This is a genomic window from Streptomyces sp. PTL18, assembly GCF_059510295.1.
The window spans coordinates 1-109651 of sequence record NZ_JCAJZO010000017.1 but is presented as its reverse complement, the minus strand read 5'-3'; the positions used below and the strand labels follow the sequence as shown (position 1 = coordinate 109651).

The window sequence follows — 109651 nt, the reverse complement described above, 5'->3', positions numbered from 1 at the left end:
TGCCCACAGACCGCAACGCGTCCGCCGCCGACGATGGCACGAGTCCACGGAGCACGCCCGACCCGCCGCCCCGCCGAGCCGTGATCCCCAAGCCCCGCGCCGACCGCCCGGTGCCGCCGTACGCGGGCCGCCGCATCAGGGCCGCGATCGTCGGCACGGGCGGCATCGCGCGTTACCACCGGTCCGCGCTGGCCGGCCTCGCCGAGGAGGGCGAGACCGAGATCGTGGCCGCGGTCGACATCGACCCCGGCGCGGTCGAACGCTTCTGCACCGAGGCCGGCATCCCGCACACGTACACCGACCTGCACCGCATGCTTCAGGAGCAGCGGCCGGACCTGGTCAGCATCTGCACACCGCCCACCCTGCACCGTGAGCAGACCGTCGCCGCGCTGCGGGCCGGCGCCTGGGTGTGGTGCGAGAAGCCGCCGGTGCCGACGCTGGCCGACTTCGACGCCGTCGAGGCGGAGGAGGGCGCGGACGGGGGCCCGTACGCGGCGATCGTCTTCCAGCACCGCTTCGGCTCAGGATCCCGGCACGTGCGGCGGCTGCTCACCGAGCGGGCCCTGGGCCGCCCGCTGGTCGCGCACTGTCAGACCACCTGGTACCGCAGCGCGGCCTACTACGCCGTGCCCTGGCGCGGCCGCTGGCACACCGAGGGCGGCGGCCCGGCCATGGGTCACGGCATCCACCAGATGGACCTCCTCCTGGACCTGCTCGGACCGTGGAGCGAGGTGCGGGCCATGGCCGGGCGTCTGGTCCACGACGTGGAGACGGAGGACGTGTCGACGGCGCTCGTACGGTTCGAGAACGGCGCCCTCGCGACCATCGTGAACAGCGTGCTCAGCCCGGACGAGGTCAGCCGCGTCCGCATCGACTGCGAGCGCGCCACCGTGGAACTCAAGCACCTGTACGGCCACGGCAACGACAACTGGCGCATCACCCCGGCCCCCGACGTGCCCGAGGAGGAGGCCGCGGCCTGGCGGGACTTCGGCGAGGACGTGCCGAGCTCGCACCTGGCGCAGCTGCGCGAGCTGGTCGCCGGCATGCGCGCGGGCGAGCGGCCCCGCAGCAGCGGCGCCGACGGACGGACCAGCCTGGAGCTGATCACCGCGCTGTACAAGTCGGCGTTCACCGACGCGACCGTCCGGGCGGGGGAGATCGGCCCCGGGGACCCCTACTACACCGCCCTGCACGGAGGCGCGCCCGGCTGGGCGCCCGTGGTGGCTCAGGCGTCCTCGGCGACGCCGAACGAGGAGGCGTCCGCATGACCGCGACCCTGCGCATCGTGCACGCGCACGGCGACCGCATCACGCTCACCGAACCGACGACCGGCGTCGAACTCTTCTCCTACGTCTACGGCCCCGAGGCGGGCTGGGAGGCGCCCAAGCCGTATCTGCACCCGATCCGGACGCTCGCCGGCGACGTCGTCACCGACTACCGGCCCAACGACCACCGCTGGCACAAGGGCCTGCAGCTGACCGCCTCGCACCTGTCGGGGCAGAACCTGTGGGGCGGCAACACCTACGTGCACGGTGAGGGCTATCTGGAGCTGCCGGAACGCGTCGGTTCCATGGCGCACGTCCGCTTCGACGAGATCGATGCGGACGGCGACCGTGCGGTCATCGCCGAGCGGCTCACCTGGCACCCGTACACCGGCGAGCTGTGGGCCGAGGAGCAGCGCCGCATCGAGGTGCACGACGTCGACCCCGCCTCCGGCTCCTGGGCGCTGACCTGGACCTCCGCGATCACCAACCGCCGCGACGAGCCGCTGCTGTTCGGCAGCCCGACGACGGCCGGGCGGGAGATGGCCGGCTACACGGGCCTGTTCTGGCGCGGCCCGCGCGCCTTCCGCGACGGTCGGGTCGTCGCTCCGGAGGCGGAAGGCCCGGGATTGATGGGACGGCAGGCCCCCTGGCTCGCGTACTCGGGGGAGCACGAGGGCACCGACGGGCACGCCACCCTCGTCTTCGTGCACGCCCCCGAGAACGACCACCTCGGCGAGCGGGGTGCCCACCCCGCCCACTGGTTCGTGCGCAACGACCCCTTCGCCGCCGTCGCCCCCTCCTGGGCCTTCTACGACGAGCTGGAGCTGACCCCGGGCGACACACTGCGCCGCCGCTACCGGGTCGTCGTCGCGGACGGCGTGTGGGAGCGTGAGGAGGTCGCCAAGTACCTCGAGGGGCATCCGTGGTGAGCGCAGCGGGGTTCACCGGGCTGCCGGGCGCCGTCGCCGTCTCACACCTGTCCGTCTACGGCCGGCCCGCGAGCGACGGCGTGTGCGGCGGTACCCCCCACATGCACCTGACCTGCTCGGAGGCGTACGTCGTGACCGGCGGGCGCGGCGCGGTGCAGACGCTGACGACGTCCGGGTACGAGGTCACACGGCTCGAGCCGGGCACCGTCGCGTGGTTCACGCCGGGCACCATCCACCGGCTGGTCAACGAGGACGACCTCCGCATCACCGTCCTCATGCAGAACAGCGGGCTGCCCGAGGCGGGCGACGCCGTCCTCACGCTGCCCCCGCAGTACCTGACCGACCCGGAGACCTACGCCGCCGCGACCGCGATCCCGGCCGACGCCCCCGAGGAGGAACAGGAGCGGATCGCCCGGGCCAGGTGCGATCTGGCCCTGGAGGGCTACCGGGCGCTGCGCGACGCGGACGGTCCCGAGCCGCTCGCCGCCTTCCACCGGGCCGCCGCCGCGCTCGTACGGCCGGGGCTGGCCGAATGGCGTGAGCGGTGGGAGCGCGGTGCCCGAACCGCCGTGGCGGCCACCGGTGACCAGCTCGGTCGCCTGGAGCGCGGCGACGTGTCGCACCTCGCCGACGCGGTCGTACGGGCCGAGCAGCCGTCCGCCCGCGGGAAGTTCGGGATGTGCGGGCGGCTCGACGTGTACAAGGGGACCGCGTAGGACCGGGTGCGCGGGTCGTAGGGCCGGGTGAGCGGGTCTACGCGGCGGCCGGGCCGGAGACCGTCCAGCCCGGCACCTGCGGGTGCGCGGTCAGGTCCTCGTGACGCACTTCGCCGCCGCAGACGGAGCAGGTGACCACCGGGACGAGTTCGTTGCCGCAGATGTGTTCGATCACCATGGGGCGATCGCCGTCTTCCCTCAGATGGCGGTCGCCCCATTCCTTGAGGGTCATGAGGACCGGCTCCAGTTCCAGGCCCGCCGGTGTGGCCCGGTACTCGTAGCGCTGCGGACGCTCGCTGTAGAGCCGCTTCGTCAGGATCCCCGCCTCCACCAGGCGCTTCAGGCGTGCGGCCAGGATGTCGCGCGGCGCGCCGATGTTGCGCACGAGCTGGTCGAAGCGTCCGTTGCCGAGGCACACCTCACGCAGGACGAGCAGGGAGTACTTCTCGCCGACCAGGGCCAGGGTGTCGGCGATGGAGCAGGGGCGCGGGTCTTTGGAGGGGGCCATGGGCCCAGTCTAGGTGAGGGTTTGATTTTCCAACCTTGCGCGTTATGGTGGGTCCAGATTTCCTACTCACCGGTAATCGAAGCACCGGCAGCCGCCGGACAAGGAGGCCCGCACCATGCGTGACGCCGTCATCGTCGAAGCCGTACGCACCCCCGTCGGGAAAGGCAAGCCGAACGGCGCCCTCGCCGACGTCCACCCCGTGCAGCTCCTGGCACACACCCTGCGCGCCCTCGTCGAGCGCTCGGGCGTCGACCCGGCGCTCATCGACGACGTGATCGGCGGGACCGTCGACCAGGTCGGCGAGCAGGCCATGAACACCACCCGCTATGCCGTCCTGTCCGCGGGCTTCCCGGAGACGGTGCCCGCGGCCACCGTGGACCGCCAGTGCGGTTCCTCCCAGCAGGCCGTGCACTTCGCCGCGCAGGGCGTGATGTCGGGCGCGTACGACATCGTCGTGGCCTGCGGTGTGGAGTCCATGAGCCGTGTGCCGATGTGGTCGAACGTGCCCGCGGGCAAGGACCCCTTCGGGCCCGGTGTCGCCGAGCGTTACCCGGAAGGCCTGGTCCCGCAGGGCATCAGCGCGGAGCTGATCGCCGCCAAGTGGTCGATCGGCCGTGACCAGATGGACGCCTTCGCCGTCTCCTCGCACCGGAAGGCGGCCGCGGCCTGGGAAGCCGGGCTGTTCGACGCGGAGACGGCCCCGCTGGAGGGCCTCACGCGTGACGAGTGCGTACGGCCCGGCAGCACGGTCGAGATACTCGCCGGCCTCAAGCCCGCGTACCACGACCCCGCGTACGCCGAACGCTTCCCGCAGATCGAGTGGAACGTCACCGCCGGGAACGCCAGCCCCGTCAACGACGGCGCCTCCGCCGTGATGATCACCTCCAGCGAGACGGCGGCCCGCCTCGGCCTTCGCCCGCTCGCCCGTCTGCACAGCTTCGCGGTGACCGGGTCCGACCCGCTGCTGATGCTCACCGGGGTCGTCCCGGCCACCGAGAAGGTGCTGCGCAGGTCGGGGCTGACGCTCGACGACATCGACCTGTTCGAGGTGAACGAGGCCTTCTCCTCCGTCGTGCTGGCCTGGCGGCAGGAGACGGGCGCCGACCTCGCCAAGGTCAACGTGCACGGCGGGGCCATCGCCATCGGCCACCCGCTGGGCGCGAGCGGCACCCGCCTGACGACGACGCTCGTGCACGCACTCCGCGCGCGCGGGGCCCGTTACGGCCTGCAGACGATGTGCGAGGCCGGCGGACTCGCCAACGCGATGATCCTGGAGGCGATTTAGGACTGATTTAGGACATGTCCTGGGGGAGAACGACCGTTCCTCACGCCCGCCTGATCCGGAAGAAAGGCACTAGACGCGCCTGAGGCGATGGCGCTTCCGCCAGGCCACCACCGCACCCGCCAGCGCCGGTACGGCGATGAAGACGAGCGCGACGAGGAAGGCGGGCGAGGTGGGCTTCGCCGCGCGGGCTCCGGCGACGACGTACGCGGCGGTGTTCGGGACCGACCCGAGCGCCGTCGCCAGCAGGAACGGCGCCCAGCGCATCCGGGAGACGGCCGCGCAGTAGTTGGCCGCCCAGAACGGCACCCCCGGGAACAGCCGGGCCGCCATCATCGAGCGGAAACCGTGCCGGCTGAGCTGTGCGTCCGCCGCCTTCAGCCAGCGCCCGCGCAGCAGCGGGCGCAGCGCGTCCTGCCCGAGCACCCGGCCGAGCCCGAACGCGATCCCGGCCCCGAGCACGGTGCCCGTCAGGGCCCCGCCCGTACCGAGCGGCGAGCCGAACAGAGCGCCCGCCGCGAGGTTCAGCAGCGGGCGCGGCACGAACGCGACCGTGCACAACCCGTATGCCACCGCGAAGACGACGGCCGCCGCGGCACCTCCCAGCCGCGGTGGCCAGCCGTGTGCCAGCAGTCGCTGCGGCTCGAACGCCAGCACACACGAAGCCGCCGCCGCGAGCAGCAGGACCAGCAGGGTCAGGCGCGACCAGGGCGACAGCAGAACTCTTGTGCAGCGCGCCGTGAACCCGAGCGGTGCGACGACGGCGGCCGGTGGCGCGGTGAGCTCCGTGGCGACGGCCCGGGGAGAGACCGTGGCGGTGGCGGTGCCCCCAGGGCGGGTGGTGGCATCGAGCATCCGGCGACAGTAACCGACCGGTGTGTGTGATCGCCGTATGGGTCGCTTCATGAGCCCGAGAGGCATCTCGCACTGATCTCGCCGAACTCGGCCCGGCGAAAAACCGTTCGACGCCGACGGGCGAGTGGACGATGCTTTACGGCATGTTCCGGTACGCCTTCGTCCTCGCAGCATCCGCCGCAGCGGATGCCCCGAAGGCTGCCGTCCTCATCCTCGTGGCCGCAGCCGACGGCGCCCGAAGCTGACCCTTCCCGGATCGTCCGGCGGACCCCGCAGGGGGAGGGTCGGCGCGTTCCCGGGGGTCCCCCTTCCTTCAAGAGGCTTCGAGGTACAGCCATGCCCAAGACGGCATACGTGCGCACCAAACCGCACCTGAACATCGGCACGATGGGCCATGTCGACCACGGCAAGACCACCCTGACCGCCGCCATCACCAAGGTCCTCGCCGAGCGCGGGTCCGGCACCTTCGTGCCGTTCGACCGGATCGACCGGGCCCCGGAGGAGGCGGCGCGCGGCATCACCATCAACATCGCCCACGTCGAGTACGAGACCGACACCCGCCACTACGCGCACGTGGACATGCCGGGTCACGCCGACTACGTCAAGAACATGGTCACCGGGGCCGCGCAGCTCGACGGGGCGATCCTCGTCGTCTCCGCGCTCGACGGGATCATGCCGCAGACCGCCGAACACGTGCTGCTCGCCCGGCAGGTGGGAGTCGACCACATCGTGGTCGCCCTCAACAAGGCCGACGCGGGCGACGAGGAACTCACCGACCTCGTCGAACTGGAGGTCCGCGACCTGCTCACCGCGCAGGGTTATCCGGGGGACTCCGTACCGGTCGTGCGCGTCTCCGGACTGAAGGCCCTGGAGGGGGACCCGCGTTGGACCGCGGCCGTCGACGCGCTGCTCGACGCCGTGGACACGTATGTGCCCATGCCCGAGCGGTACGTGGACGCGCCCTTCCTCCTGCCGGTGGAGAACGTGCTCACCATCACCGGCCGCGGCACGGTGGTCACCGGCGCCGTCGAGCGCGGCACGGTCCGGGTCGGCGACCGGGTCGAGGTGCTCGGCGCCGACGTGGAGACGGTGGTCACCGGCCTGGAGACCTTCGGCAAGCCCATGGAGGAGGCGCAGGCGGGCGACAACGTCGCGCTGCTGCTGCGCGGGGTGCCGCGCGACGCGGTCCGCCGCGGCCACGTGGTCGCGGCGCCCGGCAGCGTGGAGCCCCGCCGCCGCTTCACCGCGCGGGTGTATGTGCTGTCGGCCCGCGAGGGTGGCCGTACGACACCGGTGACGACCGGTTACCGGCCGCAGTTCTACATCCGTACCGCGGATGTCGTCGGGGACGTCGACCTCGGGGAGACGGCCGTCGCCCGCCCCGGCGACACGGTCTCGATGACGGTGGAGCTGGGCCGCGAGGTACCGCTGGAGCCGGGGCTGGGGTTCGCGATCCGCGAGGGCGGACGGACGATCGGCGCCGGCACGGTGACGTCCGTCTGGTGACGCCCGTCTTCTGACGGTGCCGTCCGGGCGGGTGCGGGAAGGCCACGGTCTTCCCGCACCCGCACAATGGAGCCGTGAGCGAGCCCATACCCGTCACCCGTACCACCGACCACGGCACCGCCAAGCTGATGCCCGACGTCGATCGTGGGCGGGCCTGGCTCCTCACGGTCGACGGGGCGCCGCAGTCGTACGTCGATCTGGACGCCCCGGCACACCTGGAGTTCGAGTACGCGCGACGGCTCGGCCATGTGCTGGACACGGCCGCGGAGCCCGGTCGGGCGCTGGACGTGGTCCACCTCGGCGGGGGCGCGCTCACGCTCCCGCGCTATGTCGCCGCGACCAGGCCCGGCTCACGGCAGGATGTGGTGGAGGCCGACCGGGGCCTGCTGGACCTCGTCGTGGAGCACCTGCCGCTGCCCGCCGGCTCCGGCGTCGCCCTGCACGCGGCCGACGCCCGCGCCTGGCTGGAGGCCGCCCCGCCGTCCTCGGCGGACATCGTGATCGCGGACGTCTTCGGCGGCTCCCGTGTCCCCGCCCACCTGACGACGGTGGCGTACGCACGCGCCGCCGAGCGGGTGCTGCGCCCGGACGGCGTCTATCTGGCGAACCTCGCCGACGCCGCGCCCTTCGCCTTCCTGCGCTCCCAACTCGCCACGTTCGCGGCGTTGTTCCAGGAACTGGTGCTGATCGCCGAACCGGCCGTCCTGCGCGGCCGCCGCTTCGGCAACGCCGTGCTCATCGCCGCACACCGGCCCCTGGACACGGCTCCGCTGGCCCGCCGGTCCGCCGCGGACGCGTTCCCGGCCCGCGTCGAACACGGCGCGGCGCTCCGGGACTTCATCGGCGGCGCGGAGGCGGTGCGTGACGAGAACGCCGTCCCGTCGCCCGAACCTCCCGACGGCGCCTTCAGCATCGGCTGACCGGATCCGGCCTCTTCCAGCAGTCGCTACTCACGGGTAACATTCCGCCTCATGAGCGCAGACCAGATGTCGATCGGCGAGATGCTCGCCGCCACGGTGCCGATGGCCAGGACCCTCAACCTGGAGTTCCTCGAGACCACGCCGGAGAAGGCCGTGGTGGCCCTGCCGGACCGGAGCGACTTCCACAACCATGTCGGCGGGCCGCACGCCGGAGCGATGTTCACGCTCGGGGAGTCGGCGAGTGGCGCGATCGTGCTGGCCGCGTTCGGGGAACAGCTGTCGCGGGCCGTACCGCTCGCCGTCAGCGCCGAGATCGCCTACAAGAAGCTGGCGATGGGCCCGGTCACCGCGACCGCCACGCTCGGCCGCCCCGCCGCCGAGGTCGTCGCCGAACTGGACGCCGGCCTGCGCCCCGAGTTCCCCGTCGCCGTCGCCATCCAGCGCGAGGACGGAGCCGTCACCGGGGAGATGCGGGTGGTGTGGACCCTGCGGCCGAACGGCTGACCGCGCCGTACCGGCCGCCGGGGCACCGGGGGCCGAGCCACCGCTGAACGCGGAGCAGGCGGTGTCGTCGCGCCGCCGGTGCGACCTCCGGGACGGCGGCACGGCCGGCTGAACCGGTAGGCTTCACGGGGTGTGCGGTGCCCGCCCGGTGCGCGCACGCCGTGAAGGCAGGGACGCGAAGCGGGAGGAACCGGCGGTGCACGTCCAGGAGTGGCTCGACACGGTCCCCGCGGTCGCCGTCTACGCCGTGGTGACCCTGGTCATCGGTCTGGAGAGCCTGGGCGTCCCGCTGCCGGGCGAGATCGTCCTGGTGTCGGCGGCCCTGCTGTCCTCCCGGCACGGTTCCGTCAACCCGGTGGTCCTCGGGGCCTGCGCGAGCCTCGGAGCCGTCGTCGGCGACTCCATCGGCTACGCGATCGGCCGCAAGGGCGGACGGCCGCTGCTGGCGTGGCTCGGGAGGAAGTTCCCCAGGCACTTCAGCGAGGGCCATGTCGCGACCGCCGAGCGGTCCTTCGAGAAGTGGGGCATGTGGGCGGTCTTCTTCGGCCGGTTCGTCGCCCTGCTCCGGATCTTCGCCGGGCCGCTCGCCGGTGTGCTGGGGATGCCGTACTGGAAGTTCCTGATCGCCAACTTCCTGGGCGGCGTCGTCTGGGCGGGCGGCACGACGGCGGTCGTCTACTACGTGGGTGTCGTCGCCGAGTCCTGGCTGAAGCAGTTCTCCTACCTCGGACTGGTGGCGGCGGTGCTGATCGGCCTGGCCTCGATGCTGATCGTGAAGCGCAAGGCCGGCAGGGCGGTCGGAGAGGCACAGGAGACGGAACCGGAGACCGTGCCGGCCTCGGAGTGAGGCTCACCGCTCCTCGTGCACCTCGCGGTGCGCCCGCGCCAGGTCCGCGTACATCGTGCCGTTCAGTGTGACGACCTCCCGCTCCTCGGCGGTCAGCTCGCGCTTGACCTTCGCGGGCACGCCCGCCACCAGTGAGCCCGGGGGCACCCGCATGCCCTGCGGAACCAGGGCCTGGGCGGCGACCAGGGAGCCCGCGCCGATCACCGCGCCGTTGAGGACGGTGGCGCCCATGCCGATCAGGCAGTCGTCCTCGACGGTCGCCCCGTGGACGACCGCGTTGTGCCCGATGGAGACCCGTTCGCCGACGGTGACCGGGAAGCCCGGGTCGGCGTGCAGGGTGCAGTTGTCCTGGACGTTGCTGCTCGCGCCGACGGTGATCCGCTCGACGTCGCCGCGCAGTACCGCCCCGTACCAGACGCTCGCGCCCGCGTGCAGCGTCACGTCCCCGATCACCACCGACGTGGGGGACACGAACGCCTCCCGATCCACCCTGGGATCCCTGCCGCCGATCCCCGCTGTCAGCGCCTTCTGCGTCATGGCCGTCTCCTCCTGGTGGGTACACCGGCACGGTACGTCATCGGTGGGGCGAAGATCACAGGCGCCCGGACGCCCGGCCGCACGGCCGGCCGATTACGGTAAGCGGGTGCTCAGGAGCAGGAACACGTTCTCATCATGGCGTCGCGGCCTCGCGCAGCGCGCCGTCCACGCGGGCTGGGCGTGGATGCAACGCACGGGTTCGGTGACGGCGGAGCACCCCGGGCGCTTCCGCTTCGGAGCGATGGGAACAGGTACCAGACTCGCCTTCCCGCTCGGCACGGTCTTCGGCGAACCCTGGATCCACCTGGGCTCCCACTGCATCATCGGCGAGCAGGTCACGCTGACCGCCGGGCTCATGCCGGACCTCGACCTCGGCCCGGACCCGATCCTGCGCCTCGGTGACGGTGTGGTCCTGGGCCGGGGCAGCCATGTCATCGCCGACACCTCCGTCACGATCGGCAGCGACTGCTACTTCGGCCCATACGTCTACGTGACCTCCACCAACCACTCCTACGACGATCCCCATGAGCCCATCGGGAAGCAGTGGCCCCGGATGGAACCGGTGGAGATCGGGCCCGGCTGCTGGATCGGCACCGGAGCGGTGATCCTGCCGGGCGCACGGATCGGGCGGAACGTGGTGGTGGCGGCCGGGGCGGTGGTCCGGGGTGTCGTCCCTGACCGCGCGGTGGTGGCGGGGGCCCCGGCGCGGGTCGTACGCCGCTGGACGCCCGAGGCCGGCTGGCAACCCCCGCTGCGGACCCCGGCCCCGGTCCCGATCCCGGACGACGTCACGCCGGAGCAGCTGCAGGCGCTGGCCCGACTGGACCAGGAGGACATCGCCCGGCTCGCCGAGCTGGAGGCCGAGGCCTGAAGCTCTCAGCCGGTGGCGAGCAGAACCGTGCCCACCACGGCCAGGCCCGCGCCCGCCGTCTGCACGGCGCGCAGCCGTTCGCTGAGAAAGCCGCGTGCGGCGAGCGCCGTGATCACCGGGTAGAGCGAGGCGAGCACCGCGGCCACCGTGATCGGGCCGCGCTGGGCGGCGATCGCGTACGTGCCGTTGGCCGCCACGTCGGCCAGGCCCACGAAGGCGAGCGCGGGCAGGGAGCGCCGGAGGGCGCCCTCGCCGGAGAGCGTCGGGGCGCCCCTGCGCAGGGCCGCGTACAGGGCGGCTCCGCCTCCGGCGACGTTGGCCGCGCGTTGCACGAAGAGTGCCAGGAACAGTCCGGTGACCGTGGTGGACGCCTCCGTGATCAGAGCGAACACCGTGCCGAAGCCGAGCGCCGCCACCAGCGTCAGCCAGATCGCCTGCCGCTGCACCGGCGCCCCCCTGAGCTGGGGGCCGCCCGCGAGCACGACCCCGGCGACGGCGACCAGGATGCCCGCCACCTGCAGCAGCCCGGGGCGCTCGCCGAGCACGAGGCCCACGCCGACGGGGACCGTCACGCTCAGGGTGGCGAGCGGGGAGACCACGCCCATCGGGCCGAGAGCGAGCGCCTTGTAGAAGGCGAGCAGTGCGACCGGGCCGACCAGGCCCGCGGCGAGCGCGAACCACAGCCGCGGCCCCGCCTCGCTCCAGCCGGCCGTGGCCACCACGATCGCGCCCAGCACGACCGCGGCGATCGACTGCGAGACGACGACCACCGTCAGCGCCGGCATCCGCCGCGTCAGCAGCCCGCCGCCGAAGTCGGCCAGACCCCACAGAAGGCTCGTGGCCAGGGCGAAGAGTGCTGTCATGGAACGGCCTCGCAGTACAGTTCAGTGAACGATCAGGTGCACCTCACCATAGTTCAATTTGTTCAACCCTGTCATACACAATATTGGACGGAATGTGTCGGACCTCGACCTGCTGACCCAGTCCCTGGCGCGCAACGTCAAACGGTGGCGCACCGAACGCGGCTTCACGCTGGACGCGCTGGCCGCCCGCGCCGGAGTCAGCCGCGGCATGCTCATCCAGATCGAGCAGGCCCGCACCAACCCGAGCATCGGCACGGTCGTCAAGATCGGCGACGCGCTCGGCGTCAGCATCACCACGCTGCTCGACTACGAGCAGGGACCCACGGTCCGAATCGTCCCGGCCGAGCAGGCCGTGCGCCTGTGGCACACCGACGCGGGCAGCTACAACCGCCTCCTCGCCGGCACCGAGGCCCCCGGACCGCTGGAGATGTGGGACTGGCGGCTGATGCCCGGGGACCGCAGCCCATCGGACCCGCACCCTCCCGGCACGGTGGAGCTCGTCCATGTCACCACGGGTGAGCTGACCCTCACCGTCGACGGCGTCGACCACCGGGTTCCCACCGGTGCCAGCGCCTCCTTCGAAGCCGGCACCCCGCACACGTACGCCAACGACGGGGACGTCCCGATGGAGATGGTGATGGCGGTCTCGGTGCCGCCCGTGCGCTGAGACGCCCGGCAGGCCGGCGGTGTACCGCTGTTAGCGTGCCGTCATGCGCGCACCCATCGGAGACTTCGACCACGCGACCCCGGCCCCCGAGTGCCTCGACGGGCTCGCCGCTCCCGTCGCCGACGCCCTGCGTCACTGGAGCGGCACCGTGCCCGCCGAGCAGATCGTGTACGTCGACACCGAGCCCGAGTGGGCCGACACGGCGACCTTCCTCGAGCACTACGGCGAGGAACTGCTCGACCGGTCCGCCAACTGCGTCGTGGTCGCGGGCAGGCGCGGCGGCGAGACGACCCTGGCCGCATGCGTGGTGCTCTCCGCCACCCGGGCCGACGTGAACGGGGTGGTCCGCCGCCGGCTCGGCGCCCGCAAGGCCTCGTTCGCCCCCATGGACGTGGCCACGGGCGAGACCGGCATGGAATACGGCGGCATCACACCGATCGGACTCCCCGACGGCTGGCCGGTACTGGTGGACTCCCGGGTCGTCGACCTGTCGTACGCCCTGGTCGGCAGCGGCCGGCGCCGAGGCAAGCTGCTGGTGCCGGGCAAGGCGTTCGCGGAACTGCCGAACGCGGTGGTGCTGGAGGGCCTGGGCGTCTGACCGCGGAGCCCGGGTCAACTCCGGGTGTGGTGGGCCAGGGCCAGGTGCGGGTCCGTCTCGCCCGGAGCCGGGGCCGGGTCCGCGTGCACCAGGGCCGCGGTGAGCCTCGGTACCACGTGCAGCAGGGCGTGCTCGGCCTCGACCGCGATGGCGTGCGCCTGCCGCACGCTCACCTCGCCGTCGACCACGACCGCCACCTCGGCGCGCAGCCGGTGCCCGATCCAGCGCAGCCGCAGTTCGCCCACCGCTCGCACACCCGGCACCTCCTTCAGCGCCTGCTCCGCCCGGTCCACCAGGGCCGGGTCGACGGCGTCCAGCACCCGCCGGAACACCTCGCGCGCCGCGTCCCGCAGCACCAGCACGATCGCGGCCGTGATCGCGAGCCCCACCGCCGGGTCGGCGAGCTGCCACCCGAGCGCCGCGCCGCCCGCGCCCACCAGCACCGCCAGCGAGGTGAACCCGTCCGTGCGTGCGTGGAGCCCGTCCGCGACCAGCGCGGCCGAGCCGATCGCACGGCCCACCCGGATGCGGTGACGGGCGACCCATTCGTTGCCCGCGAAACCGACGACGGCCGCGGCGGCCACCGCCGGGATCTGGTGCAGGGGTCGCGGGTCCATCAGTCGTGCCACCGCCGTCCAGGCGGCGAAGGCGGCGGAGGCGGCGATCGTCAGTACGACCACGATGCCGGCGAGGTCCTCGGCGCGGCCGTACCCGTAGGTGAAGCGGCGCGTGGCCGCACGACGGCCGAGGACGAACGCGATGCCGAGCGGTACGGCGGTCAGCGCGTCGGCCGCGTTGTGCACGGTGTCGCCGAGCAGCGCCACCGAACCGGAGAGCACGACCACCGCCGCCTGTGCCAGTGCCGTCGCCCCCAGCACGCCAAGTGACATCCACAACGCCCGCAGCCCGTGCGCCGAGGACTCCAGTGCCGCGTCGAGCTTGTCGGCGGTCTCGTGCGAGTGCGGGGTGAGGAGGTGGCGGAGGCGGGAGAGCCGGCCGTGCGGATGGTCGTGGTCCTGCCGACCGGGGTGCGGATGCGGGTGGTCATGGGGGTGGGTGTGGCCCTCGATCGCAGGCTCCCGGCCGTGCGCGTGTGCCACGTGCTCATGCCCCACGTGCTCGTGCGCCATGTGCCTCTGGCCTGTGTGCTCGTGGGTCCGGTGCCCGCTGCCCATGTGTTCGTGCCCCATGTGCTCGTGTCTCATCCAAGGCCCCTTCCGCACGCGGCAGTGGACGAGTAGCCGTCCAGGAAGCCATTATGTGCGTATGAGCGCACGCATGCACCTTTCATCTGCACACGGTGCGCAGCCGCGCACGGACGGCGTGGCCGACGACCATCCCCGAACGCCGGGCGAGGAGCAGTTCGCGCTGGCCGCCGAGCTGCTGGCGCTGCTGGGCGACCGCACCCGCCTCACCCTGCTGCACGCCCTGAGCGGCGGCGAGGCCGACGTCTCGACGCTCACCGAGGCGTGCGGGGCGGCCCGGCCCGCCGTCAGTCAGCACCTGGCGCGGCTGCGGCTGGCGGGTCTGGTCGACACCCGCAAGGAAGGCCGCCGCGTGATCTACTCGCTGCGTGACGGCCATCTGCGCCGGGTCGTGAACGAGGCGCTCAACCTGGCCGACCACCGCCTCGCCGACCGTCCGGCACACGACTGAGGTGCCGGTTCGGCGTCCGCGCACGGCTGTGGGCCAGGGCCTCCTCGGTCCTGGCCCACAGCCGTGTCACCGTGCGCGGACCGGTGTGCGGCCCGGGGTGCGGGAGGTCAGGCGGCGACCGGCTTGGCCTGCGAGAGCTGGTCGATGACCTTGGCCAGGCCCTCGACGACCTCGGCGTCGTCCGCCGGGTGGGTCTCGGCGAAGCGGGTCATGGAGCCGGGGATGGACAGCTTGGCGTCCTCGACGACCTGGGCGCCGGCGATGCCCACGGCCTTGCGGGTCTCGTCCTGCGCCCACACGCCGCCGTGCTGGCCGAAGGCGGTGCCCACGACGGCGACCGGCTTGCCGGTCAGTGCGCCGGCACCGTACGGACGGGACAGCCAGTCGATCGCGTTCTTCAGGACGGCGGGGATGGTTCCGTTGTACTCGGGCGAGAAGAGAAGCAGCGCGTCGGCCTGGGCGGCTGCGGTGCGCAGCGCGGTCGCGGCCTCGGGAACGGTGCCCTCGACGTCGATGTCCTCGTTGTAGAAGGGCACCTGGCCCAGGCCCTCGTGAAGCACCACCTCGACGCCCTCGGGGGCGTGCTTCACCGCGGCCTCGGCGAGCTGGCGGTTGTGGGAACCGGCACGAAGGCTGCCGACGAGGGCGAGGATGCGTACGGACATGACATAACTCCCGGAATGTGTGATCAGGCAAGCGGACCGGGGAAGTCCGTTGAATGTTGTACCACTGTAACCGGACCGCGGTCCAGTTCTTCCGTCACCCTAAACGGACCGGGGTCCGATTGTCTTCCCCCGGCGCTAATCTGGTGTCATGACCGAGCCGCTCCCGCCTCTTCCCCAGCCCCTTCGGCCACCCCCTGTCGATGTCGACAGGCCGACCGACCTCGCCCTCATGCCCACCGGCGAGACGGCCCGGTTGCGCGCCGACGCCGCGCGCAACCGCACGCGACTGCTGGAGGTGGCCGCCCGCCTGGCCGCGGAGCGCGGCATCGCGAACGTGACCATGGAGGACATCGCCTGCGGGGCGGGCGTCGGCAAGGGCACGGTGTTCCGACGGTTCGGCGATCGTCTGGGCCTGATGGCCGAACTGCTCAGCCATCACGAGGAGAAGCTCCAGGCCGCCTTCCTCTCCGGGCCGCCGCCGCTCGGCCCCGGCGCCCCCGCCCGCGAGCGGCTGCACGCGTTCGGTTCGGCCGTCATCGGTCATGAGCACGCCAACCGGGATCTCTATCTCGCCGCCCACATGGACGCCAACCGGCAGCGCGCGACTCCGCCGTACCAGGTCCGGCTGGTTCATGTCCGCGTGCTCCTGCGCGAGGCACGGGCGGACGGCGACACGGAGCTCGTCGCGCACACGCTGCTCGGGTACCTGGACACGGCGCTCGTCGACCACCTGCTGACCCGCCGCGGTATGTCCCTGGAGCGGGTCGGGGCCGGCTGGTGCGACCTCGTGGACCGGTACACGCACCGATGCGGCAGCGGACGCGCGGACTGACGCCCCGCCGGGCGCTGTGCCCGCGTCCCGTTCGGGGCATCGAGGAACGCGACTGCTGGAGTACGCCCGGCGCCACTCCGCCCGCCTGTCGGCGCCGTAACGTTTGAGCAGGTCAGCGGCTTATTATCGGACATGACAACGGTCACCGGTGCAGCCTTTGCTCTGGGACGCGGCCATGGGTTTCACTGCCGTCAGGACACCTGATGCGAGGGGGAGGGCGGACCACATGAGCGGCCACCGTCATGAGCACGGCCCGGAGGGCCATTCCGGGCACTCCCACGGAGTGTCGGCGGATGCCGACCGCCGCTGGCTGGCCCTCGCGCTCGGCCTGATCGCCGTGTTCATGGCGGCCGAGGTGGCCGTCGGCATCGTCGCCGGCTCCCTGGCGCTGATCTCCGACGCGGCCCACATGCTCACCGACGCCGCCTCCATCGTGCTCGCCCTCATCGCGATGCGGCTGGCCGCCCGCCCGGCCCGCGGCGGCTTCACCTACGGACTCAAGCGCGCCGAGATCCTCTCCGCCCAGGCCAACGGACTGACCCTGCTTCTACTGGGCGCCTGGCTGGCCTACGAGGCCGTACGGCGCCTGATCGCGCCGCCCCAGGTGGCAGGCGGGCTCATGCTGGCCACCGCGCTCACCGGGATCGTCGTGAACGTGGCCGCGACCTTCTGCATCTCCAGGGCCAACCGCACCTCGCTGAACGTCGAGGGCGCCTATCAGCACGTGCTGAACGACCTGTTCGCCTTCATCGGAACCGCCATCGCCGCGCTCGTCGTCGTCCTGACGGGCTTCCGGCGCGCCGACCCGATCGCCACACTGGTGGTCGTCGCGCTGATGGTGAAGGCCGCGTACGGGCTGCTGCGCGACTCCGGCCGTATCTTCCTGGAGGCCGCGCCCGCCGACGTCGACCCGGACGCGCTCGGCGACCGGCTCGTCGCCCGGCCCGACGTCGTCGAGGTGCACGACCTGCATGTCTGGCAGATCACCTCCGGCCAGGCCGCCCTGTCCGCCCACGTCCTGGTCGAACCCGGCGGCGACTGCCACGCCGTGCGCCGCGACCTGGAGGAGGTGCTGCGCCACGACTACCGCATCACCCACACCACCCTCCAGGTCGATCACGCCCCCGAACAGGTCCTGCAGGTGGTCCTGCCCGGCGACCTGAGCGCCGCGGACGAAGCCGCGCACTGCGACGCCCCGCACGGCCCCGTGCACCGGGAGGAACCTCACCACCACTGACGCGGACGCCTTCGCCGAGCCGGGGGAGGGGTGGCTCACCTCTTCTTCCAGAACGCCATCAGATCCGCGAGCGCCCTGATGATCTCGGGGCGCTGCGACGCCTCCGCCTGCCGCAGACTGATGGCGAGCGACAGAAGGATCATGGCGACGAAGAGGCCGACGGCGTAGACGAAGAGCTGAGGGGCGGCCACGGCCACCTGCTCCATTACGGACCACATAGCGCCTCCCGGACATTCCCAGCCGCTGCGTCCGAGAGACTCCGGCAGGGCGCGAAGCCCCTCGACGAAGGCAGGTCGATCGATCTCCGTGGTGCTTTGTGCGGGTCGGCGGCGCCGGGCCGCTGTCGCCCGTGCGCCGGTCCCCATCGAAGGTGAGGGGGCCGTACGTCGAGCAGCTCGGCACCCTGAGCGGTTCGGTCTCGTCGACGTCGGCGGAGGCGGGGCGGAACTCCTCGCCGCCGCCCGACCGGTTACTTCGTCGTCCCAAGATATCCGGGAGGACAGCACGAACCCGGGTGACACGCGCGCCGGTTCACCCTCGCGGCCCCCGGCCCGTCGGCCGGTCCTCCCACCTCAGCGGAGGGAAGGGATCTCGATGGCGGGGCAGCGGTCCATGACCATCTCCAGGCCCGCCGCGCGCGTGCGCTCGTACGCCTGCTCGTCGATGACCCCCAGCTGGAACCAGACGGCCTTGGCGCCGATCGCGACCGCTTCGTCGGCGACCGGGCCCGCCAGGTCGCTGTTGACGAAGACGTCGACGACGTCGACCGGGAACGGAATCGCCTCCAGCGACGGGTAACCCTGCTCGCCGTGGACCGTCTCGGCCTTGGGATGGACCGGCACGACGCGCTTGCCGAAGCGCTGCAGGACGGCCGCGACCCCGTAGGCCGGCCGGCGCCGGTTGGTGGACAGCCCCACGACCGCCCAGGTGTCGCCCAGCTCGGTGAGGATCGTGCGGATCGTTGCTGAGTCGCCGTACACGCCCGGTTCCCTTCGACGTCCCGCGGCACGGCAGTCCCGCGCCGCCTGCTGTGGGCGCCAACAGCCGGTCAGAGGGTCTGATTCCCCGGAGAGGCCGACCGCGCGGGCCGTCCGGAACGAGATGCGCTCGGCTGCGCCGGGCGCCTCGCCCGCCTACGCTCGCCTCGTGCTCCGAATCATCGACGCCCGCAGCGGCGAGCCCACCGACGTCCGTCCGGGCCTGGTCCGGGTCCACGCGCACCCGGCCGGAGCCGACACTTCCGCGCTGCGGGTCCTGCTGGTGGCCGACGTGCTGGCCAGGGCCCTGGAGCTCGGCGGAACACCCGTCATGACGGTGGGCGCACCGCCCGCCGCGCTCCGGGAACGCGCCGACGACCTCGGCATCCGCCGCGCGGAGGCGGAAGCACCGGACATCGGTCGGGTACTGCACGTGGTCGGGGCGCGGGGCGTCGCGCCCGACGGGGTGCGCGTCGAGGTCGCCCCCGCGACCGGCCCCGCCGACACCGCCGCGACGCCGTCGGCGGTACGCCTCGCCCTGCTCGCCCGCCCCCGCCGGCAACCCGCCGACCTCGATGCGGCCACCCTCACCGAGGCTCAGGACACGGTGCTCCGCTGGCGCAAGGCCGTCGCCGCCTGGGCGACCCGCCCCTCCAAGCCGATCCCCGAACAGGTGCGGCAGGAGCTGCGCACCGCCTGGGAGGACGATCTCGACGTCCCCGCCGTCCTGGACGTCCTGCGGTGTGTGGAGAACGCCCACGACGTGCCGGACGGGGCGCGCTTCGAGACGTATGCCTACGCCGACCGGCTGCTCGGGCTCGACCTCACCCGTGAGATCGGCAGCTGGACGTGAGCGCCTCGGCCGGGAAGGGGCCGCTGCGCAGGCTCGTCGTGCTGCGGCACGCCAAGTCCGCCTGGCCCGAGGACGTCCCCGACCACGAACGGCCGCTTGCGGGGCGCGGCCGCCGGGACGCCCCGGCCGCCGGGCGCGCGCTCGCCGAGGCCGACTGGCTGCCCGACCTCGCCCTGTGCTCGACCGCCGTCCGCGCCCGCCAGACCTGGGAGCTGGCCTCGGCCCAGTGGGGCACGCCGCCGCCCGTACGGCTCCAGCGACGGCTGTACGCCGCCGACGTACCCGATCTGCTGGACGCCGTGCACGAAGTGCCCGCCGCCGTGCGGACGTTGCTGCTGATCGGCCACAACCCGGGGCTCGCCGGGCTGGTGCTGGAACTCGCCGGGGACGGTCTGGACGACACACTCGAGCGGGTCCACACCAAGTTCCCCACGGCGGCCATCGCCGTTCTCGCCTGGCACGGTCCCTCCTGGGAGGCGCTGGCCCCCGGCGCGGCGCTCCTCACGGACGTGGTCGTGGCGCGCGGGAGGAAGCCGGCGTAGGACGCGCTCAGCCGACGTGGATCCGGGGGCGCCGCTCCGGGTCGGGCTCCGCACGGCGCAGCACCTCCCGCGTGACCGGGGCGACCTCGCCGTCCCCGAACACCAGGAAGCGCAGCAGGTGGCTGAAAGGGGCGCCCTCGGTCCAGTTGAAGTAGGCGTGCGGCACCTGGCCGGTGCGGTCGCGCAGCTCCATCAGGACCGCCGCGATGGTGTTGGGCACGGTCGCGCCCTCGACGCGCAGCCTGCGCACCCCGTGCTTCGCGTCGCCGTGGACCGTCAGATCGGCGGTGAAGTCCGAGGAGTCGGTGACGAAGACCTCCAGGAAGAGCACCGGCCGCCCGTCCGGGACGTGCGTCTGCTCCCGCTGGCTGGACTCCTTGGCGCGGTACTCCCCGGTGCTGTGCTCCTGCGGCTCGTTGGCGATCAGCAGCAGCGGCCCGCTCGCCGCGGCCTCGTCGATCAGCCGGGCGGCCGCCTCGTCGAAGGTGACCGTCGCCGCCCGCAGCTCGAAGGCGCGGTGCACGCGCGAGGCGAACGAGGTGCCGAGGATCGCCACGATGAAGATCAGCGCGATCTTGATGCCGTCGGGCCGCTCGATCACGTTGGTGACGAGCGTGTACGCGAGTACGGCGGTGATCGTGCCGAAGCCGAGCGCGGCGGCCCGGTGACCGTGCCGGTGCACGGCGACCGTCGAGGCGAACGCCGCGGAGAGCATCAGCACGAGCACCCCCGTCGCGTACGCGCCGCTCTGGTCGTCGACGTTCGCGTGGAACCACAGTGTGATGAGGACCGCGGCCGCCATGAAGACCAGCACGAGGGGCCGGACGGCGCGGGTCCACTCGGGGGCCATGCCGTAGCGCGGCAGATAGCGCGGCACCAGGTTGAGCAGGCCGGCCATCGCGGAGGCGCCCGCGAACCACAGGATCGCGATCGTCGAGATGTCGTAGACCGTGCCGAAGGCACCGCCCAGGTGCTCGTGCGCGAGATAGGCGAGCGCGCGCCCGTTGGCCGGGCCACCGCTCTCGAACGCGTCCTGCGGGATCAGGATCGTGGTCGCCAGACTGGACAGCAGGAGCAGACAGCTCATGATCACGGCGGCCGTGGTGAGCAGTTTGCGGGTGTCGCGCACCCGGCCGGCCGGATTCGCGTAGGTGTCCGTCGCGTCCCCCTTGACCTGGGGCATCACCGCCACCCCCGTCTCGAAGCCGGACATGCCGAGCGCCAGCTTCGGGAACACGAGCAGCGCGACCCCGATCATCGCCAGCGGCGAGGAGTGCTGGGCGGTCATCGCGTGCGTCCAGTCGCCGACGCGCACCGGTTGACTGAGCACTTCCCAGGCCGAGACGGCGATCACGACGACGTTGAGCGCGAGGTACGTGGCCACGACCGCGACCGCGATGCCGATGGCCTCCTTGAAGCCCTTCAGGAACACGGCGCCGAGCGCGGCGAGCAGGAGCAGGGTGATCCAGGTGTTGCCGCCGTCCGTCCAGCGCGGAGCGAAGGGGTTCTCCACGACGTGGGCGGCGGCGTCCGCGGCCGACAGCGTCATCGTGATCAGGAAGTCGGTGGCCGCGAAGCCGAGGAGCACGAGGACGAAGACCTTCCCCGCCCACCACGGCAGCAGCCGCTCCAGCATGGCGATCGAGCCCTCGCCGTGCGGGGACTCGTGGGCCACCCTCCGGTACACCGGCAGCGCGCCGAACAGGGTCAGCGCGATCAGCACGAGCGTGGCGAGCGGCGACAGGAGCCCGGCCGCGAGCGCGGCGATCCCGGGCTGGTAGCCGAGGGTGGAGAAGTAGTCCACGCCGGTCAGGCACATCACCCGCCACCAGGCGTGGCCCTCGTGTCCGTCGTCCCGGGTGGCGTGCGGGCCCGGATGCCGGGCCGCGCGCTCGCTCAGGCCCTCCAGGAGCCAGGCCCGGAACCGGGGCGCGGCGGCGGAGGGCCGTGAAGGGCCGGGCTCGGCGGCGTCCGGGCTCTCCACCTGGGTGCCGGTCATGCGGTGCTCTCCCTGCGATCGTCGGGCGGTCGGACAACGACGAGTGAGTATCCACTACGGGGTGGTGTGCCCGGACGCCTGGGGCGAATGCCCGGGACACGCCCGTGCGGGTGGCCCGGAGGCCGCCACCCGCGCGGGCCTTCCGCACGCCCGCGACGAGCGCCACGCGCGCGTGGCGTGGGCGGCGGCGGGCACGGGCCCGCCCGCGGAACCCGGCGGGGGGCCGCATACGCTGGCGGGATGCAGGACGAGTACCGCACAGTCGCCCGCGCGGGCGTGCACGAGACCGAGGTCAACCGTTCCCGTTTCCTGTGCGCGCTCGCCCCGGCCGCCACCGAGGAGGAGGCGCAGGAATTCATCGCGGGCGTCCGCAAGGAGCACGCCGACGCCACCCACAACTGCTACGCGTACGTCATCGGCGCCGACGCCGCGATCCAGAAGGCGAGCGACGACGGCGAACCGGGAGGTACCGCGGGCGTCCCCATGCTCCAGATGCTGCTGCGCCGCGACATGCGGTACGTCGTCGCCGTCGTCACCCGCTACTACGGGGGGGTGAAGCTGGGCGCGGGCGGGCTCATCAGAGCGTACGGGGGAGCGGTCGGCGAGGCCCTGGACGCGGTCGGCACCCTCGCCCGCCGCCGTTTCCGGCTCGCCACGGTGACGGTCGACCACCAGCGCGCGGGCAAGGTGCAGAACGACCTGCGCGCCACCGGCCGTGCGGTACGGGACGTGCGCTACGGCGAGCGCGTCACCATGGAGGTGGGGCTGCCGGACGCCGACGTCGAGGCGTTCCGGGCGTGGCTCGCCGATGTGACGGCGGGCACGGCCCGGTTGGAGCTGGGCGGAGAGGCGTACGGGGACGCATGACGGACGAACCGGATGTCTGACGGGCCGTCGGGTCGCGCGGGCCCTGCGCGGGCCGGTACCGGATCAACCGCCCGTGATGTCAGACCCGGCCGTTAGTCTCGGGGATCATGAGGCTGCTGCACACGTCCGACTGGCATCTGGGCCGGGCGTTCCACCGCGTGAACATGCTCGACGCCCAGGCCGCGTTCATCGCCCACCTCGTCACCACCGTGCGCGAGCGCGGTGTGGACGCGGTCGTGGTGTCGGGAGACGTGTACGACCGGGCGGTGCCGCCGCTCGCCGCGGTCGAGCTGTTCGACGACGCCCTGCACCGCCTCGCCGGCCTGGGCGTGCCCACGGTGATGATCTCCGGGAACCACGACTCGGCTCGCCGCCTGGGCGTCGGTGCCGGCCTCATCGGCCGCGCGGGCATCCATCTGCGGACCGAGCCCGCGGCCTGCGGAACCCCCGTCGTGCTGGCCGACGGACACGGGGACGTGGCCTTCTACGGGCTGCCGTATCTCGAACCCGCCCTGGTCAAGGACGAGTTCGGGGTCGAGAAGGCGGGCCACGAGGCGGTGCTCGCGGCCGCCATGGGCCGGGTCCGCGCCGACCTCGCCGCCCGTGCGCCGGGCACCCGTTCCGTCGTCCTCGCCCACGCCTTCGTCACCGGAGGCGAACCCAGCGACAGCGAGCGGGACATCACGGTCGGTGGGGTGGCGTCGGTGCCGGCCGGTGTCTTCGACGGCGTGGACTACGTGGCGCTGGGACATCTGCACGGCAGCCAGACCCTCACCGAACGGGTGCGCTACTCGGGCTCCCCGCTGCCGTACTCCTTCTCGGAGGCCGGTCACCGCAAGAGCATGTGGCTGGTCGACCTCGGCGCCGACGGCCCGGTCGCGGCGGAGCGCGTCGACTGCCCGGTGCCGCGGCCCCTCGCCCGGATCCGCGGCCATCTGGAGGACCTGCTCGCGGACCCGGAACTGGCGCGGCACGAGGAGGCGTGGGTGGAGGCCACGCTCACCGACCCGGTGCGGCCCGCCGAGCCCATGGCCCGGCTGACCGAGCGCTTCCCGCACACCCTCAGCCTCGTCTTCGACCCCGAGCGCGGCCCCGAGGAGTCCGGCGTGTCGTACGCGCGCAGGCTCGCGGGCCGCTCCGACCAGCAGATCGCGGAGGACTTCGTGGCCCATGTGCGCGGAGCGGGACCCGACGAGCGCGAACGGGCCGTGCTGCGGGAGGCGTTCGACGCGGTGCGCGCCGACCAGGCGGTCAGGGAGGGCGCCCGGTGACCTCGCACACGCCTGCAAGGGAGGGGGACCGGTGAGGCTGCACCGACTCGACATCACCGCCTTCGGCCCGTTCGGCGGCACACAGCAGGTCGACTTCGACGCCCTGTCGGCGTCCGGGCTCTTCCTGCTCCACGGGCCGACCGGCGCCGGCAAGACGTCCGTCCTGGACGCCGTGTGCTACGCCCTGTACGGAGCCGTGCCCGGCGCCCGGCAGAGCGGCCAGGGCATGGCCCTGCGCAGCGACCACGCCGCACCGGGGACGCGCACCGAGGTCCGACTGGACCTCACCGTCGCCGGACGGCGGCTGGAGATCACCCGGCAGCCGCCCTGGGAGCGCCCGAAGAGACGCGGCAGCGGTACGACGACCGACAAGGCCCAGACCTGGCTGCGCGAGTACGACGGCGCCGCCCGCACCTGGAAGGACCTCAGCCGCTCCCACCAGGAGATCGGCGAGGAGATCACCCGGCTGCTCGGCATGAGCCGCGAGCAGTTCTGCCAGGTCGTGCTGCTGCCCCAGGGCGATTTCGCCCGCTTCCTGCGCGCCGACGCCGAGGCCCGCGGCAAGCTGCTCGGCCGCCTCTTCGACACCCACCGCTTCGCCGAGGCCGAGAGGCGACTGGCGGAGCGGCGCCGGACCACGGAGGCCGAAGTACGCGACGGTGACGCGGCGTTGCTCGCCGACGCCCACCGCATGCAGCAGGCGGCCGGTGACTCCGCGCCCCTGCCGGACCTCGCCCCGGGCGACCCCGGGCTCGCCGAGGCCGTCCTGAGCTGGGCCGCCGTGGCCCGCAGCACGGCCCGTGAGCGGCTGGCCATCACCCGGTGCGCGCGCACCGCGGCCGAGTCGGCCCGGGCCGCCGCCGAGCGCGCCCTGGAGGACGTACGCGAACGGGCGCGGCTGCAGCGCAGGTTCGCCGAGGCCCGGGAGCGTGCGGCCCTCCTGGAGCAGCGGGCCGACGCCCACCGGGAGGCGCAGGAGCGCATGGAACGCGCCCGCAAGGCCGAGGCCGTGGCGCCCGCCCTGGACCTGCGCGAGTCCGCCGAGGCCGAACACCGGCGCGCGGCCGACGCCGAGGCACACGCGCGTGGCCGCCTCCCGGAGACCTACACGGACGCCGGGGCCGCCGGGCTCGCCGCCGCCGCGCGCCGGGCGGCCGAGGAGCTGGGCGGCCTCGAATCCGCCCGCCGCGCCGAGCGGCGACTGGACGAACTCGCCGCCGAGCGGGCCGAGATGGACCGGCAGGAGCGAGACGACGAAGAGGTCCTGCAGGACGCCGAAGGCTGGCTCGCCGAGTGGGAGGACACCCGCGCCGCACTGCAGGAACGGATCGACTTCGCCCGGGAGGCGGCCACCCGGGCCGAGCAGCTCGCCGTGCAGCGCGAACCGGCGCGGAACCGGCTCAAGGCGGCCCGTGAGCGCGACCGGCTCGCCCAGGAGACCGCAGCGGCCCGGGCCCGTGCCCTCGCCTCCCGCGAGCGCGCGCTCGCGGCCCACGAACACTGGCTGGACCTCAAGGAACAGCGGCTGAAGGGCATCGCCGCCGAGCTGGCCTCCGGGCTCGTCGACGGTGAGCCCTGCGCCGTCTGCGGCGCCACCGACCACCCCGCGCCCGCCCGGAAGGCCGCCGGACACGTCGACCGGGAGGCGGAGGAGCGGGCGCTCGCCGCCCATCGCCGCGCCGAGGAGGAGCAGGCCGAGGAGGAACGGCGACTGGCCGCCGCACGGGAGGCGCTCGCCGCCGCGACGGCCGAGGCCTCGGACACGCCGGCCGGCGAACTCGCCGCGCAGGCCGACGATCTGGAGCGGCGCTACGGCGCCGCACGCGCGGGTGCCTCGCAACTGCACCCCGCACAGGAGGAGTTGCGGCGGGCCGAGCAGGAGCGTGAGCGGCGCACTGCGGCACGGCAGGAAGCCGCCCTGCGGGTGGCGGCGCGCGTCTCCCGCCGGGACGGACTGGAGCGAGAACGGGCGGCGCTCGAGGACGAGTTGGGCCGGGCGCGGGGGGACGCCGTGAGCGTGGCCGCGCGCGCCGGGCAACTGGAGCGCCGGGCCGCCCTCCTGGCCGAGGCCGCCGACGCCGTGCGCGCCGCCGAGGACTGCGCGCAGCGTCTCAAGGAGGCCGACGCACGCCTGGCCGACGCGGCCTTCCGCGCCGGCTTCCCCACCCCGCAGGCCGCTGCCACCGCCCTCCTCGACGACACCGCCCATCGCGAGCTGCAGCGACGCCTGGACGCCTGGCAGCAGGAGGAGGCCGCCGTCCGCGCGATGCTCGCCGAAGCCGGCACCGCGGCGGCGGCCCAGCAGCCGCCGGCCGACCTCCCCGGCGCCGAACAGACCGCCGAGGCCGCGTCCCGCCGACTGCAGGCGGCGGTCTCCGCCGAGGACGAGGCGGCCCGCCGCTGCGCCGAACTGGACCGGCTGTCCGCGCGTGCCGCCGCGTCCGTACGGCGCCTCGCGCCGCTGCGCGACGAGTACGACCGGGTGGCCCGGCTGGCGTCCCTCGCCGCCGGCACCTCCGCCGAGAACGAACGCAGGATGCGCCTGGAGTCGTACGTGCTCGCCGCCCGCCTCGAACAGGTGGCGGCCGCCGCGTCCGTACGGCTGCGGCGCATGTCCTCGGGCCGCTACACCCTCGTCCACTCCGACGACCGGTCCGGACGTGGTCGCAGCGGGCTGGGCCTGCACGTCGTCGACGCGTGGACCGGGCGGGAACGCGACACCGCGACCCTGTCCGGCGGGGAGACGTTCTTCGCCTCCCTGGCGCTCGCGCTCGGCCTCGCGGACGTCGTCACCGACGAGGCGGGCGGAGTGCGCCTGGACACGCTGTTCATCGACGAGGGGTTCGGCAGCCTGGACGACCAGACCCTCGACGAGGTCCTCGATGTGCTCGACTCGCTGCGGGAGCGGGACCGCAGTGTGGGCATCGTCAGCCACGTCGCGGACCTGCGACGGCGCATCCACGCGCAGTTGGAGGTCGTCAAGGGCCGGACCGGTTCGGCCCTGCGGCAGCGGGGAGCCGGCTGAGCGCCTCAGCGGCCGAGGGGACGACGGGGGAGCGGCGAGGAGTACACCCCGGGGGCGCCGACCGTACGTCGAGGACGCCGTCGCCGGAGTCCGCACGGCGCTCGGCGACCCGGACGCGCCGGTGGCGGACGGCCCCGGGGACCTGGCCGATCCGGTGGCCCCCGCCGAGCCGACCGCGCGGGCCGCCGGAGCGCTGGGCGGACGGACCGACATCCGCGTCGCCGGCCATGCGCTCAGCGGCAGCGACGGCACAGAGGGCGGCCTGCGCCGCTGCCGGCCGGACCCCGGCCGGACCCCGGCCGAGGCCCGGCCGTTCACCGGTGATCAGAGGCGGGACAGTTCGTCCACCAGGTCGTCCAGGCCCAGTGAGCCCTGGGAGAGCGCCGCCATATGCCAGGCCTTCGCGTCGAACGCGTCACCGTGGCGCTCCCGGGCCCTCTCGCGGCCCAGCAGCCAGGCCCGCTCGCCCAGCTTGTAGCCGATCGCCTGGCCCGGCATCGACAGGTAGCGGATCAGCTCGCTCTCCACGAAGTCCGCCGGACGGCTGCTGTGGGAGCCGAAGAACTCCTGCGCCAGCTCGGGCGTCCAGCGCTCGCCCGGGTGGAACGGCGAGTCCGCCGGGATCGGAAGTTCCAGGTGCATGCCGATGTCGACGATGACCCGCAGCGCCCGCATCATCTGGGCGTCCAGGTAGCCGAGGCGCCGCTCCGGGTCGGTGAGGAAGCCCAGTTCGTCCATCAGGCGCTCCGCGTACAGCGCCCAGCCCTCGACGTTGGCGCTGACGCCACCGACCGTGGCCTGGTAGCGGGAGAGGTCGTCGGCCACGTGCGCCCACTGCGCGAGCTGGAGGTGGTGGCCGGGGACGCCTTCGTGGTACCAGGTCGAGACGAGGTCGTAGACCGGGAAGCGGGTCTGCCCCATGGTCGGCAGCCAGGTGCGGCCTGGGCGGGAGAAGTCGGCGGAGGGAGCCGTGTAGTAGGGGGCCGCGGCGCTGCCGGGGGGCGCGATGCACGACTCGACCTTCCGCACCCGCTCGGCGAGTTCGAAGTGCGTGCCGTCCAGTGCCTCGATCGCCTCGTCCATCAGCCCCTGCAGCCAGGAGCGGACCTCGTCGACGCCCTCGATGTGGGTGCCGTGCTCGTCCAGGTGCGCGAGCGCCACCCACGGGGTCGCGGCACCCGGCAGGACCTTCTCGGCCTCCTTCTTCATCTCGCCGAGGAGGCGGTGGTACTCCGACCAGCCGTAGGCGTACGCCTCGTCGAGGTCCAGGTCCGTGCCGTTGAAGTAGCGCGCGAAGCGGGCGTAGCGCTCGCGGCCGACGGTGTCCGGGGAGCCCTCGATCGTGGGCGCGTACACGTCGCGCATCCAGTCCCGCAACTCGGTGACGGCCGCGGTCGCCGCCCGGGCGGCCTCGTCCAAGTCCGCACGCAGCGCGGCGGGGCCCTGGGAGGCGAAGCCCTCGAACCAGCCGCGGCCCTCACCGTCCGTGTCCGACCATTCGGTGAGCTGTTCGATGAAGGTCGCGGTCGGCCGCGGACCGGCGTACAGCTTGCGCTCCAGGCCGAGCGTCAGGGACTCGCGGTAGCCGCGCAGGGCGGCGGGCACGGCGCGCAGCCGTTCGGCGACCGCCGCCCAGTCCTCCTGAGTCGCGACGGGGGTGATCGTGAAGACGTTGCGTACGGAGTGCACCGGGGACGAGAGGTTGCTCACCGCTCTCAGGCCCTCGTCGGCCTCGTGTACGGCGAGGTCGGCGGTGAGCCGCTCGCGCAGCAGGCGCGCGCACCGGCGCTCGATGCCGCTGTCCGCGCCTGGTTGGCGTTCCGCCTCGTCGAGCCGGGCGAGGGTCGCCCGCGCCAGCTCGGCGAGTGCTTCCTGGCCCGCGGGGGAGGTGTCGGGCAGCCTGCTCGAGCTTTCCTTCACGCCGAGGTACGTACCGGTGACCGGGTCGAGGGCGACGAGGTCGTCGACGTAGGCGTCGGCGACTTCCCGGGGCAGGGGGCTTCTGGTCGTGTCTGACATGCCCACATCCTCATACGGTCGCGTGGCGCGCGTCACGCGGATTCAGCGCTGGGCTTACCCGTGTCCTGCCGGTTTCCGCACCGTTCACCCAGCGGTCTGCCCCGGCGGCAGCATCGGGCCGCAGTCCCACTGCTGGAAGATCAGCCGGGTCTCCACGCGAGCCACCTCCCGCCGGGCCGTGAACTCGTCGAGCACCAGCCGCTGAAGATCCGCCATGTCCGCTACCGCGACATGCACGAGGTAGTCGTCCGGGCCGGTGAGGTGGAAGACCGTACGGGACTCCGGCATCGCCCGGATGCGCTCGACGAACGGCCCCACCAACTCCCGCCGGTGCGGTCGGACCTGCACCGACAGCAGCGCTTCGAGACCGCGCCCCAGCTTCGCCGGGTCCAGCCGCAGCTGATGGCCGAGGATCACGCCCGAGCGGCGCAGGCGGGTGACCCGGTCCAGGCAGGTCGAGGGTGCGACCCCGACCTGCGTGGCGAGGTCGCGGTAGGTGGCCCGGGCGTCGTTCTGCAAAAGCCGCAGCAGATGCAGATCCACCGGGTCCAGTACGACGGATTCGGCCATGCGCCGAACAATACACGGGTTTCGCCGCTGTGACCCCGGCCTCTGTTCAGTCTGCCGTCCATGGATTCCCGTACTCATGACACGCGGAACGGATTCCCCGCAGGCGGTCCGTCCGAGCGCCGGGCGCTCGCCACGGAGGCCGTGCACGCCGGGCGCGAGGACCTCGTCGCCCTGGGGCTGCACGCGCCGCCCCTCGATCTGTCCACCACCTACCCCTCCCCGGACAGCAGGGGCGAGGCCGCCCGTCTCGACGCCTTCGCGGCCGACGGCGCCGAACTGGAGGGCCCGCCCGTCTACGCGCGGCTCGGCAACCCGACCGTCGCCCGCTTCGAGACCGCGCTCGCCCGGCTGGAGGGCACCGAGAGCGCCGTCGCCTTCGCCAGCGGCATGGCCGCGCTGAGTGCCGTGCTGCTGGCCCGGGGCGCGCTGGGCCTGCGGCACGTCGTCGCGGTACGACCGCTGTACGGCTGCAGCGACCACCTCCTGACCGCAGGACTGCTCGGCTCCGAGGTGACCTGGACCGACCCGGCGGGCGTCGAGGAGGCGCTGCGGCCCGACACCGGCCTCGTCATGGTCGAGTCGCCGGCCAACCCGACGCTCGCGGAGGTCGACCTGCGGGCGGTCGCGCACGCCTGCGGCTCGGTTCCGCTGCTGGTGGACAACACCTTCGCCACGCCCGTGCTGCAGCGGCCCGCCGGGCAGGGGGCGCGCCTCGTGCTGCACAGCGCCACCAAGTACCTCGGCGGGCACGGTGATGTGATGGGCGGGGTGGTGGCCTGTGACGAGGAACTGGCACGCCGGCTTCGCCAGGTACGCTTCGCTACCGGCGGGGTGCTGCATCCGCTCGCCGGGTATCTGCTGCTGCGCGGCCTCGCGACGCTTCCGGTTCGCGTGCGGGCGGCCTCCGCGACCGCCGCCGAACTGGCCCGCCGTCTCGCCGCCGACCCGCGCGTCGCCCGCGTGCACTACCCGCGCATCGGGGGCGCGATGGTCGCCTTCGAGGTGCACGGGGATCCGCACGCGGTGATCGCCGGGGTGCGTCTGATCACGCCCGCGGTGAGCCTCGGCAGCGTCGACACCCTCATCCAGCACCCGGCGTCCATCAGCCATCGCATCGTCGACGCGGAGGACCGCCGGGGCGCCGGGGTCAGTGACCGGTTGCTGCGGCTGTCGGTGGGCCTGGAGGACGTCGAGGACCTGTGGGCCGACCTGGAGCGGGCCGTGGGGACCGAACAGGGTGGCGGCGATCGGCGCCGGGAGGAGATGACCGCGGGCCGGTAGCGGGCCCGCTCCCGCACACGGAACGGCCCGGCGGAGTGCGCCGGGCCGTTCCCACGCCGTACGCGCTACGTCGTAGGCGCCTCGTCGTACGCGCCGTGTCGTACGCGCTGCGTTCCGTGCGCCATGCGGTGGTCAGTGGCGCGCGCCCCGCGAGCCGGGCCGTTCGTACGCCTCGCCGTACGGTGGACGCGACGCCACCGGGGTCGCCTCCAGGCGGGCCGTGATGACGAGGGTGCCCTCCTCGATCTGGTAGTCGAGGGGCAGTCCGAGGCCGCGCATCGCGGCGACCATGCCCGTGTTGGACGCCTGGGTGACCGCGTAGACGTTCTCGCAGCCGGCCTCGACCGCCATCGCCACCAGACGGCCGAGGAGTTCGCCGCCGATGCCGCGCCCCTGCCACTCGTCCTCGACGAGCAGTGCGACCTCCGTCTCGTCGCCGTCCCACAGCAGATGGCCGAGGCCGACGATGCGGCCCGACCCCGTCTGCACCGCGAGGGTGCGGCCGAAGCGCGGGCTGAGCAGATGGCCCAGGTAGCGGTCGGCGTCGCGGACCGGCCCGTGGTAGCGCATGCCGAGCGTGCGTGCGGAGCACCGGGCGTGCATCTCCTTCGCCGCCCGAAGGTCGGAGGTACCGGCGCGCCGCACGGTGATGGCGTCGCCCTCCGGCAGCGTCAGCACGTCCTGGCTGCGGGGAAAGCGCGGACCGAGCCGCGTGTCCAGCTCCACCAGCGCGCGTGCCCGCGCGAACTCCGTCGGAGTGAACGGCAGATACGGCCGCTCCACCGTGATCACCCCGCCCTCCGGCGCCCGCAGCCGCATCACCGTGTCCTCCAGGGCACCCTCCGCGGGAGCCTCCTCCGCGGCCCGGCCGGAGCCGGGGGACACGGCGGGCAGGGAGCGGATGGTGCACCGGCCGAGCAACTGCCGCAGCGCGAGCGGAAGTTCGGCCGCGTCCAGGGCGGTGCGCGCGGCGAGCCCCAGTACCCGGGTCGGGACGTCGACCAGGTCGTGTGCGTCGGCCCGCTCGATCCAGGTCCCCTCGCCGCCGGCCTGCGACACGGCCCGGGTGACCTCGCCCGCCTCCACCTCGGCGGGCGCCCGCAGCAGGAACTCGTCGACCGTGCCCCGCGCCAGCGGGTGTGTCTGCAGGCTGAGGATGTCGATGCGCAGCCGCGCCAGCGCCGTGCACAGCGCGGCCAGCGAGCCCGGCCGGTCCTTCACCGTGGTCCGCATCCGCCACAGCACGCTCGCCCCGTCGGCCGTGTCGGTCCCGGACGGCCCGGCCTGCTCCGCCTCGGGGAGCGGCCGGGCGCCGGTATCGGCCGAGGGCGGGGCATGGCCGTGGCGCCGTGACCACCACGCGTGGAAGGCGGCCGTCGCCGCCAGCGCCACCGCCGAGATCACGAGCAGGGCGGGGCCGTCGGGTCCGTGTCCGACCAGGTTGGCCGTCACGTCCGCCACCGCGACCGCCGTGAAGAGGGCTGCGAGCTCGACCAGGTCGCGCCGCCAGTGGTGCACCGGGCGGCCGTTCCTGGCGCGCCTCACATCAGACATGTCTGGAGTCATGCAAGTACTGTGCAGGAAGGGTGTTGCGTGATCACGAACGCTTTGTGACTGATCGGTTAAGTATAGATCTGTCCCTTTTGTTGTATGTTGTACGAGGCTTTGTGCGTCGACGGCCGCGAGTGCCGCGCACCGGGGGATGACACCGGTGCGCGGCGCGAAGTCCGAGGGTAGCCGAAGGCGGCCGGCCCGTTACTGGCCCACACGACCCGGCTGCAGCACCTGGGTGAACAGCACAGTGCCGTCCTGCTCGCGCAGACGGGCCGTCAGCTCACCGCTGTCGCCGTCGATGTCGACCTCGCCGAAGAACTGGTAACCCCCGGCGGGGGAGACGTTCGAGGCGGTCGGCGCCTTCACGAACACCCGCTCCGGACCGAACGTGCCGTCGAGAGCGCTCGCCGGAAAGGCACCGGCGTTGAGCGGGCCCGAGACGAACTCCCAGAACGGCTCGAAGTCGGTGAAGGCCGCCCGCGAGGGGTGGTAGTGCTGCGCCGAGGTGTGGTGCACATCGGCCGTCAGCCACAGGGTGCCCGTGATCTTCCGGTGCTTGATGAACCGCAGCAGCTCCGCGATCTGCAGCTCACGTCCGAGCGGCGCGCCCGGGTCCCCCTGCGCCACCGCCTCGAAGTTCGGCTTGTTCTCCATGGAGTCCGGCACGACCGGGCCGAGCGGCATGTCCGCCGCGATCACCTTCCACACCGCACGGGACGCCGCCAGCTCCCGCTCGAGCCACCGCAGTTGTTCGGCGCCGAGGATGCCCTGCGGGTCGACCGTCTGGTTGTCGGGCGAGTTGGGGTTCCGGTAGGTGCGCATGTCCAGCACGAACACGTCCAGCAGGGGACCGTGCCGCATGACCCGCGGGGCCCTGGGTCCGGTGTGTTCCGGCTCGGCCGGGTCACCGTCGGCCGCTCGGCACGGTCAGCGGCTGCCGTCCAGGACGACCCGGGCGACCAGCGCCGGGTCGTCGTTCATCGGGACGTGCCCGCAGCCGGGCAGCCGCACCAGCCGTGCGTTGGGGATGATCCGCTTGGCCCGAACACCCTGACGGTGCAGCAGCAGTCGGTCCCTGGTGCCCCACGCCACGGTGACGGGCAGTCCGGGCACGTCCTCGGTGAACTGGACGGACGTACCCGCCCGGAGGGTCTCGGCGAACCCCTCGGCGCGGGCCAGCGCCAGGGTCTCGGCGACGACGGCCTCGGGTGAACGGAGGCCGGGGCGGGCGTAGATGGTGCTCGTCAGGACCGTCCGTCCGGCCGCCGTGCGCGACAGCCTCTCCACCACCGGCAGCGGCGTGTTCCGCGCGGCCTGCCTCATCGCCGAGAGGACCGTGAACGCGTACCGGCGCTCGACGGGGGTCCAGAACCCGGCGGGCGCCAGGGCGGTGACGGACCGTACGAGCTTCTCACGGCCGAGCTCCAGGGCCAGCAGGCCGCCCAGGGAGTTGCCCGCCACATGCGGACGCTCGATCCCCAGCGCCTCGCACAGCGAGCCGAGCGCGGGCACCACGGTCGCCAGGTCGTAGGCGAGCCCCGTCGGCAGGGCCGGGGACGCCCCGAAGCCGGGAAGGTCGATGGCGATCACGTCCCGTTCGGTCGCCAGGATGTCCACGACCGGGTCCCACGCCTGCCGGTGGTGGCCGATGCCGTGCAGCAGCAGGAGCGGTTCTCCGGCGCCCACGCGCGCGTAGGAGACGGTCACGGTCCGCGGGCCGTGCGGGGAGGGGACGTCGAAGGAGACCGTGGCCGGCATGGTGCTGCTCCTCGTCTGGGGGGCACGGACGATACCGGTAGACAGCTTGTCAGCAATTACTACCCACGGGTAGCCCCCGGGCCGGTGCCGTCGGCCACAGACGGTCCGCCGGCCATTGTGCCGGCCGCAACCGCCTTGGCTCCTGGACATGGCGGGAGCGTGTCCGATGGGATGGCACGGTGACGACCGATACCACCACCGAGGTCTTCGAAGAGCACCGATCCGTCCTGATGGGAGTGGCCTACCGCATGCTCGGCCGCGTCACCGACGCCGAGGACGTCGTCCAGGAGGCCTGGCTGCGCTGGTCCGGCGCCGACCGCGACGCCGTGCGCGAACCGCGCGCCTACCTCGTCCGAGTCGCCACCCGGCTGGCCGTCGACCGGCTGCGCCAGACGCAGGCCCGCAAGGAGTCCTACGTCGGCCCCTGGCTGCCCGAGCCCTACGCCACCGACTTCGGCGACACGGTGCCGGACGCCGCGGACCGGGCCGTGCTCGCCGACTCCGTGTCGCTCGCCGTCCTGGTCGTTCTGGAGTCCCTGTCACCGCTGGAGCGCGCGGTGTTCGTGCTCAGGGAGGCCTTCGGGTTCCCGTTCGGGGAGATCGCCGCCACCCTCGACCGCAGCGAGGCCGCCGTGCGCCAACTCGCCGCTCGCGCCCGCAAACACGTCGACGAACGGCGGCCGCGCTACGACGTCGACCCGGCCGAACGCCGCGATCTGACCGAGCGTTTCCTCGCCGCGGCCGCCGAGGGCGACCTCGCGAGCCTGATGGAGGTGCTCGCCCCGGACGTACGGCTGGTCGGCGACAGCGGCGGCCGCGCCAAGGCGCCGCTGCGGGTCCTGCGGACCGCCGACAAGGTCGGCCGGTTCCTGGCCGCCGTGTCCGGCCAGTTGCCCGCGGACACGACGCTGCGCTTCCTGGAGCTCAACGGCGGTCCTGCCGTGCTCCTCCTGTCCGGCGGCAAGCCCGACACCGTGTTCCAGGTGGACGTGGCGGACGGGCGCGTGCAGTGCGTCTATGTCATCCGCAACCCGGACAAGCTGGCCCTGCTGCCCGTCGGCCAGGAGCGGGAAGGCTGAGTGCGCGGCCTCCGCACGGCGACGATCGTGAACGGAGGCTTCGTCGGCACGTCCAGCACGTCCCGCGCCGCGAACGCTCCGTGAACGCTCGGTGGCGGAGCGCTCGCGCGTCGCCCAGCCGGTCGAGGATTGGTCTTGACCAAGGGTGGGGGCCGTCCTATGGTCGCAGAGAAGTGCAACAACCTTTAAAAAACAAGGGCGCTTAAACGCCGCCGGGTCACGGCGACAGCGGAGGACAGGGTGGGGACCACGCAGCTGGAACCGGTGCCGGAGCCCAAGTACTGGCACCTGAAGACCGTACTCACGGAAGCACTCGACTCCGAGTTCTCCGTGGGCGAGATCCTGCCCAACGAACGGGACCTCGCCGCCCGGTTCGGAGTCGCCCGCGCCACGCTCCGCCAGGCGCTGGATCAGCTCGAGCTGGAAGGCCGCCTGCAGCGCCGCCGCGGGGTCGGCACCACCGTCGCCCCGCCGCGCGTCGGAGTGGCCGTGGCCGCCGAGGGGCACACCTGGCCGGGGGCGGCCGGCGACGACTGGCAGCCCGCCGACTGCACGGACGCCGTTCCGCCCGCCGCGGTGACCGGCCTCCTGGAGACCGGCCGGGGCGAGCAGGTGCACACGGTGCGCCGCTCCCGTGTGTCGCACGGCCGGCCCGTGGCCGCCGAGCTGCTCTACATCCCGCACTCCTCGGTGCCCGACCTCTCGGCGATCGACGCCCCCTCCGGCACGGCACGCGCGCGTGCCGTGCTGCGCGAGCTGCAGCACCTGGAGCTGGAGGGCCGGGACCAGGCGGTCGAGCTGGGCTCGGTCAGCGCCGAGGACGCCAAGGAACTCGACCGGCTGCCCGGTGCGCCCGTCCTCGTCGTCACCACCCGCTTCCACGCCGGCGGACGCACCGCGGCCGTCTCCGTCGCCACCTACCGCGCCGACACCTGCCGCCTGACCTTCGGCGGCGACGTCGAGATCCACCACGGCACCGAGCGCCGGGCCTCCTGACCGCGCCGCCGCGCCCGGCAGCCGCCGTCCGAAGCCGCACCCGTCGCGCCCCGGCCACCGGGGCGCGACGCCTTTCGGCCACGTGCGTCCGGGGCGCTTTCAGCGCCGCGCCGTGACCGTCCCCTCCACGGCGAACAACTCCTCCTCCACATGGTCCAGCGCCAGCCGCAGCGCGCCCGTCGCCACCGCCGCCTCGCCGAGCTGCGACAGGGCCACCTTCGGCGGGCGCAGGCAGTAGCGGGCCAGCTCGTGGCGCAGCGGGTCCAATACGCCGTCCAGGCCCGCCGCCCAGCCGCCGATCACGACGAGTTCGGGATCGAGCGCGAGGACGAGGGCCGCCACGTCGTGCACCAGCCGCTGCAGGAAGCGGTCCACGGCGGCACGGGCCCGCCGGTCTCCCACGCGGGCCAGCGCGAACACATCGGCCACCTGCTGCTCGTCCAGCGGCTGCAACGGCTCGTCCGTGGTCGACAACAACGTCTCGGGCGTCGCCTCGCGGCCCAGCAGATGCAGCGCGCCGATCTCCCCGGCCGCCCCGCCGTAGCCGCGGTGCAGCCGTCCGCCGATCAGCGCACCGGCGCCGGGGCTCAACCCGGCCAGCACGAACACCACGTCGTCGGACTCGGTGGCGGCACCCTTCCAGTGCTCAGCGACGGCCGCCGCGTTGGCGTCGTTCTCGACGAGGACCGGGCACTTGAAGGAGCGACTGAGCCGTTCGCCCAGCTTCAGACCGGTCCACTGGGGCAGCGCCGTGCCCAGGCGGACCGTGCCGTCCGCCTCCACGATCCCGGGGCCGGCCACGCCGACAGCGCGCAGCGAACCGCGGGACACGCCCGACCGGCGAAGCAACTCGGCGACCGTGCTCCGCAGCCGCTCCAGGCGCTCGTCGGCCGGCGCCTTCTCCGCGACCTCCTTGGAGAGACTGCCCAGCTCACGGCCGTCGAGATCGGCGAGGAGCGCGGTCACCCGGTGTGCGCCGACGTCCAGTCCCAGCAGATGGCCGGCCTCCGCCCGGAACCGGAACCTGCGCGCGGGCCGCCCCTGGCGTCGGGCCACCCCCTCCTCGGCCGCAGCCTCCACCACGAGCCCGGCCTCGATCAGTCCCTCGACGACTCCCTCGACGGTCGGCCGGGACAGTCCGGTCACCCGGGTGATCTCGGTGAGCGTCGCGCAGTCCGTCGCGCGCAGGGCGTGCAGCACCACCGCGGAGTTGATCCGCCGCAGCAGTGAGGGATCCCCGCCGGTCAGCCGCCCCACCGTCCGTCCTCCCAGCTCGTGCGCATGTTGGCCGGATCGTACTCGGCACCGCGCTCACCCGCGAGGCCGGGCGTCGCCCGCGCCGGCGCGCGGCGCCCGGCGGACGTACTTGTCGCCCGCGCACCGCGTCATGACGACGAGAAGGCCCGGGACCTCCGATCCCGGGCCTGCTCCGCCGATCCCGCGCCGATCCCGAGGCCGGTGCCGCACCGAGCCCGCGGGGCCTGACACCACGCCAATTGTCAGTGGCGGGCGCTTTACTGGATCGCATGGACATCGCGACGTGTCTCGCCGTCATCGACCTGCTGTGCGCCCGCAGGTTTCCCACGACGCGCGGCAGGGCCGAGCACGGCGAGAGCGGTCCCGGGTACCACATAGCGGAATTGGGGACGAGCAGCGATTTCTGGGAGGGCGACGGCACCGAGCGGGAGCAGACGGAGGCGCAGTACGAGGCGGACCGGGACGGTCTCGGTGAGCGGCTCACCGAGAGGTGGGGGCCGCCCCAGGCGTTCGGTCTGTACAGCGTTTTGGAGCGGAGCGTGAACGGCGAGGACGTCGAGGAACCGTGGGCGGGTCTCAGCGGACACGTGCCGGACGTCCGGCTGTGGAAGTCGGCGGAGACGGGCCGTTGGGTCGGCCTCGGTGTGTCGCAGTGGGACAAGGAGTTGCCGTTCCAGCTGCTGGCGGTCGTCACGGACATGGACCCGCCCTGACCTGACGTCAGCTGCGCGCGGCTTCCCTCAGCCGTGCGAACTCCTGCGCCATCGTCGCCGCCGTCCAGTGCGCGTTGAGTCCACTGGGATTGGGCAGCACCCAGAGGCGGCTCGAGCCGATCGTCCGCTCCTGCGGGCCGACACGGGCCGCGCGGTCTCCGAAGGCGGCCCGGTACGCGGTCACACCGACCACTGCCAGCCATTTCGGTCGCAGCCGCTCCACCTTGGCGCGGAGGATCCGGCCACCCTCCCGGTACTCGTCGGCGGTCAGCTCGTCGGCCCGCGCGGTCGCCCGTGCCACCACGTTGGTGATCCCCAGCCCGTAGGACGGCAACTCGGCCTGCTCGGACGGCTCGAGCAGTCGCGGGGTGAAGCCCGACAGGTGCAGCGCGGGCCAGAAGCGGTTTCCGGGGCGGGCGAAGTGATGGCCCGTGGCCGCCGTCATCAGCCCCGGGTTGATCCCGCAGAACAGGACCTCGAGGCCGTCCGCGACCACGTCCGGTACCAGACGGTCGCGGGCGGCCTGGAGTTCCGCCGGGGTGAACCGCGTCAGAGGATCGCCCCCGGCGTGTAGCCGGCGGCCTCCGGGTGCCGCTTCACGATCTCCTCGACGCGGCCGACGACCGAGGTGGTCTGGGCGGCCGCGGCGCCCGTGAAGGACAGCCTGTCCGCCATCAGCGCGTCGAGTTCCGCGCGGTCCAGCGGGATGCGCTCGTCGGCGGCCAGCCGGTCGAGCAGTTCGTTGCGCTCGGCACCCCGCTCGCGCATCGCGAGGGCGCAGGCGACCGCGTTCTCCTTGATCGCCTCATGGGCGACCTCGCGGCCCACGCCCGCGCGCACCGAAGCCATCAGCACCTTGGTGGTGGCGAGGAACGGCAGATAGCGGTCCAGCTCGCGGGCGACGACCGCCGGGAAGGCGCCGAACTCGTCGAGCACCGTCAGGAACGTCTCCAGCAGACCGTCCAGCGCGAAGAACGCGTCCGGCAGCGCGACGCGGCGCACCACTGAGCACGACACGTCGCCCTCGTTCCACTGGTCGCCCGCCAGCTCGCCGGTCATCGAGGCGTAGCCACGAAGGATCACCATCAGGCCGTTGACACGCTCGCAGGAGCGGGTGTTCATCTTGTGCGGCATCGCGGAGGAGCCGACCTGACCCGGTTTGAAGCCCTCGGTCACCAGCTCGTGTCCGGCCATCAGCCGGATGGTCTTCGCCAGCGAGGAGGGCGCGGCGGCCAGCTGCACCAGCGCGGTGACGACCTCGTAGTCCAGCGAGCGCGGGTAGACCTGGCCGACGGAGGTGAAGGCCTGCGAGAAGCCCAGGTGCTCGGCGATGCGGCGCTCCAGCTCGGCGAGCTTGCCCGCGTCGCCGCCGAGCAGGTCGAGCATGTCCTGGGCCGTGCCGACGGGGCCCTTGACGCCGCGCAGCGGGTAGCGGCCGAGCAGCTCCTCGACGCGGCTGTGGGCGACGAGCAGTTCGTCGGCGGCCGTGGCGAAGCGCTTGCCGAGGGTGGTGGCCTGCGCGGCCACGTTGTGCGAGCGGCCGGCCATCACCAGCTCGCCGTACTCGCCCGCGAGCCTGCCGAGACGGGCGAGGACGGCCACCGTGCGGTCGCGCATGAGCTCGAGGGAGAGCCGGGTCTGCAGCTGCTCGACGTTCTCCGTCAGGTCGCGGGAGGTCATGCCCTTGTGCACCTGCTCGTGCCCGGCGAGCGCGTTGAACTCCTCGATCCGCGCCTTCACGTCGTGCCGGGTGACCTTCTCGCGCTCCGCGATGGAGGCGAGGTCGACCTGGTCCAGGACGCGCTCGTAGTCGGCGACCGCCTCGTCGGGCACCTCGACCCCGAGGTCCTTCTGGGCCCGCAGCACGGCGAGCCAGAGCTGTCGCTCCAGCCTCACCTTCTGCTCGGGGGACCAGAGCGTGGCCAGCTCGAGGGAGGCGTAGCGTCCGGCGAGGACGTTCGGGATACGGGGCTTTGCGGGCGCAGCAGTCACGTGCACCGATTCTACTGGCGATTCGTGCAGGCCAGATCCGCGGGCCGGTTCGGACGAAGCTACGAGACGGCCGTCACGGACGGCCTACTGCCTCCCGTCCGCGACCTCCGCCAGGATGTCGGCGTGGCACAGCTCGGGGGCGCACCAGCAGGCGAGGGTCCTGCCGCGCAGCCCGGGGACCTGCGCCAGCAGGTCGGGACGGCCCATGAGGTGGTCCCGGTACTTGGCCATCACCTCCTCCCGCGTCCCGTCGTGCTTCTTCTTGGGCGTGTCGATCTGGAACGGGTTGTACAGCGGGTGCTGAGGGAGGTCCCAGCCGCCCCGGGTGAGGCGGCGGCCGACGTAGACGATGTTCTTCGGCGCGCGTTCCAGCCGGGGGCCGTACTCCCGAAGGCGGCCCTTGAGGTTGATCACCCTGGTGGTCACGCGTGACTCCCTCCGACCCGGTCCGTGGTACTACACGTCCGGGTCCCCGTACGGCAGCAGTTGCGGACGCTTGGCCGGACGGCCGTCGCCCGAGGACCGGCCGGTCAGCCGCCGTCCTATCCACGGCAGCAGGTGCTGCCGGGTGAACCGGATGTCCGCGCTCCGGCGGGCGAGCCAGGTCGGCGGCGCGGTAGGGGGCGGCGGTGTGCGCCACTCCGTATCCTCCGCCCCGTACCCGAGTGCCTGCCACACGGCTTCCGCCACCCGGCGGTGCCCGTCGGCCGTCAGGTGCAGCCGGTCCACGTCCCACAGGCGCGGGTCGGCGAGGGACGGCGCACCGTACAGGTCGACGACGAGCGCGCCGTGCCGCGCGGCGAGGTCGTCGACGCAGGCGAACAGCTCCTCCATACGGGGCCGGAAGCGCTCCAGGACCGGACCCTGCCGGCCGGGGCTGCGCATCAGGACGAGCTGTTTGCACGACGGGGCGAGCCGCTCCACGGCTTCCGTCAGCAGCGCGCGGACCCGCCCCATGTCGCACTTGGGCCGCAGTGTGTCGTTGAGCCCGCCGACCAGCGTGACCACGTCGGCCCCCATCGCCGCGGCGACGTCCACCTGCTCGTCGACGATCTGGCCGATCAGCTTGCCGCGCACAGCGAGATTGGCGTACCGGAATCCAGGGTTCCGCGCGGCCATCCGGCCCGCGAGGACATCGGCCCAGCCGCGGTAGGAGCCGTCGGGCAACAGGTCCGACATGCCCTCGGTGAAGGAGTCGCCGATGGCGACCAGGCTGGAGTAGGTGGGGTTCGTCTGCATGGCGCCGTAGATGCTATCCCGGCCGCCCCCACTCCATACCCACCGGTCGGTCAGTCTGTGCCGGGCCGCGCGTACCCGCCCGCCCGCGGCCCCGGCGCAGGGCTGCGGCGAAGGTCTTCACGAGGCCCGGAGGTGCCTTTCGGGCCCGCTCGCACCGGGCGGCCCGGACGTCAGGCAGGCCGGCCGAAGAGCTGGCGCAGCACGTCCTCCATCGTCACCAGGCCCGCGAGACGGCCGTCCGTGCCCAGCACCGCGGCCAGGTGGGTCCGGCTGCGGCGCATGGCCGTGAGGACGTCGTCCAGCGGGGTGGTCTCGCGCACCCGGGCGATGGGCCGCATGTCCCTGAGCCGGAACGGCACATCCCGTGGTGAGGCGTCCAGGGCGTCCTTGACGTGGAGGTAACCGATGATCCGCCGGCCTTCGTCCACCACCGGGAAGCGCGAGAAGCCGGACTGGGCCGACAGCTGCTCCAGCTGTTCCGGAGTCACGCCCACCCGCGCGTAGACGACGTGCTGAAGCGGCACCACCACATCCCTCACGGGCCGCCGGCCGAGGACCAGCGCGTCGTGCAGCCGTTCCTGCGCACGGTCGTCGATGAGCCCCGCCGCGCTGGAGTCCTTGACGAGCCGCACCAGTTCGTCGTCGGAGAACGTCGCCGCGACCTCGTCCCGCGTCTGCACCCGCAGCAGCCGCAGCAGTGCGTTCGCGAGCGTGTTCACCGCGAAGATGACCGGGCGCAGCGCCCGGGACATCCCCACCAGCGGCGGGCCGAGCAGCAGTGCCAGCCGCACCGGCTCCGCGAGCGCGATGTTCTTCGGCACCATCTCGCCGAGCAGCATGTGCAGATACGTCGCCAGCGCCAACGCGATCATGAACGACACCGCACGCCCCGCGCTCTGCGGCACGCCCGCCGCGTGGAACAGGGGCTCCAGCAGGTGCTCGATCGCCGGCTCGGCGACCACACCGAGGACCAGGGTGCACAGGGTGATGCCGAGCTGTGCCGCCGCCAGCAGCGCCGACACGTGCTCCAGCCCCCACAGCACGCTGCGCGCGCGCCGCTCGCCCGCCTCGGCGCGCGGCTCGACCTGGCTGCGGCGCACGGAGATCAACGCGAACTCCGCTCCGACGAAGAACGCGTTCGCCACCAGCGTCAACAGACCGATCAGCAACTGGACGGCCGTCACCGCTCCCCCTCCTCCAGGGTGCGCGGCGCGTGCATGAGCACCCGCGCGGCCCTGCGCCCCGATGCGTCCACCACGTCCAGCCGCCAGCCGGCCACCTCGATGCGGTCACCCTTGACCGGTATGCGGCCCAGTTCCGTGGCGACGAGTCCGGCCAGCGTCTCGTACGGCCCCTCCGGCACACGGAGTCCCACGCGCGCGAGCTGGTCGACGCGGGCCGAACCGTCGGCCGAGTACAGGGCCCGGCCGACGGCGTCGAGTCCGGCCGACGCCAGGTCGGGTGTCTCGTGCGGATCGTGCTCGTCGCGCACCTCGCCGACGACCTCCTCGACGATGTCCTCCAGCGTGGCGACCCCGGCGGTGCCGCCGTACTCGTCGATGACGACGGCGATGGTGTTCTTGCCGGAGAGCCGGTCGAGCAGCCGGTCCACGGTGAGGGATTCGGGAACGAACAGCGGTTCGCGTATCAGCTGGGCGACGGACCGCAGCGGCCTTTCCTCGGCGGGCACCGTGAGGATGTCCTTGATGTGGGCGGTGCCGATGACCGAGTCCAGGCTGCCGCGGTAGACGGGGAACCGCGACAGGCCCGTCGCGCGCGTCGCGTTCGCCACGTCCTCGCAGGTCGCCTGGGCGTCCAGGGCGACGACCTGGACGCGCGGCGTCATCACGTTCTCCGCGGTGAGGTCGGCGAGGTTCAGGGTGCGGACGAACAGCTCGGCGGTGTCCGCCTCCAGAGCGCCCTCCTTGGCGGAGTGCCGGGCGAGCGCCACCAGCTCCTGGGGTCCGCGCGCGGAGGCCAGCTCCTCGGCGGGCTCGAGGCCGAAGCGGCGCACGACGCGGTTGGCGGTGTTGTTCAGATGGGTGATGAAGGGGCGGAACGCGCGGCTGAACCAGCGGAGCGGCCCGCCCACCCGCTTGGCCACGGCCAGCGGCGAGGAGATCGCCCAGTTCTTGGGCACCAGCTCGCCGACCACCATCAGGAACACCGTCGACAGGGCCGTGCCGAGGACCAGGGCCACGGACGGGGCCGCGGAGCGGGGCACGCCCAGCGCCTCGAGCGGGCCCGCGATCAGCTTGGCGATCGACGGCTCGGAGAGCATGCCGACCACCAGGTTGGTGACCGTGATCCCGAGCTGCGCGCCGGACAGCTGGAACGTCAGGCTGCGCACCGCCTTGAGGGCGCCGGCCGCGCCGCGCTCACCGCGCCGCTCGGCATGCTCCAGCTGGCTGCGCTCGACCGTGGTGAGGGAGAACTCCGCCGCGACGAAGACACCGCAGGCCAGCGAGAGCAGAACCGCCACCAGCAGGAGGAGCACTTCGGTCATCGGGTCACCTCCGTCCCAGGATCGGCCAGGGGCGCGGGGACCGCGCGATCACGGGTACCGGGAGGCTCGCCCATGGACGGACGCTCACACCTTTCATGGTGGGACGGGTTGACCCCGAGGGGCCGGCAGCTCGACCCCTTCATGGTAAAGGATCGGCAAAGCAACTCCCGTGGCTCAGTCGGTGAGCGGTTTCACCCACCTCCGCCACTGCTCCTCCGGCGCGTACCCGGCGGCCCGCCACGCATGGTGCGCGGTCTCGTTGCGCTGCAGCACCATCGCGTCGCCGCGGCGCCCCCCGAGCCGTACGAACCGCTCCTCCGCCGCGGACAGCAGTGCCGAACCGATGCCCTGCCGCCGTCGCTCCGGATGCACCGCGAGCCGGTACAGATGACAACGCCAGCCGTCGAAGCCCGCGATCACCGTACCGACCAGCTCTCCGCCACTTTCCGCGAGGATCAGCGCCCCCGGGTCGCGGTCGACGAGGAGCTCCACCCCGTCCCGGTCGTCGCTGATGCTCGTGCCCTCCGCGGCCGCTTTCCAGAAGGCCGGCACGGTGTCCAGGTCCTCGGGCCGCGCGGCCCGTATCCGCAGATCGCTCATACGGTGATCCGATCACACGGACGGTGCCGGATCTTTGAATTCCGACCTGTGGACGGCATGCGGACCTCAGGGGGATCCATGCGCACCGCTACGCGCCGCGCAGTGCCTCGATGACCGGCGCGAACGCCTCCATGGACGACTCCAGGACGGTCAGATACGTGAAGCCGTACCGCTCGCGCCGCGCCCGCACCTGCTCGACGATCTGCTCCAGCGTGCCGATCAGGAAGATGGGCAGGGCCAGGGCCCGTTCCGGCGTCAGGTTCGGCAGGTGCTCGAGGAGCGGGCGCACGGCGGCCTCGCGGTCCCCGGTGACGACGACCCTCTGGATGAGCACGTTCAGCTCGGCGGGCCGGCCGCGGCCGGCCGCGAGCCTGCGATACAGGGCCACGCGCTCGTCGAGCTGCTCGGCCGTGATCGGCTCCAGCTGCCCCGTCGTGCTCCCCGGCACCGAGCGCGCCCCCGTGAACGCGGCGATGTCGGCGTGCTCGGCGGTGAGCTCGAGCATGCGGTCGCCGTTGGCGCCGATCAGCAGCGGCACCCGCGGCCGCTGCACGGGCTGCGGCCGGTGTTCCCCGGAACCCAGCAGCCGGTCCAGTTCCTCCACCGTGCGCCGCAGATGGTCCACGCGCTCGCGTGGTGAGCCGTACGGCAGCCCCGCCTGCTCGTGCTCCGCCCGGACGTAGCCGGTGCCGAGCCCCAGCTCCAGCCGCCCACCGGTCAGCGCGTCCGTCGTCGCCACCTCACGCGCCAGCAGAGCGGGGTTCCAGAAGCCCGCGTTGAGCACGAACGTCCCCACCCGGGGGCGCTCGGTCGCCTCCGCCGCGGCGACCAGCGCCGGGAAGGGAGCCGGCAGGCCGAGGTGGTCGGGGACCAGGATCACGTCGTAGCCGAGTTCCTCCGCCCGCCGGCACTTCGCGCGCCACTCGGCGGCCGGGGCGGGGTCGAGCAGGTTGACGCCGAAACGGAACGGACGTGGCATGAACTCTCCTTGTTGGCATGCGACTTGAGCAGCCACGCGATTCCATCACTCGTGCGCGATCGCCGCCAGCACATTCATGCGCGATGCACGCAACGCCGGCAGCAGCGCCGCCACGACGCCCACGACCGCCGAACCCACCAGGACGACGACGATGGTCGCCCAGGGGATCGCCAGCGCCTTCATGCCCTGCAACGCCAGCACCCGCTGGGTGCACAGACCCCACACCAGCCCCAGCGCCAGCCCGAGCACGGCGCCGAACACCGCGATCACCACCGACTCCAGCCGGATCATCCGCCGCAGCTGCCTGCGGGCCAGCCCGATCGCGCGCAGCAGACCGATCTCCCGGGTCCGCTCCACGACCGACAGGGCCAGGGTGTTGACCACCCCGAGCACCGCGATGACGATCGCGAGGCCCAGCAGCGCGTAGACCAGGTACAGCAGTACGGCGATCTGGTTGTGGACCAGCTTCTTGTAGTCGGCCTGGTCGCGGGCCTGGACCTGCGGGTAGGGGGCGAGGGCCTTCTCCAGACGGGCACGCAACCGGTCCTTGGAGGTGCCGGGCGCCGCGTTCACGAAGAGCGCCATGTCCTGTCCCTGCGGCACGTACCTCTGGAGCGTCCCCATGCCGAGGATCAGCCCGCCCCGCGTACTGAAGTTGTTCGAACCGGCCTGGTTCGTGAGCGCGGCGACCCTCAGCTCGGTGCGGCGGTCGCCCGGGAACCGGACGGGGATCGTGGAGCCGAGGCGGACGCCGTGGTCCTTGGCGAACGCCGCGTCCATGGCGAGGGCGCCGTCCGCGAGCGCGGTGGCCGTGTCACCCCGGACGTAGGTGAGGTGGGCGACCTCGTCGAGCCGCCGGTCGAAGGCCGTGGCCGTGGTCGCGATCCGCCCGCCGTCCGGCAGCATCATCGCGACGGGCGTGTACCGCTGCCGTACGACCAGCCCGGCACCCTTCACGGCCCGGACCCGGTCGGTGATCTCCCGGGGGAAGGGCTGCGGGGCTCCCGATCTGCTCTGCACCACGAAGTCGGCGCCCAGCGTCTTGTCGATCTGCTGGTCGAACGACCTGGACATGGACGTGCTCGCCACCGACATACCGGCCACCAGTGCGAGCCCGACCATCAGGGCGGACGCGGTGGCCCCCGTGCGGCGCGGATTGCGCAGGGCGTTGCGCTGGCTCATCCGTCCGATCGAGCCGAACAGGGCGGGGAAGGCGGCCCCCAGCACCCGGATCAGTGGGCGTACCAGCAGCGGACCCGCGATCACGGTCGCGACGAGCGTGAACACCACACCGACCCCGAGCAGCGCGGTGGCCGGGGCGGTCCTCGTCGCCCGGGCGCAGCCGGCGAGCGCGGCCACGCCGAGCGCACCGACGATCGCCCCCGCCACCGCGCGCAGCGTCAACGGCCGCCCCACACCGGCGACCTCGGCGTCCGCGAGGGCCGCCATGGGGGAGACACGGGCCGCGCGCCGGGCCGGGAGGTAGGCGGCGACGAAGGTGACGCCGACCCCGACCGCGAAGGCGGCGACGGGAGTGACCCAGCCGATCACCATCTCGGTGGACGTGATGTTCATGCCGAACACGCTCATCAGCCTGATCAGCCCGGCCGCGAGCCCGATACCCGCGACCAGACCCAGCGTCGAGCCGAGCAGGCCGAGCAGCAGTGCCTCCGTCAGCACGGACCGGCGCACCTGCCGCCGCTCGGCGCCCAGGGCGCGCAGCAGCCCCAGCTCGCGGGTGCGCTGGGCGATCAGCATCGAGAACGTGTTGACGATGAGGAACACGCCCACCAGTACGGCGATCCCGGCGAAGCCCACCATCACGTACTTGATCACGTCGAGGAACGCGCCGAGCCGGTCCGTGTCGGACTTGGCCTGTTCGGCGGCGGTCCTCAGGTCGTAGGAGGCCGTGCCGATCGCCGCGGCGATCCGCTGCTTGAGCCGTGCGTCGCCCACGCCCGGTGCCGCGTCGACGGAGATGCTCGTGGCCACGTCGGGGCGCCCCAGCAGCCTGGTCTGCGCGGTCGGGGTGTCCAGGAAGACCAGGGCGGCGCCCGGGTTCGTGGTGGTGAAGGTGGCGATCCCGACCACGCGCACCTTGAACGACCCGGGACGGGCGACCACCGTCAGCGTGTCGCCGATCCGGACGTGCTTGTGCCGGGCGGTGTCCGCGTCCAGCAGCGCCTCGCCGGGACCGTGCGGGGCGTGCCCGGACGTGAGCCGGACCGGGCTGTGCCCGGAGACGGACCAGTTCCTGGCGATGGTGGGCGCGCCGGTGGTCGGACCCACCGGATCGTTCCTGCGGTCGACGACCGTGACGTCCTGCACGGCGACGTCGGCATGCGCGGCGGCGACGCCGTCGACCCGGGCCACCCGGGTGGCCAGCGAGGCCGGGAGGGTCTGCGTCGCCCCCGACGGGATCTGGGACGACAGGTCCTCCCGGGGGCTCACGGTCACATCGGCCGCCGTCGAGGCGAACAGCCGGTCGAAGGTCCGGGAGACCGTGTCCGAGAAGATCAGGCTGCCCGCGACGAACGCCACCGACAGGAGTACGGCCAGCGCGGAGAGCGCGAGCCGTCCCTTGTGCGCGAGGAAGCTGCGCAGTGTCGCCCTGAGCACGGTCGCCTCAGTCCCCGGAGCGGGAGCTCTCGTCGGAGGCCGCCCGCATGGTGTCGAAGCCGGGGGCCGGGGGGGTGCCTCCGGCGAAGAGGCGCATGCGCTCCAGCACGGCCTCGGCCGTGGGCCGCTCCATCTCGTCCACGATCCGCCCGTCCGCCAGGTACAGCACCAGATCGGAGTGGGCCGCCGCGCCCGGATCGTGGGTGACCATGACGACCGTCTGCCCGAGCTCGTCGACGGCCCGGCGCAGGAATCCCAGCACCTCGAGCCCGGCCCGCGAGTCCAGGTTGCCCGTCGGCTCGTCCGCGAAGATCAACTCGGGGCGGGAGACGAGCGCCCGGGCGCAGGCGACGCGCTGCTGCTGCCCGCCGGACAGCTGGGAGGGCCGGTGCCCGAGCCTGTCCCGCAGCCCCAGCGTGCCGATCACCTGGTCGAGCCACTCCGGGTCGGGTTTCCTGCCCGCGATGTCCATGGGCAACGTGATGTTCTCGGCCGCGTTCAGTGTCGGGATCAGATTGAACGACTGGAACATGAAGCCGATCCGGTCCCGGCGCAGCCGGGTCAGCTCGCGGTCCTTGAGCCCCGTGATCTCGATGTCGCCGAGCCACACCCGGCCCGCCGAGACGCTGTCCAGCCCCGCCAGGCAGTGCATCAGCGTGGACTTCCCGGAGCCCGAGGGGCCCATCACGGCGGTGAAGCGGCCGCGCGCGATGTCCACGTCGACCGAGTCGAGGGCGAGCACCGCCGTCTCACCCGAGCCGTACGCCTTCGTCAGGCCCCTGGCGCGGGCGGCGAACCCGTCCGCCTCCGCCCGTCCCGGGGCGTGCTCCGCTGCAGCAGTGGACAAGACCGCCTCCTAGGTCGTGGACGTCCCGGCGATCCGGACTTCCTCCTCCCGGCACGAGCGTAGTGTGATGCACCGCGCACCGGGTATGCCACAGGTCCGGGGCGGTCGCCCGAGTCCCCCTCTTGCCGGTGCTAGCGCCTCGGCGCTAGCGTCGAGGTATGGCGAAGACCCAGCTGAACGTGAGGGTGGACGAGGACACCGCCCGAGCCGCCCGCGAACGTGCCCTGGAGCGCGGTATGAGCGTCAACCGGTACATAGAAGAGCTGGTGCGACAGGACACCGGGGAGGCCGGCCACACGTTCGTCGAGGCCGCCGCCGACTTCATGAAGCAGTACGAGTCCGTCTTCGCCGAGGAGTTCGGCACCGCCCGCGAGAGCTCCTCGGAGCACCGCAGCGAAGGTCGTCGCTGACCGTTGAGCCACCTCAGAATCGACCTCGCCTGGCTGCTGATGGTCGCCGAACAGAAGACGCCCGGAGATCCCCAGGTCACCGACTGGGGCGCGCTCGTCGCCGCGGTCAGCCGGCACGAAGCGGAGATATTCGGTGTCCCCGTCTACGACACCCCGCACACCCGCGCCGCCGCCCTGCTCCAGCTGCTGCTGCACGTCCCGGCGCTGGAACGCTCCAACGCACTGTTCGCCTCCGCGGTCGCCTACGCCTATCTCGTCGCCAGCGGCGTCAAGGTCGTCACCTCCCCGGAACAGGTGCGGGATCTGGCCCGGCTGGTCAAGAGCGGGGACGCCTCCGTGTACGACATCGCGCAGCAACTGCGCCAGTGGAGCCTGTGACGAGGGTTCCGGCTAATCCGTGCGGCCGGGCCGCCAGGCGGTGCCCAGCACGCAGTACGAGGTAGGCAGGCGCGGCCCCTTCTCCGGCATCAGCAGCCGCTGGTACGGGCCCGGTTCGAAACCGGCGGCGCGCAGGGCCGCCACCGGGTCCCGGGACAGGTGGCAGCCGCCGCTGAGCGGTGGCCACACCGTGCAGTCCAGGGCGCGCTGGGCGTACCGCATCACGGGCCCGCCGCCCGCGCCGTGCTCGTAGAACCGCACGGTCCCGCCGGGCCGCAGCACCCTGCGCAACTCGCCGAGGGCGCGGGACACGTCCCGCACGCTGCACAGCACCAGCGACAGGACCGCCGCGTCGAAGGCCTCGCTCTTGACCGGCAGCGCCTCCGCGGCGCCCGGCACCACGTCCACGGGCACGTCGGCGCGCAGGGCCGCCTCGACCGCCTTCCGCCGCAGCAGCCGCTCGGGTTCGATCGCCACCACCTCGGAGACGGTGCCCGGGTAGTGGGCGAAGTTCAGGCCGTTGCCCGCACCGATCTCGATGACCCGGCCGGAGAGCCCGGCGAGCAGCCGGTCCCGTACGGCCCCCAGACCGAGGCGCCGCTCGGCGGTGACGCTGAGCCGGGCGTAGGAGCGGGCGAAGATCGGATGGTGCACGGAGTCCCGCGGCACCGCGCGGGGGCGGACGGACCGCAGTGGCATGGAGCACCTCCCGGGCAGGACGGACGTCAACGGCATTCTGCCCCGCACACGTCCCGCGCATCCGCGCCCGACGGGCCCACGTGCGCGCCCCGGCCGCGGGCGCGACGGCGAGGTGAGTCTCCCCGGTTGCGGAGCCCGAGGCGGCCCGCCGCGTTCTACGGCGCGAACCTCGACATGAAGGTCCCGGCGTCCCACGTTCCGCCCAGCCGGGGCGCCAGCCGGCCGGCCGCCTCCGCCCGGAAGACGGCGGGTGCGTGGGAACCCGCACCCTCGGGCAGCGCGCCGAGCAGCGGGACTTCGGTCACCGTCGGGAGGTCCGCCAGGTTGCACCGGGAGGCGAGGTCCGGGGACGTGGGCCAGCTGCCGATGACCACACCCGCCGGCTGAAGCTGCCGGCGCCGCAGTTCACGTACCGTCAGTTCCGTCGCGTTCAGCGTGCCGAGGCCCGCCGACGCCACCACCAGCACCGGCGCCCCCAGCAGCCGCGCCGCGTCCGCCAGGGTGCCGCCCTCGTCGTCGAACCGTACGAGCAGTCCGCCGGCGCCCTCCACGAGGACCAGGTCGTGCTCGGCGTCCAGTTTCGCGGCGGCGTCCGCCACCTCGTGCGGTCGCACGGACGCCATCCCGGCCCGCCGGGCGGCCGTCGCGGGTGCCAGCGGCTCCGGGTAGCGGGCGAGTTCGCGCGTCGTCACGGCGCCCGCGAGCCGGGCCACCTCCTCGGCGTCCCCGCGCTCTTCCGCCCGTACCCCCGTCTGCGCGGGCTTGAGGACCGCCACGGACCACCCGGCGGCGACGGCCACCGCGGCGACGGCGGCCGTCGTGACCGTCTTGCCGATCTCCGTACCGGTCCCTGTGATCACCAGTACCGTCATGTCATCCTTCCCGTGTCGCCGCGCACACCGCGCGCGCGATCCGTGCCACGTCCGCGTCCCCGGTCACATACGGCGGCATCGTGTAGACGAGGTCCCGGAACGGCCGCAGCCACACGCCCTCGCGCACCGCCGCCCGCGTCGCCGCCGCCATGTCCACCTCGTGGTCGAGCTGGACGACGCCGATGGCGCCGAGCACCCGCACATCCCGCACCCCCGGCAGGTCCGCGGCCTCCGCCAGCCCCTCCCTGAGGCCCGCCTCGATCCGCTTCACCTCCGAGCGCCAGTCCTGACCCAGTAGCAGCCCGACGGACGCGCAGGCCACGGCAGCCGCCAGCGGGTTGCCCATGAACGTCGGGCCGTGTGCGAGCACCGGCACCTCGCCGCGCGAGATGCCCTCGGCGACCCGCGCGGTGCACAACGTGGCCGCCATGGTCATATAGCCGCCGGTCAGCGCCTTGCCCACGCACATCACATCCGGGGTGACGGCCGCGTGCCCGGCCGCGAACAGGGCGCCCGTGCGCCCGAAGCCGGTGGCGATCTCGTCGAACACCAGGAGCACGTCGTGCGCGTCGCACGCCTCGCGCAGCACCCGCAGATAGGCGGGGGAGTGGAAGCGCATACCGCCCGCGCCCTGCACCACCGGTTCCACGATCACCGCGGCGAGTACGTCCGCGTGCCGGGCGATCAGCTCGCGCAGATGCTCCGCGTACCACTCCTCGTACGCGGCCGGGGGAGCGTCCGCGAAGACCTGACGCGGCAGCACACCGGACCACAGCTGGTGCATCCCGCCCTCGGGGTCGCACACGGACATCGGCTGCCAGGTGTCGCCGTGGTAGCCGCCGCGCCAGGTCAGCAGCCGCTGCTTGCCCGTCCGCCCGTGCGAGCGCCAGTACTGCAGGCACATCTTCACCGCGACCTCGACCGACACCGAGCCGGAGTCGGCCAGGAACACATGCTCCAGCCCGTCCGGCGACATGTCGACAAGGAGCTTCGCGAGCCGGACGGCGGGCTCGTGGGTGAGCCCGCCGAACATGACATGGCTCATCCGCCCCAGCTGCTCGCGTGCCGCCTCGTTGAGCACCGGGTGGTTGTAGCCGTGGATGGCCGACCACCACGACGACATTCCGTCCACCAGCTCGCCGGAGCCGTCCGCGAGCCGCAGTCGGACCCCGCTCGCCGACTCCACGACGAGCGGTTCGACGCGACCGGGCATCGGGCCGTAGGGATGCCACACATGCCTGCGGTCCAGCTCCAGCAGCTCGGGAACACCCAGGCCGGCCGGCTCAGGCATTGGGCGCGAGATCCGTCCCGGCACCGCGGCGGCGGACGGCGACGAGGTCGGTACGGGGCTCGTTCACCGACGGAGCCGGAGCCGGTCCGCAGACGCCGCCGTCGTCGTGGCAGCCGCCGGAACCGCCGTCGTGGCAGCCGCCGCCCGCCCGGTGCTCCGGCAGGGTCACCTGGTCGGCGCCCTCCACCTCGAACCCGGCGTCCGCGACCATCTCCAGGTCGGCCCTGCCCGCCTGGCCCTCGCTGGTGAGGTAGTCGCCGAGGAAGATGGAGTTGGCCAGGTGCAGGGCGAGGGGCTGCATCGAGCGCAGGTGGACCTCGCGGCCGCCCGCGATGCGCACCTCGACGTCCGGACACACGAACCGCACCATCGCGAGGATCCGCAGGCACCGCTGCGGCGTCAGGTTCCACTCCTTGGCGAGCGGTGTGCCCTCGAACGGGATCAGGAAGTTCACCGGAACGGAGTCCGGGTCCAGCTCCCGCAGCGCGAAGACGACGTCGACCAGGTCCTCGTCGCTCTCGCCCATGCCCGCGATGAGGCCGGAGCAGGCGGACAGGCCGGCCGCGTGCGCCTTCTGCACGGTGTCGACGCGGTCGTCGTAGGTGTGGGTGGTGGTGATGTCGCCGTACGTCGCCTCGGAGGTGTTGAGGTTGTGGTTGTAGGCGTCGGCGCCCGCCGCGCGCAGCCGTTCGGCCTGGCCGTCGGAGAGCAGGCCGAGGCAGGCGCACACCTCGACGCCCTCGTTCTGCTCCTTGATCGTCCTGATGGTGTCGGTCACCCGCTCCACGTCCCGGTCGGTGGGCCCGCGACCGCTGGCGACGAGGCACACCCGCTTGGCGCCGCCCGCCACACCGGCCGCGGCGGCCCTGGACGCCTCGTCGGGCTTCAGCCAGGTGTACTTGAGAATGTCCGCCTTCGAACCGAGGCGCTGGGAGCAGTAGGAGCAGTCCTCGGGGCACAGGCCGGACTTGAGGTTGACGAGATAGTTGAGTTTCACCCGCCGGCCGAACCAGTGGCGGCGCACCTTGCCGGCCGCGGCCACCACATCGAGCACGTCGTCGTCGGAAGTGGCGAGAACGGCCAGAGCCTCCTCGCGGGTCGGCAGCTCGCGCCGCAACCCCTTGTCCACCAGCGTGTTCAGCAGGTCCATGAGAGCCGATCCTGTCCTACCGGACCGCTCCGGGCCAAGGAGAGTTTGCACAACAGAGACGGTTCGACGTGTGGGTATTGCCACATCCTGGGCGGCTGATCGTCCCGCTAGGGTCTGTGCACTGCCTACAAAACCGCGGAGGAGTCATGGCGTTCGCCTGGATCGACGAGCAGGCACGGGCACGCCGCCGGGCCGGACTGGTCCGCACCCTGCGCCCCCGCGCCGCCGACTCCCCGCTCCTGGACCTCGCGAGCAACGACTACCTGGGTCTCGCCCGCCATCCCGAGGTCGTCGAGGGCGCCGCGGAGGCGGCCCGAAGGTGGGGTGGCGGTTCGACCGGATCCCGGCTCGTCACCGGCACCACCGAACTGCACGGCGAACTGGAGCGCGAACTGGCGGACTTCTGCGGCTTCGAGGCCGCGCTGGTGTTCTCCTCCGGGTACGCGGCCAACCTCGCGGCGGTCACCGCGCTCGCCCCGCACGGCTCCCTGATCGTCTCGGACGCGGGCAACCACGCCTCGCTCATCGACGGCTGCCGGCTGGCGCGCGGCACCACCCAGGTCGTCACGCACGCCGACCCCGAGGCCGTGCGCAAGGCGCTCGGCACCCATGAAGGGCCCGCGATCACGGTCTGTGACACGGTCTTCTCGGTGGACGGCGACGCGGCTCCGCTCGGCGAACTGGCCTCCGCCTGCCGTGCACACGGCGCCGGGCTGGTCGTCGACGACGCGCACGGGCTCGGTGTCCTCGGACCCGGTGGCCGCGGCGCCCCGCACGCGGCCGGGCTCGCGGGAGCGCCGGACGTGGTGACGACGGTGACGCTGTCGAAGTCGCTCGGCAGCCAGGGCGGCGCGGTCCTGGGCCCGGCTCGGGTGATCGACCATCTGGTCAACGCGGCCCGGACGTTCATCTTCGACACCGGCCTCGCCCCGGCCGCGGCGGGCGCGGCACTCGCGGCGCTGCGTCTGCTGCGCCGCGAGCCGGAGCGCGCCGAGCGGGCCCGCACGGTGGCGGCGGCCCTGCACGCCCGTCTGACGGCCGAGGGCCATCGGACGGTACGGCCGGACGCCGCCGTGGTCTCCGTGCGGGCGCCCTCCCCGGAGCAGGCCGTACGGTGGGCGGCCGGCTGCCGGGCGGCCGGGGTCGTCGTCGGCTGCTTCCGCCCGCCGTCCGTGCCGGACGGCATCTCACGACTGCGGCTGACCGCCCGCGCGGATCTCACCGACGGGCAGGTCGAGCACGCCGTACGTGTGATCGGCGAGACGCGACCGTGAGTCGGCGAAACGGCCGTGCATCGCGCGCCACCCGGAAATTGGCTCGAAATCGGCTCACTCACCGCCGATTTCCGCCGGCGAACGTGGTCAGTTCAACCCGTTCAGGAACTCCTTCCACGCCTCGGGGCTGAACGTCAGGGCCGGTCCGGTCACCTTCTTGGAGTCGCGTACGGCCACCAGTCCGGCCCAGGGACCGGTGTTCGGACGGGCGGTCTCGACGCAGTTGTTCATTCCTGTACTACGGCTGCTGCGCACCCAGCGCGCACCAGCGAGACAGGTGCTGGAGGGGACGTGGGGGGCTGACATGGTGCCTCCTTACGCGTCGCCGGCCAACGCGGCGATGTAATCCAACGATTCCTCGGGCGAAAGGGCGTGGATCTGAAGGGACGTGAAGGCCTCGCAGTAGGCCTGGAGGTCTTCTTTCCGCTCGAGATAGAGGCTACTCGTCAAGTGGTCGAGAACGACCACATCCAGATCTGATCTGCTCGGAAATGAGAAGATGACGAAAGGGCCGGTGATGCCGATGTGGGCCCCCGCGGTGAGTGGCAGCACCTGCAGCCGTACTTGGGGCAGTCGCGCCGCTTCCAGCAGGCGCCTGAGCTGCCGAGCCATGACCTCCGGCCCGCCGACCTCCCGCAGCAGCACCGCCTCGTCCAGGACGGCGCCCAGTTCCAACGGCGGATCCGCGCGCAGTACGTCCTGCCGGGCCAGCCGAACCTCCACCAGGGCGTCCAGCTTGGCGTCCTCCAGGGTGCCGACGGCGGCCCGGGTCACCGCCCGGGCGTACTCGGGCGTCTGCAGCAGGCCCGGCACCACGGAGGTCTCCAGGGTGCGCATGCCGCTCGCCTGGGACTCCAGGCTGATGAAATCACGGTAGGCCGGAGGCAGCACCCCGCGGTAGGCGTGCCACCAGTTCTGCCGGCCGCCACCGTCCTCCGAGCCCGCCAGCACCAGCAGCAGTTCCCGCAGCTCCGGGTCCTGAACGCCGTACGCGTCCAGCAGCAGGCGGACGTCCGCCGGCTTGACCCCGCTGGAGCCCGTCTCGATGCGGCTCACCTTCGACTGGTGCCAGCCGACGAGACCGGCCGCCTCCCCGCTCGTGAGGCCCGCCCGGTGGCGCAGGGCGCGCAATTCGGCACCGAGCTTGCGGCGGCGCACCGCTGGTCCGTATTGCATGGCCGACTCCTTCCGCAGGGCGCCCGGTTGCACGGCGAGACGGTAGAGGATGCGCCCGAGGGCACCGCAAACTCGGCCGGTCGTCGCAGAGTTCACCGCTTCGAGCGACAGATATATGCATATCTCGGGGGAACGGGCGCGACAGGGTCCAGGTGGTGGCAGGCTGGCGCGCAGCACCAAGTCCGGGACCCTTACTCGAACCAACCACTCCGTGTCGGACTCCGGTCCCGTGTGGAAAGGGACGACGTCGCCATGGCAGACCACCAGGAAGCATCCGTCACTCTGCCGAGCGATCCCGCCTCGGTCTCCGCCGCCCGAAAATACGTCTCGAGCGTCCTCCTCGAATGGGGGATGCCCGGCGACGCGGAAGTAGCCGACACCGTCCGCCTGATCGTCTCCGAACTCGCCACCAACGCCGTACAGCACACCCTCGGGCAGTCGCCCACCTTCACGGTCGACATCGCGCTCGACCGCGACGAATTACTGCGTATCGGGGTCACCGACAGCCATCCGCGCTTCCCCAAGCGCCTGCCTGCGGCCGTGCAGCAGGACAACGGGCGGGGCATGGTGATCATCCGGTGTCTGACCGCCGAGTGCGGCGGGAAGCTGAGCGTGCGACCCACCCGCGAGGGCGGCAAGACGGTCGCGATCGAGCTGCCGTGGACGAAGCCGATGCAGCCGGTCGCCGCGTCACCGGGGCCGGGGGAGGCGTGAACGCAGATCGCGACGGGCCGCCGCCGTGCGGACCGCTGCCGAAGGCCCGGCGGTCACCGGGACCCCTCGGTCGGCTCCCGGTCGTCCCGCCCGCCGGGGGCCTGCCGCGGTACGACGACCGTGCGCCGCACCACCCAGGGCAGGACGCGCCACAGGCCCAGGCAGACCAGCAGCGTTCCCGCCCCGGCCGCGAGCCCGGCCACCCGGCCGAGGGACACGTCCACCACCAGCAGGACCGATCCGGTGAACGCCAGCATCAGCACCCCCATGCCGACCTTCGCCAGACGGGAGGAGATCCTCACGATGGCGGGCTTGGCGTTCTGCTGGAACAGCGACCGGTGCAGCGCGGCGGGCGCCGTGAACAGGGCTGCGGCCAGCATGGCGAGCAGGAGCGTCGTCACGTAGGTGGTGCGCTGGACCGTGTCCAGAGTGGGGAAGCGCTGGGAGAAGGCCAGCGTCAGCAGGAACGCGAACAGGATCTGCACCCCTGTCTGGGTGACACGCAGCTCCTGCAGCAACTCGGTGAAGTTGCGGTCGGCACGCTCCAGGGGGGTCTCGCGTCGTGCCTGCTCGGGAGGTCGGTCGGCCATGGTCAACGAGTATCCGCTCACCCCTGCCTCACGCCCGCCCCAGCGGGTCGCTTCCGGAGCGATCGAGCCCGGTGGGCCTGCTGCGCAGCCTGAACTGTCGCGTCTCCCCGTCGAGCGGCGTGTCGCGGGGTGACGGCAGGCAACCCCCGTCACCCCGGGCCGCAGGGCCTCAGCGGACGCGGCCGTACCAGACGCTCCTCGTCCAGATCTTCTCCAGCCTGACCACCGACCCCGTCTTCGGGGAGTGCCAGATCTTGCCCTTCCCGGCGTAGATGCCGACGTGGTAGACGTTCCGGCCCGAGTGGAAGAACACCAGGTCCCCGGCCTGCCGCTGGGAGGCGGAGATGTGCCGCGTTTTGTTGTACTGCGCCGCCGCCGTCCGGGGCAGGGTCTTGCCCGCCTTCTTGAACGCGTACAGCGTCAGCCCGGAGCAGTCGAAGCGACGCGGTCCCGCGGCGCCGTACTGGTACGGGGATCCCTTCTTCGACGCCGCGACCTGCAGTGCCCTCGTCGCCGGCGTCGCGGCGGACGCGTCGGGGGCGATACCGGGGACCGCGATGCTGCCGCCGACGGCGGCGATGGTGAGGGCGGAGGCCGTTCCGGCCCGGCCCAGCAGCGACGGGACTCGATTGAGCGCGGTCATGCGCAACCCTTCGTCAGCCGCCTGTGAAGGATGACCTGTCGGATTCGGGCTGGCGAAGTAGCCCGGCCGCTGACGCGGCTTCACCCCAAGGACCGCACGGATCTGTCCGGCGGCCCGCCTTGCTGGGTCCTCCACTCCTGCCGATCCACTCCTGTCGACCGGTCATCCGGGCGGCGGCAGGACTCGGCGTCCGCCCGGACCGCCCCGCCGCGGTGGCGGGGGCTTGTCGTCAGTGAGGGATCTTCACCTAAAGGCGTCGGAAAATCACAACGGAATCGGGGGTTTGTGGCATTACTCACCACTCACCCGTTCGGGTGGACAGCCCTTCGTTCGAAGAGGGTTGAGGAAGAGGACGAGGCCTCGGACCTGCACCGGAGTAGATCATTCCGCCCTGGGGCCAGGCGCGTTGTGCGACGTTGCCCAGCCCCGGGAGGGAGAGGAATCTACTCGGACGGCGGTACCCCGTTCGGCTCGTTTGAGCAACCGCGCGTCGTGGGCTGGTTGCTCACTGCCCGTCAGACCGGGTCGGCGGCACCGTGACGCGGGCCGCGCGGCGTTCGCCGTCGAGGACGCGCAGGGCCCGGGCGAGGGTGGGCCCGTGCATCTCGTTCTCCCCGCGCTGGTGCATCAGTTCCAGCGCCTCACGCAACGCCATCGCCTTGCTCACCAGTGCCTGCGCGGCGCGCAGACCGCGGTAGGTGTCCCCGGAGTGCGCCGGGTTGATGCGGCCGAGCAGGTCGACCACGTCGAGGTAACGGTCGATCAACTCCGCCTCGGCACGGGTCAGCGCGGGCAGTGGGGGCAGTTCCGGTGGCAGCATCGGCGGCTCACCTCGTGCCGGGGGTGGGGCGCGGGACCCTGCGGCTGGGAATGACGCGGTCGATCAGGCCGTACTCCACCGCCGCCGGCGCGTCGAAGATCGTGTCACGCTCGATGTCGGCGGCGATCCGCTCCGGGCTCTGCCCGGTGTGCCGGACGAGCATCTCCTCCAGTCGGCCGCGAACCCGCATCAGCTCTTCGGCCTGGATGAACAGGTCACTGGCCTGCCCCTGAACGGGCTCCGGCAGGGATGGCTGGCGGATGACCACGCGGGCGCCGGGCAGTGCGAACCGCTTGCCCGGTGTGCCCCCGGCGAGCAGCACGGCCGCGGCCGACGCCGCCTGCCCGAGGCAGATCGTCTCCACGTCGCAGCCGACGTACTGCATCGTGTCGTAGACGGCGGCCATCGCGCTGAACGAGCCGCCGGGGGAGTTGATGTACAGCGAGATGTCCCGGTCCGGATCCAGGTACTCGAGGTGCATGAACTGCGCCATCACGTCGTTGGCCGAGATCTCGTCGACCGGCGTGCCGAGGAAGACGATCCGCTCCTCGAGGAGCTTCGCGTAGGGATCGAGCGTCCGGCTTCCGTAGCCGGTGCGTTCCGTGAACTCGGGCAGGACATGGCGGGCGGACGGTCGGTTCATGGCATGCGCCTCCTCGGGCTGACTCCTGTAAAAAATGTACAGGACGTACGTTCCTGGTGGTGGGAAGCATGCTGTCAGCGAAAGCGGCTGCGCGCGCGGTTCCGAGCCTGCTCGGGGCTCCGTGCGATCCCGGGAGGCCCGCCGGGGCCTCCGTCTAAGCTGGACGTCATGGCCTACGAGATTCCGGTGACGCAAGCCAGGGCTGAGCTCGCCGATCTGATCAACCGCGTGGTGTACGGCGGCGAGCGGGTCGTCGTGACGCGGCACGGAAAGCCTCTCGTCGCCCTGGTCTCCGCCGCCGACCTCGAGCGGCTCGCCGCTCTGGACGCGGAGGAGGAGCAGGTGATCAGCTCGGTCTCCAGCGTCCGCGAGGCCGCCTCGGCTCCCCGCGAACGCCACCGCTTCGGCATCGCCGCGGAACACCGGCGGCCGGGCGCCTCCTGACGGCGGGCGAAGGCCCCGCCGGACGATCGGCGGGCGCCGGCCGGTGCGCCGCCGGACCCGGGCCCGGCGGCACGGCACGGCAGGACTCGTCCTCGGCGCAGCGGCCGCGGCCGCGGTTAACGTGCTCGAAACCCGGTGCAATTAGCCTGCCCCTCCACGCCACCAGGCACTTTGCCCCGTGGCTGCGGCAACCGGGCCCCGCACGGTCCGGAGCGAGGACTGTGAGGTGGGACGTGCAACTGACCCCGCACGAGCAAGAGAGGCTGCTGATCCATGTGGCGGCCGACGTCGCCGAGAAGCGCCGGGCCCGCGGGCTGAAGCTCAACCACCCCGAGGCGGTCGCACTCATCACGTCGCACGTCCTCGAAGGCGCGCGGGACGGCCGCAGCGTCGCCGAGCTCATGGCCTCCGGACGCAAGCTGCTGACCCGGGACGACGTCATGGAGGGCGTCCCGGAGATGATCCACGACGTCCAGGTGGAGGCGACCTTCCCGGACGGCACCAAGCTCGTCACCGTTCACGACCCGATCGTCTGAGGGCGGAGGCCGCCATGATTCCCGGAGAGATCCTCTTCGCCGAGGCCCCGATCGTCTACAACGAGGGCCGCGCGGTCACCCGGCTCACCGTCCTCAACGCCGCCGACCGGCCCGTGCAGGTCGGCTCCCACTACCACTTCGCCGAGGCCAACCCCGGCCTTGAATTCGACCGGGCCGCCGCGCGCGGCAAGCGGCTGAACATCGCCGCCGGGACCGCCGTGCGCTTCGAGCCCGGCATCCCCGTGGACGTCGAACTCGTCCCGCTCACCGGCGCCCGCATCGTGCCCGGACTGCGCGGGGAGACCGGAGGTGCCCTCGATGCCTGAGATCTCGCGCGCCGCGTACGCGGACCTGTTCGGGCCGACCACGGGGGACCGGATCCGGCTCGCCGACACCGACCTCCTGATCGAAATCGAGGAGGATCGTTCCGGCGGTCCCGGGCTCGCCGGTGACGAGGCGGTGTTCGGCGGTGGCAAGGTCATCCGCGAATCCATGGGCCAGTCCCGTGCCACCCGCGCCGACGGCACCCCCGACACCGTCATCACCGGTGTCGTCGTCGTCGACCACTGGGGGATCGTCAAGGCCGACGTCGGCATCCGCGACGGCCGGATCACCGCCATCGGCAAGGCGGGCAACCCCGACACCATGGACGGCGTCCACCCGGACCTGGTCCTCGGCCCCGAGACGGAGATCATCGCGGGCAACGGGCGGATCCTCACCGCCGGTGCCATCGACGCGCACGTCCACTTCATCTGCCCGCAGATCGCCGACGAGGCGCTCGCCGCCGGTATCACCACGCTGGTCGGCGGTGGCACCGGACCCGCCGAGGGCTCGAAGGCGACCACCGTCACGCCCGGCCCCTGGCACCTCGCCCGGATGCTGGAGGCGATGGAGGCACACCCGCTCAACATCGGCCTGCTCGGCAAGGGGAACACCGTCTCGCACGACGCGATGCTCTCCCAGATCCGCGGCGGCGCCCTCGGCCTGAAGCTGCACGAGGACTGGGGCTCCACGCCCGCCGTCATCGACGCCGCCCTGACCGTCGCCGACCGCACCGGCATCCAGGTCGCCATCCACACGGACACCCTCAACGAGGCAGGGTTCGTCGGCGACACGCTCGCCGCGATCAACGGACGCGGCATCCACGCCTACCACACCGAGGGCGCGGGCGGCGGCCACGCGCCGGACATCATGACCGTGGTGTCCGAGCCGCACGTGCTGCCCAGCTCCACCAACCCGACCCGGCCGTTCACCGTCAACACCACCGAGGAACACCTCGACATGCTGATGGTGTGCCACCACCTGAACCCCGCGGTGCCGGAGGACCTGGCCTTCGCGGAGTCACGGATCCGGCCGTCCACCATCGGGGCGGAGGACATCCTCCACGACCTGGGCGCGATCTCCATCATCTCGTCGGACTCCCAGGCCATGGGGCGCGTCGGCGAGGTCGTCCTGCGCACCTGGCAGACCGCCCATGTGATGAAGCGGAGGCGCGGCACGCTGCCGGGCGACGGCCGCGCGGACAACCACCGTGTACGTCGCTACGTCGCCAAGTACACGATCAACCCGGCGCTCGCGCAGGGCCTCGCCCAGGAGGTCGGCTCGGTCGAGGCCGGCAAGCTCGCCGACCTGGTGCTGTGGGAGCCCGCGTTCTTCGGGGTCAAGCCGCAGCTCGTCATCAAGGGCGGTCAGATCGCCTACGCGCAGATGGGCGACGCCAACGCGTCCATCCCGACGCCGCAGCCGATCCTGCCGCGGCCGATGTACGGGGCGATCGGACGGGCGCCCGCGTCGAACTCCTTCAACTTCGTGGCGCCGCTCGCGATCGAGGACGGGCTGCCGGAGCGGCTGGCGCTGGGCAAGAGGTTCACGGCCATCGGGTCGACGCGCGGTGTCACCAAGGCGGACATGCGCGAGAACGACGCCCGGCCGCGGGTCGAGGTCGATCCGGACAGCTTCGCCGTCCACATCGACGGCGAGCTGGTCGAGGCGACGCCGGCCGCCGAACTGCCCATGGCCCAGCGCTACTTCCTCTTCTGATGTCCCGGGCAGCGCTTCTCGTCCTGGCCGACGGCCGTTTCCCCGCCGGAGGGCACGCGCATTCCGGAGGGGCCGAGGCTGCCGTCCGCGCGGGACGGATCACCGGGGCCGCGAGCCTGGAGGACTTCTGCCGCGGGCGGCTGCACACGACCGGGTTGGTGTCCGCGTCACTGGCCGCGGCGGCCGCGCTCGGTGCCGACCCGGCCACACTGGACGCCGCGGCGGACGCCCGCACGCCGTCGGCCGCGCTGCGCGCCGCCGCGCGCAGGCTGGGGCGACAGCTGATGCGGGCCGCTCGGGCCGCGTGGCCCTCCGGCGAACTGGACGAGGTGGCACGGGAGTTCCCCAAGGGGGCGCACCAGCCGGTCGTGCTGGGGCTGGTGGCGCGGGCCGCCGGACTGGGAGCCGAGGATGCCGCCTACTGCTCCGCGTACGAGAGCGTCAGCGGGCCGGCCACGGCTGTGGTGCGGTTGCTGAGCCTGGATCCCTTCGACGCGACCGCCGCCCTGGCCCGGCTCACCCCGGAGCTGGACCGTGTCGCGCGCCAGGCGGACGATGCGGCCCGACGCGCCCTGCACGAAGGGGTCGACGCGCTTCCCGCGGCGTCCGCTCCACTGCTGGAGATCGGCGCGGAGGCGCATGCCGCCTGGCCTGTCCGTCTGTTCGCGTCGTAGGGGGTCGCTCCCCTCACCCTTGCCGTCCCTGGGGGCTCCGCCCCCGGGCCCCCGTCCGGCCTGAACGGCCTCGTCCTCACCCGCCGGACGGGCTGATCGATGGAGTCGCTTCCATGCACCTCGACCACACCCACCACACCGACCACAGCCCCTCCGCCCTCAGTGCCGACGCCGAACGCCCCGACGGCTCCCGCCGGGCCCTGCGCATCGGGCTCGGCGGGCCCGTCGGGTCAGGCAAGACCGCCACCGTCGCGGCGCTCTGCCGAGCCCTGCGCGACGAGTTGTCCCTCGCCGTCGTGACCAACGACATCTACACCCGGGAGGACGCCGAGTTCCTGCTGCGGGAGGCGGTGCTGCCGCCCGAGCGGATCACCGCCGTCGAGACCGGCGCCTGTCCGCACACCGCCATCCGGGACGACATCTCCGCCAATCTGGAGGCCGTCGAGGACCTGGAGGACACGGTGGGCCCGCTCGATCTCGTCCTCGTCGAGTCCGGCGGCGACAACCTCACCGCCACCTTCTCCAAGGGGCTCGTCGACGCGCAGATCTTCGTCATCGACGTCGCGGGCGGGGACGACATCCCGCGCAAGGGCGGCCCCGGTGTCACCACCGCCGATCTGCTCGTCGTCAACAAGACCGACCTCGCGGTGTACGTGGGGTCCGACCTCGCCCGGATGGCAGCCGACGCGAAGGCCCAGCGCGGCGACCTGCCCGTGGTCTTCCAGTCGTTGCGCGGCGAGGCCGGTGTCGGCGCGGTCGCCGACTGGGTGCGGCAGCGGCTCGCCGCATGGACGGCGTGAGCACGGGAGTACGGGCCACCGCGCGGATCGTGGCCCGGGACGACGGCCGAGGCGGTACGTCGCTTCCGGTGCTTGCGGGCGAGGGGCCTCTCGCCCTGCGCCGGACGCGGGCGCGCGGCGTCGAGGCGCGGGTGATGCTCGTCGGCGCGATGAGCGGGCCGCTCGGCGGGGACCACCTCACCGTCGAGGCCGAGGTGGGAACCGGTGCCCTGCTGCACGTCGGATCGGCCGCCGCGACCATCGCGCTGCCCGGTCAGACCAAGGGCGACGCCCGCTACGACCTCCGGCTCGACGTGGCCGCCGACGGAGAACTGCGCTGGCTGCCCGAGCAGTTGATCTCGGCCAACGGAAGCGAGCTGTACGTCTCCTCGCGCATCGACCTCGCGCAGGGCGCCCGGCTCGTCTTCCGCGAGGAGCAGGTCCTCGGGCGTGCCGGTGAGGAGTCCGGGCGGCTCACCAGCCGTCTCACCGTGCGGCTGGAGGGGCGGCCGCTGCTCGACCAGGAAGTGGCCTGCGGACCGGGTGCCCCCGGCGGCTGGGACGGGCCCGCCGTACTGGCGGGACATCGGGCGCTCGGACAACTGCTCGTCGTACGCCCCGAGTTCCAACGGGCGCCGGCGACGGCGCGGCCGCTCGGGGAGTGCGCCGCGCTCACGCCGCTCGTCGGGCCGGGCGTGCTCGTCACCGCGGTCGCCCCCGACGCGCTGCGGCTGCGGCGGACGCTGGACGAGGCGTTGCACATCCTTGGCTGAAACTCGGCTCTCCGCTCAACGGACCGCGCTGTACCGGTTATCGGATCGGTAAAGAGAGCCAAATACCCTCTGTTCTCGGGCACGTCACAGCCGAAAGGATCCCCCGTACCCATCGCAACGATGTACGGGGAGGTCCCACTTGAGGGGAAACAGACCGACGAGGCGAGCGACCGCGCTCGGCTCAGCGGGGGCGCTCGTCACGGCGGCGCTGATAGCCGGCGCCGTGGCGGCACCGTCGGCCACCGCCGACTCGCGCCACGGTCAGGACCGGGAGGCCCGCGGCGCCGCGATCGCCGCAGCGCGGGCCGCCAAGGACGGAATCGACTGGCAGAACTGCCCGGCTGACTGGGGACTCGAGAAGCCCATCCAGTGCGGCTGGGTGACCGTCCCGCTCGACTACGCCCACCCGGACGGCAAGCAGATCAGGCTCGCCGTCGACCGCATCGGGAACACCGGCACCAAGCAGGAGCGCCAGGGCGCCCTCGTCTACAACCCGGGCGGCCCCGGCGGTTCCGGACTCCGTTTCCCGCGGCGGGTCACCACCAAGAACGCCATCTGGGCCAAGGTGGCCAAGGCGTACGACTTCGTGGGCTTCGATCCGCGCGGCGTCGGTCACTCGGCGCCCATCTCCTGCGAGGACCCGCAGGAGTTCGTGAAGGCGCCCAAGGCGGACCCTGTACCCGACACCGAGGCGGACAAGCTCGCCCAGCGCAAGCTGGCGCGTGAGTACGCGGAGGGCTGCCTGGAGCGCACCGGCCGTGCGATGCTCCAGCGGATGACCACGCCCAACACCGCACGGGACCTGGACGTCATCCGTGCGGCGCTCGGCGAGCGGAAGCTCAACTACCTGGGCGTGTCGTACGGCACGTACCTGGGCGCCGTCTACGGCACGCTCTTCCCGGGGCACATCCGGCGCATGATCGTCGACAGCGTGGTCAACCCGTCGCGCGAGAAGATCTGGTACCAGGCCAACCTCGACCAGGACGTCGCTTTCGAGGGCCGCTGGAAGGACTGGGAGGACTGGGTCGCCGCGAACGACGCCTCCTTCCACCTGGGCACGACCCGGGCCGCGGTACAGCAGAAGTGGCTCCGGCTGCGCGCGACGGCGAAGAAGAACCCGATCGGCGGTGTCGTCGGCCCGGCCGAGCTGCTCGCCTTCTTCCAGAGCGCGCCGTACTACGACTCCTCGTGGGTCCCGGTCGCCACCGTCTTCAGCAGGTACGTCGCCGGGGACACCCGGGCCCTCGTCGACGCGGCGGCGCCGAACCCGTCGGACACGGCGGGCAACATCACGTCCGAGAACGGCAACGCGGTCTACACGGCCGTCGAGTGCACCGACGCCAAGTGGCCGAGGAGCTGGCGCAAGTGGGACCGGGACAACACCCGGCTCGACAAGAACCATCCGTTCATGACCTGGGCCAACGCATGGATGAACCTGCCGTGCGCCACCTGGCCGGTCAAGCAGCAGAACCCGGTCGACGTCCGTACCGGCAAGGGCCTGCCGACCGTCCTGATCGTGCAGTCCACCCGTGACGCCGCGACGCCCTTCGACGGCGCGGTCGAACTGCACAAGCGCTTCAAGGGCTCCCGCCTGATCATCGAGAAGGACGCGGGCTCCCACGGCGTGACCGGTCTGGTCAACCCGTGCATCAATAACCGGGTCGACAGCTACCTGCTCACCGGCCGGACGGACAGCGCCGACGTGACCTGTACGCCGCACGCCACGCCGAAGCCGTAGTACGCGCAGCAGGCGGTCCTCGGTGCGCCTGCGCCCGAGGGGGCGGCCGATCCCGGCCGCCCCCTCGTCTGCCCGCCCCCTCAGCTCAGCGGAAGCCGCGGGAGCTTCCGGCCCCGCTCCGCGTCCTTCTCCGCCTGCTCCGCCTTGACGACCGCCGCGTACTGGTCGACGTACTCCTGCTCGGACAGGGAGAGGATGGCGTACATGATCTCGTCGGTGACGGCGCGCAGGACGGCCTTCTCCTTCTCCATGCCGGCGTAGCGGGAGAAGTCGAGTGGCCCGCCGAAGCGGATCACCACGGGGCGGAGGTTCGGGATGACCTGGCCCGGCGGTTGCGCCTCGAACGTGCCGATCATCGCGCAGGGAATGACCGGGACCTGCGCCTTCAGCGCCATCACCGCCACGCCCACCTTGCCCTTGTAGAGGCGGCCGTCGTGGGAGCGGGTGCCCTCGGGGTAGATGCCCAGCAGCTCGCCCTTGCGGAGGACGCCGAGGCCCTCGCGGATGGCGGCCTGCCCGGCCTCCTTGCCGGAGCGGTCCACCGGGATCTGCCCGGCGCTGCGGAAGAACGCGGCGGTGAGCCGTCCCTTGACGCCGGGGCCGGTGAAGTACTCGGCCTTGGCGAGGAACGTGATGCGCCGTTTGAGGATCGCGGGCATCAGGAAGTGGTCGGAGAAGGAGAGATGGTTGCCGGCGATGATGGCCGGCCCCTCAGCCGGAACGTGTTCCAGGCCCTCGATGCGCGGCCGGAAGACCAGTCTCAGCAGCGGTCCCAGAAGGATGTATTTGAGCACGTAGTAGAACACGGCTTACCCCTCACTTCGGCAGGCCCGCTGCTGACCAGGGTTTCCGCAGGTCAACCCGAGAATTGTAGAACCTGACCCGGGTGTGCCCGTAGTCATCTGCAACCAATCTTCGGCAGGAGTCGCGCCGACCCTTCGCCGAGTGCGCCGATGGGCCGTCAGTCGCCGGTTTGCCCGGTCGGCGGTTGGGCTGGTGGCCTGGGGTTGTCCCGGGCCGAGGTGGTGCACGGCGGTCTGGTCGTGTACGCCACCGAAGGTCGGTTGAGCGATACGGCGCCGCCAACGCCTCAAGCCGAGAGCGCCGGTTCCCGGCCGTCCGGGTCCTCCGTGCACGCGGCCGCCAGATCGTCCAGAGACACATGCAGCGCGGCGGCCAGCGCCGCGATGGTGAAGAAGGCGGGGGTCGGGGCCCGGCCGGTTTCGATCTTGCGCAGGGTCTCCGCGGAGACCCCCGCCACGGCCGCCACCTCCGCCATGCTGCGGCTGCCGCGCGCTCGACGCAGCAGCGCGCCGAACCGTTCGCCGCGTTCCCGTTCCCACGGTGTCAAAGGAGTCCTCACCATGCCCGTGATACTAATACCGGTATAAGTATTGGGTCGACCTGTCGTGGGGAGTCAACGCATGGTGGAGATCAAGACCGATGCCGCGTTGGAGGCGATGCGGGAAGCCGGACGTGTGGTGGCCCGGGCCCTGGTCGCAGTCCGAGAAGCGGCCGGTGTGGGGGTGTCCCTGCGGGAACTCGACGAAGCGGCCCGGTCGGTTCTGGCGGAGGCCGGAGCCGGCTCCCCGTTCCTCGGATACCGGCCCTCCTTCGCACCGGTCGCTTTCCCGGCCGTGATCTGCACGTCTGTCAACGACGCCGTCTCGCACGGCATCCCCACCGGCTACCGGCTGCGCGACGGTGACCTGGTGAGCATCGACTGCGGCGCCCGGCTCGACGGCTGGACGGGTGACGCGGCCGTCACCTTCACCGTCGGAACGCCACGCCCCGGCGACCTCGATCTGATCGAAGCCACCCAGCGGGCCCTGGACGCCGGCATCGCCGCAGCCCGGGTGGGCAGTCGCATCGGCGACATCTCCCACGCCATCGACACCGTCGCCCGCAAGGCGGGCTGCGGCATGCCCGCCGACTTCGGCGGCCACGGCATCGGCCGCCGCATGCACGAAGACCCTCATGTCCCCAACCGCGGCCGCCCCGGCCGTGGCTTCCCGCTGCGCCACGGCCTCGTCCTCGCCATCGAACCCATGCTCATGGCCGGCGGGCAGAACACCTACCGCACCGATATCGACGGCTGGACCCTGCGCACCACCGACGGCAGCAGGGCCGCCCACATCGAGCACACCGTCGCCATCACCGACCAGGGTCCCCGCATCCTGACCGTGCCCTGACGTTCTCCCGCACGCTGCCGGACCCGGGGCCGGACCGTTCGGCGGGCAGGTCGGCCGGCTGCGGCCGGCCGTGGCGGACCGGCCCCCGGTCGGTGCGCAGTGCTGCACGCACCGGAGCGCCACGCAGCTCACGCACCGTCAGAACCCTCCTGGCTCCGGCGCGGGCAGCCGGAGGGGGGTCGCGTTCCGGAGGAGGTCGTCACGGATGGTCGTCGTCTCCCCGGTCGAACAGCTCGGGATAGGTGGACTCGTCGTCCGTCCGGCGGCCGCTCTGCTGCCGCTCGAGCCGGTGCTGACGCTCCTGACGCGCCTGTTCCTGGGCGCCGAGGGTTTCCTCGGTCATGTCCTTCAGGTGGCCGGAGCCGTCCGCGTACCGGCCATGCTCCCGGTCGGTCATATCGGCTCACCTCTGTCATATGGGTGAATATCATCTTACGTCTCTTCCTCCCCGCGGATCGACTGCCTCAGCTGCTGCAGGGCGCGGCTGTCCCTGAACCTGTTCATGTCCAGCAGGGCGCCGGCGATCGCGTCTCGAGCTTGCGCTGGGTGGCGTCCTCCGCCCGCATCTCCGAGTTCTTGAGCAGGGCGAGGAGGAGAAGGGTGACCGCTGTCATCGACTCCCCGGCGAGCGGGAGCAGCTCCAGGGGTAGATGCGCGGCGTGCGCGGCGCGGTATTGCGAACTTCAGTTCGCGGAATGCGCGTTCGAAGATTCCTTGAGTGCGGCGACCGCAGCCGTCAGCTCCTGACGCAGCGGGCCTGGTGGCGCGTCGCCGTTGACGGCCGTCACCAGGTCCTCGGCGACGTGGTGCAGTTTTGTGTTGGTCCTCTGGGAGACGGTGACCAGGACGTCCCACGCGTCCTGCGCAGTCAGCCCGAACGACGCCATCAGCACCCCGCGGGCCAGGTCGATCACCGGCCGGGTCTGCATCGCCCGCCGGAGCTGGACCAGCTCGATGTGCAGGTCCCGCTCGGTCGACGGGTCCAGGTCACGGTCGGGGGCCGGGGCCTGCTCCTGGTCGGGGACCGGGACCCGTTCCCGGTCGGGGCCCGGGGGCGTGTGCGGGTCCTGGCCGTCCTGGCCGGCGGTCGTGCCGACGGCGCGGGACAGGTCGAACAGAGGGCGTGTGCCGGTCAGCGACAGCAGCCTGTCCACGGAGGGGCAGGTCGGGCCCAGCACGAGCGTCTTGGTGTCGGCCAGGGCCTGGCGGCGGGCACTCAGCAGCACGTTGAGGCCGGAGCAGTCGCAGAAGTCCACTCCGCCGAGATCCACGTCGACGCCCCTCACGGAGCGCCGTACGGCCTCGCGCAGGGCATCCTGCAGGGCCTGCTCGGTGTCGATGTCGAGCTCCCCGGACACCGCCACGGTCACCCGGTCCCCGTCCGGGTGCGTCTCGATCCTCAGACACGGTGGCAGAAGGTGCTGCGGCGGGCGGGCCCAGGTCACCCGGACGTCACCGTCCGCGCTGTCGGGCTCGGGAAGTACGCGCTCGTCCATGGCAGCCTCCCGAGCCGGCCCGCAACGCGCCCCCGTACCCAGCCAGGCTCTGCCCGGCCCAGGGCACATGTCAAGGGACACACGAACGCGAATTCAGCTTTTTGTATTCGTGAATCGCGGAGCCTACTCTCTATCCATGGGTGAAGTCCGTGAGCCGCATACGGGATGGACGTTCCTCACGAACCACGCACGCGTGCTGGCGGCCATCGCCGACGACCAGAGCGTCCGCATCCGCGACATCGCGGCCCACTGCCGGCTCACGGAGCGCGCCGTTCAGAAGATCATCGCCGACCTCGAGCAGGACGGTTATCTCACGCACACCCGTGAGGGGCGCAGCAACACGTACCGCATCCAGCCCGGCACGCCGCTGCGCCACCCGGCGGAGGCCAGCCTGACCGTCGCCGAGCTCCTCGCCCTGCTGGTACGGCAGGACGCCGCACACGGCAGGCAGCGCCGGCAGCAGTAACGCCCCTCACCGTGGGTACTCGCAGGTACCGGCCACCGGCCACCGGCCACCGGTCACCGAGAGGAGCCCGAAGTGAGCACCGAAACTGGCAGGAAGATCGTGGTCACGGGTGCCACCGGCAATGTGGGCACCAGCCTCGTGCGCCTGCTCGCCGAGGACCCTGCCGTCGCGAGCGTACGTGGCCTGGCGCGCCGGACCCCCGACCTCGGCCCGGAGCGCGTGGAGTGGTCGAAGGTCGACCTCGCGGCGAAGGACGTCGACCTCGTCCGGGAGTTCCGGGGCGCCGACGCGGTGGTGCACCTGGCATGGGCGTTCCAGCCGACGCACGATCCGGTCGCGACCTGGCGGACCAACGTGCTCGGCAGCATCCGGGTCTTCGAGGCCGTCGCCGCCACCGCCACGGTGCCCACGCTGGTGCACACCTCCTCCGTGGGGGCCTACTCCCCGGGTCCCAAGAACCGTGCCGTGGACGAGTCCTGGCCGACGCACGGCTGGCCCGACGCCGCCTACACCCGGGAGAAGGCCTATCTGGAGCGGTATCTCGACACCTTCGAGTTCCGGCACCCCGGGATCCGGGTCGTACGGATGCGTCCCGCGTTCCTGTTCAAGCGGGAATCGGCGAGTGAACAGCGGCGCATCTTCGGCGGCAAGTTCCTGCCCGGACCGCTGGCCCGCCCGGAACTGCTGCCCTTCCTGCCGGACATTCAGGGGCTCCGTGTGCAGGCCCTGCACACCGATGACGCGGCCCGTGCCTACCAGCTCGCCGTCCACAGCGAGGTCCGGGGCGCCTTCAACCTGGCCGCCGATCCGCCCCTGGACGCAGAGGTGCTGGGCGAACTGCTGGGTTCCCGCCCGGTGCGGCTGCCCCGCACGGCCGCACGGTCGGCGATCGCCGCCGCCTGGGGGCTGCGGCTGCTGCCCGCCTCGCCCCACCTCTTCGACGCCGTCCTGAGGCTGCCGCTCATGGACTGCACCCGTGCGCACACCGTGCTCGGCTGGCAGCCGCGGCGGACGGCGACCGAGGTGCTGGAGGAGTTCCTGCACGGGCTGCACGAAGGCGCCGGCGCCCCGACGGCACCGATGCAGGGCCACAAGGTCGGCTGACACGGGCCGCAAGGCCGGCTGACACACCCGGCGGGGCCACCGACGGCCCGAGGCAGCCTGAGCGCGTCCGTTTGAGCCCGACCGAGCGCGAAACTCCCTTGCATAGTCCTACCGTGCAGGAAAGGCGGTCTCGATCCATGGCCCTGACATCCCGCAACGACACGTCCCCGGCTCTCGGCCGGGCGGGAGCCGCGCTCGATGTGGCCGGGCTGGAGGCGGCACTGCGCAGCGCCGTGGACGGCGAGATCCGATTCGACGCGGGCAGCAGGGGCGCGTACTCCACGGACGGCTCCAACTACCGTCAGGTCCCCATCGGCGTCGTCGTACCCCGCGGTGTGGAGGCCGGCGCCCGCGCGGTCGAGGTGTGCGCGCGGTTCGGCGCGCCCGTCCTGTCCCGGGGCGGCGGCACCAGCCTGGCCGGCCAGACAACCAACACGGCCGTCGTCATCGACTGGACCAAGTACTGCGACGCCCTGGTGTCGGTCGATCCCGACGCCCGCACCTGCGTCGTGGAGCCCGGTCTGGTCCTGGACGAGCTCAACCGCAGGCTCGCCGACCACCGCCTCCAGTTCGGCCCCAAGCCGTCCACGCACAGCCACTGCGCGCTCGGCGGCATGATCGGCAACAACTCGTGCGGGGCGTCGGCGCAGGCGTACGGAAAGACCGTGGACAACGTGCGCCGCCTGGAAGTCCTCACCTACGACGGGACCCGCATGTGGGTGGGGCCGACCTCGCGGGCCGAGCGGGCACGGATCGCCGCCGAGGGCGGGCGCCGGGCCGAGATCTACGACGGCCTCGACCGCATCGTCACCGAGTACCTGGCGGACATCCGCCACGGCTACCCCAGGATCCCGCGCCGCGTCTCCGGCTACAACCTGGACTCCCTGCTCCCGGAGAACGGCTTCGACGTCGCCAAGGCCCTGGTCGGCAGTGAGGGAACCCTGGTGACCGTACTGCGCGCCGAGCTCGACCTGGTCCCCGTACCCCGCTACCAGTCGCTGCTCGTCCTCGGCTACGGGGACATCTGCTCCGCCGCCGACGACGTTCCCCGTCTTCTGGAACACTGCTCACCCAGCCAGCTGGAGGCCCTGGACGGGCGGATGGCACAGCTGATGCGCGAGGAGCACGCCTACCTGGAATCCCTCAACTCCCTCCCGGAAGGGGACAGCTGGCTGCTGCTGCAGTTCAGCGGCGACAGCCAGGAGGAGGTCGACGAGAGGGCGCACGCACTGCTGCGCGCTGTCGGCCGGAGCGAGAAGGAGTCCACCGTCGCCTTCTCCGACGACCCCGAGCGCGAGCAGAGGATGCTGAAGGCCCGTGAGGCCGGACTCGGAGTCACCGCGCGGCCGCCGGACGACCGCGAGACCTGGGAGGGCTGGGAGGACTCCGCCGTGTCGCCCGACCGACTCGGCGACTACCTGCGCGACCTCAAAAAGCTGTTCGAGGAGTTCGACTACGACCATCCCTCGCTCTACGGGCACTTCGGCCAGGGCTGTGTGCACACCCGCATCCCGTTCGGGCTGAGGACCGCCGAGGGTGTGGCCGACTTCCGCCGCTTCCTGGAGCGAGCCGCCGACCTCGTGGCCTCATACGGCGGCTCCCTGTCGGGCGAGCACGGGGACGGCCAGTCCCGGGGCGAACTGCTCACCCGCATGTTCGGAGAGCGGCTCGTGGCCGCGTTCGGGGAGCTCAAGGCGCTCTTCGACCCGGACAACCGGATGAACCCGGGCAAGGTGGTCGACCCCCACCCGGTCGACGGACAGCTGCGCCTCGGCTCCGCGTGGCGGCCCGCGACCCCGGACACGCACTTCGGCTACCCGCAGGACGAACACTCCTTCACCCGCGCCGTACTGCGCTGCGTCGGCATCGGCAACTGCCGCAGCCACCACGGCGGGGTGATGTGCCCGTCCTACCGGGCCACCCAGGAGGAGGAGCACTCCACACGCGGCCGGGCACGGCTGCTGTTCGAGATGCTCGACGGCCACGCGGACTCCGCCGTGACCGACGGCTGGCGCTCCACCGAGGTCCGGGACGCCCTGGACCTGTGCCTCGCGTGCAAGGGCTGCAAGTCGGACTGTCCCACCGGCGTCGACATGGCCACCTACAAGGCGGAGTTCCTCGCCCACCACTACGAGGGCAGGCCCCGCCCGGCCGCCCACTACTCCATGGGCTGGCTGCCGCTGTGGGCCCGGCTCTCCCGCCTCGCCCCGCCGGTCGTCAACAGGCTGCTGCACGCGCCCGGACTGGCCGCCGCCGGCAAACGGCTGGCCGGTGTCGACGGCGCGCGCCAGGCTCCCGTGTTCGCGGAGGAGCCGTTCCCGAAGTGGTGGAAGGCGCGTGGCGGCGAAGAACCGGAGCCCGGAGACCCGCGGGCGGTGGTGCTGTGGCCCGACACCTTCACCGCCTACTTCCACCCCGCGATCGCGCGGTCCGCGGTGCGGGTCCTCGAGGACGCCGGCTTCCGGGTCGCCGTACCCACGAGGTCCGTGTGCTGCGGACTGACCTGGATCTCCACCGGGCAGCTGGCGGTGGCGAAGAAGGTCCTGCGGCGCTCGATCGACGTCCTGCGCCCGTGGATCGAGGCGGGTACGCCCGTCATCGGCCTGGAACCGTCCTGTACGGCCGTCTTCCGCGCGGACGCGCCGGAACTGATGCCCGCCGACCAGGACGTGCAGCGCCTGGCCGGGCAGTTCCGCACCTTCGCCGAACACCTCGTCCACCACGCCCCCGAAGACTGGCGGCCGCCGTCCCTGGCGCGGCAGGCGACCGTGCAGACCCACTGCCACCAGCACGCGATCATGAAGTTCGACGCCGACCGGGAGCTGATGCGGCGCGCCCACATCGACGCCGAGGTCCTCGACGAGGGCTGCTGCGGGCTCGCCGGCAACTTCGGGTTCGAACGGGGCCACCACGAGGTGTCCATGGCCGTCGCGGAGCAGGGCGTCCTGCCCTCCGTGCGGGGAGCCGCCCCGTCCGGCCTGGTCCTCGCGGACGGCTTCAGCTGCCGGACCCAGATCGAGCAGGGCGGCACGGGCCGCCGGGCCCTGCACCTGGCCGAGGCGCTGGCCCTGGGCCTGGACGGGCCCCTGCCCGCGGACCTGCCCGAGCGGGTGGCGCAGCGCCCCGAGCCGCCCTCACGCCTCGGCGCCTGGGCGACCACGGCCGCGGCCGCCGCGCTGACGGCGGCTCCCGCGGCGGTCCTCGCCCGCCGCCTGCGAGGCCGTGCCTGACCGCGGCCATGGCGGTACAGGTGGCGGTGTGCGGGCCCGCTCGGTGCCAGGAGAGCGAGCGGGCCCTCGCCCACGAGCTGGGCCGGCTGCTCGCGGAGCGCGGGGCCGTGGTGATCTGCGGCGGGCACGGCGGGGTGATGGCCGCGGTCGCGGCGGGCGCCCGGTCGCGCGACGGCCTGGTCGTCGGGGTGCTGCCGGGGTCGGACCGGACCGGCGCCGGACCTGACCTGAGCGTCGCGATCGCCACCGGGCTCGGGCAGGCACGCAACAGCGTCATCGTGCACAGCGGGGACGCCGTCGTCGTGGTCGGCGGCTCCTGGGGCACGCTCTCGGAACTGGCCCTGGCCATGCGCCGGGGCGGTGTACCCGTGGTCCACCTGGGCGACGGCTGGCGCGTTGTGGACGCCGACGGGCGGGAGGTGCCCGGCGTACGGTACGCGCGGACGCCGGCCGAGGCGCTGGAGCGGACGGAGCTCTGGCTCTGACGGCCATGGCTTCGCCCCGCCCGCCCCTTCCCGCACCTGCCTCCAGGGGCTCCGCCCCTTCGACCCCCGCTCCTCACACGCCGGCGGGCTGATTTCCAGCCTGTCCGGCGTGTGAGGACGAGGCGGTTCAGGCCGAAGCGGGGGTCCGGGGGCGGCAGCCCCCAGGCAGGGGACGGGCTAGGGCGGCGGGGGCGAATCCGCCCCGGTGCGGCACGGCGCTCAAGCCGTCAGCACCTTCTCCAGCGCCCCGAGCGCCGACCGGAGTTCCTCCTCCGTGACGGTCAGCGGCGGTGCCAGGCGGATCGTCGAGCCGTGGGTGTCCTTGACCAGGACCCCCTCCGCCATGAGGCGTTCGCTGATCCCTCGACCGGTGCCGATCGCCGGGTCGACGTCGACACCCGCCCACAGTCCGCGCGAGCGGAAGCCCACGACGCCCTTGCCGAGGAGCGAAGCCAGACCGTCCCGCAGCACCACACCCAGCTCCGCGGCGCGCAACTGGAAGTCACCCGTCTTCAGCAGGTCGACGACCGCCGAACCGACCGCCGCGGCCAGCGGGTTGCCGCCGAACGTCGAACCGTGCTCGCCCGGCCGCAGCACCCCGAGCACGTCCCGGCGCGCCACCACCGCCGACACCGGCACGATGCCGCCGCCGAGCGCCTTGCCGAGCAGCAGGACGTCCGGCACGACTCCCTCGTGCTCCACCGCCAGGGTGCGGCCCGTGCGCCCGAGGCCCGACTGGATCTCGTCCGCGATGAGGAGGCATCCCGCACGGCGGGTGAGATCACGGACCCCGGCCAGGTAGCCCTCGTCGGGGATGATCACACCCGCCTCGCCCTGGATCGGCTCGATCAGCACGGCCGCCGTCGTCTCGTCGACCGCCGCCTCGAGCGCCGCCAGGTCGTTGTACGGGGCGATGCGGAAACCCGGCGTGAAGGGGCCGAAGCCCGCCCGCGCCGTCTCGTCCGTGGAGAAGCTCACGATCGTCGTCGTCCGGCCGTGGAAGTTCCCGGCCGCCACCACGATCGTCGCCCGGTCGGCCGGCACGCCCTTGACCTCGTACGCCCACTTCCGGGCCACCTTGACGGCGCTCTCCACCGCCTCCGCGCCCGTGTTCATCGGCAGCACCATGTCCAGGCCCGTCAGCTCGGCCAGCGACTCGGCGAACTCGGCCAGCCGGTCGTTGTGGAAGGCCCGCGAGGTGAGCGTCAACCGGTCCAGCTGGCGGTGCGCCGCCTCGATCAGCACCGGGTTGCGGTGGCCGAAGTTGAGGGCCGAGTACCCGGCCAGCATGTCGAGGTAGCGGCGGCCCTCCACGTCCTCCACCCAGGTGCCCTCGGCACGGGCGACGACCACAGGCAGCGGGTGGTAGTTGTGCGCGAGGACCGGCTCCTCGGCCCGGATCAGCTCGGCGGACGTACGCGTACGGACGGGTGCGGTCATGAACGGGTCTCCCGGATCTCCTGGGTGCAGCACTTGATGCCTCCGCCGGCCTTGTGGAACTCGGACAGCTCGACGGGGACGGGGTCGTACCCCCGGTCGGCGAGGCGTGAGGCGAGGGCCTCGGCCTTCGGCGCGACGAAGACGTGGCGTCCGTCGGAGACGGAGTTCAGGCCGAACGCCATCGCGTCCTCGTGCGTCGCGAGCACCGCGTCGGGGAAGAGCCGAGCCAGCACCTCCCGGCTGCCCGGCGAGAAGGCCTCCGGGTAGTACACGACGTTGTCGTCGTCGAGGACGAACAGCGCCGTGTCCAGGTGGTAGAAGTACGGGTTCACGAGCGTCAGGCTGATCACCGGATGGCCGAAGAACTCCTGCGCCTCGCGGTGCGCCTCCCGGGTCGTGCGGAACCCGGTGCCGGCCAGCAGGTACCGGCCCGTCCACACCAGGTCGCCCTCGCCCTCGCAGACGGACTCGGGGCGGTGGACGTCGTAGCCGGCGGCCTTGAACCACGTCTCGTAGTGGACGGACTCCGGGCGCCGCTCGGGCGCGTGGAAGAGCGAGCCGAAGACCCGGCCGTCGACGACGACCGCCGAGTTGGCGGCGAACACCATGTCCGGCAGGCCGGGGACCGGGTCCACGGCGTCGACGGTGTGGCCGTGCGCGCGGTAGGCGCGGATCAGCCCCTGCCACTGCTCATGGGCCAGGTCCACGTCGACCGTGGTGTCGGGATGCATCCAGGGGTTGATCGCGTACTGCACGGCGAAGTGTCTGGGTTCGCAGACGAGGAAGCGCCGCCGGCGCGGCACACGGTTGTCGGTCACAGAGGGGTTCCTCCGCTTCCTGCGGTGTCGACTGAGGGTTGACACCACGGTAGGAAGCGGCGGATACGGACGACAAGGAATGACAGCTGCGTGTTCACGCAGGAACGCTGCGTCTTGAGGCCCCTCAACGCACGTCCGCTGCGCCCTCCGCGCCACCGTGCGGTGCGGCCTGGGTCGCGCCCGCCTCCGGGCTCTCCGGAAGCAGGTGGGACAGCACCATCACGCTGATCGTCTTCCGGATGAAAGGCTCCGTGCGGATGCGCTCCAGCACCTCCTCGAAGTGCTCCACGTCCCTCGCCCGCACGTGCAGCAGCGCGTCAGCACCGCCGGTCACCGTCATCGCCGCCGTGATCTCCGGATGGTTGCGCACCACCTCCGCCAGGCGCCGGGGCGGCGCCGCGCCCTCGCAGTACACCTCGACGTACGCCTCCGTGCGCCAGCCCAGCGCCGACGGCTTCACGGTGGCCGTGAACCCGGTGATCACACCCGTCTCACGCAGCCGGTCCACCCGGCGCTTGACCGCCGTGGACGACAGGCCGACGGCCGCGCCGATCTCGGCGAAACTGGTCCTGGCATTCGCCATCAGCGCGGTGATGATCTTCCGGTCGAGTGTGTCGAACGGTACCGGCCTGCTGTTCATGGGGGCACTGTAATCAGACCGGCACCGGCACCGTGACCGCCGCCGCGCCATGTGAGCGTCAGGGTGTGCGGGTGGTGAGCACCATGCCCAGGGTGACGAGGCCGAGGACGACCCAGCCGAACCAGAGCCAGCCGCTGCTGCCGAGCGCCACCGTGTAGGCCGTCACCGCGACGAGCGCACCGACGGTGAGCACCCCCATCGCCTTCGTGGAACCGGGCATGGCAACACCCTCCTCATGGTTCGTCACCCCTCATGGTGCCCCCGTTCTGCTTGCGCACGGTGCAGACGACCAGATGGGTTCCGGACAACCAGGCGCTCCTGCCCGTCCAGGACGCGGCTTCGTAGCGGGACGGGTCGAAGCCGTAGCCCTTCGGTGGCACGTCCCGCGTACACGCCGCGTCGGACAGGCTCCTGGCCTCGGTCAGAGTGGTGCCGGGGCCGAGCCGGGTGAAGCCGAGCACCTGCTGGTCGTGTGTCCCCGAACAGGGGACCAGGCGGGCGGCCCGCACGGAGGGCGCGTCCAGGCAGTCCCGCTTCTGCATGTCGGCCGTGTCCACGAACGGCATCCCCGGCCTGCGTCGGTCCCCGAGCGGACCGTACACCGGCCCGTGCGCGCCCAGCACCAGGCAGGCGGTGCGCCGCCCGGCCGCCTCGAACCCCGCCCGGGTCGGGACGACGGCGTAGGCGCGCACGTCGGCGAGCTTCTCGCGAACCGCCTGCGTGCGCTGCTCGCACTCCTCGGATCCGTGCCGACGCGCCTGGTCCGGGGACGCGCTGGTGACGAGCCCCATCACCTGCCCGTCCGGGGTCCCCGCCGAGCAGGTCGGGTCCACGGTCAGCCGTGGCGGGCCGCCCTGGAAGCGGGTCCCCGGCCAGTCGGCGACGACACAGTCACCGTCCTTCAGCGGCCCGGTGAGGCCGACGGCGTCCCCGTACGGCTTCGCCGCCCCGCCGCCCGGCGGGTGCACCACCGCGTACCGGACCCCGCCCAGGGCGAGCGCCGACCCCAGGGCGCACGCCAGGAGGGCGCGCAGGAGGTGCGTGTGGGCCGGGTGGTGCGTTCGCGGGTCCGCCGCGGCGTGCACGGCCGGGGACGTGGGCGGGGCGCCCGGCGCCGGGCTGGGCGAGGTCTCGGTCGGTGGGTGCGGACGCGCGCACGGTGTCCGCGGGCCCGGGACCGGACGGCTCGTCGTCGCGATCGCCGACAGCGCGGCCGCCGTGTCCACCGCCGTGATCCGCGTGGCGGGGTCCTTGACCAGTACGGCGGCCAGCAGGGGCCCCAGCGTCCCGGCCCGCACCGGAGGCCGGGGCTCTTCGAGGACCACCGCGGTGATCTCGGCGAGCTGGGTGTCCCGTTCGAAGGGCCCGCATCCCTCGACCGCGAAGTACAGGGTGCAGCCCAGCGAGAACAGGTCGGCCGCGGCGGTGGGCGGCCCGCCGGTCGCGCGCTCGGGCGCCAGATAGCCGGGCGTGCCGACCAGTGCGGACGTCAGTGTGTACCGGGGCTCGTCCGCGTCCGGCTGCACCGAGATGCCGTAGTCGGTGAGCAGGACCCGGGAGTACGGTGCCCCGCCGCGGTCCGGCGCCAGCAGGATGTTCGCCGGTTTCACGTCGCGGTGCATGACGCCCCGCTCGTGCCCGGCGGTCAGGGCGTCCAGCACCGCGAGCCCGAGGCGGGCGCACTCGGCGGGGGACAGCGGGCCGCGTCGGTGGACCAGTGCGCGCAGGTCGAGCGCGCCCGCGACGTACTCCATGACGATCCAGGGCAGGCCGTCGTGTTCCAGTACGTCGTGCACGGTCACCACGTGGGGATGCCCGCGCAGCCCGGCCGCGTGCCGGGCCTCGGCCCGGGCCCGGGCGACCCGGGCGGCCCGCTCCTCGGTCGCCTCCACCGGGTCGCGGAACACGACCTCCTTGAGGGCGACCTCGCAGTCGAGGCGATGGTCATGGGCGCGCCAGACATGGCCCATGCCGCCGCTGCCCAGCCGGTTCAGCAGGAGATAGCGGTCCGCGACGACCCGGCCCACTCCCGACTGCGGTGATCCTGAAGGCATCGCGTCGCTCCCCGGTCCGATGCGGCGGTCTGGTGCGGGACGTCCGTGGGCGAGCCGGTCACGGGGTTGTGCGTGACCGGTGCGGCGCCGGTGGCCGTGCGCCGGTGGGTGGATTGCTCGTGCCCGTTCTCCCGGCCGTCGGCGCGCCGGTCGACGGCCTGCCGGTCCCGGGCGCCGAGGTGACGGGCTGCGACGGGCCGGGGGCCGATGTCGCGGGCGCGCTGCCCGAGCCCGGTTTGCCCGTGGTCGGGGAACCGGTCACCCCGGGCGCCGTACCGGACGGACCCGCGAGGTGCGACGCGGACGGGCGGGTGGACCTGGAGGGTGAGGAGCCGCCCGAGGCGCCGGTGCCGCTCGCGGCCGGCGCCGAGGAACCGCCCGACGCCGGAGGGGAGGACGAGCCGCCCGACACCGGTGGGGAGGAGGCCTTCCCGGCGGCCGGCGCGGAGGCCGACGTGCTGCCGTCCTTCCCCGGTGTGTTCGTCCCGCCCGACGACGGGGGAGTGGACGTTCCCCACGTGCCGTGGCCCGCTCCGTCCGTCGTACCGGCGGTGCCCACCGACAGAGTGACGTACTGCCCGAAACCCAGCTCGGTGCCGGGTGCGGGACGGGAGCCCGTGACCACGGCCTCGTCGGGCGGCGCCCCCTTCCTGCCGTACGCGACCGCGAGCCCCAGATCCGTCAGCCGCCGACCGGCCTCGGCGAACTGGAGCCCCGTCACCCGGGGCACCCGGCGCCGCGCCCGGGCGTCGAAGGGGGAGTCGTGTGCACCGGCCGTGCCGACGGGGCGGCTGATCCCGCGGCCGGGGTCGTCGACGTCCACGAGCACGAGCCGCGTCAGCGGCTGCGCGGCGGGCCTGACCGCCACCACCGAGGAACGGTCGTATCCGGCCCATTTCCTGGTGCCGTCCTCGAACCGGACCGAAATCCGTGTGGTGTCGCCCTGGAAGGGGCGCAGCGGGTTTCCACAGGAACATTTCACCGTGGGCTGCCCCTGGTCGTCCACCAATACCGCGATTCCGGCCTGGAGCAGCGAGTTGAAAGAGGTGGCCCTTCCTTTCCTGTAGTCGTGGTTCTGGACGAGAGTGTCGTGACGCAGCAGGACCGGTGTGAGCCGGTCGAGATAGTGGGGGATCTGTGGCCGGGTAATTCCGAGGACCTGCGCCCAGACGTTCGCCTTGCTGTCGTTCGCGGGATCGGTGAGGAATTCCGTCAGCCGCCTCACGTCACAGATCGTGGGCTGCCGGGAACCGCCGTAGAGCCCGGGTGTGTTCCCGGCCTGCAGTCCTCCGGGCACCTCCCGGATCCGGACCGTGGTGTCGTGCCCGAGGCCGCTGTGCTCGTCGAAGAAGGGATTCAGTGACGGAACCCCGACGGCGACGGCCTTCACCACGAACGTCTGTGCGCTTTTTCCGCATCCGACGAGGACCAGTACCGCGACCAGCGGAACGCCGATCCTGCGGGCCAGGGATTTCCCCGCGCCGTGCAGAGACATGCGCATTGCCATCACCGCTCCCCCCTGCGGTCCCCCACGCCCTGCAGAGCGGCGGCAGGACGTCACCGCACCAGGCTACCGAATGGAGGGCTGCTTCAGGCAGCCTGAAAAGAAAGGGAATTCAGCGGTGTGACGGAACTCAGCGGCCGCGTGCGCTGAGTGAGGCGAGATAGGCGTTGTACGCCGCGAGTTCCCTGTCGCCGTCGCGGTCCGCGGCCCGGTCCTGCCGCTTGGCCTGCCGCTGCTCGGACCGGTACCACTGGAACAGCAGCGCGAGCAGCACGAGCACGGACGGGACCTCGCTGAACGCCCAGGCGATGCCACCGGCCGACGTCTGGTCCGCCAGGGCGTCGATGCCGAGCGAGGCGGGCGGATGCCGGTAGGCCTCGATCATCGGTGTGGACGCCATCATCAGCGCGATGCCGAAGAACGCGTGGAACGGCATGCCCGCGAACAGCTCCAGCATCCGCATCAGGTGCCCCGGCCGGTGCGGGCCCGGGTCGATGCCCATGATGGGCCAGAAGAACACCAGCCCGACGGCGAGGAAGTGCACCATCATCGCGATGTGCCCGGCCTTGGACGCCATCAGGAAGTCGAAGAGCGGGGTGAAGTACAGCCCGTACAGGCTCGCGATGAACAGGGGGATCGTGAACGCGGGGTGCGTGATGACCCGCAGGTAGCGGCTGTGCAGCAGCATCAGCAGCAGCTCGCGCGGCCCCTTGCGGTCGCGGCCCGCGGTCGGCAGGGCGCGCAGCGCCAGGGTGATCGGCGCGCCGAGCAGGATCGGGATCGGCGCGAGCATGCTGATCAGCATGTGCTGCACCATGTGCACGCTGAACATGACCATGCCGTAGTCGTTCAGCCTGGTGCACATCGTGAGCAGCACGAACAGCACACCGACGACGTACGCGACGGTCCGGCCGACCGGCCACTTGTCCCCGCGCCGTACGAGCCGGACGACGCCCCACCCGTACAGCCCGAGCCCGATCAGACATGCGACGAGGAAGAACGGGTCCGTCGACCATGCGAGCCCCCGCCCCAGCGTGAACGGCGGCAGATCCATGGTCATGCCGTGCCCGCTGTGATCCATCCGCCGGCTCCTGTTTCGTGGGGGTTGTGCGCTGTCTGTCCACAGCTGTCTGTCCGCACCCAGACTAGAACCGCCCCCGGCCGCGACCGCGACCGGGGGCGGCTGAAGTCTGCCGATGCGTTACAGAACACACTCCGCCTCGGCGTAGCGCTCCATCGGGACCGTCTTCAGCGTCTGCACGGCCTCCGCCAGCGACACCGTCACGATCTTCGTGCCGTGCAGGGCGGTCATCATGCCGAACTCGCCCCGGTGCACGGCCTCGACCGCATGCCACCCGAACCGTGTCGCCAGGACCCGGTCGTACGCCGTGGGAGTACCGCCCCGCTGCACATGGCCGAGGATCACCGGACGGGCCTCCTTGCCGAGCCGCTGCTCCAGCTCCAGCGACAGTTGCCGGGCGATCCCGGCGAACCGCTCGTGCCCGTAGATGTCCTTGCCGCCCTCGTCGAACTCCATCGTGCCGGGCCTCGGCTTGGCCCCCTCCGCCGCGACGACGATCGCGAACCGCTTGCCCGCGGCGAACCGTTCGCCGACCCGGGCGGTCAGCTCCTCGATGTCGAAGGGACGTTCCGGGACCACGATCGCGTGGGCGCCGGCCGCCATGCCGGAGTGCAGCGCGATCCAGCCGGTGTGCCGGCCCATGACCTCCACGATCAGCACCCGCTGGTGGGACTCGGCGGTGGTCTTCAGCCGGTCCAGCGCCTCGGTCGCCACGCCCACGGCCGTGTCGAAGCCGAAGGTGACGTCCGTGACGGCGATGTCGTTGTCGATGGTCTTCGGTACGCCGACGATCGGCAGTCCGTTGTCGGACAGCAGCCGGGCCGCCTTGAGCGTGCCCTCACCGCCGATCGGGATGATCGCGTCGAGACCGAGCTCCTCGACGTGGCCCTTGGCCCGCTCCACACCGTCCCGCAGATGCTCGGGACGGACCCGGGAGGAGCCGAGTATGGTGCCGCCGCGGGCCAGGATGCCGCCGACCGCGTCGAGGTCGAGCTTGAGGTAGTCGCACTCCAGGAGACCCTTCCAGCCGTCCCGGAAGCCGATGACCTCGTCGCCGTGGTCGGCGACGGCGCGGTGCACGACGGACCGGATGACGGCGTTCAGACCGGGGCAGTCACCGCCGGACGTGAGGACACCAATGCGCATAGCCCGAACAACCTTCTCAACGTGGGCACGGGACCGGACCACGCTGTCCGGCTCGAATCCCCGCCACCCTACCGGCGGAAGGGGGCGGGGCAGCACCGTGCGTCCGCCTGCTGGACGCGCCCGCTCAGCTGTGCGGACGCACTGTCAGACGGGCTGATGACCGCTGACTGGACGGTCGGTGTACGGGCCGCCCGGCAGCTCCTGCGGAACCGTTTCAGGCGGGCTGCCGCGCGGCTGTGTTCACGCGGGCTGCTGCGCAGCAGCGATGCGCTCGTTGCGCAGCGCCTCGTACCAGCGGTCGTCGACCGGCGGGAGCGCGTTGACGTCGAGTGCCAGCTTCAGCAGCAGGTCCGCGATCTGCGGGTTGCGCGCGAGGACGGGACCGTGCATGTACGTACCGAAGACCGTGTCGTTGTACGCGCCCTCCGTGCCGTCGCCCGTGCCGTTACCCCGGCCGAGCTTGACCTGCGCGAACGGGCGGGCCGTCGGGCCGAGGCGGGTGACGCCCTGGTGGTTCTCGAAGCCGGTGAGCGGGGGCAGGCCGAGACGCGGGTCGACGTCCGCGAGGACGTCACCGACGCAGCGCTCGCCGTCGCCGCGCACCGAGACCACGTCGAGCAGGCCGAGACCCGGCTCCCGCTGCCCGAGGTCGTTGATGAACTCGTGGCCCAGGATCTGGTAGCCGGCGCAGACGGAGAAGACGATCGCGCCGTTCTCCACGGCCCGGTACAGGTGGCCGTCCCGGCGCAGCCGCTCGGCCGCGAGCCGCTGCGGACGGTCCTCGCCGCCGCCGATCAGGTAGATGTCGCCGGAGGTCGGGATCGGCTGGTCGCTGCGCACGTCGAGGCGGGCCACGTCGAGGCCGCGCTGCCGGGCCCGGCGCTCCAGGACGAGTGCGTTGCCCTGGTCGCCGTAGGTGCTCAGCAGGTCCGGGTAGATCCACACCAGACGAAGCTGGTTGTCACTCATCGATGATCGTCCTTCGTGGTCAGTTGCCGACGCGGCGGCGCAGGTCCTGGAACGCGGTGTAGTTGGCGATGACCTCGATCCGGCCCGGCGGGGCGAGCTGGACGGCCTGCTCGAGGTTCTCGCAGACCTGGAAGGACTGGTTCGCGACCTCCAGGCGTACGGCGAGGTCCAGCTTGCGGTCGCCGATGACGAAGATCGGGTGGCCGGTCAGCCGCGTGTAGTCGACGTCCCAGAGCCAGGAGGTGTCGGTGCCGTCGGCCGAGCGCGCGTTCACGGAGAGGATCACCGGGGTCGGCGGCGGGTCGATCAGGGAGAACGTCTCCAGCCAGCCGGCCGGGTTCTTCGCCAGCAGCAGCCGCAGGTCGCGGTTCTGGAACTGGACGACGTCGTAGCGCCCCGCGACCGCCTGCACCTGGTACATGCGCTCCAGCGCGACCTGCGGGGGGACGCCGAAGACGGCGGCGACGGCGGCCGAGGTGGTGGCGTTGGCCTTGTTGGCGCGGCCCGGCAGCTGCAGGTGGATCGGCCAGGCGGAGCCGTGCGGGTCGAGGACGTGGTCCCCGGACAGCGCCCAGCTCGGGGTCGGCCGGCGGAAGCCGCACTCGCCGCAGTACCAGTCGTCGCCGGGGCGCTGCATCACACCGCCGCAGGAGGGGCAGGACCAGGCGTCGTCCTTCCACATCTGGCCGGCGGCGACCCAGATCACATTGGGAGAGGAGGAGGCGGCCCACACGACCAGCGGGTCGTCGGCGTTCGCGACGACGACGGCCTTGGACCCGGCCAGGCCCTCGCGCCAGTTCTCGGCGAGCATCCGGGTCTCGGCGGCGCGGTCGAGCTGGTCGCGGGAGAGGTTCAGCAGCGCGATGCACTTCGGTTCGGTGTCCCGGGCGACCCCGGCGAGGTACTTCTCGTCGACCTCGACGACCCCGAACTTGGAGTCCGAACCGCCTGCCAGCGCCGAGGTGATGCCGGCGGGCATGTTGGCGCCGAGCGCGTTGGACACGACCGGCCCCGCCGCGCGCAGCGCCTCCGCGATCAGCCGCGTCGTCGTGGTCTTGCCGTTGGTCGCGGAGACCAGGATGACGTCCAGGTTCTGGGCGAGTTTGCCGAGGAGGTCGGGGTCGAGTTTGAGCGCCACTCGGCCGCCGATCACCGAACCGCTGCCGCGCCCCGCGGCGCGCGATGCCGCAGCGACCGCCTTGCCCGCGGTCACGGCCAGCTTCGCCCGCGGCGTCAGCGGGTCCGAGTTGCCTGCCATCAGTTCTCGATCCTCCTTGCGTACAGCGCCGCGCGCCCTGTTCCGGCAACGTGTGGGCCTCAGCCTATCGAGATCCCCGCACGCCCCCGAACCGCGGCACCACCCGGCGCCCGAGCGGCACTGCCGACCGTACCCTTGCCGGCATGCCACATCGCACCATCGCGGGCGCCCGAGGGCGCGTCCGGACCGTCACCGTGCTCGGCGACGCCGTGTTGCGGGAGCCGTGCAAGGACGTCACCGACTTCGGTCCCGAACTCGCCCGGCTGGTCGAGGACATGTTCGCGACGATGTACGCCGCGCAGGGGGTCGGCCTCGCCGCGAATCAGGTCGGCGAGCCGCTGCGGGTGTTCGTGTACGACTGCCCGGACGACGAGGACGTGCGTCACCTGGGCCATGTGGTGAACCCGCGGCTCGTGGAGGCGGACGGTGTGGTGATCCGGGGGCCGGAAGGGTGTTTGTCCCTGCCGGGACTCGAGGCGGGGACGGAGCGGTACGACCGGGCGGTCGTCGAGGGGTTCACGATGACAGGGGAGCCGGTGCGGGTGGAGGGCACCGGGTGGTTCGCCCGGTGCCTGCAGCACGAGTGCGATCACCTGGCCGGTGGGCTGTACGTGGACCACCTCGCGGGGTGGCGCAAGCGGAGGGTGTTGCGGCAGGCCGCGAGAGCGCCGTGGCGGCGATGAGACGCCGGCGGCCGCGGGCCGTCTTCGGCCGGTCGCGCCGCCACGGCGGAGCCGCACATCGACACAGCCCCGCGCCCTGAGGGTGCGCCTCAGAACCCGGGGCCCCCGATGCGGTCCCCGGCCGCAGCCAGCCGACCCCACAGCAGGTCCGCCAGGCTGCGCACCAACTCCGCCCGTGAGCACGGCCGTTCGCCCAGCCACCAGTCCCCGGCGGCGTGCATCATGCCGACGATCCCGTGGCCCCACACGCGCGCGAGCTGGTGGGTGCCCGGGCCGAGGTCCAGGCGTTCCTCGATGACCTGGGCCAGCTCCTCGCCCATGCGGCGCAGTACCGGAATGGAGTGCCGGCCGGTGTCGAAGCCCTGGTCGTTCTGTGAGCCGCCCTCCGCCGGATGCATCAGGAAGCGGTACACCTGGGGTCGCGCCTCGATCGCCGCGAGGTAGGTGTCCAGCGTGGACTCCACCCGCTCGCGCCGGTCCGCCGGGGCGTCCAGCGCGGCCCGCAGCGAGTCGAGGAGTGCGTCGGTGTGGCGTTTGGCGAGCGCCGCGTACAGCCCGCCCTTGTCGCCGAAGTGGCGGTAGAGGATCGGCTTGGTGATGCCGGCCTCGGCGGCGATGGCGTTCATCGAGGCCCCGGGACCGTCGCGCAGCACCACCCGGTCGGCGGCCTCCAGCAACTCTCGCCGTCGGCGGTCGGCGGACCGCCCCTGGTCGGTCCGCTGCGTGGTGTCCATCATCTCTCCCCACCCGTCCTGATTCGGTGACGCCTGCGCAAAGTAACACTGAATGGCGGGCCGGTATCGAACGAGCTGCCGACCTCGCCGGGGAGGCGGCCCGTGCGGGCCGGGAGTTGACTTCTCCTACTGGTGAGTAACAGACTGCTGTTACCGCAAGTAACATGTGAGTGCAGCGCTGGAGGGGACATGGCCGAGTTCACCATGGAGCTCAACGACGAACAGAAGGAGGTCCGGGACTGGCTGCACGGCTTCGCCGCCGACGTCATCCGCCCCGCGGCCGCCGAATGGGACGAGCGTGAGGAGACCCCCTGGCCGGTCATCCAGGAGGCCGCGAAGGTCGGCATCTACTCCCTCGACTTCTACGCCCAGCAGTACTTCGACCCCACCGGCCTCGGCATCCCCATGGCCATGGAGGAGTTGTTCTGGGGCGACGCGGGCATCGCCCTGTCGATCGTCGGCACCGGTCTCGCCGCCGTGGGCGTCCTCGCCAACGGCACCGAGGAGCAGATCGGCACCTGGATCCCCCAGATGTACGGCGACGCCGACGACGTCAAGGTGGCCGCCTTCTGCTCCTCCGAGCCGGACGCCGGCTCCGACGTCGCCTCCATGCGCACACGCGCCGTGTACGACGAGGCCGGGGACGAATGGGTGATCAACGGCACCAAGACCTGGGCGACCAACGGCGGCATCGCCAACGTCCACGTCGTGGTCGCGGCCGTCGACCCCGAACTGGGCTCCAAGGGCCACGCGTCCTTCATCGTCCCGCCGAACACGCCGGGCCTGGCCCAGGGCCAGAAGTTCAAGAAGCACGGCATCCGCGCCTCCCACACCGCCGAAGTGATCCTCGACAACGTCCGTGTCCCCGGTTCCTGCCTGCTCGGCGGCAAGGAGAAGCTGGACGAGCGGCTCGCCCGCGCACGGGAGAAGGCCAGGAAGGGCGGGGAGCGGGTGAAGAACGCGGCCATGGCCACGTTCGAGGCGTCCCGCCCGGCCGTCGGCGCGATGGCCGTGGGTACCGCCCGCGCCGCGTACGAGGTGGCCCTCGACTACGCCAGGACGCGCGAGCAGTTCGGGCGGCCGATCATCGACAACCAGGGCGTCGCCTTCCAGCTCGCGGACATGCGGACGCAGATCGACGCGGCACGGCTGCTGGTGTGGCGGGCGTCGTGGATGGCGGTCAACGGCAAGCCGTTCACCGCCGCCGAGGGGTCGATGTCGAAGCTGTTCGCGAGTGAGACGGCGAAGAAGGTCACGGCGCAGGCGATCCAGATCCTCGGGGGCAACGGGTACACCCGGGAGTACCCGGTGGAGCGGATGCACCGCGATGCGGCCATCTACACCATTTTTGAGGGCACGAGCGAGATCCAGCGCCTGGTGATCGCCCGGACGCTCTCGGGCATGCCCATCCGCTAACGGTGCCTGAGCGGCGTGATCTGCTCGATGTCGTACCGCCTCCGCAGCGCCTCGATCGCCTCCTGGTCCGGTGGGCCCCCGTTGCCCAGGATCTCCAGGAGTTCCTCGAAGTAGCGTTCGTGGTCCGGGGGCGGGGACGCCTGGAAGAACATCTTCGCCGCCGTCTCCGTCGGGTTCGCGAAGGCGTGGGGGCAGCCGGGGGGCACGACGATGACCGTGCCCGGGGTGGCGCGGAGCACCCGCCGGCCCGAGCTCGACTCCCACTCCCGCCAGTTGTCGGGGGTCCGTACGCGCGGCTCGAAGGCGAGCACGTCCAGCTCGCCCTCGAGCACGTAGAACAGCTCCTCGCTGCGCGTGTGCACATGGGCGCCGACGTCGAATCCCGGCGGCACGATCACCTCGAACGTGGAGGCCGTGCGCGAGTGCGAGCCGGTCACCTTGAACGTCACATGCTGGGCCGGTGTGCGGACCACACGTCCGTGACCCGGCGGCACGAACAGGCCTTCGGTCGCCACGGGTCTGTCAGTCGTCGTCATGAGCCGCTCACCAGGTCACGGGAAGGGCGTCGGGCCCGCGGGTCCGCGCGCCCTCACGGAAGGGGACCTCATCGGCCGGCACCGCGAGCCGCAGTCCCGGCACCCGGTCCAGCAGGGCGTCCAGCAGCATTTCGGCCGCCAGCCTGGCCGGCGTGCCGCCCGGGCAGCGGCGCGGGCCGGAGCCGAACGCCAGATGGGGGTTCGGGTAGCGCGCGAAGTCGATCGTCTCCGGGTCCGGGAAGACGCCCGGGTCACGGTTCGCCGCCGCGTACGAGACGTACACCGCGTCGCCCGCCCGGATCCGTACGCCCCCGACCTCCACGTCCTGCGTGGCGACCCGGGGCGGGCCCACGGCGGTGCGGTGCGGGATGTGGCGCAGCAGTTCGTCGACGGCCTGGGGGCGGACCGCCGGTTCCGCCCGCAGGCGTTCGGCCAGGTCCGGGCGGGTCAGCAGGAGGTGGAACATCCGGCCGGTGTGGTCGGTGACCGCCTCCGCGCCGATCTGGAGCAGCACCGCGAGGCCGGCCGCCTCGTCGAGCGTCACCTCACCCAGGCCCACGGCGGCCCCGAGCAGCGAGACGACGTCCTCCCCGGTGCTGCCCTCGCGGGCGCCGACCAGACCGGCGAAGTAGCCGCTCATCTCGTCCCTGGCCCGCTCACCGGCCCTCGTGCCGTGCGCGGCGGAGAGGGCGAGCCGGGTCCAGGTGCGCACGTCGTGCCGGTCGGCGGCCGGGACCCCCATCAGCTCGCAGACCACGGCGGCGGAGAAGGGGTCGAGGACAGTGGCGGTCAGGTCGGCGGGCGGTCCGTCCTGGAGCAGCTCGTCCACCAGGTCGTCCAGCATGCGCCGTGCCGTCTCGCGCACGCGTTCGACGCCGCGCGCCGTGAGGGCCGCGGCGACCGAGCGGCGCGGCCGGGCAGGGTCGGGCGGCTCCGGGAAGCCGACCGCGTCCCGCTGCGGGACGACGTGCGGGGCGAGCCGGACCGGCCGGCCGTCCATGACCGGCTCGAGGTGGAACCGGGGATCGTTCGTGACCGCGCGCACATCGTCGTAGCGGGTCACGAGCCAGGCCCAGCCCTCGCCGCCGGGCCGCCCGACCCGGGTGACCGGGCCCTCGCGCATCAGCTCGGCCAGGCCCGGGTCGAATTCCACGCCGGGCGGGCCGAGGGCGGGCCAGGGGCGGACCGGTGGCAGGTTCCCGTCGCTCGTCCCCTCGGCCGTGGCGCGCCGCCTGTCGTCCGTGTCGGTGGTCATCTCATCTCTTCCCGTTGCCGGAGACGTTCCAGCGGCCCAGGGCGATCTCCGCCGTGATGCCCGGTCCGAAACCGGCCAGCAGCCCACGCGCCGCGTGCTCGGCACCGCCCGACTCGAACAGCCGGCGCAGCGCGTCCAGGACGACGGCGCTCGCGATGTTGCCGTACTCGGTGAGCGTGGCCCGGCTGAACCGGAATGCCTCCGACGGCACCTGAAGGAACTTGCTCAGGTCGTCCAGGATGCGCGGGCCGCCCGCGTGAACGATGTAGAAGTCCAGCTCGGAGGCGTCCCAGCCGTGCTGCCTGGCCAACGCGTCGAGCGCCGGGGCGAGCGGTTCCATGGTGGTGGGCACCCGTTTGTCCAGCAGGAAGTGGAATCCGGTGGCCCGGACGTCGTACGCGATCCACTCCTCGGTCTTCGGGATCAGGTACGAGCCGTTGCGTTCCAGCTTCACGCCGGTGCCGCCCTTGCCGCGCACGACCGCGGCCGCGATGCCGTCGCCGAACAGACCGTTGGAGAGCAGCGAGCCGACGCCCAGGTCGGTGGGCTGGTAGCACAGTGAGCAGAACTCGCAGGCCACGATGAGGGCGTTGGCGTCGGGGTAGGCCGTGCAGAAGTCGTGCGCCCGGTTGATGGCCGCGCCGCCCGCGGCGCAGCCCAGCTGGGCTATGGGTATCTGCCGCGTGTCGGTGCTGAAACCCATCGAGTTGATCAGCCACGCGGTCAGCGAGGGCATCATGAACCCGGTGCACGATACGTAGATGATCACGTCGATGTCGGTGGTGAGCAGTTCGGCGTCGTCCAGTGCCCGCTGCACCACCGCGGGCACGCGGGCCTTCGCCTCGGCCTCGTAGAGCTTGTTGCGCTCCTCGAAGCCCGGGTGTTTCAGGGTTTGCTCGATGGGCTGCACGATGTGCCGGGTCTTGACCCCGGTGTTCGCGATCAGCCGCAGGGCCAGCGGGAGTTGGGGGTGGTCCGGGTGGCGGGAGCGCGCCAGGTCGAGCGTCTCCTCCATCGTGATCACGTGTTCCGGGACGGAAACCGCGGGCCTGCACAGAGTCGCCATGGAGTGCGCCTTCTTTCGCCTTGGCGGAGGACTCTTCGTCCCCCGGCGGAAGGGGGTTCACCCGTACGCGGGTGGTCCACCCACGATCACCCCGCGCGGCGGGGATATCTCGCGGTGCTACTCCGATCCGGTGGTGGACGTACAGTGACGACTGACATGCAGAACGTGACGACCGTTGAGTCCGAGGAGGAGTGCCGATGACACGAACGGCCGGGGAGCTGCTGGAGGCCGTGGTGGGGAGGCTCGCCCCGGACCCCCATGCCAATCGGCTGCTTCCGCTCATCGCCCGTGGTGCGGCCCGCCCCGCCACGCTCGCCGCCCTCGCCGCCGAACAGCGGGACGTGACCGCCTCCGACCGCCGCGCCTTCGAGCACCTCGCCGAGCGCTCCCGGGACCAACCCGCGTGCGCGGACTTCTTCACCGCGCTCGCCGAGGCGGAGGCCGTGGCCCAGGACCGCCTCGGCGCGTACGCCGCCGCCTGCCGGGAGGCGGAGCCGGCCGGGTACCAGCCGATGGCGGACTGCCAGGCATACGCCGCCTACGTGGCCTGGCTGGCCCTGAACGCCGAACCGGCCGACGTCGTCGTGGCCCTGAGCGCCAACTTCGCGACCTGGGGCGACTACTGCGCGCGGATCGCCCAGGCGCTGCGCCACTGCTACGGCTTCACCGACGAGGCCTGCGCGTTCTTCGACTTCTTCGCGGAGCCGTCCACGGACCTGGACCGCAGGGCGAGGGGGGCCGTCCAGGAGGCGCTGGACGCGGACCGCCTGAACGAGGAGCGCGCCCACCACTACGGCCGCCTGCTCCAGAACTACGAGACCGGGTTCTGGCACGCGCTGTGGGAGCTGGACGGCCGGGGGTGACCGGCGGCCTGAGGCGGCAGCCCTATGAACCGCTGCTGTGCGCGATGCACGCGACGTCGATCCGGTCCGCGAGCTTCGCCAGTTCGATGGCCAACGCGGCCACCGTGTCCTCGTCCAACCCGTCCTGCCCGGCCTCCACCAGCCGGACCCACCGTCCGCCCAGCGTGCGCAGCAACTTGCTCACATCGGCGGCGGCCACCTGCAAGGTCCCGCGGTCGTCGACGATCAGAGGCAGGGTCACTTCGCGGTTCACGCAGGCGATCGTAACCGCGGAACGCTCACGCCCCGTGCCACACCGTGGTGATGTTGCAGAACTCGCGGATTCCGTGCTCGGCCAGCTCACGTCCGTACCCGGAGCGCTTGGCCCCGCCGAACGGGAACGCCGGGTGGGACGTCGTCATCCCGTTGACGTACACCCCGCCGGCCTCCAGGTCCTGCACACAGCGGTCCACCTCGGTCCCGTTGCGCGTCCAGACGTTCGAACTCAGCCCGAAGGGGGAGTCGTTCGCGATCGCCACCGCCTCGTCGAGGTCCGCGGCCCGGTACAGCGTGGCGACCGGGCCGAACGCCTCCTCGCGGTGGATGCGCATCTCCGGCGTGATGTCGGCGAGGACGGTCGGCGGGTAGTACCAGCCGGGCCGGTCGGGCCGCTCGCCGCCGCACAGCACCGTCGCTCCTGCCTCCACCGCGTCGTCGACGAGTTCCTCCAGGTCGGTGCGGCCCCGCTCGCTGTACAGCGGCCCGACCTCGGTCTCCTCGTCCATCGGGTCGCCGACCTTCAGCGCCTTCATCCCGGCCGTGAACCGCTCCGCGAACGTGTCGAACACGTCCGCGTGCACGATGAACCGCTTGGCGGCGATGCACGACTGCCCGGTGTTCTGCACCCGGGCCGTCACCGCGACCCGGGCCGCCCGGTCCAGGTCCGCGGACGGCATGACGATGTACGGGTCGCTGCCGCCCAACTCCAGCACAGTCTTCTTGACCTCGTCCCCGGCGACCGAGGCGACGGACCGGCCCGCCGGTTCGCTGCCGGTGAGTGTCGCCGCCTTGACCCGAGGGTCGCGCAGCACCTTCTCGACCTCGCCGGAGCCGATCAGCAGGGTCTGGAAGCAGCCCTGGGGAAAGCCCGCCCGGCGGAACAGGTCCTCCAGGTACAGCGCGGTCTGCGGGACGTTGGAGGCGTGCTTGAGCAGGCCCACGTTGCCCGCCATCAACGCGGGCGCGGCGAACCGGATCACCTGCCACAGCGGGAAGTTCCACGGCATCACGGCGAGCACCGGGCCGAGCGGCCGGTAGCGCACGATCACCCGGGAGGCACCCGAGTCCTTCACGTCGACGTCGGCCGGTTCCTCGTCGGCGAGCAGCTCCTTCGCGCGATCGGCGTACCAGCGCATCGCCTTGGCGCACTTGGCGGCCTCGGCGCGGGCCTGCTTGACCGGCTTGCCCATCTCCGTGGTGATCACCCGGGCGATGTCCTGCTGGTCCTCCTCGAGCAGGTCGGCCGCCTTGCGCATGAGCAGCGCCCGCTCGGCGAACGTGGTGGTGCGATGGGTGCGGAACGCGGCCTCGGCGGCGGCGAGCCTGCGCTCGATCTCCTCCGCGCCCAGGGCGTCGTACGTCGTGAGCGTCTCGCCGGTCGCCGGGTTCACGGTGGCGATGGGCATGGCTGACCTCCTGGAAAGGCTTGCTTCGACCTTCCCGCGCGGCGGTGGCGGCCGCAACGCGGGCGGCGCTGTCCCGGTGTACTCAGACACCGCCCAGCCCCGAGTGCTCCGCGAGCCGGTCGAGAAACGCCCTCTGCGCTCCGACGATCACCTCCCGGGCCCTGTCGAGGGCGAACCACGCGACCCGGTCCACCTCGGGGAACTCCTCCAGGCGTCCCGACCTCGGCGGCCATTCCATGGTGAAGGTGCCCGGCTCGATCGCCGCCGGGTCGAGGTCCGCCTCGACCGCCCAGGCCGTGACGGTCTTTCCGCCGCTCTGCCGCACCTCGCCGAGGGGGACGGCCTCCCCGTCGGGCGGCGGCAGCCCGAGCTCCTCCCGGAACTCGCGGCGGGCGGCGTCCCAGGCCGGCTCGTCGGGGTCGTACTCGCCCTTCGGCACGGTCCACGCCCCGGCCTCGCGGCGGGCGAAGAACGGGCCGCCCATGTGGGCCAGCAGGACCTGGGGACCGCGGTCGGTGCGCCGGAACAGCAGCAGACCCGCGCTGCGCCGGCTCCGCCCGGTCATGGCGCCACCTCGGGGTGGGCGGCCAGCAGCGTCTCCACGGTGTCGGCCTCCTCGGGCCGCTTGTCCTCGCGGTAGCGCACCACCCGGGCGAAGCGCAGGGTGACGCCGGCCGGGTAGCGGGTGGAGCGCTGCAGTCCGTCGTAGGCGATCTCGACCACCAGTTCGGGGCGCACCGTGACGCCCCAGCCGTTGTCCTCGACGGTCAGTTCCTTCAGCCGCTCGGTCTGCCAGGCGAGCATCGCGTCCGTCATGCCCTTGAACGTCTTGCCGAGCATCGCGAAGGTGCCGTCGGGGTTGCGGGCGCCGAGGTGCAGGTTGGACAGCCTGCCGGTGCGCCGGCCGTGGCCCCACTCGGCGGCCAGCACCACCAGGTCGAGGGTGTGCACCGGTTTCACCTTGAGCCAGGACGCACCGCGCCGGCCCGCGCTGTAGGGGGCGTCGAGGGCCTTGATCACCACGCCCTCGTGACCGCGCTCCAGTGTCTCGGTGAGGAAGGCCTGCGCCGCGGCGACGTCCTCCGGGTTCCCCGGGTCGCGCACGAGCGTGCGCCGCACCCGCATGGGTCCGGGGACGAGCCGGGCCAGTTCCGCGTGCCGCTCCGTGAACGGCAGGTCCAGCAGGTCGCAGCCGTCCACGGACAGCGCGTCGAAGAAGACGGGGGAGACGGGGACGGACGCTGCGGCCGTCGCCACGTCCACCCGGGAGCCGACCCGCCCCGAGGTCTCCTGGAAGGAGCGGGGCCTGCCGTCCTCGTCCAGGGCGATGACCTCGCCGTCCAGAATGAACCGCTCGCCCGCCAGCTCCAGCGCGGCGGAGGTGATCTCCGGCAGCCGGTCGGTGATGTCGTCCAGGGTCCGGGTGTGGATGCGCACGTCGTCGCCGTCCCGATGGACCTGGACGCGGATGCCGTCGAGTTTCTCCTCGACGGCGCACGCCCCCAGCTTCCCGACCGCCTCCGCGACCGAGGACGCGGTCTGCGCCAGCATCGGCAGCACCGGGCGGCCGACCGTGAGCCGGAACGCCGCCAGGGCCGCCGGGCCGTCGGCCAGCAGGGCTCGCGCCACCGTCTGCAGCGACCCGGCGAGCATCACGGCCCGCCGTACGTCCGCCGCATCGGCGCCCGTCGCCCCGGCCAGCCCCTCCACGGCGTGGGCGTCCAGCGCTCCCTGCCGCACCTCCCCGGTGAGCAGCCCGAACAGGAACCGCTGCTCCTCGGCGGTGGCCGCCGCCAGCAACGCGCCGACCAGCCTCCTGCGTTCCGCCTGCGAGCCGGTGCCGGTGACCGAGCCGATCCGGGTCAGCCGGGCGTCCACGTCCCGCACGGTGAGCGTGGGCTCCCCGGCCGGCGGAACGCGCTGGTTCAGCAGCTTCCAGCCGATGCCCAGCCGCCCCTGGGGCAGGCGTCCCGCCAGATACGGGATGACGATCGGCACGTCGTCCGCGTCGGCGACCCGGAACAGCTCGGCGAGCAGCGCGATCTTGCGGGACCGCGCCGAGGTGGCGGCGACCTCCTGGGACACACGGGCGAGCCGGCTCAGCAGCATGCAGTCATGGTGCACCCGAGGAGGCCCGCCCACACCTTCGTCTTCCCGGCCCGTGGGGAAGCCGCCCCGAGGCTGCCGCATTGACAAACACGTTTGCCGGAACTGCAATTCGGTCATGGCGACGGACGACGTTCTGGCGGGCGTGGGCCCGAGACTGCGACGGATCCGCAAGGAGCGGGAGGTGACGCTCGCGGCGCTGTCGGAGGCCACCGGCATCTCCGTCAGCACCCTCTCCCGCCTGGAGTCGGGCCTGCGCAGGCCCAGCCTGGAACTGCTGCTGCCGATCGCGCGGGCCCACCGGGTGCCGCTGGACGAACTGGTGGGTGCGCCGCCGGTCGGGGACCCGCGCGTGCGCGCCAGGCCGATCGTCCGGGGTGGCCGCACCCACTGGCCGCTGACCCGGCAGCCCGGCGGCCTCCAGGCCTTCAAGGTCCTCGAACCACGGCGCGGGCTCGAACCGGATCCGCGGACGCACGAGGGCTACGAATGGCTGTACGTGCTGTCCGGAAGGCTGCGGCTGGTCCTGGGCGAGCACGACGTGGTGCTGACAGCGGGGGAGGCGGCGGAGTTCGACACCCGGGTTCCGCACTGGTTCGGTTCGACGGGGGAGGGGGCGGTGGAGTTCCTCAGCCTCTTCGGGCCGCAGGGGGAGCGGATGCACGTACGCGCGCGACCCGCCCGTACGTGACGCGTCCGACTGTTCCCTGATCGGCAAGCGACCGCTTAGTATGCGACGAGCCCGGTCGGACGAGCAGTCGGTGGAGGCCCCGCATGCAGGCATGGCAAGTGCACGAGAACGGCGAGCCGAGCGAGGTGATGCGGCTCGCGGACGTCGAGCCGCCCGCGCCCCGTGGCGGCCAGGTCCTGCTGAGGGTGCGGGCCGCCAACGTCAACTTCCCGGACGCGCTGCTGTGCCGCGGCCAGTACCAGGTCCGGCCGCCGCTGCCGTTCACGCCGGGCGTGGAGATCTGCGGCGAGACCGAGGACGGCCGCCGCGTGATCGCCAACCCGGCCCTGCCGCACGGCGGTTTCGCCGAGTACGCGCTCGCGGACGCCGCGGCCCTGCTGCCCGCCCCCGACTCCCTCGACGACGCCGAGGCCGCCGCCCTGCACATCGGCTACCAGACCGGCTGGTTCGGTCTGCACCGCCGGGCCGGTCTCCAGGCCGGTGAGACGCTGCTCGTCCACGCTGCCGCAGGAGGGGTCGGCAGCGCGGCCGTGCAGCTCGGCAAGGCGGCCGGTGCCACGGTCATCGGCGTCGTCGGGGGTCCGGGCAAGGCCGCTGTGGCCCGGCAACTGGGCTGCGACGTCGTGATCGACCGGCGCGCCGAGGACGTCGTCGCCGCGGTGAAGGAGGCCACCGGCGGCCGGGGCGCCGACGTGATCTACGACCCGGTGGGCGGGGAGGCCTACGCCCAGTCCGCGAAGGTGGTCGCCTTCGAGGGCCGGATCGTCGTCGTGGGCTTCGCCGGCGGGTCCATCCCCAGCCCGGCGCTCAACCACGCACTGGTGAAGAACTACGCGATCCTCGGCCTGCACTGGGGCCTGTACAACACCAAGAACCCGAAGCTGGTCCAGCACTGCCACGAACAGCTCACCGAGCTGGCCGCCCGGGGCGCCATCAGGCCGCTGGTCAGCGAGCGCGTGCCGCTCGACGGGGCCGCGGCCGCCGTGCAGCGCGTCGCCGACGGCGTGACGACCGGCCGTGTCGCCGTCGTCCTGGAGAACGGAGCCGCCGCATGACCGACGCAGCCGAACTGCGCCGCCGCACGCAGGAGTTGCTGGCCGCGTACCCTCCGGCCACCACCGACCGCCTCGACTTCCTCAGGGCCCGCTTCGACGCCGGACTCGCCTGGGTGCACTACCCGCAGGGCCTCGGCGGTCTCGGGGCGCCCCGCTCCCTCCAGGCCGTCGTGGACGCCGAACTGGAGGCGGCGGGCGCCCCCGACAACGACCCGCGCCGCATCGGCATCGGCCTCGGCATGGCCGCGCCGACGATCCTGCGCTACGGCACCGAGGAGCAGAAGCGGCGCTACCTCAGGCCGCTCTGGACGGGCGAGGAGGTGTGGTGCCAGCTGTTCAGTGAGCCCGGCGCCGGATCCGACCTCGCCGCGCTCGGCACCCGTGCCGTGCGGGACGGCGAGGACTGGGTGGTGAGCGGGCAGAAGGTGTGGACCTCCAGCGCCCACGTCGCCCGCTGGGCCATCCTGATCGCCCGCACCGACCCGGACGTGCCCAAGCACCAGGGCATCACCTACTTCCTCTGCGACATGACCGACCCGGGCGTCGAGGTCCGGCCGCTGCGGCAGATCACCGGAGAGGCCGAGTTCAACGAGGTCTTCCTCACCGACGTCCGTATCCCCGACGCCCGCCGTCTCGGCGAGGTCGGCGACGGCTGGCGGGTCGCCCAGACCACGCTGAACAACGAACGCGTCGCCATCGGCGGCATGCGCCTGCCCCGCGAGGGCGGCATGATCGGCCCGGTGTCGAGAACCTGGCGGGAACGCCCGGAGCTGCGCACCCACGACCTGCACCAGCGCCTGCTGAAGCTGTGGGTCGACGCCGAGGTCTCCCGCCTCACCGCCGAACGCCTGCGCCAGCAGCTCGTCGCCGGCCAGCCCGGCCCGGAGGGCGCCGGCATGAAGCTCGCCTTCGCCCGGCTCAACCAGGAGATCAGCGGGCTGGAGGTGGAACTCCGTGGTGAGGAGGGGCTTCTGTACGACGACTGGACGATGAGGCGCCCCGAACTGGTGGACTTCACGGGCCGTGACGCCGGCTACCGCTACCTCCGCTCCAAGGGCAACAGCATCGAGGGCGGGACCAGCGAGGTCCTGCTGAACATCGTCGCCGAGCGCGTCCTGGGCCTGCCCGCCGAGCCGCGCACCGACAAGGACGTCGCCTGGAAGGACCTGGCCCGATGACCGACCTGCTGTACTCGGAGGAGGAAGAGGCGCTGCGCGCCGCCGTACGGGATCTGCTCGCCGACCACTGCGACGCGCCCGGCGTCATCGCGCGTACGGAGTCCGACGCCCCGCACGACCTCGCCGCCTGGAAGGCGCTGGCCGACGGCATGGGCCTCGCGGGCCTGCTGGTGCCCGAGGCGCAGGGCGGCCATGGCGCCTCGCATCGCGAAGCCGCCGTGGTGCTGGAGGAGTTGGGGCGCGCCGTCGCGCCGGTGCCGTACCTCACCAGCGCCGTGGTCGCCACCGAGGCCCTGCTGGAGTGCGGGGACGAGGAGCTGCTCGGGGGGCTGGCCTCCGGGCGGGTCATCGGCGTGCTCGCCGTCGGGCTGCACCGCGCCCCCGGCGCCGCCTTTCCCGCCGTACGACGCGAGAACGGCACCCTGCACGGCGAGTTGACCGGCATCGCGGACGCCGCCGTCGCCGATGTGCTGCTGGTTCCGGCGGAAGACGGAGGCCTGTACGCCGTGGACGCGGCCGCCGTCACCGTCACCCCCCAGGTGGCCCTCGACCTCACCCGCCCGCTCGCCACCGTCACCCTCGACGGAGCGCCCGGACGTCTGCTCACCGAGGACGCCGCACCGGCCGTGCAACGGGCGCTGCGGGCCGGCGCGGGACTGCTCGCCTCCGAGCAACTCGGTCTCGCCGACCGGTGCCTGACCGAGACCGTGCGTTATCTGAAGGAACGCAAGCAGTTCAACCGGCCCGTCGGCGGGTTCCAGGCGCTCAAGCACCGGCTCGCACAGTTGTGGCTGGACGTCGCGGGCCTGCGGGCCGCTGCCCGCCACGCGGCCGACGCGCTCGCCACGGGGAGCGAGGACACGGACATCGCGGTGGCCGTCGCCGAGGCGTACGCGGCACCCGTCGCCGTCCGTGCCGCCGAGGAGGCCCTGCAACTGCACGGCGGGATCGGTATGACCTGGGAGCACCCGACCCATCTGTATCTGAAGCGGGCCAAGGCGGACTCGATCGCCTACGGAACGGCGGGCGCCCACCGCGAGGCGCTGGCCGAGCTGGTGGACCTGCGGGCCCCCTGACGCGCACGGGCGGTCGCAGAACCACACGTTCGGCGGACACGTCAGCCGCCCGGACGAACCCTCCGCTACGCCACACTTGCGGCCGAAAGCTGCGAAGTGGGCGTGGCGGAGGAGGGTGATGATGGCCGTTTCCATCTCGGTGGTGCTGCTGCTCCTGATCATTTCGGTGATCTTCCTGCGCAGCGGCGCCCTGAAGATCTCGCACGCTCTGGTCTGCATCCTGCTGGGGTTCTTCCTGGCCAGTACGAGCATGGCGCCGACCATCCATCAGGGGCTCGCAGGGACCGCGCAGATCGTCAGCAGCCTGCACCCCTGATGCTCAGGAGTCGCTGAACACCCCGATCCCGTCCGGTACGGGGCGTTCGGCTCCTCCGCTGGGGTGGTTGCGGACACTCACCGTGCCGCTGCCCGCCGACCGGGTGACGAGGGTCGTGGAGCCGCCGCCGTCGAGGTTGAAGCCCTCCGTGGCGCCCAGCCGCCGCAGGGTCCGGGCGACTTCCGAGACAGTGAGGCCGCTGCGATACGCGGCCGAGCCGTCCAGGGCGAGAAGCAGCAGGCGGCGACCGCCGTCCTCGATGCCCACCGCGGTGCGCACGGCGGATGTCGTGGCGTCGAGGCCGGGCAGCGGCGTGCCGTGCCGCAGCACCGGGAAGCCGCCGATGGCGAAGCGGTACAAAACCCCGGACGCCGCCACCAGCCCGTGCCGCACCTCCACCCGCTCGCCCTTGACGAGCTTGCGAAGCTGCTGCGCTCCCGCTTCGCGCCCCACCAGGACCGTGGTGCCGGCCGCGATGGGACCGCTGCCCGGATGGTCGGCCGTGGCGGCGACCCGGCCGCCCCGGACGGTCACCTCGTACGTGTCCGTGCTGCAGGGCCCGCCCCGGTCGGTGTCGGTGCCGCAGACGGCGCGCAGCCGCGAGACGCTGCCCCAGTCCGAGGTGTACGCCCCGATCGACCCCTGGGGCAGCGCGTACTGGTTCAGCCCGCGCAGCGGCAGCCGCTCGCCCGGTGTGGTCACGGCGCCGTCGAGGCTCAGCCGGTCGAGGCGCGCGGTGCGGTCGGCGCCCACGCCGAACACGTCCTCGGTGCTCGTACCGGGTGGCAGGGCGGGCCCGAAGCGCTGTCCGCGCGGCACGGCGGCCTTGAGCGTGTGCCCGCTCGCGACGGCCGGGCCGACCGCCGAGCCCGTCGCCGGGACCCATGGGTGCTGTGTCTCGGTGATGTTGAAGAAGTCGCCGTTGACCCCCGCCACCGCCCCCTGCGCGTCGGCGAGCCGGGAGACGGTGGCGCGCGCGGCCACGGTACGCGGATGCAGCAGGTCGACCCGGACGTGCGGATCGCGCAGGTCGACGGTGACGAGGTGCGCGCGTGTCACCCCGTGGGCCGCGGGGATGTCGAACTCGCTGTACTGGACACCCGGCGCGACCCTCCGGGTGACCGGCGCGGCACCGGCCGGTGCGGCCCCCGCGAGGGCGGCACCGGCCAGTGCGCTCCATGCCAGCAAAGCCGTCAGTGCGACTCTGAACCGTCCGTCGCGACGTGCCACAGCTCCCCCTGGTCTTCCGTCAACTTCCGCAGGACTCGGGGAGAGTGCACCAGACGGTGGTGTCCCGTGCGGCGCTCAGGCGTCGACGACGCGGGAACGGATGAGAAAACGCACTCCTTCGGGTGCTTCCAGGGAGAAGCCGCTGCCGCGGCCCGGTACCACGTCCACGATCAGCCGGGTGTGGCTCCACGCCTCGTACTGGCTCCTGGACATCCAGAAACCGACCGGTTCGCCGACCCCGTCGACTTCCAGCTCCGCGAGCAGCACGTCCGAGCCGCCGGTACGGAACTCGCCCTCCGGGTAGCACATGGGCGCGCTGCCGTCGCAGCAGCCGCCGGACTGGTGGAACATCAACGGCCCGTGGACCTCGCGCAGCCGCCGCACCAGCTCGGCGGCCGCGGGGGTCAGCTCCACGCGCGGGATCATGTCCATGGTCACGGCAGCCATGCCAGCACGGTCCACGTTGCAACGACGTTGCGGTCGGCCCCGGTGACCGTGCAGCTTGCGGCGGAGCGGTACGAGCCCCGCCGACACGCCCCGCGCACACGTCGACCAGCGCTACGGCTCGGACGTGATCGTCCCGGACGGCACCCCCGGCCCGGGCTTCACCCGCGACCCCGGCCTGTACCCCCGGCCCTCCCCCCGGCCCCGCACCAGGCTCCCGCACGCCTGGATCACCTCCGGCGCGGTCGGCGAGGGCCGCTTCACCCTGCTCACCGGCATCGGTGGCGCATGCCGGGCGCGGGTGGCGAAGGCGCGGCGGGTCGAGACCGCCACCGTGGTGATCGGCCCGGGGCGGGAGTACGAGGCACCCGTCCCCCGCCCCGGACGCACGGGAACTGCTGTCCGAGGCGTCGCGGCGCATCCTCGGACACGTCTGAACGCGGGATCATGGGGGAAGCGACAGGTACGTGGTGGACGACGAGGAGCACGGCATGACCATCGACAGCACCGCCGGCCCGGCCGCGGTCACCGAGGAGGCCCTCGCCAGTCTCGGCGCGACCGCCGATCCCCGGCTGCGTGAGCTGCTCACGGGCCTGATCCGCCATCTGCACGCCTTCGTGCGCGAGACACGGCTCACCCGGCAGGAGTGGGAGAAGGCCGTCGGATTCCTGACGGCTGCCGGGCAGACCTGCACGGACACCCGGCAGGAGTTCATCCTGCTGTCGGACGTCCTCGGCGTCTCCATGCTGGTCGAGACCCTCAACGGCCACCGCGCACCGGGAGCCACCGAGTCGACCGTCCTCGGACCCTTCCACATGACCGCTTCACCGGTGCGGCAACTGGGCGACGACATAGACCTGGTGGGCGGCGGCGAGCCGTGCGTGGTCAGCGGCCGGGTGCTCTCCGAGGACGGCACACCCCTGCCGGGCGCCGTCCTCGACGTGTGGCAGGCCGACGCCGAGGGTCACTACGACGTGCAGCAGCCGGACCTCCAGCCCCCGGGCAACGGACGCGGGCTGTTCACCGCCGACACCGAGGGCCGCTTCTGGTTCCGCACCTGCGTACCGGCCCCGTATCCCATCCCCACGGACGGCCCGGTCGGCGCACTGCTGCGGGCCACCGGCCGGCACCCCTACCGCCCGGCGCACATCCACTTCATCGCCACCGCCGGCGGACACACCCCCGTCACCACGCACATCTTCATCGCGGGCAGCGACTACCTGGACTCCGATGCCGTCTTCGCCGTGAAGAAGAGCCTGGTGCACGACTTCGCGGTCACCGACGACCCGCCCCGGGCACGGGAGTTCGGGGTGCCCAACCCGTTCCGGCAGGCCCGCTTCGACCTCGTCCTGGAGCGTGCGACATGACCTTCAGCACCGACTTCACCTACGAGACGCGGCCCGTCCGGGTCGTCTTCCGGCCCGGCGCCGCCGTCACCGCGACCCCGGACGAGGCCGTGCGCCTGGGCCTGCGGCGGCTGCTGGTGATCTGCGGCAGCCGCGGCGAGCCCACCGCGCGTGCGGTCGCGAACGCCCTCGGCGACGCCTGTGCCGGGCTGCACGCCGAGGCCCGTATGCACGTGCCCGCCGACGTCGCCGACCGGGGCGTCGAGGCGGCGCGGGCAGCCGGAGCCGACGGGTGCGTCGCGGTCGGCGGCGGCTCCGCGATCGGCCTCGGCAAGGCGATCGCGCTGCGCACCGGGCTGCCGCTGATCGCCGTGCCCTCGACCTACTCCGGTTCCGAGATGACCCCCGTGTGGGGGCTGACCGAACACGGGGTCAAGCGCACCGGCCGTGACCCGCGGATCCAGCCCCGCAGCGTCGTCTACGACCCCGAACTGACCCTCTCCCTGCCCGTATCGCTCACCGTGACCAGTGGCTTCAACGCGCTCGCGCACGCCGTCGAGGCGCTGTATGCCCCCGACACCTCGCCGCTGGTCCAGCTGATGGCCGAGGACGGTGCCCGGGCGATGGCCGAGGCGCTGCCGCTGCTCCTCGCCGACCCGGGCGACCTGGAGGCGCGCAGCCGCGCTCTGTACGGGGCGTGGCTGTGCGGGGCGTGCCTCGGCTCGACCACGACGGGGCTGCACCACAAGCTGTGCCATGTGCTGGGCGGCACCTTCGGGCTGCCGCACGCGGAGACGCACACGGTGGTGCTGCCGTACGTCCTCGCCTACAACGCGCCGGCGGCACCCGAGGCGGTGACCGCGCTGCGCCGGGCGCTCGGTGCCGAGGACGTCGCGCACGCCCTATGGGAGCTCGGCGGACGCCTCGGCGCGCCGCGCTCCCTCGCCGAACTCGGGCTGACGGAGAGCGACGTCACCACGGCCGCCGCGCAGGTGACGGCCCAGCCCTACGTCAACCCGCGCCCGGTGACCGCGGACGGCGTGCGGGGCGTGCTGAGGGCGGCGTACGAGGGAGGGGCACCGGAGACCACCGCGGCATAGGGCCCTGAGGGAAGGTGGACGTCATGCTGCGCTCCGCCGACGCGAGCGCCCTGCCCGAGCAGGGCGCCGCGGGCGACCGGGTGAGGGGTCCTCAGACCGGTGCGGTAGGGTTTACCTGCGGTCCCGCGGAACACACGGGAACGCGACGGGACGTGGCGCAGCTTGGTAGCGCACTTGACTGGGGGTCAAGGGGTCGCAGGTTCAAATCCTGTCGTCCCGACTGGAGTCTTCTCCGTCGTTGCAGGTCAGGGCCTTGTTTCACAGGATGTGAGACGAGGCCCTCGATCGTATCCGGGATCTCGTCTCATAATTCTTCACCAATGCGGATGATCTTCCCTAACCGAGCAGCTCGCTCAGCTTCTCCGAGCCTGCCTTGAGGCTTTGGGGGTCGGGGTGGACATAGACCCGCTTGGTGAAGGACAGGTCGCTGTGCCCGGCCCAGGCCGAGACCACCGTGTCGGGCACGCCGTTGTTGGCCATCCAGGACAAACGGGCGTGGCGGGCGTCGTAGAGGCGGACGCGCCGGACGCCGGCCTCCTCCATCAGCTTCTGGGCCTCGCGCCGCAGCTTGTCCGTCTTGAAGGGGCGGCCCGGCTCATCGGCCACCACGTAGCCTGAGTCCTCGTATGCCTCGCCCGCTTCGGCCTTCTCCTGCATTCGTCGGGCACGAAGCGCAACCAGCGCGGTGTGCACGGGCTTGAGCAGCGGAAGCACCCGCTTGCCGTTTTGGGTCTTGGGCTGCTTCTCAACGACCTTGTTTCGAAGGCCCTGCTCCTGGGCTCGGTCATGGACGATGGTTCGGGTGTTGCCAACGGCAATCGTGCCCTCTCCGTCAAGGTCAACGTCCTCCCGCCACCTGGCACCGCACACTTCTGCTGGGCGCTCGGCGATAAGGGTGAGAAGCATGGGAACGGATGCTCAGTCAGGCCGAAATATTTGACAATTGCGTTAATGTCCATATTGTGCAACTAACGCCAAATATGGCGAATTTGGTGCAATTTGTCAATAGGGGAAGAAAGTTGGCGGAAATCAGGAGAGCCCCGGCAGACACATAAAGACCGGGGCTCCCTGCTCGTATTCACAGCGCGCAAGGCAGTGGGCAGACAAGATCCGGATGGTGGATGTTCGGGCAGCACACAACACTGAGAGAAACAATGTTCCCCGACTTCGTGTAGTACACCCAACTCACGTCCACACCTCCCGGCAGCACCGTGAGCACATACTCACGCTTGCCGGTGAGGTCACCGTAGGTTGGCTTCCCATCCTCACTCCGCAACGGCGGGTTGTCCTCGTAGTGCTTGGTCATCCAGTCCACGGCGAGTGACGCGTCAGTCCATGTTCGCTCGACGGAGGCTTGGTTGCGTTTGAGGAGCCAGTGGCCCGACATCATGGGCGGCAAACCAGAGGTGGTGAACGTGGCCACGACTTCGCGGTAGCGCTGGAGTCGCTTCACCGCCTCCTTGTCCTCGTCGTCTCTGGGAGGTGGGGGAGGGTCAGGGTGAGGTGGCCGGCGGTCGCCTTCGCTGTGGTAGACGTCCGGTGGTCCTACCCATGGGCCGAACCCATGGAAGTGACCTGACCAGCGTTTCATTGGCACCTTTCCGTGAGACGGGGCAGACCGCCCCCGGATAGGCTGGGGACGGTCCGCAGTCGGTGTACCTGGACGTGTAGCAGGGTCAGACGGTCAGACCCCGCTTCTTCACCCACCCGAGGGCGAAGTCGTCCAGCTCCGCCTCGGTGAAGCGCAGCTCGCGCCCCGCGCCCTCCGGCTTGGAGTCCTGGACGACGAAGGCCGACTCGACACCGGGGATCGCACCGACCTCGACGCAGCCCTCGGTGCAGGGGCCGCCACAGAAGTTCTCGGTCGAGAGGCCCTCGGCGGGCATCGTGTAGATGTTGACGTCCATGGGATAGTCCTCCCTGGTGCATCTGGTTACGGGGATGCGGTCCCCGTGCCGCTGGTGCACTTGCTGACCCGCCCTCTGGTCCGACTTGTGACGTCCCAGGCCAGGGGGCGGGCACTTGGCCCCGCCCATCCGCCACGGGGGAAGGCAGACGGGCGAGGAGCTAAGAGGCGGGACGTGCGTCCCACTGGGCGATGTAGTCGCGTATGTACTGGCGCAGGTAGTCGCAGCAGGCTTCGCAGGCGTAGACCGGAGCCGTCATGCCTGCGGTCTCGACCGGGCCGATGAATTGCACCAGGTCGTGGTGCCGGCCGATGAGGCAGAAGCCCTGGATGAAGCGGCTCACGGCTTCTCGTGCGCATTCCCGTAGGCCGACAGCAAGGCCTTGGCGAAGACGGCGGTGTCGCGCATGAAGTTGTACGCCTCGTAGGCCGGCGTGCGCCTGGTCGGCCGGTCGCTCGGGTTGAGGTGCCGCTCCACGATGCGCAGGAGTCGCAAGACGTCCGGGTCCCGCTCCTCGTCGAGGGGCTGACCACGCAACACGTTGATGTGCCCGATGAGTTCCTGGGTCCTCGTGTCGATGTCCTGGCGCGTCGACGTGTTCAGGCTCATGCTCCAGGCGAGGTCGATCGTCTCCGCGATCAGCTTCACGTCGATGGGCAAGCTGCCAACGGCCGTCTCTTCACGTTCTCCGGTCACGCTCGCCACCACGCTTCTCCCCTCGGTGCTTCCGTCTGAGCAGCTTTGGGCCCGACGACGAACGTAGGGCGGCTGGCTCACAACCACCAAGCAGATTGCGCGAGTTTGCAGCAAGCCGGTTGACGGGCTCGAACGCCCTCACGACCATCGTGTTGTCGCGCAATCCGGCGCAAGGCAGCGGACAGGAGAACGACCTTGAAGCTACGGTTCCTTGGTAAGAACTCCAACGTCGGAGACTGCCCGACCCTGTACGCAACCGATCGAGGCACGTACCTCGTACAGGGCTGGAAAATCTTCGCGAACGACCTACTCGTGCAGCTGCAACTGGGCGAGGGGGAGACAGCAGTAGAGGTGCCGACAGAACTGTTCGAGCACCTGACGAAGGACGGGATGGCGACCGGTGAGATCCGGCGTGTCGAGGACCCCATCACGATCCTCACGCCGGGAGGTACGTTCGTCGTCCAGGGCCAAGAGGTGACAGACCCCGAGGCCCTGGCCCAGATGGAGATTCCGGACTACGAGACCGTGGTCGAAGTGCCCAAGGCCGCGATCACCGCCCTACTGGAGGAACCGCGTGGAGTTGATCTCCAGCGCCGAGCGCAACCAGCTCTTTGAGCAGTTCGCGCAGGATGCTTTCCACTTGGAGCTGCGGGACGACTACTCCGTCCCTGACGAAGACGGCCCGTACGCGAGCTGGCTCCGCGGGGAACCCGTCGACAACTCGTACATGGAGCCGTGGCTTCGAATGGTCAGGCGGGTCACGGGCGAGGGCAAGACCGTGCGGCGGGTACGTGTGGTGACCGAGCCGCACACGCGCTACATCCAGTGGGAGCACGCCACCACCCCGATCAACGAGGAGGCCGGCGAGGCAATCCGCTGGCTTCCGCGGCACGATTTGCCTGGTGACCTCAGCCTCCCCGTGGACGGGAACGACTGGTGGTCGTTCGACGGCCGGCTCTTGGCCGTAGGCCACTTCGACGAGCACGGCCGTGTTCTGGGGTCAGAGTTGATCGACGCCCCCGACGTGGTGTCCGAGTGTGCTCGGGTCCGCGACCTGTTGTGGGGCCTCGCGATTCCGCACAACGAGTACAAGCCCTGAACCAACGGTGAGCAAGCAAGCCGAAGAGGTACGTCAAGCCCTGGGTGCCCGGCTGCGCGAATTCCGGAAAGACGCCGGTTTCGTAAGCGGCCGGGCCCTCGCTCGTACCCTCAACTGGCAGGAGTCGAAAGTCTCCCGCCTCGAGAACGGGAAGCAGAACGCGAGCGAGGCCGACATCAGGGCCTGGTGTCAGGTCACCGGCAGAGAAGAGCACATCAACGATCTCATCGCAACCGTTCGCCACATCGATGAGCTGTGGGTGGAGTGGCGCCGGCAGATCCAGACCGGGGCTGAGCAGCGGCAGAAGAAGGCCCTCCCCGTCTACGCGAGGACCAAGGTCTTCCGCATCTGGCAGCCAAGCATGATCTGGGGGACATTCCAGACCCCGGACTATGCCGCTGAGGTCTTCCGACAGGCCGTCGAGTACTACGAGATCCCAAACGACACCGAAGCCGCGGTGGCCAAGAGGCTGGAGCGGCAGCGGTACCTCTACGAGGGGACCCGGATCTACAACGTGCTCCTTGGAGAGCAGGCCCTCTACTCCAACGTCGGCGGTCCAGACGTGATGAAGTCCCAGCTTGATCGCCTCATGGCGGTCATGGCGCTCTCGCGAGTCAGCCTGGGCATCATCCCTCGCTCCGCACCCACGGGCCTGTGGCTTGGCCACTCCTTCTCGATGTTCGACAACACCCTTGTACTCGTGGAGACCTTCTCAGCGGAGATGTCAGTGACGCAGCCTCGCGAGATCGAGCTGTACGCCAAGGCCTTCTCCCTTTTGCAGCAATCAGCGGTCTACGGGGCCGCGGCGAGAGACCTCATCGTCGAGGCCGTCCACCACTTCGACACCATGGCAACCAACTAG

General features: G+C 72.1%; 115 protein-coding genes, 1 tRNA gene, 2 pseudogenes and 1 riboswitch (1 of these 119 cut by a window edge). Of the genes and pseudogenes, 54 read left to right on the top strand and 64 right to left on the bottom strand.

Annotated elements, in window-relative coordinates; all coding sequences use genetic code 11:
• The 3 genes in view from AC5WS8_RS27375 to AC5WS8_RS27365 are tightly spaced (each overlapping or abutting the next) and all read left to right on the top strand, a layout consistent with a single transcriptional unit that may run on beyond the window.
• Nucleotides 1-1268: the 3' portion of a Gfo/Idh/MocA family protein gene (locus AC5WS8_RS27375; protein ID WP_496106144.1), read on the top strand. Its footprint begins 1 nt before the window's first position; only the last 1268 of its 1269 coding nucleotides appear in the window; its start codon straddles the left edge of the window (only 2 of its three bases are visible, at nt 1-2); its stop codon occupies nt 1266-1268.
• Nucleotides 1265-2194 carry a DUF6807 domain-containing protein gene (locus tag AC5WS8_RS27370; protein ID WP_496106143.1) on the top strand — a complete coding sequence of 310 codons (930 nt, stop codon included), beginning with the start codon at nt 1265-1267 and terminating at the stop codon, nt 2192-2194. The genes AC5WS8_RS27375 and AC5WS8_RS27370 overlap by 4 nt, the downstream gene beginning before the upstream one ends.
• The gene (locus tag AC5WS8_RS27365; RefSeq protein ID WP_496106142.1) at nt 2188-2910 is read left to right on the top strand and encodes a cupin domain-containing protein; all 723 of its coding nucleotides are present in this window, start codon (nt 2188-2190) and stop codon (nt 2908-2910) included. Before AC5WS8_RS27370 ends, AC5WS8_RS27365 begins: the two co-directional genes overlap by 7 nt.
• A 37-nt stretch (nt 2911-2947) precedes the next feature.
• Here AC5WS8_RS27365 and AC5WS8_RS27360 read toward each other — a convergent pair whose 3' ends face one another.
• Entirely contained in the window at nt 2948-3418 is a 471-nt protein-coding gene (locus AC5WS8_RS27360) for a winged helix-turn-helix transcriptional regulator (RefSeq protein WP_496106141.1), read from the bottom strand.
• A gap of 115 nt (nt 3419-3533) precedes the next feature.
• Here AC5WS8_RS27360 and AC5WS8_RS27355 point away from each other — a divergent pair, with 115 nt between their 5' ends.
• Nucleotides 3534-4703: a thiolase family protein gene (locus AC5WS8_RS27355; RefSeq protein WP_496106140.1), complete on the top strand. Its 1170-nt coding sequence runs from the start codon at nt 3534-3536 to the stop codon at nt 4701-4703.
• A gap of 69 nt (nt 4704-4772) precedes the next feature.
• On the opposite strand, the gene AC5WS8_RS27350 is transcribed toward AC5WS8_RS27355, so the two are convergent.
• Nucleotides 4773-5555, bottom strand: coding sequence for a TVP38/TMEM64 family protein (locus tag AC5WS8_RS27350; protein WP_496106139.1), 783 nt, complete (start codon nt 5553-5555; stop codon nt 4773-4775).
• A 336-nt stretch (nt 5556-5891) separates the two neighbouring features.
• Here AC5WS8_RS27350 and tuf point away from each other — a divergent pair, with 336 nt between their 5' ends.
• From tuf to AC5WS8_RS27330, 4 genes are all read left to right on the top strand, one after another.
• Nucleotides 5892-7061: an elongation factor Tu gene (gene tuf, locus AC5WS8_RS27345; RefSeq protein WP_496106138.1), complete on the top strand. Its 1170-nt coding sequence runs from the start codon at nt 5892-5894 to the stop codon at nt 7059-7061.
• 74 nt (nt 7062-7135) lie between these two features.
• Nucleotides 7136-7981, top strand: a complete 846-nt coding sequence (locus tag AC5WS8_RS27340) for a spermidine synthase (RefSeq protein WP_496106137.1) — start codon at nt 7136-7138, stop codon at nt 7979-7981.
• A gap of 66 nt (nt 7982-8047) precedes the next feature.
• Nucleotides 8048-8485, top strand: coding sequence for a DUF4442 domain-containing protein (locus AC5WS8_RS27335; RefSeq protein WP_496106198.1), 438 nt, complete (start codon nt 8048-8050; stop codon nt 8483-8485).
• 196 nt (nt 8486-8681) lie between these two features.
• Nucleotides 8682-9332: a DedA family protein gene (locus AC5WS8_RS27330; RefSeq protein WP_496106197.1), complete on the top strand. Its 651-nt coding sequence runs from the start codon at nt 8682-8684 to the stop codon at nt 9330-9332.
• Nucleotides 9333-9335: 3 nt separating this feature from the next.
• Here the strand turns inward: AC5WS8_RS27330 and AC5WS8_RS27325 are convergent, their stop codons facing one another.
• Entirely contained in the window at nt 9336-9869 is a 534-nt protein-coding gene (locus AC5WS8_RS27325; RefSeq protein WP_496106136.1) for a gamma carbonic anhydrase family protein, read from the bottom strand.
• Nucleotides 9870-9975: 106 nt separating this feature from the next.
• On the opposite strand from AC5WS8_RS27325, the gene AC5WS8_RS27320 reads away from it, so the two are divergent.
• On the top strand, nt 9976-10740 hold the full coding sequence (locus AC5WS8_RS27320) for an acyltransferase (protein ID WP_496106135.1): 765 nt from the start codon (nt 9976-9978) through the stop codon (nt 10738-10740).
• A gap of 5 nt (nt 10741-10745) precedes the next feature.
• Here AC5WS8_RS27320 and AC5WS8_RS27315 read toward each other — a convergent pair whose 3' ends face one another.
• Nucleotides 10746-11603, bottom strand: coding sequence for an EamA family transporter (locus AC5WS8_RS27315; protein WP_496106134.1), 858 nt, complete (start codon nt 11601-11603; stop codon nt 10746-10748).
• A gap of 94 nt (nt 11604-11697) precedes the next feature.
• On the opposite strand from AC5WS8_RS27315, the gene AC5WS8_RS27310 reads away from it, so the two are divergent.
• A complete protein-coding gene (locus tag AC5WS8_RS27310) occupies nt 11698-12270 on the top strand; it encodes a helix-turn-helix domain-containing protein (protein WP_496106133.1) in 573 nt (190 codons plus the stop codon).
• Between the two features lie 43 nt (nt 12271-12313).
• Nucleotides 12314-12868, top strand: a complete 555-nt coding sequence (locus AC5WS8_RS27305) for a YbaK/EbsC family protein (RefSeq protein ID WP_496106132.1) — start codon at nt 12314-12316, stop codon at nt 12866-12868.
• A 14-nt stretch (nt 12869-12882) separates the two neighbouring features.
• Here the strand turns inward: AC5WS8_RS27305 and AC5WS8_RS27300 are convergent, their stop codons facing one another.
• Nucleotides 12883-13998: a cation diffusion facilitator family transporter gene (locus tag AC5WS8_RS27300; protein WP_496106196.1), complete on the bottom strand. Its 1116-nt coding sequence runs from the start codon at nt 13996-13998 to the stop codon at nt 12883-12885.
• A 136-nt stretch (nt 13999-14134) separates the two neighbouring features.
• On the opposite strand from AC5WS8_RS27300, the gene AC5WS8_RS27295 reads away from it, so the two are divergent.
• Nucleotides 14135-14524 carry an ArsR/SmtB family transcription factor gene (locus tag AC5WS8_RS27295; protein WP_496106131.1) on the top strand — a complete coding sequence of 130 codons (390 nt, stop codon included), beginning with the start codon at nt 14135-14137 and terminating at the stop codon, nt 14522-14524.
• Between the two features lie 107 nt (nt 14525-14631).
• Here AC5WS8_RS27295 and AC5WS8_RS27290 read toward each other — a convergent pair whose 3' ends face one another.
• Entirely contained in the window at nt 14632-15189 is a 558-nt protein-coding gene (locus AC5WS8_RS27290; RefSeq protein WP_496106130.1) for an NAD(P)H-dependent oxidoreductase, read from the bottom strand.
• 148 nt (nt 15190-15337) lie between these two features.
• Between AC5WS8_RS27290 and AC5WS8_RS27285 the strand changes: the two genes are divergently transcribed.
• Nucleotides 15338-16021 (top strand): TetR/AcrR family transcriptional regulator, encoded by a 684-nt coding sequence (locus AC5WS8_RS27285; RefSeq protein ID WP_496106129.1) that lies wholly within the window; start codon nt 15338-15340, stop codon nt 16019-16021.
• A gap of 226 nt (nt 16022-16247) precedes the next feature.
• Complete coding sequence (locus tag AC5WS8_RS27280) at nt 16248-17258, top strand: cation diffusion facilitator family transporter (protein ID WP_496106128.1); 1011 nt, start codon at nt 16248-16250, stop codon at nt 17256-17258.
• Nucleotides 17259-17293: 35 nt separating this feature from the next.
• Here AC5WS8_RS27280 and AC5WS8_RS27275 read toward each other — a convergent pair whose 3' ends face one another.
• Both AC5WS8_RS27275 and AC5WS8_RS27270 read right to left on the bottom strand, forming a co-directional pair.
• On the bottom strand, nt 17294-17476 hold the full coding sequence (locus AC5WS8_RS27275; RefSeq protein ID WP_496106127.1) for a hypothetical protein: 183 nt from the start codon (nt 17474-17476) through the stop codon (nt 17294-17296).
• Between the two features lie 354 nt (nt 17477-17830).
• Complete coding sequence (locus AC5WS8_RS27270) at nt 17831-18238, bottom strand: CoA-binding protein (RefSeq protein ID WP_496106126.1); 408 nt, start codon at nt 18236-18238, stop codon at nt 17831-17833.
• Nucleotides 18239-18404: 166 nt separating this feature from the next.
• On the opposite strand from AC5WS8_RS27270, the gene AC5WS8_RS27265 reads away from it, so the two are divergent.
• Together AC5WS8_RS27265 and AC5WS8_RS27260 are read left to right on the top strand one after the other, a co-directional pair.
• On the top strand, nt 18405-19088 hold the full coding sequence (locus tag AC5WS8_RS27265; protein WP_496106125.1) for a hypothetical protein: 684 nt from the start codon (nt 18405-18407) through the stop codon (nt 19086-19088).
• Nucleotides 19085-19630, top strand: a complete 546-nt coding sequence (locus AC5WS8_RS27260) for a SixA phosphatase family protein (protein WP_496106124.1) — start codon at nt 19085-19087, stop codon at nt 19628-19630. The genes AC5WS8_RS27265 and AC5WS8_RS27260 overlap by 4 nt, the downstream gene beginning before the upstream one ends.
• Nucleotides 19631-19637: 7 nt before the next feature.
• On the opposite strand, the gene AC5WS8_RS27255 is transcribed toward AC5WS8_RS27260, so the two are convergent.
• Nucleotides 19638-21629: an APC family permease gene (locus AC5WS8_RS27255; RefSeq protein ID WP_496106123.1), complete on the bottom strand. Its 1992-nt coding sequence runs from the start codon at nt 21627-21629 to the stop codon at nt 19638-19640.
• A gap of 240 nt (nt 21630-21869) precedes the next feature.
• Here AC5WS8_RS27255 and AC5WS8_RS27250 point away from each other — a divergent pair, with 240 nt between their 5' ends.
• From AC5WS8_RS27250 to AC5WS8_RS27240, 3 genes are all read left to right on the top strand, one after another.
• Nucleotides 21870-22496: a YigZ family protein gene (locus tag AC5WS8_RS27250; protein WP_496106122.1), complete on the top strand. Its 627-nt coding sequence runs from the start codon at nt 21870-21872 to the stop codon at nt 22494-22496.
• 107 nt (nt 22497-22603) lie between these two features.
• On the top strand, nt 22604-23767 hold the full coding sequence (locus AC5WS8_RS27245; protein WP_496106121.1) for an exonuclease SbcCD subunit D: 1164 nt from the start codon (nt 22604-22606) through the stop codon (nt 23765-23767).
• Nucleotides 23768-23798: 31 nt separating this feature from the next.
• The gene (locus tag AC5WS8_RS27240; RefSeq protein ID WP_496106120.1) at nt 23799-26792 is read left to right on the top strand and encodes an AAA family ATPase; all 2994 of its coding nucleotides are present in this window, start codon (nt 23799-23801) and stop codon (nt 26790-26792) included.
• A gap of 324 nt (nt 26793-27116) precedes the next feature.
• Here AC5WS8_RS27240 and AC5WS8_RS27235 read toward each other — a convergent pair whose 3' ends face one another.
• Entirely contained in the window at nt 27117-28811 is a 1695-nt protein-coding gene (locus tag AC5WS8_RS27235; RefSeq protein WP_496106119.1) for a DUF885 domain-containing protein, read from the bottom strand.
• Nucleotides 28812-28895: 84 nt separating this feature from the next.
• Entirely contained in the window at nt 28896-29381 is a 486-nt protein-coding gene (locus AC5WS8_RS27230) for an Lrp/AsnC family transcriptional regulator (protein ID WP_496106118.1), read from the bottom strand.
• Between the two features lie 60 nt (nt 29382-29441).
• Between AC5WS8_RS27230 and AC5WS8_RS27225 the strand changes: the two genes are divergently transcribed.
• Entirely contained in the window at nt 29442-30662 is a 1221-nt protein-coding gene (locus AC5WS8_RS27225; protein WP_496106117.1) for a trans-sulfuration enzyme family protein, read from the top strand.
• A 132-nt stretch (nt 30663-30794) separates the two neighbouring features.
• Here the strand turns inward: AC5WS8_RS27225 and AC5WS8_RS27220 are convergent, their stop codons facing one another.
• From AC5WS8_RS27220 to AC5WS8_RS27210, 3 genes and pseudogenes are all read right to left on the bottom strand, one after another.
• Nucleotides 30795-32180 carry a GNAT family N-acetyltransferase gene (locus AC5WS8_RS27220; protein WP_496106195.1) on the bottom strand — a complete coding sequence of 462 codons (1386 nt, stop codon included), beginning with the start codon at nt 32178-32180 and terminating at the stop codon, nt 30795-30797.
• Nucleotides 32181-32417: 237 nt separating this feature from the next.
• Nucleotides 32418-33092 (bottom strand): annotated as a pseudogene (locus AC5WS8_RS27215) (alkaline phosphatase D family protein); the annotation flags it as partial.
• Nucleotides 33093-33143: 51 nt separating this feature from the next.
• A complete protein-coding gene (locus AC5WS8_RS27210) occupies nt 33144-33974 on the bottom strand; it encodes an alpha/beta fold hydrolase (protein WP_496106116.1) in 831 nt (276 codons plus the stop codon).
• 179 nt (nt 33975-34153) lie between these two features.
• On the opposite strand from AC5WS8_RS27210, the gene AC5WS8_RS27205 reads away from it, so the two are divergent.
• Together AC5WS8_RS27205 and AC5WS8_RS27200 are read left to right on the top strand one after the other, a co-directional pair.
• Nucleotides 34154-35053 (top strand): RNA polymerase sigma-70 factor, encoded by a 900-nt coding sequence (locus tag AC5WS8_RS27205; protein WP_496106115.1) that lies wholly within the window; start codon nt 34154-34156, stop codon nt 35051-35053.
• Between the two features lie 240 nt (nt 35054-35293).
• Nucleotides 35294-36049, top strand: coding sequence for a GntR family transcriptional regulator (locus AC5WS8_RS27200; RefSeq protein ID WP_496106114.1), 756 nt, complete (start codon nt 35294-35296; stop codon nt 36047-36049).
• Between the two features lie 99 nt (nt 36050-36148).
• Here the strand turns inward: AC5WS8_RS27200 and AC5WS8_RS27195 are convergent, their stop codons facing one another.
• On the bottom strand, nt 36149-37306 hold the full coding sequence (locus AC5WS8_RS27195; protein ID WP_496106113.1) for an ROK family transcriptional regulator: 1158 nt from the start codon (nt 37304-37306) through the stop codon (nt 36149-36151).
• A gap of 269 nt (nt 37307-37575) precedes the next feature.
• Here AC5WS8_RS27195 and AC5WS8_RS27190 point away from each other — a divergent pair, with 269 nt between their 5' ends.
• Nucleotides 37576-38019 (top strand): hypothetical protein, encoded by a 444-nt coding sequence (locus AC5WS8_RS27190; protein ID WP_496106112.1) that lies wholly within the window; start codon nt 37576-37578, stop codon nt 38017-38019.
• 7 nt (nt 38020-38026) lie between these two features.
• Here AC5WS8_RS27190 and mug read toward each other — a convergent pair whose 3' ends face one another.
• From mug to AC5WS8_RS27140, 10 genes are all read right to left on the bottom strand, one after another.
• On the bottom strand, nt 38027-38572 hold the full coding sequence (mug, locus tag AC5WS8_RS27185) for a G/U mismatch-specific DNA glycosylase (RefSeq protein ID WP_496106194.1): 546 nt from the start codon (nt 38570-38572) through the stop codon (nt 38027-38029).
• Nucleotides 38569-40011, bottom strand: a complete 1443-nt coding sequence (gene purB / locus AC5WS8_RS27180; RefSeq protein ID WP_496106111.1) for an adenylosuccinate lyase — start codon at nt 40009-40011, stop codon at nt 38569-38571. The genes mug and purB overlap by 4 nt, the downstream gene beginning before the upstream one ends.
• Nucleotides 40012-40095: 84 nt before the next feature.
• The gene (locus tag AC5WS8_RS27175; RefSeq protein ID WP_496106110.1) at nt 40096-40437 is read right to left on the bottom strand and encodes a DUF4326 domain-containing protein; all 342 of its coding nucleotides are present in this window, start codon (nt 40435-40437) and stop codon (nt 40096-40098) included.
• Nucleotides 40438-40467: 30 nt separating this feature from the next.
• Nucleotides 40468-41250, bottom strand: a complete 783-nt coding sequence (locus tag AC5WS8_RS27170; RefSeq protein WP_496106109.1) for an SGNH/GDSL hydrolase family protein — start codon at nt 41248-41250, stop codon at nt 40468-40470.
• Between the two features lie 170 nt (nt 41251-41420).
• Nucleotides 41421-42434 (bottom strand): hemolysin family protein, encoded by a 1014-nt coding sequence (locus AC5WS8_RS27165; protein ID WP_496106108.1) that lies wholly within the window; start codon nt 42432-42434, stop codon nt 41421-41423.
• Nucleotides 42431-43756 carry a hemolysin family protein gene (locus tag AC5WS8_RS27160; RefSeq protein ID WP_496106107.1) on the bottom strand — a complete coding sequence of 442 codons (1326 nt, stop codon included), beginning with the start codon at nt 43754-43756 and terminating at the stop codon, nt 42431-42433. The genes AC5WS8_RS27165 and AC5WS8_RS27160 overlap by 4 nt, the downstream gene beginning before the upstream one ends.
• Before the next feature lie 174 nt (nt 43757-43930).
• The gene (locus AC5WS8_RS27155; RefSeq protein WP_496106106.1) at nt 43931-44356 is read right to left on the bottom strand and encodes a GNAT family N-acetyltransferase; all 426 of its coding nucleotides are present in this window, start codon (nt 44354-44356) and stop codon (nt 43931-43933) included.
• An 88-nt stretch (nt 44357-44444) separates the two neighbouring features.
• The gene (locus tag AC5WS8_RS27150; protein ID WP_496106105.1) at nt 44445-45335 is read right to left on the bottom strand and encodes an LLM class F420-dependent oxidoreductase; all 891 of its coding nucleotides are present in this window, start codon (nt 45333-45335) and stop codon (nt 44445-44447) included.
• 45 nt (nt 45336-45380) lie between these two features.
• Nucleotides 45381-47954 carry an ABC transporter permease gene (locus tag AC5WS8_RS27145; protein ID WP_496106104.1) on the bottom strand — a complete coding sequence of 858 codons (2574 nt, stop codon included), beginning with the start codon at nt 47952-47954 and terminating at the stop codon, nt 45381-45383.
• Between the two features lie 7 nt (nt 47955-47961).
• Nucleotides 47962-48801, bottom strand: a complete 840-nt coding sequence (locus tag AC5WS8_RS27140; RefSeq protein ID WP_496106103.1) for an ABC transporter ATP-binding protein — start codon at nt 48799-48801, stop codon at nt 47962-47964.
• Nucleotides 48802-48959: 158 nt separating this feature from the next.
• Between AC5WS8_RS27140 and AC5WS8_RS27135 the strand changes: the two genes are divergently transcribed.
• Nucleotides 48960-49211 carry a toxin-antitoxin system HicB family antitoxin gene (locus AC5WS8_RS27135; RefSeq protein ID WP_496106102.1) on the top strand — a complete coding sequence of 84 codons (252 nt, stop codon included), beginning with the start codon at nt 48960-48962 and terminating at the stop codon, nt 49209-49211.
• A 3-nt stretch (nt 49212-49214) separates the two neighbouring features.
• Nucleotides 49215-49589, top strand: coding sequence for a fic family toxin-antitoxin system, toxin component (locus tag AC5WS8_RS27130; RefSeq protein ID WP_496106101.1), 375 nt, complete (start codon nt 49215-49217; stop codon nt 49587-49589).
• Nucleotides 49590-49601: 12 nt separating this feature from the next.
• Here the strand turns inward: AC5WS8_RS27130 and AC5WS8_RS27125 are convergent, their stop codons facing one another.
• The 4 genes from AC5WS8_RS27125 to bioB all read right to left on the bottom strand — a co-directional run bounded on the left by AC5WS8_RS27125 (nt 49602) and on the right by bioB (nt 53601).
• Nucleotides 49602-50288: a class I SAM-dependent methyltransferase gene (locus AC5WS8_RS27125; protein ID WP_496106100.1), complete on the bottom strand. Its 687-nt coding sequence runs from the start codon at nt 50286-50288 to the stop codon at nt 49602-49604.
• Nucleotides 50289-50443: 155 nt separating this feature from the next.
• The gene (bioD, locus tag AC5WS8_RS27120) at nt 50444-51160 is read right to left on the bottom strand and encodes a dethiobiotin synthase (RefSeq protein ID WP_496106099.1); all 717 of its coding nucleotides are present in this window, start codon (nt 51158-51160) and stop codon (nt 50444-50446) included.
• Nucleotide 51161: 1 nt separating this feature from the next.
• Entirely contained in the window at nt 51162-52451 is a 1290-nt protein-coding gene (locus AC5WS8_RS27115) for an adenosylmethionine--8-amino-7-oxononanoate transaminase (protein ID WP_496106098.1), read from the bottom strand.
• Nucleotides 52444-53601 carry a biotin synthase BioB gene (gene bioB, locus AC5WS8_RS27110; protein WP_496106097.1) on the bottom strand — a complete coding sequence of 386 codons (1158 nt, stop codon included), beginning with the start codon at nt 53599-53601 and terminating at the stop codon, nt 52444-52446. The genes AC5WS8_RS27115 and bioB overlap by 8 nt, the downstream gene beginning before the upstream one ends.
• A gap of 146 nt (nt 53602-53747) precedes the next feature.
• Here bioB and AC5WS8_RS27105 point away from each other — a divergent pair, with 146 nt between their 5' ends.
• Nucleotides 53748-54875 (top strand): 8-amino-7-oxononanoate synthase, encoded by a 1128-nt coding sequence (locus tag AC5WS8_RS27105; protein WP_496106096.1) that lies wholly within the window; start codon nt 53748-53750, stop codon nt 54873-54875.
• 87 nt (nt 54876-54962) lie between these two features.
• Here the strand turns inward: AC5WS8_RS27105 and AC5WS8_RS27100 are convergent, their stop codons facing one another.
• Both AC5WS8_RS27100 and AC5WS8_RS27095 read right to left on the bottom strand, forming a co-directional pair.
• Nucleotides 54963-55181, bottom strand: a complete 219-nt coding sequence (locus AC5WS8_RS27100) for a DUF397 domain-containing protein (RefSeq protein ID WP_496106095.1) — start codon at nt 55179-55181, stop codon at nt 54963-54965.
• A 9-nt stretch (nt 55182-55190) separates the two neighbouring features.
• The gene (locus tag AC5WS8_RS27095) at nt 55191-56051 is read right to left on the bottom strand and encodes a helix-turn-helix domain-containing protein (protein ID WP_496106094.1); all 861 of its coding nucleotides are present in this window, start codon (nt 56049-56051) and stop codon (nt 55191-55193) included.
• A 252-nt stretch (nt 56052-56303) separates the two neighbouring features.
• Between AC5WS8_RS27095 and AC5WS8_RS27090 the strand changes: the two genes are divergently transcribed.
• Nucleotides 56304-56765 (top strand): ATP-binding protein, encoded by a 462-nt coding sequence (locus tag AC5WS8_RS27090; protein WP_496106093.1) that lies wholly within the window; start codon nt 56304-56306, stop codon nt 56763-56765.
• 53 nt (nt 56766-56818) lie between these two features.
• Here AC5WS8_RS27090 and AC5WS8_RS27085 read toward each other — a convergent pair whose 3' ends face one another.
• The 4 genes from AC5WS8_RS27085 to AC5WS8_RS27070 all read right to left on the bottom strand — a co-directional run bounded on the left by AC5WS8_RS27085 (nt 56819) and on the right by AC5WS8_RS27070 (nt 59461).
• Nucleotides 56819-57355, bottom strand: coding sequence for a DUF6328 family protein (locus AC5WS8_RS27085; RefSeq protein WP_496106092.1), 537 nt, complete (start codon nt 57353-57355; stop codon nt 56819-56821).
• A gap of 169 nt (nt 57356-57524) precedes the next feature.
• Nucleotides 57525-57998 carry a C40 family peptidase gene (locus AC5WS8_RS27080; RefSeq protein WP_496106091.1) on the bottom strand — a complete coding sequence of 158 codons (474 nt, stop codon included), beginning with the start codon at nt 57996-57998 and terminating at the stop codon, nt 57525-57527.
• A 3-nt stretch (nt 57999-58001) separates the two neighbouring features.
• Nucleotides 58002-58184, bottom strand: a riboswitch (cyclic di-AMP (ydaO/yuaA leader).
• Between the two features lie 319 nt (nt 58185-58503).
• On the bottom strand, nt 58504-58818 hold the full coding sequence (locus AC5WS8_RS27075; protein WP_496106090.1) for a hypothetical protein: 315 nt from the start codon (nt 58816-58818) through the stop codon (nt 58504-58506).
• Nucleotides 58819-58825: 7 nt separating this feature from the next.
• The gene (locus tag AC5WS8_RS27070) at nt 58826-59461 is read right to left on the bottom strand and encodes an ATP-dependent Clp protease proteolytic subunit (RefSeq protein WP_496106089.1); all 636 of its coding nucleotides are present in this window, start codon (nt 59459-59461) and stop codon (nt 58826-58828) included.
• A gap of 168 nt (nt 59462-59629) precedes the next feature.
• Between AC5WS8_RS27070 and AC5WS8_RS27065 the strand changes: the two genes are divergently transcribed.
• From AC5WS8_RS27065 to AC5WS8_RS27030, 8 genes are all read left to right on the top strand, one after another.
• Nucleotides 59630-59905: a type II toxin-antitoxin system Phd/YefM family antitoxin gene (locus AC5WS8_RS27065; protein ID WP_496106088.1), complete on the top strand. Its 276-nt coding sequence runs from the start codon at nt 59630-59632 to the stop codon at nt 59903-59905.
• A 233-nt stretch (nt 59906-60138) separates the two neighbouring features.
• Entirely contained in the window at nt 60139-60441 is a 303-nt protein-coding gene (locus tag AC5WS8_RS27060) for an urease subunit gamma (protein WP_496106087.1), read from the top strand.
• 14 nt (nt 60442-60455) lie between these two features.
• Entirely contained in the window at nt 60456-60767 is a 312-nt protein-coding gene (locus AC5WS8_RS27055) for an urease subunit beta (protein WP_496106086.1), read from the top strand.
• On the top strand, nt 60760-62481 hold the full coding sequence (locus AC5WS8_RS27050; RefSeq protein ID WP_496106085.1) for an urease subunit alpha: 1722 nt from the start codon (nt 60760-60762) through the stop codon (nt 62479-62481). The genes AC5WS8_RS27055 and AC5WS8_RS27050 overlap by 8 nt, the downstream gene beginning before the upstream one ends.
• Nucleotides 62481-63155: an urease accessory protein UreF gene (locus AC5WS8_RS27045; protein ID WP_496106084.1), complete on the top strand. Its 675-nt coding sequence runs from the start codon at nt 62481-62483 to the stop codon at nt 63153-63155. The genes AC5WS8_RS27050 and AC5WS8_RS27045 overlap by 1 nt, the downstream gene beginning before the upstream one ends.
• Before the next feature lie 113 nt (nt 63156-63268).
• Nucleotides 63269-63955, top strand: a complete 687-nt coding sequence (gene ureG, locus AC5WS8_RS27040) for an urease accessory protein UreG (protein ID WP_496106083.1) — start codon at nt 63269-63271, stop codon at nt 63953-63955.
• Nucleotides 63943-64707, top strand: coding sequence for an urease accessory protein UreD (locus AC5WS8_RS27035; RefSeq protein WP_496106082.1), 765 nt, complete (start codon nt 63943-63945; stop codon nt 64705-64707). Before ureG ends, AC5WS8_RS27035 begins: the two co-directional genes overlap by 13 nt.
• Nucleotides 64708-64846: 139 nt before the next feature.
• A complete protein-coding gene (locus AC5WS8_RS27030; RefSeq protein ID WP_496106081.1) occupies nt 64847-66445 on the top strand; it encodes an alpha/beta hydrolase in 1599 nt (532 codons plus the stop codon).
• An 80-nt stretch (nt 66446-66525) separates the two neighbouring features.
• Here AC5WS8_RS27030 and AC5WS8_RS27025 read toward each other — a convergent pair whose 3' ends face one another.
• Nucleotides 66526-67251, bottom strand: a complete 726-nt coding sequence (locus tag AC5WS8_RS27025) for a lysophospholipid acyltransferase family protein (protein ID WP_496106080.1) — start codon at nt 67249-67251, stop codon at nt 66526-66528.
• Between the two features lie 284 nt (nt 67252-67535).
• Entirely contained in the window at nt 67536-67811 is a 276-nt protein-coding gene (locus tag AC5WS8_RS27020; protein WP_496106079.1) for a helix-turn-helix domain-containing protein, read from the bottom strand.
• Nucleotides 67812-67869: 58 nt separating this feature from the next.
• Between AC5WS8_RS27020 and map the strand changes: the two genes are divergently transcribed.
• Nucleotides 67870-68637, top strand: a complete 768-nt coding sequence (map, locus tag AC5WS8_RS27015; RefSeq protein ID WP_496106078.1) for a type I methionyl aminopeptidase — start codon at nt 67870-67872, stop codon at nt 68635-68637.
• Nucleotides 68638-68836: 199 nt separating this feature from the next.
• Here the strand turns inward: map and AC5WS8_RS27010 are convergent, their stop codons facing one another.
• Both AC5WS8_RS27010 and AC5WS8_RS27005 read right to left on the bottom strand, forming a co-directional pair.
• Nucleotides 68837-69034, bottom strand: a complete 198-nt coding sequence (locus AC5WS8_RS27010; RefSeq protein WP_496106077.1) for a hypothetical protein — start codon at nt 69032-69034, stop codon at nt 68837-68839.
• A 286-nt stretch (nt 69035-69320) separates the two neighbouring features.
• Nucleotides 69321-70133: an anti-sigma factor antagonist gene (locus tag AC5WS8_RS27005; RefSeq protein ID WP_496106076.1), complete on the bottom strand. Its 813-nt coding sequence runs from the start codon at nt 70131-70133 to the stop codon at nt 69321-69323.
• A 136-nt stretch (nt 70134-70269) separates the two neighbouring features.
• Here AC5WS8_RS27005 and AC5WS8_RS27000 point away from each other — a divergent pair, with 136 nt between their 5' ends.
• The 4 genes from AC5WS8_RS27000 to AC5WS8_RS26985 all read left to right on the top strand — a co-directional run bounded on the left by AC5WS8_RS27000 (nt 70270) and on the right by AC5WS8_RS26985 (nt 75418).
• Nucleotides 70270-70599 carry a helix-turn-helix transcriptional regulator gene (locus AC5WS8_RS27000; RefSeq protein WP_496106075.1) on the top strand — a complete coding sequence of 110 codons (330 nt, stop codon included), beginning with the start codon at nt 70270-70272 and terminating at the stop codon, nt 70597-70599.
• 72 nt (nt 70600-70671) lie between these two features.
• Complete coding sequence (locus tag AC5WS8_RS26995) at nt 70672-71703, top strand: SDR family oxidoreductase (protein ID WP_496106074.1); 1032 nt, start codon at nt 70672-70674, stop codon at nt 71701-71703.
• 137 nt (nt 71704-71840) lie between these two features.
• Entirely contained in the window at nt 71841-74933 is a 3093-nt protein-coding gene (locus tag AC5WS8_RS26990) for an FAD-binding and (Fe-S)-binding domain-containing protein (protein WP_496106073.1), read from the top strand.
• A gap of 8 nt (nt 74934-74941) precedes the next feature.
• Entirely contained in the window at nt 74942-75418 is a 477-nt protein-coding gene (locus AC5WS8_RS26985) for a TIGR00725 family protein (RefSeq protein ID WP_496106072.1), read from the top strand.
• A gap of 219 nt (nt 75419-75637) precedes the next feature.
• Here AC5WS8_RS26985 and rocD read toward each other — a convergent pair whose 3' ends face one another.
• The 10 genes from rocD to AC5WS8_RS26935 all read right to left on the bottom strand — a co-directional run bounded on the left by rocD (nt 75638) and on the right by AC5WS8_RS26935 (nt 86328).
• Nucleotides 75638-76858: an ornithine--oxo-acid transaminase gene (gene rocD, locus AC5WS8_RS26980; RefSeq protein WP_496106071.1), complete on the bottom strand. Its 1221-nt coding sequence runs from the start codon at nt 76856-76858 to the stop codon at nt 75638-75640.
• Nucleotides 76855-77676, bottom strand: coding sequence for a dimethylargininase (gene ddaH, locus AC5WS8_RS26975; RefSeq protein ID WP_496106070.1), 822 nt, complete (start codon nt 77674-77676; stop codon nt 76855-76857). Before ddaH ends, rocD begins: the two co-directional genes overlap by 4 nt.
• 124 nt (nt 77677-77800) lie before the next feature.
• Nucleotides 77801-78316, bottom strand: a complete 516-nt coding sequence (locus tag AC5WS8_RS26970) for an Lrp/AsnC family transcriptional regulator (RefSeq protein WP_496106069.1) — start codon at nt 78314-78316, stop codon at nt 77801-77803.
• A gap of 58 nt (nt 78317-78374) precedes the next feature.
• On the bottom strand, nt 78375-78536 hold the full coding sequence (locus AC5WS8_RS26965; protein ID WP_496106068.1) for a hypothetical protein: 162 nt from the start codon (nt 78534-78536) through the stop codon (nt 78375-78377).
• Nucleotides 78537-78549: 13 nt separating this feature from the next.
• Nucleotides 78550-80370 (bottom strand): serine/threonine-protein kinase, encoded by a 1821-nt coding sequence (locus AC5WS8_RS26960; protein ID WP_496106067.1) that lies wholly within the window; start codon nt 80368-80370, stop codon nt 78550-78552.
• Nucleotides 80371-80428: 58 nt separating this feature from the next.
• Nucleotides 80429-81877: a DUF6777 domain-containing protein gene (locus tag AC5WS8_RS26955; protein WP_496106066.1), complete on the bottom strand. Its 1449-nt coding sequence runs from the start codon at nt 81875-81877 to the stop codon at nt 80429-80431.
• A 127-nt stretch (nt 81878-82004) separates the two neighbouring features.
• Nucleotides 82005-82955, bottom strand: coding sequence for a cytochrome c oxidase assembly protein (locus AC5WS8_RS26950; RefSeq protein WP_496106065.1), 951 nt, complete (start codon nt 82953-82955; stop codon nt 82005-82007).
• Nucleotides 82956-83075: 120 nt separating this feature from the next.
• Entirely contained in the window at nt 83076-84101 is a 1026-nt protein-coding gene (locus AC5WS8_RS26945; RefSeq protein ID WP_496106064.1) for a 6-phosphofructokinase, read from the bottom strand.
• Between the two features lie 240 nt (nt 84102-84341).
• Nucleotides 84342-85070 (bottom strand): type 1 glutamine amidotransferase, encoded by a 729-nt coding sequence (locus AC5WS8_RS26940; protein ID WP_496106063.1) that lies wholly within the window; start codon nt 85068-85070, stop codon nt 84342-84344.
• 19 nt (nt 85071-85089) lie between these two features.
• Complete coding sequence (locus AC5WS8_RS26935; protein WP_496106062.1) at nt 85090-86328, bottom strand: MurT ligase domain-containing protein; 1239 nt, start codon at nt 86326-86328, stop codon at nt 85090-85092.
• A 143-nt stretch (nt 86329-86471) separates the two neighbouring features.
• On the opposite strand from AC5WS8_RS26935, the gene def reads away from it, so the two are divergent.
• On the top strand, nt 86472-87011 hold the full coding sequence (def, locus tag AC5WS8_RS26930) for a peptide deformylase (protein WP_496106061.1): 540 nt from the start codon (nt 86472-86474) through the stop codon (nt 87009-87011).
• 89 nt (nt 87012-87100) lie between these two features.
• On the opposite strand, the gene AC5WS8_RS26925 is transcribed toward def, so the two are convergent.
• On the bottom strand, nt 87101-87745 hold the full coding sequence (locus AC5WS8_RS26925; protein ID WP_496106193.1) for a TetR/AcrR family transcriptional regulator: 645 nt from the start codon (nt 87743-87745) through the stop codon (nt 87101-87103).
• Nucleotides 87746-87934: 189 nt separating this feature from the next.
• Here AC5WS8_RS26925 and AC5WS8_RS26920 point away from each other — a divergent pair, with 189 nt between their 5' ends.
• Nucleotides 87935-89161, top strand: a complete 1227-nt coding sequence (locus AC5WS8_RS26920) for an acyl-CoA dehydrogenase family protein (RefSeq protein ID WP_496106060.1) — start codon at nt 87935-87937, stop codon at nt 89159-89161.
• Here AC5WS8_RS26920 and AC5WS8_RS26915 read toward each other — a convergent pair.
• From AC5WS8_RS26915 to AC5WS8_RS26905, 3 genes and pseudogenes are all read right to left on the bottom strand, one after another.
• A complete protein-coding gene (locus tag AC5WS8_RS26915) occupies nt 89158-89697 on the bottom strand; it encodes a cupin domain-containing protein (RefSeq protein ID WP_496106059.1) in 540 nt (179 codons plus the stop codon). The two genes, AC5WS8_RS26920 and AC5WS8_RS26915, sit on opposite strands and share 4 nt — an antisense overlap.
• Nucleotides 89698-89704: 7 nt before the next feature.
• Nucleotides 89705-90952: a cytochrome P450 gene (locus AC5WS8_RS26910; protein ID WP_496106058.1), complete on the bottom strand. Its 1248-nt coding sequence runs from the start codon at nt 90950-90952 to the stop codon at nt 89705-89707.
• Between the two features lies 1 nt (nt 90953).
• Nucleotides 90954-92024: pseudogene (locus tag AC5WS8_RS26905) on the bottom strand (type III polyketide synthase); the annotation flags it as partial.
• A 191-nt stretch (nt 92025-92215) separates the two neighbouring features.
• On the opposite strand from AC5WS8_RS26905, the gene AC5WS8_RS26900 reads away from it, so the two are divergent.
• Nucleotides 92216-92881 carry a transcriptional regulator gene (locus AC5WS8_RS26900; protein WP_496106057.1) on the top strand — a complete coding sequence of 222 codons (666 nt, stop codon included), beginning with the start codon at nt 92216-92218 and terminating at the stop codon, nt 92879-92881.
• 22 nt (nt 92882-92903) lie between these two features.
• Here the strand turns inward: AC5WS8_RS26900 and AC5WS8_RS26895 are convergent, their stop codons facing one another.
• From AC5WS8_RS26895 to AC5WS8_RS26880, 4 genes are all read right to left on the bottom strand, one after another.
• A complete protein-coding gene (locus AC5WS8_RS26895) occupies nt 92904-93134 on the bottom strand; it encodes a DUF6213 family protein (protein WP_496106056.1) in 231 nt (76 codons plus the stop codon).
• 25 nt (nt 93135-93159) lie between these two features.
• Nucleotides 93160-94545, bottom strand: a complete 1386-nt coding sequence (locus AC5WS8_RS26890) for an NADP-dependent succinic semialdehyde dehydrogenase (protein ID WP_496106055.1) — start codon at nt 94543-94545, stop codon at nt 93160-93162.
• Between the two features lie 82 nt (nt 94546-94627).
• The gene (locus tag AC5WS8_RS26885; protein WP_496106054.1) at nt 94628-95110 is read right to left on the bottom strand and encodes an NUDIX hydrolase; all 483 of its coding nucleotides are present in this window, start codon (nt 95108-95110) and stop codon (nt 94628-94630) included.
• On the bottom strand, nt 95107-96654 hold the full coding sequence (locus AC5WS8_RS26880) for an ATP-dependent DNA ligase (RefSeq protein WP_496106053.1): 1548 nt from the start codon (nt 96652-96654) through the stop codon (nt 95107-95109). Before AC5WS8_RS26880 ends, AC5WS8_RS26885 begins: the two co-directional genes overlap by 4 nt.
• Before the next feature lie 115 nt (nt 96655-96769).
• On the opposite strand from AC5WS8_RS26880, the gene AC5WS8_RS26875 reads away from it, so the two are divergent.
• The 5 genes from AC5WS8_RS26875 (at nt 96770) to AC5WS8_RS26855 (ending at nt 100967) form a co-directional block, all read left to right on the top strand.
• Nucleotides 96770-97342 carry a helix-turn-helix domain-containing protein gene (locus tag AC5WS8_RS26875; protein WP_496106052.1) on the top strand — a complete coding sequence of 191 codons (573 nt, stop codon included), beginning with the start codon at nt 96770-96772 and terminating at the stop codon, nt 97340-97342.
• A gap of 83 nt (nt 97343-97425) precedes the next feature.
• Complete coding sequence (locus tag AC5WS8_RS26870; protein WP_496106051.1) at nt 97426-98397, top strand: NADPH:quinone oxidoreductase family protein; 972 nt, start codon at nt 97426-97428, stop codon at nt 98395-98397.
• Nucleotides 98394-99575: an acyl-CoA dehydrogenase family protein gene (locus AC5WS8_RS26865; RefSeq protein ID WP_496106050.1), complete on the top strand. Its 1182-nt coding sequence runs from the start codon at nt 98394-98396 to the stop codon at nt 99573-99575. Before AC5WS8_RS26870 ends, AC5WS8_RS26865 begins: the two co-directional genes overlap by 4 nt.
• Nucleotides 99572-100651 carry an acyl-CoA dehydrogenase family protein gene (locus tag AC5WS8_RS26860; RefSeq protein ID WP_496106049.1) on the top strand — a complete coding sequence of 360 codons (1080 nt, stop codon included), beginning with the start codon at nt 99572-99574 and terminating at the stop codon, nt 100649-100651. Before AC5WS8_RS26865 ends, AC5WS8_RS26860 begins: the two co-directional genes overlap by 4 nt.
• Nucleotides 100652-100772: 121 nt before the next feature.
• Nucleotides 100773-100967, top strand: coding sequence for a hypothetical protein (locus AC5WS8_RS26855; protein WP_496106048.1), 195 nt, complete (start codon nt 100773-100775; stop codon nt 100965-100967).
• A gap of 3 nt (nt 100968-100970) precedes the next feature.
• On the opposite strand, the gene AC5WS8_RS26850 is transcribed toward AC5WS8_RS26855, so the two are convergent.
• Both AC5WS8_RS26850 and AC5WS8_RS26845 read right to left on the bottom strand, forming a co-directional pair.
• Nucleotides 100971-102197, bottom strand: coding sequence for a phosphodiester glycosidase family protein (locus tag AC5WS8_RS26850; protein ID WP_496106047.1), 1227 nt, complete (start codon nt 102195-102197; stop codon nt 100971-100973).
• A gap of 75 nt (nt 102198-102272) precedes the next feature.
• Nucleotides 102273-102629 carry a DUF779 domain-containing protein gene (locus tag AC5WS8_RS26845; RefSeq protein ID WP_103839059.1) on the bottom strand — a complete coding sequence of 119 codons (357 nt, stop codon included), beginning with the start codon at nt 102627-102629 and terminating at the stop codon, nt 102273-102275.
• 503 nt (nt 102630-103132) lie between these two features.
• Between AC5WS8_RS26845 and AC5WS8_RS26840 the strand changes: the two genes are divergently transcribed.
• The 3 genes from AC5WS8_RS26840 to AC5WS8_RS26830 all read left to right on the top strand — a co-directional run bounded on the left by AC5WS8_RS26840 (nt 103133) and on the right by AC5WS8_RS26830 (nt 105307).
• A complete protein-coding gene (locus AC5WS8_RS26840; protein WP_496106046.1) occupies nt 103133-104008 on the top strand; it encodes an intradiol ring-cleavage dioxygenase in 876 nt (291 codons plus the stop codon).
• Complete coding sequence (locus tag AC5WS8_RS26835; RefSeq protein ID WP_496106045.1) at nt 104005-105087, top strand: maleylacetate reductase; 1083 nt, start codon at nt 104005-104007, stop codon at nt 105085-105087. The genes AC5WS8_RS26840 and AC5WS8_RS26835 overlap by 4 nt, the downstream gene beginning before the upstream one ends.
• Nucleotides 105088-105233: 146 nt before the next feature.
• Nucleotides 105234-105307, top strand: a tRNA-Pro gene (locus AC5WS8_RS26830).
• 116 nt (nt 105308-105423) lie between these two features.
• On the opposite strand, the gene AC5WS8_RS26825 is transcribed toward AC5WS8_RS26830, so the two are convergent.
• The 5 genes from AC5WS8_RS26825 to AC5WS8_RS26805 form a co-directional block, all read right to left on the bottom strand.
• The gene (locus AC5WS8_RS26825) at nt 105424-105993 is read right to left on the bottom strand and encodes a site-specific integrase (protein WP_496106044.1); all 570 of its coding nucleotides are present in this window, start codon (nt 105991-105993) and stop codon (nt 105424-105426) included.
• A 172-nt stretch (nt 105994-106165) separates the two neighbouring features.
• Nucleotides 106166-106540, bottom strand: a complete 375-nt coding sequence (locus tag AC5WS8_RS26820; protein ID WP_496106043.1) for a hypothetical protein — start codon at nt 106538-106540, stop codon at nt 106166-106168.
• Between the two features lie 223 nt (nt 106541-106763).
• Complete coding sequence (locus AC5WS8_RS26815; protein WP_496106042.1) at nt 106764-106994, bottom strand: DUF397 domain-containing protein; 231 nt, start codon at nt 106992-106994, stop codon at nt 106764-106766.
• Nucleotides 106995-107154: 160 nt separating this feature from the next.
• Nucleotides 107155-107337 carry a hypothetical protein gene (locus AC5WS8_RS26810; protein ID WP_496106041.1) on the bottom strand — a complete coding sequence of 61 codons (183 nt, stop codon included), beginning with the start codon at nt 107335-107337 and terminating at the stop codon, nt 107155-107157.
• The gene (locus tag AC5WS8_RS26805) at nt 107334-107699 is read right to left on the bottom strand and encodes a hypothetical protein (RefSeq protein WP_496106040.1); all 366 of its coding nucleotides are present in this window, start codon (nt 107697-107699) and stop codon (nt 107334-107336) included. Before AC5WS8_RS26805 ends, AC5WS8_RS26810 begins: the two co-directional genes overlap by 4 nt.
• Nucleotides 107700-107885: 186 nt before the next feature.
• Between AC5WS8_RS26805 and AC5WS8_RS26800 the strand changes: the two genes are divergently transcribed.
• The 3 genes from AC5WS8_RS26800 to AC5WS8_RS26790 are packed head-to-tail and all read left to right on the top strand — an operon-like array spanning nt 107886 to nt 109651.
• Entirely contained in the window at nt 107886-108305 is a 420-nt protein-coding gene (locus AC5WS8_RS26800; protein ID WP_496106039.1) for a hypothetical protein, read from the top strand.
• Nucleotides 108265-108789: a DUF6879 family protein gene (locus AC5WS8_RS26795; RefSeq protein ID WP_496106038.1), complete on the top strand. Its 525-nt coding sequence runs from the start codon at nt 108265-108267 to the stop codon at nt 108787-108789. Before AC5WS8_RS26800 ends, AC5WS8_RS26795 begins: the two co-directional genes overlap by 41 nt.
• A gap of 7 nt (nt 108790-108796) precedes the next feature.
• A complete protein-coding gene (locus tag AC5WS8_RS26790; protein WP_496106037.1) occupies nt 108797-109651 on the top strand; it encodes a helix-turn-helix domain-containing protein in 855 nt (284 codons plus the stop codon).

Bases quoted from the DNA above. Each gene is read 5' to 3' on its own strand.
- AC5WS8_RS27370 (WP_496106143.1), top strand. From the start codon at position 1,265: ATGACCGCGACCCTGCGCATCGTGCACGCGCACGGCGACCGCATCACG.
- AC5WS8_RS27360 (WP_496106141.1), bottom strand. From the start codon at position 3,418: ATGGCCCCCTCCAAAGACCCGCGCCCCTGCTCCATCGCCGACACCCTG.
- AC5WS8_RS27355 (WP_496106140.1), top strand. From the start codon at position 3,534: ATGCGTGACGCCGTCATCGTCGAAGCCGTACGCACCCCCGTCGGGAAA.
- AC5WS8_RS27350 (WP_496106139.1), bottom strand. From the start codon at position 5,555: ATGCTCGATGCCACCACCCGCCCTGGGGGCACCGCCACCGCCACGGTC.
- tuf (WP_496106138.1), top strand. From the start codon at position 5,892: ATGCCCAAGACGGCATACGTGCGCACCAAACCGCACCTGAACATCGGC.
- AC5WS8_RS27335 (WP_496106198.1), top strand. From the start codon at position 8,048: ATGTCGATCGGCGAGATGCTCGCCGCCACGGTGCCGATGGCCAGGACC.
- AC5WS8_RS27325 (WP_496106136.1), bottom strand. From the start codon at position 9,869: ATGACGCAGAAGGCGCTGACAGCGGGGATCGGCGGCAGGGATCCCAGG.
- AC5WS8_RS27315 (WP_496106134.1), bottom strand. From the start codon at position 11,603: ATGACAGCACTCTTCGCCCTGGCCACGAGCCTTCTGTGGGGTCTGGCC.
- AC5WS8_RS27305 (WP_496106132.1), top strand. From the start codon at position 12,314: ATGCGCGCACCCATCGGAGACTTCGACCACGCGACCCCGGCCCCCGAG.
- AC5WS8_RS27300 (WP_496106196.1), bottom strand. From the start codon at position 13,998: ATGGCGCACGAGCACGTGGGGCATGAGCACGTGGCACACGCGCACGGC.
- AC5WS8_RS27295 (WP_496106131.1), top strand. From the start codon at position 14,135: ATGAGCGCACGCATGCACCTTTCATCTGCACACGGTGCGCAGCCGCGC.
- AC5WS8_RS27290 (WP_496106130.1), bottom strand. From the start codon at position 15,189: ATGTCCGTACGCATCCTCGCCCTCGTCGGCAGCCTTCGTGCCGGTTCC.
- AC5WS8_RS27285 (WP_496106129.1), top strand. From the start codon at position 15,338: ATGACCGAGCCGCTCCCGCCTCTTCCCCAGCCCCTTCGGCCACCCCCT.
- AC5WS8_RS27280 (WP_496106128.1), top strand. From the start codon at position 16,248: ATGAGCGGCCACCGTCATGAGCACGGCCCGGAGGGCCATTCCGGGCAC.
- AC5WS8_RS27275 (WP_496106127.1), bottom strand. From the start codon at position 17,476: ATGTGGTCCGTAATGGAGCAGGTGGCCGTGGCCGCCCCTCAGCTCTTC.
- AC5WS8_RS27255 (WP_496106123.1), bottom strand. From the start codon at position 21,629: ATGACCGGCACCCAGGTGGAGAGCCCGGACGCCGCCGAGCCCGGCCCT.
- AC5WS8_RS27250 (WP_496106122.1), top strand. From the start codon at position 21,870: ATGCAGGACGAGTACCGCACAGTCGCCCGCGCGGGCGTGCACGAGACC.
- AC5WS8_RS27245 (WP_496106121.1), top strand. From the start codon at position 22,604: ATGAGGCTGCTGCACACGTCCGACTGGCATCTGGGCCGGGCGTTCCAC.
- AC5WS8_RS27235 (WP_496106119.1), bottom strand. From the start codon at position 28,811: ATGTCAGACACGACCAGAAGCCCCCTGCCCCGGGAAGTCGCCGACGCC.
- AC5WS8_RS27230 (WP_496106118.1), bottom strand. From the start codon at position 29,381: ATGGCCGAATCCGTCGTACTGGACCCGGTGGATCTGCATCTGCTGCGG.
- AC5WS8_RS27225 (WP_496106117.1), top strand. From the start codon at position 29,442: ATGGATTCCCGTACTCATGACACGCGGAACGGATTCCCCGCAGGCGGT.
- AC5WS8_RS27210 (WP_496106116.1), bottom strand. From the start codon at position 33,974: ATGCCGGCCACGGTCTCCTTCGACGTCCCCTCCCCGCACGGCCCGCGG.
- AC5WS8_RS27190 (WP_496106112.1), top strand. From the start codon at position 37,576: ATGGACATCGCGACGTGTCTCGCCGTCATCGACCTGCTGTGCGCCCGC.
- AC5WS8_RS27170 (WP_496106109.1), bottom strand. From the start codon at position 41,250: ATGCAGACGAACCCCACCTACTCCAGCCTGGTCGCCATCGGCGACTCC.
- AC5WS8_RS27160 (WP_496106107.1), bottom strand. From the start codon at position 43,756: ATGACCGAAGTGCTCCTCCTGCTGGTGGCGGTTCTGCTCTCGCTGGCC.
- AC5WS8_RS27155 (WP_496106106.1), bottom strand. From the start codon at position 44,356: ATGAGCGATCTGCGGATACGGGCCGCGCGGCCCGAGGACCTGGACACC.
- AC5WS8_RS27150 (WP_496106105.1), bottom strand. From the start codon at position 45,335: ATGCCACGTCCGTTCCGTTTCGGCGTCAACCTGCTCGACCCCGCCCCG.
- AC5WS8_RS27135 (WP_496106102.1), top strand. From the start codon at position 48,960: ATGGCGAAGACCCAGCTGAACGTGAGGGTGGACGAGGACACCGCCCGA.
- AC5WS8_RS27125 (WP_496106100.1), bottom strand. From the start codon at position 50,288: ATGCCACTGCGGTCCGTCCGCCCCCGCGCGGTGCCGCGGGACTCCGTG.
- bioD (WP_496106099.1), bottom strand. From the start codon at position 51,160: ATGACGGTACTGGTGATCACAGGGACCGGTACGGAGATCGGCAAGACG.
- AC5WS8_RS27115 (WP_496106098.1), bottom strand. From the start codon at position 52,451: ATGCCTGAGCCGGCCGGCCTGGGTGTTCCCGAGCTGCTGGAGCTGGAC.
- bioB (WP_496106097.1), bottom strand. From the start codon at position 53,601: ATGGACCTGCTGAACACGCTGGTGGACAAGGGGTTGCGGCGCGAGCTG.
- AC5WS8_RS27105 (WP_496106096.1), top strand. From the start codon at position 53,748: ATGGCGTTCGCCTGGATCGACGAGCAGGCACGGGCACGCCGCCGGGCC.
- AC5WS8_RS27100 (WP_496106095.1), bottom strand. From the start codon at position 55,181: ATGTCAGCCCCCCACGTCCCCTCCAGCACCTGTCTCGCTGGTGCGCGC.
- AC5WS8_RS27095 (WP_496106094.1), bottom strand. From the start codon at position 56,051: ATGCAATACGGACCAGCGGTGCGCCGCCGCAAGCTCGGTGCCGAATTG.
- AC5WS8_RS27090 (WP_496106093.1), top strand. From the start codon at position 56,304: ATGGCAGACCACCAGGAAGCATCCGTCACTCTGCCGAGCGATCCCGCC.
- AC5WS8_RS27085 (WP_496106092.1), bottom strand. From the start codon at position 57,355: ATGGCCGACCGACCTCCCGAGCAGGCACGACGCGAGACCCCCCTGGAG.
- AC5WS8_RS27080 (WP_496106091.1), bottom strand. From the start codon at position 57,998: ATGACCGCGCTCAATCGAGTCCCGTCGCTGCTGGGCCGGGCCGGAACG.
- AC5WS8_RS27075 (WP_496106090.1), bottom strand. From the start codon at position 58,818: ATGCTGCCACCGGAACTGCCCCCACTGCCCGCGCTGACCCGTGCCGAG.
- AC5WS8_RS27070 (WP_496106089.1), bottom strand. From the start codon at position 59,461: ATGAACCGACCGTCCGCCCGCCATGTCCTGCCCGAGTTCACGGAACGC.
- AC5WS8_RS27065 (WP_496106088.1), top strand. From the start codon at position 59,630: ATGGCCTACGAGATTCCGGTGACGCAAGCCAGGGCTGAGCTCGCCGAT.
- AC5WS8_RS27055 (WP_496106086.1), top strand. From the start codon at position 60,456: ATGATTCCCGGAGAGATCCTCTTCGCCGAGGCCCCGATCGTCTACAAC.
- AC5WS8_RS27050 (WP_496106085.1), top strand. From the start codon at position 60,760: ATGCCTGAGATCTCGCGCGCCGCGTACGCGGACCTGTTCGGGCCGACC.
- AC5WS8_RS27045 (WP_496106084.1), top strand. From the start codon at position 62,481: ATGTCCCGGGCAGCGCTTCTCGTCCTGGCCGACGGCCGTTTCCCCGCC.
- ureG (WP_496106083.1), top strand. From the start codon at position 63,269: ATGCACCTCGACCACACCCACCACACCGACCACAGCCCCTCCGCCCTC.
- AC5WS8_RS27035 (WP_496106082.1), top strand. From the start codon at position 63,943: ATGGACGGCGTGAGCACGGGAGTACGGGCCACCGCGCGGATCGTGGCC.
- AC5WS8_RS27020 (WP_496106079.1), bottom strand. From the start codon at position 67,811: ATGGTGAGGACTCCTTTGACACCGTGGGAACGGGAACGCGGCGAACGG.
- map (WP_496106078.1), top strand. From the start codon at position 67,870: ATGGTGGAGATCAAGACCGATGCCGCGTTGGAGGCGATGCGGGAAGCC.
- AC5WS8_RS27010 (WP_496106077.1), bottom strand. From the start codon at position 69,034: ATGACCGACCGGGAGCATGGCCGGTACGCGGACGGCTCCGGCCACCTG.
- AC5WS8_RS27005 (WP_496106076.1), bottom strand. From the start codon at position 70,133: ATGGACGAGCGCGTACTTCCCGAGCCCGACAGCGCGGACGGTGACGTC.
- AC5WS8_RS27000 (WP_496106075.1), top strand. From the start codon at position 70,270: ATGGGTGAAGTCCGTGAGCCGCATACGGGATGGACGTTCCTCACGAAC.
- AC5WS8_RS26990 (WP_496106073.1), top strand. From the start codon at position 71,841: ATGGCCCTGACATCCCGCAACGACACGTCCCCGGCTCTCGGCCGGGCG.
- AC5WS8_RS26985 (WP_496106072.1), top strand. From the start codon at position 74,942: ATGGCGGTACAGGTGGCGGTGTGCGGGCCCGCTCGGTGCCAGGAGAGC.
- rocD (WP_496106071.1), bottom strand. From the start codon at position 76,858: ATGACCGCACCCGTCCGTACGCGTACGTCCGCCGAGCTGATCCGGGCC.
- AC5WS8_RS26970 (WP_496106069.1), bottom strand. From the start codon at position 78,316: ATGAACAGCAGGCCGGTACCGTTCGACACACTCGACCGGAAGATCATC.
- AC5WS8_RS26965 (WP_496106068.1), bottom strand. From the start codon at position 78,536: ATGCCCGGTTCCACGAAGGCGATGGGGGTGCTCACCGTCGGTGCGCTC.
- AC5WS8_RS26960 (WP_496106067.1), bottom strand. From the start codon at position 80,370: ATGCCTTCAGGATCACCGCAGTCGGGAGTGGGCCGGGTCGTCGCGGAC.
- AC5WS8_RS26955 (WP_496106066.1), bottom strand. From the start codon at position 81,877: ATGGCAATGCGCATGTCTCTGCACGGCGCGGGGAAATCCCTGGCCCGC.
- AC5WS8_RS26950 (WP_496106065.1), bottom strand. From the start codon at position 82,955: ATGGATCACAGCGGGCACGGCATGACCATGGATCTGCCGCCGTTCACG.
- AC5WS8_RS26945 (WP_496106064.1), bottom strand. From the start codon at position 84,101: ATGCGCATTGGTGTCCTCACGTCCGGCGGTGACTGCCCCGGTCTGAAC.
- AC5WS8_RS26940 (WP_496106063.1), bottom strand. From the start codon at position 85,070: ATGAGTGACAACCAGCTTCGTCTGGTGTGGATCTACCCGGACCTGCTG.
- AC5WS8_RS26935 (WP_496106062.1), bottom strand. From the start codon at position 86,328: ATGGCAGGCAACTCGGACCCGCTGACGCCGCGGGCGAAGCTGGCCGTG.
- def (WP_496106061.1), top strand. From the start codon at position 86,472: ATGCCACATCGCACCATCGCGGGCGCCCGAGGGCGCGTCCGGACCGTC.
- AC5WS8_RS26925 (WP_496106193.1), bottom strand. From the start codon at position 87,745: ATGGACACCACGCAGCGGACCGACCAGGGGCGGTCCGCCGACCGCCGA.
- AC5WS8_RS26920 (WP_496106060.1), top strand. From the start codon at position 87,935: ATGGCCGAGTTCACCATGGAGCTCAACGACGAACAGAAGGAGGTCCGG.
- AC5WS8_RS26915 (WP_496106059.1), bottom strand. From the start codon at position 89,697: ATGACGACGACTGACAGACCCGTGGCGACCGAAGGCCTGTTCGTGCCG.
- AC5WS8_RS26910 (WP_496106058.1), bottom strand. From the start codon at position 90,952: ATGACCACCGACACGGACGACAGGCGGCGCGCCACGGCCGAGGGGACG.
- AC5WS8_RS26900 (WP_496106057.1), top strand. From the start codon at position 92,216: ATGACACGAACGGCCGGGGAGCTGCTGGAGGCCGTGGTGGGGAGGCTC.
- AC5WS8_RS26890 (WP_496106055.1), bottom strand. From the start codon at position 94,545: ATGCCCATCGCCACCGTGAACCCGGCGACCGGCGAGACGCTCACGACG.
- AC5WS8_RS26885 (WP_496106054.1), bottom strand. From the start codon at position 95,110: ATGACCGGGCGGAGCCGGCGCAGCGCGGGTCTGCTGCTGTTCCGGCGC.
- AC5WS8_RS26880 (WP_496106053.1), bottom strand. From the start codon at position 96,654: ATGCTGCTGAGCCGGCTCGCCCGTGTGTCCCAGGAGGTCGCCGCCACC.
- AC5WS8_RS26875 (WP_496106052.1), top strand. From the start codon at position 96,770: ATGGCGACGGACGACGTTCTGGCGGGCGTGGGCCCGAGACTGCGACGG.
- AC5WS8_RS26870 (WP_496106051.1), top strand. From the start codon at position 97,426: ATGCAGGCATGGCAAGTGCACGAGAACGGCGAGCCGAGCGAGGTGATG.
- AC5WS8_RS26865 (WP_496106050.1), top strand. From the start codon at position 98,394: ATGACCGACGCAGCCGAACTGCGCCGCCGCACGCAGGAGTTGCTGGCC.
- AC5WS8_RS26860 (WP_496106049.1), top strand. From the start codon at position 99,572: ATGACCGACCTGCTGTACTCGGAGGAGGAAGAGGCGCTGCGCGCCGCC.
- AC5WS8_RS26855 (WP_496106048.1), top strand. From the start codon at position 100,773: ATGGCCGTTTCCATCTCGGTGGTGCTGCTGCTCCTGATCATTTCGGTG.
- AC5WS8_RS26845 (WP_103839059.1), bottom strand. From the start codon at position 102,629: ATGGACATGATCCCGCGCGTGGAGCTGACCCCCGCGGCCGCCGAGCTG.
- AC5WS8_RS26840 (WP_496106046.1), top strand. From the start codon at position 103,133: ATGACCATCGACAGCACCGCCGGCCCGGCCGCGGTCACCGAGGAGGCC.
- AC5WS8_RS26835 (WP_496106045.1), top strand. From the start codon at position 104,005: ATGACCTTCAGCACCGACTTCACCTACGAGACGCGGCCCGTCCGGGTC.
- AC5WS8_RS26825 (WP_496106044.1), bottom strand. From the start codon at position 105,993: ATGCTTCTCACCCTTATCGCCGAGCGCCCAGCAGAAGTGTGCGGTGCC.
- AC5WS8_RS26815 (WP_496106042.1), bottom strand. From the start codon at position 106,994: ATGGACGTCAACATCTACACGATGCCCGCCGAGGGCCTCTCGACCGAG.